We start from the raw sequence: 115343 nt of genomic DNA, 5'->3' as shown, positions 1-115343 counted from the left end.
TGATCTCGTCGATATGGTTCCACTTGTAGCTCGTGCTCAGCACCTGGCCGTACAGCGCGCTGCACTTCGACACGAGCCCGTCGTTCGGGCCCGAGCCGCGGTTGATCATCACCGTGCCCGTGCCGAACAGCGCCAGCGTCGACGGGTCGAGCGCGTTCGCCGGATCGACGAGCGGAATGGTGCTCGTGTCCGTCGCGCCCGTGACACCGAACAAGGAGAGCGTCGGCTGGATCGCCGTGCCGGCCCACGAATACAGCAGATGCGTGTTGCCGCCGACGGTTTCCGTCGGCGCGCCGGTCTGGCAACTGCCCGGCGCGCCAAGGCCCGCGCTCGGATAGTTCTGGTTGTACGCGGCGGCCTGGTCGGTCGTCAGCGTCTTCAGCGACGCGAGTGCGTCCTGGTTCGTGTTGTGACTGCTGCTCGTCAGGATCCCGAACACATTGACGAACGCGGCGATCACCGACGAAGACAGCCCGGTCGGATCGTACGCGAGCACGCCCTGCACGAAGTCGGCGAACTCGGAGCCGCGATGCGGCGTGCCGATCGTCGTCACCGACGCGACGAGATCGGGCGCGACAGCCGCGACATAACGCGACGTGAGCCCGCCCTGGCTGTGGCCGACGAGATTGACCTTGGTCGCGCCCGTCGCGGCGAGCACCGTCTTCACGTACGCGAGCAACTGTTCGCCGCGCCCGTTCGGGCCGTCGTCGCTCTGGAAGCCCGACAGGTTCGCGACGTAGACGGTCGCGCCATGCTGCTGCAGGTCTTCCGGGATGCCGTACCAGTACTCGAGCACGCCCGCGTACTTGTCGGTACCCGTGAGCCCGTGCACGAGGATGATCGGATAACGCGTCGTCGCGTAGTCGTCGGCGGGCGCGGTCGCCGCCATCGCCGCGTGCGTCGTCGCGAGCGTCATCACCGCGGTCGTCCCCGCGAACGGCGCGACGCTCATCGCGCATGCCACTGCCCCTGCCACCACCCTGGAACGCATCGATCTGGCCATGCATGTTCTCCTGATTATTGTGCTGCCGGTACGAATGGACTCGAATCGACACACGCGGCGCCCTCGTGTGCGCCGTGACTGTCGAATGCCGGAGTGAAGCACGAGTGGCCAACGTTTGCGCCCTGACTAGACACGGTTCTCTAATCGCTTGACGCGCCCCGCCCGTTCGGGCGGGGCCGCGTTCATGCGCGTGCATGCTGCAACGCACACGCGCAACGCCCTACAGCTTCGCGCTCACGCGTACCCATGCGGTACGGCCCGGCTCCATCACCGGCGCGTTCGCCGGATAGCCGAAGCCCGCATTGCCGGCGAGGTTCAGATGCTCCGCGTAGGCCTTGTTCAGCACGTTGTCGACGCCGACCGAGATCTGCACGGTCTTGCTGACGTTGTATTGCGTATGCAGCGACAGCACGCCGAATCCGGCGCTCGGGCCGAAGTCCTTGCCGACCACGTTGCCCTCATTCAGTGCATAACGATGCTGCGGCGCAACGATCCGCCACAGCCCGCCGGCCGACCACGCGCCGCGCGTGTATTCGAGCCCGATGCGCGCCTCGAGCGGCGGCATCTGCGGCAGCGGATCGCCGCTCGCCACGTTGCGCCCCCACGCATACGCGAGCGACGTCTCGACGCGCAGCGGCGCAACCGGCCGCCACGACACGCCGGCTTCGCCGCCCATGATCTGTGCGTTGACGTTGGTCGCCTGCGTGGTCGGGCCCATCATGCCGGCCGCGTAGTTGAACAGGATGAAATCCTGCACATAGCCTGCGTAGGCCGACACCCACGCATCGAAACGATCGCTCTTGTATTGCGCGCCGATGTCGAGCTGCGTGGTCTTCTCCGGCTGCACCGCCGAGAACGCGTTGACCGAACCGGCCGGCCCGCGCTTCGCGGAGAACAGCTCCCAGTAGTCGGGATAGCGCTCCGCATGACCGATCCCCGCGTACCACGTGACGGGCAGCGACGCGAGATCGCGCTCGTAGCGCACGAAGCCGCTCGGCAGCACGCGTGTGCGATCGTCGTCGAAGGTCGGGTTGGGCTTGCTCATCATCATCCCGCTCGTCGTCGCGCGCTTGTCGCGTGCGCTCGCGTAGTCGACCCGCGCGCCGCCGATCACGCGCGACACGTCGCTCGCGTACCACGTCAGCTCGCCGAACGCACCCGCGTTCCACATCGTCGCCTGCGCATTCCACGGCTGGTCGCCGTAGTTCTGCCGTCCCATCGCCGAGCGCGAATCGAGCCGGTTCGATTGCGCGTCGACACCGGTCACGAGCTTGAAGTCGTCGCCGAAACGGAACGTCGCGGCCGCGCGCGCGCCGAACGTGCGGCGCCGCACCTCCGACGCCATCCGCATCGGCATGCTGCTGGTCGCGTCGGGCTGCCGCAACGTGTAGTTGTCCATCACGTGGTCGGCTTCGTTGTAATACACGCGCGCCTCGATCCGGTCGAGCACGTCGCCGAGATGCCGCTTGTCGAACCACAGGCCGAACGTCTCGCGGCGGAAATGCGCGCCGTCCATCCCACGGCCCGCATACTTCGCGTAGCCGTCGCCCGTGCCCGCCGTCAGTTCGACCCGCGTGTGGTCGTCGGGCGTCCAGCCGAGCGCCGCATCGGCGTTCCACTTGTCCCACTGCGACGGCACGGTGTTCCCGTTGCCGTCCTTGTAGTCCTGCGAATGCGCGTGGTTCGCGGTCACGCGGCCGTAGACATCCGGCGTGCCGGCCGTCACGTCGATGTTCTGGTCGTTGCGACCGAACGAGCCGCCGACGAGGCTACCGTCGAAGCGCATGCCCGGCTTGTCGAAACGCGGCGTCACGCGCTCGAACAGCACGGTACCGGCCGACGCGCCCGGGCCGTACAGTACGGTCTGCGGCCCCTTCACGACGGTGACCTTGTCATAGCTTTCGGGCGCGATATACGACGTCGGCGCATCCATCCGGTTCGGGCAGGCGCCAAGCGTCGGCATCCCGTTCGCCAGGATGTTCAGCCGCGAACCGAACATCCCGCGCAGCACCGGATCGCCGTTCGTGCCGCCGCTGCGAATCGATGTGAAGCCGGGAATCGTCTTCAGGTAGTCCGCGCCGTCGCTGGCCGGCAGCGGCTGGCGCGGTGCCTTCGGATCCGTGACGACGACGAGCGGCGTCGTCAGCGGCGACGCGACGACTTCGACGGGCGGCAGCAGCACGGCCGCGTCGTCCGCAGGCACGCCGGCCGCGCGAGTCGTTGCGGCCGCGGCACCGGTCGCGGCCAGTGCGCCGACGGCAAGCGCGGGAACGGTGAGTTTCAACATGCGCGGCACGCGCCGCGCACCGGCATTGCGTGACGCCCGCGGCGCACGCAACTGGAAAATGGTCATGATCGAAAGCCCGAGTGACGCCCTCCACGCGGCCTCGACGGGCCGCACGGATATCGGCGGTAGATGGAACGGAAGAAAACGCGTCAGGCGCGCTCGGGCGGTGCGCGTGGATACGCGCGCGGATAGCGGTCGGCGCGCGCCGCGACGGCAGGCGGCGCGACGGCGGAAACGGAAACGACGGAAACGGAAGCGAACGATGCGGCGGCAGGCGCGCCGATCGCGGGGCTGTGCGCGAAGAAGCCGCAGTAGCCGCACGCATCGAGATGCAACGCGTGATCGTGCATGCGGCCCGCATCGGGCGACCGATGTGCGCCGTGCTCTGCACTGCAGACGATTGCGTCAGGCGTGGCCGCCTGCGCGACGCGCCACTGCGACACCAGCGGCGCCGCGATCGCGAACCAGATCGCGAGCACGCCAAGCCAGGCGGTCAGGTGACGATGTCGGTGCAGCATGCGCAGCGGCGAGTAAGCGGAATGTAAAAACAGCCGAGATGTTACAGAATGTTCGCTGCGATGACCAGCCGCGGATGACGGTAAACGGACTAGGGGCGCATGGTTGTCAACACAACCATGCGCCCCCCGCCTGCTGCGTGCGTCCGACGTGCGACGCTCAGGGCGCCATGCGGCGCAACACGTCGTCGCGCCGGATGAAATGGTGATACAGCGCGGCCAGCGCATGCAGGCCGATCACGAAGTAGAACGCGTTGCCGATCAGTTCGTGCGCTTCCTTGATCGTCGGCCGCAGCGCCTTGTCCGGGCCGAACAGCGTGAACGACACGCCGAGCCAGTCGAGCGACACCGGCTTGCCGCCCAGGTTGATCATCATGATGCCGAGCAGCGGCTGCGCGATGATGAACACGTAGAGCGCGACATGCGAGAGCGTCGAGAGCCAGCGCAGCAGCGCGGCTTGCGGAATGGGCTCCGGCACGCGGCTGACGGCCCGCCACAGCACGCGCAGCAACGACAGCGCGAGCACGAACGTGCCCGCGGTGAGGTGCACGTTCATCCAGAACACGCGGCTGTCGCTGCCTTTCGGTCCGCGGATCTCGATGGCCAGGTACGCCAGCGCCACCAGCAGGAAGATAGCCCAGTGGAAGAAGATCGCGGGCGAGCTGTAACGCGTCTGCTTCGCGAGGATGTTTTTCATGCGTCGTCTCGTGTCGTATGCGGGGAGGGGCGCATGCCGCAACCGGCCTGCGCCCGGCAGAGTTGCCACGATTGTAGCCGCGCGGGCGTCCGGTTTTGCGCGACGCGGTCAAATATCCGACGAATCGTCAACGCACGCCGCGCGGGGCTGTCATATGGAAAATCCGCATCGCGTACGGGAACGGCTGTGGCACGATGAAGCTTTGGTGTCGACGTTGCGCGCGCATCATGAGCAAGGCGTTCTTCGTTGCGGCCTACCGGCTGACCGCCGCGTTGCTCGCGGTGTCCACGACGTTGCACGGCATCGCCGGCTACTGGGGCATGCCCGCGTTCCAGCTCGGCAACTACCTCAGCTACTTCACGCAACTGAGCAGCCTCTATGCGGCCACGATACTGGCCGCGGGGCTCTGGCGCATCGCGCCCCCCGGCTCGGCCCGCTACGAATCGATGCGCGGCGCGGCCGTGCTGTACGTGCTGATCACCGCGATCGTCTACGAGCTGCTGCTCGCGCGCCACGATGCGCTGCGCCACATCACGCCGGCGTTCAACAACTGGGTGCTGCACCGGATCGTGCCGCTCGTCATGGTGTGCGACTGGCTGTACGTGGAGCCGCGCTCGCCGATCGCGCGGGGTAGCGCGTTCGCGTGGCTCGGTTTTCCGGTCGTCTATCTCGGCTATACGCTCGTGCGCGGCGCGCTGCAGAACTGGTACCCCTACCCGTTCGTCGATCCGCGGCCGCACGGCTACCTGCCGGTCGCGATCCAGTGCTCGCTGATCGCACTCGGCGCGGTGGCACTCGCATTGGGCATCCGCTGGCTCGGCAATCACGCGAGACAATCCGGCGCTGCGACGCTGAAGGGAGGATGAACGCGGAAGAAGGCGGGAGCGTGTGCGCCGCCCGGCGCACACGTGGCGATGCGGCTCGTCAGCCGCCGTTGCGCGGCAGGAAGTTCATCGGATCGACGACCTTGCCGTTCTGGCGAACTTCGAACTCGAACGTCGAACGGCCGCTCGCGTCGGTGCCCATCTCCGCGACCGGCTGGCCCTGGCGCACCGCGTCGCCCTCGTTGACGAGCAGCTTGCCGTTGTGCCCGTAGGCCGTGATGAGCCCGTTGTCGTGCTTCAGGATCACGAGCGGGCCGTACGCCTTGACGCCGGACCCGGCGTAGACCACCCGCCCGTTCGCCGCGGCCCGCACCGAATGGTCGGGCCCGGATGCGGCGATCACGATGCCGCGCGTCTTGCCGGCCGCAAACTGCGTCGCGACGACACCCGTGGCCGGCCACGCAAGCGAGCCCGGCTGCGCGACCGCCGCGGGCGGCTGCCCGAGCGACGTCGCGGCAGGCGGCGCGACGCGCAGCACCTGGCCGGGATACACGGCGTCGGTAGGCGCCATGTGATTCCAGCTCGCCACGTCCTGCACGCGTTGCCCGTAGGCGTTCGCGATGCCCGCGAGCGTGTCGCCCGGGTTCACGCGGTAATAACCGGCGATCACGCCCGGCGTCGCGGCCGACGTCGGCGCCGACGAACGCGCCGGCTGCCAGTTGTCGGTCCACGGCGTCAGCGTACAGCCCGACAGCGCGACGGCTGCCGCGACGAGCGCCGCCTGCGGCAGCCAGCGCGCCAGCGAATCGTGGATGGGAATAGTTTCTCTCAAGGGTCCTCCCGGATTTGCGTCGTTGCGCCGCCCACCGCCCTCCGGCGCGCGACGCACGATGTCCGGCCGGACGGCCGGACCAACCAGTATCCGACCGCTCTCGCGGCCGTCAGTTTCCACAGCGGAACGTCGGCGCGAACGGGCTCACCGGCCCCTTTTTCGCGTCGCTCCGACCGGCAAAGATACCATTTGTCGCGGTCAGGACCGCGACAGTTGCAGGTTCCGGCAACAATCTTGCGGCCCCGCCGGCGCGGGCCGGCGGCCTGCGAGCCACGCCACGCGGGCCGTCCGGCGGGCTTTCCGCCGGCCTGCCGCTTGCCGCGCCGCCGTCGCCTGCCGTACAGGTTTCGTCACATTCTCCCCTTCGATCGCCGCCTATACTCGGTGATGCGCAGCGCAATCCAACGACAACGAGGAGCATGACAATGAACAATGCGACGTTTCTTTCGGTGCAGCTCGACGCGGACGATTTCGCCGGTTCCAGCGGCCTGGTCGAATTGCTCAACCGGCACCTGCTGTTCGCGACCGACGTCGCGGAGGCGGCCGATGCGCTCGTCCAGCTGGCGAGCGTCGCGCACCTGACGGGCGCCACGCGCCACAGCGTCGAGCTGCCGGTCCTCGCGATCGAGCGGCTGCGCGAGGCGCTCGACACGCTGAGCGGCTACGACGAAACGTGGCTGCAGGTGCTGGAGCCCGCCGAAGCGCTGTTCCGGGATATCGGGCGCGGCCGGCGCCCGCTGCACTGACTGGCGGCGCAGCACGCGCCACCCATGAAAACCGCCGGCCGTTCCGCATGACGGAACCGGCGCCGCAGGCGCCACAAATGAAAACAGCCCGCCGTTCCGCAAAGCGGAACGGCGGGCTGTTTGTACTACATGGAGTCAGGTCCGGCCGCCTGGGCGGCCGCGCCATTAACGACCCTTGTAGACCGGTGCGCCGTCAGAGATACGCTTGACTTGCCAGCCGGTCTTCGCCGCAGCCGGCGCGCCGGATTCTTGCGTAGCGGCCGGTTGTGCGCCGTAGCCGGTCGTGTCGGCGGCGGCGACGTTCTGTTGCGGGTTCACACGGGCTTCAGCAGCCAGGATGCCTTCCGGGTAGTTCGTCCGGTCGCTGCCCAGCTTGTAGCCGGCCTGTTGCAGTTGGACCAGTTCGGACTTGACCTGCGCACGGGTGACGGGCGCGTTCTGTTGGGCGAACGAGACGGCGGGAACGGCGAGGACAGCAGCTGCAGCGAACGTTGCGATCAGCGATTTCATGATTACCTCCGGGATTTTTTTGCTCCGCCGCACACACCATGTCTGCAGCGATGGAACAGAGTTTAGTCCCGACGTCCCCTAGGGAAAACCATGAAAGAGCGAAAACACTGTTTCCCCGGAGCCAACAATGTCGGCATCCGGGATAGAAAAACCCTATTCAGAGTATAGATTTTCGCAACAATGCTGCCTCGCGGCCGGTTACGACCAGTTCGCGTGGAAGCTGCCCGGCTTGTCGGTACGTTCGAACGTGTGCGCGCCGAAGAAATCGCGTTGCGCCTGCACGAGGTTCGCCGGCAGCCGCTCGGAACGGTAGCTGTCGAAGTACGCGACCGCCGACGCGAACGCCGGCACCGGCACGCCGGCCTTCACCGCGGCGACCACGACGTCGCGCAGCGACGCCTGGTAGTTCGCGGCGATGTCCTTGAAGTACGGATCGAGCAGCAGGTTCGCGAGCGCCGCATCCTTCGCATACGCGTCCGTGATCTTCTGCAGGAAGCGCGCGCGGATGATGCAGCCCGCACGGAAGATCTTCGCGATCGTCCCGAGATCGAGGTTCCAGCCGTACTCTCCTGACGCCGTGCGCAGTTGCGCGAAGCCCTGCGCGTACGAGATCACCTTGCTCAGGTACAGCGCGCGGCGCACCGCTTCGACGAACGCGGCGCGATCGCCGTCGAACGGCGTGGCGGCCGGGCCCGACAGGATCTTGCTGGCCGCGACGCGCTCGGTCTTCAGCGACGACAGCACGCGCGCGAACACCGATTCGGTGATGAGCGGCAGCGGCACGCCGAGATCCAGCGCGTTCTGGCTCGTCCACTTGCCGGTGCCCTTCTGCGCGGCGCGATCGAGGATCACGTCGACGAGGTGCTTGCCGGTCTCTTCGTCCTTCTTGCCGAAGATCTTCGACGTGATCTCGATCAGGTAGCTGTCGAGCTCGCCCTGGTTCCATTCGGTGTACACCGCGCCGAGCTCGTCGTTGGTCAGGCCCGCGACGTTCTTCAGCACCGAGTAGCTTTCGGCGATCAGCTGCATGTCGCCGTATTCGATGCCGTTGTGGACCATCTTCACGTAGTGGCCGGCGCCGTCCGGGCCCATGTACGCGACGCACGGCTCGTCGTCCGACGGGGCCTTCGCGGCGATCTGCTTCAGGATCGGCTCGACGAGGTCGTACGCGTCGCGCTGGCCGCCGGGCATGATCGACGGGCCGCGCAGCGCGCCCTCTTCGCCGCCCGACACGCCGGTGCCGATGAAATGCAGGCCCGATTGCGCGAGTTCCTGGTTGCGGCGGATCGTGTCGGTGAAGTGCGTATTGCCGCCGTCGATCAGCACGTCGCCCTTTTCGAGCAGCGGCTTGAGCGACGCGATCGTCGCATCGGTCGCCTCACCGGCCTTCACCATCATCAGGATCCGGCGCGGCGTTTCGAGCGACGCGACGAATTCCTCGAGCGTATGGGTCGGCACCAGATTGCGGCCGGGGAATTCGGCGATCAGTTCGTCGGTTTTCTCGCGGCTGCGGTTGTACACCGACACCGCGTAACCGCGGCTCTCGATATTGAGTGCGAGATTGCGGCCCATCACCGCGAGTCCGATCACACCGATTGCTTGTTTGCCCATTAGTCAATTCTCCGGAAAAAACAGGGCGCGACCCGACCCGGGCCGCGCGCACAGGCGAAAGGATAGTGGAAACCCGGCGGCGATGCGCGCTTGCGTGTCATTGCTCCGCGTGCGGAAGCCGCCGGAACACGACGCTCAGGTTGTTGGCCGGCATCTCGACGACCTCGATGCAGTCGAGCCCGCGATCGAGGCCGAGCGCGACGACGGTCTCGAGATCGCGCACGCCCCACGACGGGTCGCGGCTTCGCAACTGCAGGTCGAATGCTTGGTTCGACGGCGCCGTATGCCGGCCTTCGCGACGATACGGGCCGTACAGGAACAGCACGCCGCCCGGCCGCAGCAGGCGCGACGCGCCCGCGAACAACGCGTCGGTGCAGGCCCACGGCGAGATGTGAATCATGTTGATGCAGACGATCGCGTCGAGCGCGTCGACCGGCCACGATGCGTCGCGCACGTCGAACGCGAGCGGCCCGGCGACGTTCGCGAGGCCCGCATGCGCGATCCACGCGGCGATCGAACGCCGCGCGTGCGCGTCGGGATCGCTCGGCTGCCAGTGCAGGCCGGGCAGCGCCTGCGCAAAATGGACGACGTGCTGCCCGGTGCCGCTCGCGATTTCGAGCACGCTGCCGGTCGCCGGCAATACGCGGCGCAACACGTCGAGGATCGGCCCGCGATTGCGTTCGGCCGCCGGCGCCGACAGCCGCGCGGACGGATCGGGCGAAGATATCGGGCCGCTCACGATGCGTGCTCCGTTGCGTTGCCCGCGAGGCCCAGCCGTGCGGTGAGTGCGTCGAGCGCCGGCGCGCACTGCGCCTCGACCTTCAGCGTCAGCATCGGATCGGCGCGCGTATGGCCGAGATTGAGCGCGGCCACCGGCTTGTGCTGCGCCTGCGCCCACACGCAGAAGCGGTAACCGGAATACACCATCAGCGACGACCCGACGACGAGCAGCGCATCGGCCGCCTCGAGCGCCTGCGCGGCCAGCGCCACGCGCTCGCGCGGCACGTTCTCGCCGAAGAACACGACCGCCGGCTTCAGCAGGCCGCCGCATGCGGGGCAAGCCGGGATGCGGAACGTGTCGAGCGCGGCCCATTCGAGGTGCGCGTCGCCGTCCGCGGCCGGCTCGGCTTGCGCGCCCAGCAGTTCGGGATTGTCGGCTTCGAGCACGGTCTGGATCGTCGCGCGCGCATGATGCGCGCCGCATGCGAGGCACGTCACGCCGTTGATCCCGCCGTGCAGCTCGATCACGTCGTCGCTGCCCGCGCGCTGGTGCAGGCCGTCGACGTTCTGCGTGACGAGGCGCTCGATCCGGCCCGCGCCGCCGAGCCGCGCCAGCGCGACGTGCGACCGGTTCGGCTGCGCGCGGCCGACGACGGGCCAGCCAATCATGCTGCGCGCCCAGTAGCGTCGCCGCGCGGCGTCGGAGCCGAGAAATTCGTGGAGCTGGATCGGCGGCGAGCGCATCCATTGGCCGTTGCGGTCGCGATAGCCGGGAATGCCGGAATCGGTGCTGATGCCCGCGCCGGTCAGCACGAGCAGGCGCGGATGACGCTCGACGAACGTATGCAGCGCGTCGAGCGCGGCCGGCTCGACATCGGCGAATGAGGGATCGTGCAAGGCTTTTTCGTTCATGTTGGCGACGCGTGCTCGGGCGCGCCGGCAAGCCGTGCGACCGCACGAGCGGCCCGCGCGCCAGCACATGATACAGAACGCCGCGCGATCCGGCCGGCGGCGCGCACGACAAACCGGCGCACAAAAAAAAGACGCCCATCAGCCGCTCGGCGATGGGCGCTTCAACAATTGATCCATCGGGGTAGTGGATCAACTGACAGCACAAACTTGCGGCGTCCGCACGCTGCGAATGGCGAACGCTTCCCCTGGACTACGTGTGTTCCGCGATACCGCGCGCACCGTAGCGCGGCCTGCTTTCCGGTGCGATCCGGTTCTTCGGCCCGTCACGCCGACGCCATGCGCGTCGCGCGGACGGATCCGCCGCACGACGACTCGCGTTGCGCTACGGAATGACGATCCGGGATCCCGGCCGGGGCCATCCGCATGCATTCACGGTTCATCCCCGACGGCCGACCGGTACCGGTCGGCCTCGTGCGTCACGCATGCACGTCGTCGGTCAGAACGAACCCGATTGCTCGGATGGAACGGAAAGCCGCGCGCTCACGTCGCCGCAATCAACGGCGAAGCGAACACCCGGGCAGGTCGGCGATTCAGGTTTGCAACACGACACGTTGCGATTCGGTCTGTTTTCATTCTCTTGTCCCCGTCTTTGATATGTCCGACCCACTGAAGCGATCGGCGGGCCGACTGCGCCCGCGACCGCGCTCACGGTCCGTACAGATATGCAAGGAGCGCACCATGCTTCATTCCGCAAGGCCGCGCGGGCGGATGCAAGGCCGTCGACGAGGATCGCGCACCGTCAAAAAGCGTGAATGTTTCGGAACTGAAACACGGAACATGGCCCGTCCGGGCGCAGCCCGGACGGGCATCGGGCGCATTGCACCTGCGCTGCCGCCAATCGACTTACAATCGCCCGACGGTGGCGGCGCCCACATGACCGGACACGTGCGCCTGGCCTTGCACGCTTCGCGCGGCTCCTCGCCGCATCACCGGAGATCCATACCCGACGTATGCGTGACGCAAAAGACTGGCTGGAGATCGACTACCGCGCGCTGTCCTACCGCGCCGACAGCGACAACCGCGGATCGCAACGCGTGGCGTCACGCCTGGGCCGCGCGCCGCGCGGCATGACGCTGCGGATCGCGTAGCGCCGTGTTCGGCGCAGGCCGCCCCGCTCCCGCCCGGCGCAAACACGTTAGCATTCGGACACGGAACGCCGCGCGTGCACGAACCGGCGCGCGCTCGCTTTGCACCGCCTCCACGGACTCGACATGACCACGCCCGCCCCCGCCCGCGCCGACGTCGCACACCGCGTCTTTTCGGCCGGGCAGTTGTCGATCGGCCTCACGCTGCCGCTGCTTCGCAGCGGCAATATCGTCGCCGACTTCAACGAACAGCTCGAACTCGCGGCGCTTGCCGATACGCTCGGCTTCCGCGCGCTGTGGATTCGCGACGTGCCGCTGAACAGCGCCGACTATCCCGACCCGGTGGGCCACCTCGATCCGTGGGTGCTGCTCGGCGCACTGGCGTCGCGCACGCGCGAGATCGCGCTCGCCAGCGGCGCGATCGTGCTGCCGCTGCGTCATCCGCTGCATATCGCGAAAGGCGCGCTGTCGGTCGCGACGCTGTCGGGCGGACGCTTCATCCTCGGGCTCGGCTCCGGCGACCGGCCGCCTGAATACGCGGCGTTCGGCGTCGATGCGGAAACGCGGCGCGACCGCTATCGCAAGCACTGGGAAGTCGTCGCGGCTGCGCTTGGCGTGCCGTCGCGCGTGCTGCCCGACGAAGCGCCGCCGGACGCACCCGAATTCACGTTGCTGCCGCGCGGCGACGACGCGGTGCCGATGCTCGCGGTCGGCTCGGGCGGACAGAGCGTCGACTGGATCGCGCGACATGCGATCGGCTGGATGACGTATCACCGCGATCCGGACACGCAGCGCGCCCGCTATTCGATGTGGCGCGCGGCGGTCGACCGGCTCGCGTCGCCGGCCTTTCGCGCGTTCGGCGTGTCGATGCGGCTCGACCTCGCCGCGCATCCCGATGCACCCGCCACCGCGCTGTCGCTCGGCTATGCCACCGGGCGCCGTGCTTTGATCGACATCCTGCAGGACATGCGCACGGCAGGCACGCATCACGTCACGCTGAATCCGGGATCGGACCGGCCCGTGCGCGAGGTCATCGAAGAACTCGCCGAACATGCGCTGCCGGTTTTTCACGACGGGCAGGCGTGATTCCTGAGGAATACGAAACCAACGAATGCAACGTTCGTGTTGCGATCACGGTCCGTCATTCATGATCGGCCGAACGCGCGCCTGACGATGCGCCATTCGCGTTCAACAACCGTTCCCGGTTCACATCTGCACACCGGGTCGCCAACAGGTACGCGTTACGGGACGCTTACGATTCGACAAGAAGGACGTGTCCGCATATCGGATCGTTACGGTCCTGTGTCGGGCACTTGCCCGTCCGCCCCCTGCCGACAGGATCGCGATGCGACGCAAATACCGCCCGCAAACGCCCGCGCTGCCTCGCGTATGCCCGAATCGAATATTCGTCGATGGAACTATTCGGTTTCGATCGAGATCATGTTAACTTCCGTCCATCGTTCAGCCCGGCGGGCCGCGCGCCGATGCGCGCCCGCATGCCTACTCATGCGACAACTTCTCCTCGGCTGGCTGCTCGCCGCCGTCGTCTCGGCTGCTCACGCGGCCGCTCCCGCACCGGCCGCCGCATCGGCCGCCTCCGGCACCGCGCCCGCGCTGACGCCGCAACAGGCCCAGCAGGCACTCACCGTGCTCGAAAACCCGCGCCAGCGCGCCCAGGTCGAAACGACGCTGCGCGCGATCGCGGCCGTCGGCGCATTGAGCGCGCCCGCGGTCGCGGCAAGCGAAGCGGACGCGGCAAGCGGCGCATCGGCCGCCGCCGCGCCAACCGCGCTCACGTCGAACGGGCTCGCGTCGATGCTCGTCCGGCAAGGGTCGCGCTGGACCACCGAAATCGGCAGCGCGCTGAAGGAATCGCTGCGCTCGCTGCTCGATGTCGGCTCGGTCGGAAGCTGGTGGCATGACAGGCTGGTGCGCGCCGACGAACGCGCCGATCTCGCGCACGCGCTCTGGATCATCGTCGCCGTGCTCGTGCCCGCGTTCCTGTTCGAATGGTTCGCGAAGCGGCTGCTGCGGCGCGCGCTCGCCGCGCTGGCCGCACGGCGCGCCGACTCGTCGCGCGGCACCGCGCCCGACGACGACAACGCGCCGCCACCGGAATCATCGGACCGGCCCGACACCCCTGACGATGCCGACGCATCCGACGCCATACCCGCGTCATCGCAAGGCCGCGGCCACGCGCGGCGTCACACCATACTGCTGCACCGGATGCCGCGCGCGCTCGTCAGCCTCGCGCTGCGCGCGGTGCCGCTGCTCGTGTTCGTCGGTGCCGCGAGCCTGACGATGTCGATGATCGGCGATGCAGGCACGCCGATCGAATCCGCGCTCGAATCGCTGATCGACATCTACGTGATCTGCCGGCTGGTCACGATCGTCAGCCGGCTGTCGTTCCAGCCCGATGCAAGGCAATTGCGGCTGCTGCAGATCAGCGACGCATGGGCCGACTTCGCGCAACGCTCGATCGCGCGGATCGTGATCGTGGTCGGCGCCTGCACGGCCGCGATCGAGATCGCCGCGAACTTCGGGCTCAGCGAGGCCGGTCACGTCGCGCTGCTGAAAGCCGTCGCGCTCGTCGGGCACGTGATGATCTCGACGCTGATCCTGCAGTGCCGCCGGCCGGTCGCTGCGCGGATCCGCGCAGCCGGCGCGGATCATCCGACCTTCGCGGTGGTCGGCAACGCGCTCGCGGACGCATGGGCGCCCGTGGCGGTATTCATCGTGATGGCACTGTGGTTCGTATGGGCGCTCGACGTCCATCACGGCTACCGCGTGCTGATCACGCTCGGCGGCCGTTCGATCGCCGCGATGATCGGCATGCGGATCGTGTCGATCATCGTGTTCGGCGCGCTCGCGCGGCTGTTCCAGCGCCGCGACGAAGACCGCACGCTCGTCCATCTGCACGCGTACCGCTACTACCCGCTGCTGCGCCAGATCGTATCGGTTGCGATCGGCATCGTGACGGTCGCGCTGCTGCTGCAGATCTGGGGCGTGCCGATCTTCCGCGCGTTCGAAACCGGCACGATCGGCCACCGGCTCGCGTCGGCGCTGCTGACGATCGCGATCGCGGCCATCGTCGCGCTCGTCGTATGGGAAGCCGCGAACATCGCGATCGAGCGACGTCTGCAGCGATGGACCCGCGAAGGCAATCTCGTGCGCGCGGCGCGGCTACGCACGCTGCTGCCGATGCTGCGCTCGCTGCTGTTCGTGATGATCGCGCTGGTCGTCGTGCTGACGGGCCTCAGCGAACTCGGCGTGAACATCGGCCCGCTGCTGGCCGGCGCCAGCATCTTCGGCGTCGCGCTCGGCTTCGGCTCGCAGAAGCTCGTGCAGGATTTCATCACCGGAATCTTCCTGCTGATGGAAAACGCGATGCAGGTCGGCGACTGGGTCACGCTCGCCGGCGTGTCGGGCACGGTCGAATACCTGTCGATCCGTACCGTGCGGCTGCGTGCGGGCGACGGGTCGCTGTACACGATTCCGTTCAGCTCGGTGACGACCGTCAACAACACGAATCGCGGGCTCGGCAACGCGGCCGTCAAGGTCAGCATCGCGTACGGCGAGGACATCGACCGTGCGATCGCGACGCTGAAGGAGATCGGCGCCGCATTGCGCGACGATCCGAAATACCACGACGGCATCCTGTCGGACTTCAGCTACTGGGGCATCGACCAGGTCGACGGCGCGGCGCTCGCGCTCGCCGGGCAAATGCAGTGCACGGACTCGACGCGCTGGAGCGTACAGCGTGAATTCAACCGGCGGATCGCGGAAACGTTCAGCGAACGCGGCATCCGGATCGCCAATCCGCAACGCAGCCTCGTCGCGTATGCGGATGGATCGCGGCCGGAAGGCAACGGCAACGGCGAAAGCAACGGCGACGGCGGCAGCAACACCCGCAACGGCAACGCCGCCGAAACGGCGGCCCGGCCGCCGTCGCCCGGCGAACCGGAGCGCAAGCCGGGCTGACCGGCCAGGGCTGACGGCGCGCCGCGCTCAACGCGCGGCGGGCTTCTTCGCACGCCGCGTGCTTGCCGCCGCAGGCGTTGACGTACCCGGCTTCGCCGTGCGTTTCGCCGCAGCACGCGGCCGCCGCTTCGCACCGGCTTCAGGAGCCGCTGCACCTGCGTCGCGCTGCGCGTGCCATTGTTCGAGCAGCACGCGCGTCTGGTCGGCGATCGTCTCGATCAGCAGCGTCGCGCGTTCGCCCTCGAACGCTTCCCATTCGAGCAGTTGAAGCGCCGAACGCTGCGCGATGTGGAACACCGTGAGCTGCCCGAACAGGCTCAGCGCGCGCAACCGCGTGACGGGATCGTCGGCCGGCCGCCCCGAGATGCGGCCGATCAGCTCGGCGCTCACGTCGTTGAGCGGCTTGCGCATGCGCTTCATCAGGATTTCACTCGCGCTCGCCGGCTCCTGGCCGCCCTGCTCGCGGGCGAAGAACATCCGCTGGTTCATCGTCTTCGGCGCCGTGAACATCCGGTCCGACAGCGCGCGCAGCAGCCCGACGAACGCGTCGATCAGCACGTCGACGTCCGCGTCCGCATCGAGCATCGCCCACGCATGGCCGACCGCCGGCGCGAACACCTCCCAGCCGTGTTCCGCGATCGTCTCCACGCACGCGCGATAAACGCCTTCCTTGTTCTCGAAGTAGTACTGGAGCGCCGGCGCGTTCACGCCGGCCATCGCGGCGATCTCGCGCGTCGACGCGCCCGCGAACCCGCGTTCGCCGAACAGTTCGATCGCCGCCTCGATGATCCGCTGGCGCGTTTCGTCGCCGCGCGCGTAGCCGCCCGCCGACGTGCGGCGCAGCTTCTTCGCTTCGTTCATGCCTTCCTCGTCATTCGATCGACCGACATTCTACTTGACACAATTTTAGCAACTGGAATAATTCTTCCACTTGGAATAAATTGGATGCCAGCATGTCGACGCTGCAAGACCCGCCACAGAAAGTAAATCGTCAGGAAACCGGAACAACGCCGCGCAACGGCAACGTCGGATCGAAGCGACGCATCCTGCTCGTCGTCGCCGTGCTCGCGGCCATCGGCGGCGCCGTCTGGCTCGGCCGCTGGTGGACGGTCGGCCGCTTCATCGAAAGCACCAACGACGCGTACCTGCAGGCGGACAGCATGACCGCCGCGCCGAAGGTGGCCGGCTACGTGACCGACGTCTATGTGCGCGACAACCAGGCCGTGAAGGCCGGCGATCCGCTCGTGCGGCTCGACGTCCGCCAGTACCAGGTTGCGCTCGCGCAATCGCTCGCGACCGTCGACGCGCGCCGCGCCGATATCGCGCGCGCCGAAGCGGACATCAGCCAGCAGCACGCGAATCTCGAACAGGCCGACGCGCAGGCGAAGGTGTCGCAGATCAACGCGCGGCACGCGAGCGACGAATACGCGCGTTATGCGCCGCTCGCCGCGACCGGCGCAGAAACGCACGAACGCGTCGCCGACCTGAAGAGCACGCGCGACCAGGCAGCCGCGACGCTCGCCGCGAACAATGCGTCGATCGCCGCCGCACGCACGCAGATCGCGTCGTTCACCGCGCAGCTCCAGCAGGCGCGCGCGCAGCTCGAGGCCGCGCAGGCCAGCGCCGCGCAGGCGCAGCTCGATCTCGACAACACGGTCGTGCGCAGCACGCTCGACGGCCGCGTCGGCGATCGCACGGTGCGCGTCGGTCAGTATGTGCAGCCCGGCACGCGCCTGCTGACCGTGGTTCCCGTCAATTCGATCTACCTTGTCGCGAACTTCAAGGAAACGCAGATCGGCCAGATGCGCATCGGCCAGCCCGTCGAACTGCATGTCGACGCACTGCCGGACGGCGCGCTGTCCGGCGTCGTCGACAGCTTCGCGCCAGGCACCGGCGCGCAGTTCGCGCTGCTGCCGCCCGAGAACGCGACCGGCAACTTCACGAAGATCGTCCAGCGCGTGCCGGTGCGCATCCGCCTCGCCGCGGACGCCCGCGCACAGCGCATGCTGCTGCCGGGGCTGTCGGTGACGGTCGACGTCGATACGCGTTCGGCCCGCGACGAGAAGCGCCATGGCTGACACGCCCGCGACGACACCCGCGCCGCCGCACGAAGGCCGCGCGAGCGTGACCGACTGGATCGCGGTCGCGGCCGGCGCGCTCGGCGCACTGATGGCGACGCTCGACATCTCGATCACGAACTCCGCGCTGCCGCAGATCCAGGGTGAAATCGGCGCCACGGGCACCGAAGGCACATGGATCTCGACCGGCTACCTGATGTCGGAAATCGTGATGATCCCGCTCGCCGCGTGGCTCACGCGCGTGTTCGGGTTGCGCAATTTCCTGCTGACGAACTCCGCGCTCTTCATCGCGTTCTCGATGATGTGCGGCTGGTCGCATTCGCTGCCGATGATGATCGCCGGCCGGATCGGCCAGGGCTTCACCGGCGGCGCGCTGATCCCGACCGCGCAGACCATCATCCGCACGCGGCTGCCGCTGTCGCAGCTACCGGTCGGGATGACGCTGTTCGGCCTGATCGTGCTGCTCGGGCCGCTGTTCGGCCCCGTGCTCGGCGGCTGGCTCGCCGAAAACGTGAACTGGAGCTGGTGCTTTTTCCTGAACCTGCCCGTGTGCCTGCTGCTGATGGCGCTGCTGGTGTTCGGGCTGCCGTCGGATCGCCCGCAATGGGGCGCGTTCTTCAACGCGGACTGGCTCGGGATCGCCGGCCTCGCGATCGGGCTGAGCTCGCTCACCGTCGTGCTCGAGGAAGGCCAGCGCGAACGCTGGTTCGAATCGCAAACGATCGTCACGCTGAGCGTCGTGTCGTTCGTCGGGATGATCCTGATCGCGCTGTCGCAGCGCTTCGCGAAGCGGCCGATCATGCGGCTGTCGCTGATGCGCAACCCGCGCTATGCGAGCGTGATCGTGATCGTGTCCGCGGTCGGTGCCGGGCTGTACGGCGTGTCCTACCTGCTGCCGCAGTTCCTCGCGATCGTCGCCGGCTACAACGCGGAACAGGCCGGCGCGATCATGCTGCTGTCGGGCCTGCCGGCCTTTCTCGTGATGCCGATCCTGCCGCGCCTGCTCGGCAAGGTCGATTTCCGCATCCTCGTGATCTCGGGGCTGCTGCTGTTCTGCCTGAGCTGCATGCTCGACATCAGCCTGACCGCGCAGAGCGTCGGCCACGACTTCGTATGGTCGCAACTGATCCGCGGCGTCGCGCAGATGCTCGCGATGATGCCGCTCAACCAGGCGTCGATGGCAGCCGTTGCGCGCGAAGACTCGGGCGACGCGGCCGGGCTCTACAACATGGCGCGCAATCTCGGCGGCTCGATCGGCCTCGCGATCATCGGCACCGTGATCGACCGGCGCACGACCTTCCATACGTCCGCGCTCCGCGAATCGGTGACCGCGAACTCGCTGATCGGGCAGGACCGCTTGTCGGCCTACGCGGCCAACTGGTTCGCACACACCGGCGATCTCGCGTATTCGAACATGCGTGCGCTCGGCCAGCTCGCGCAGCAGATCCAGATCCAGGCGGTCGTGATGACCTATTCCGAAACCTTTTATCTGCTGGGGCTCGCGCTGCTCGCGTGCGTGCCGCTCGCACTGCTGCTGAGAACGCCGCGCGGGCCGCAGCCGATGTCGTCCGGCCATTGAACCGTCTTCCGCAATGAAACCCTTCTTCCTGCCCCGCCGCCCCGCACTCACGCTGTGCGCGGCCGCATGCCTGCTCGCCGGCTGCACGGTCGGCCCCGACTACCATGGCGCGCCCGCCGCACCGGATGCGCCGACCTTCGTGCGCGCGCCGGCATCCGGCGTCGACACCGCCGCGCCCGCACCGAGCGCGTGGTGGCACGCGCTGAACGATCGCCAGCTCGACGACCTGATCACCGCCGCGCTCGTATACAACCCCGATCTGCACGCCGCGCAAGCGCGCTTGCGTGCAGCGCGCGCGCAGCTTTCACAACAGCGAGCGGCCCAGTTGCCGAAATCGTCGGCCACCGTCGCGGCCATCCGCATGCGCGAACCGAACGTCAGCGCGCTCGGCTCGCTGCTGCCGTCGAACGGCTCGAACCAGTCGGGTGGTACGTCGCCGTCGCTCGGCGGCTCGGGGCCGCTGCAACTCTATTCGGCCGGCTTCGACGCGACCTGGGAAATCGACCTGTTCGGCGGCACGCGCCGCGCGGTCGAAGCTGCGTCCGCGCAGGCCGAGGCCGTCGACGCGGATCTCTCGGACACCCAGGTATCGATCGCCGCCGAAGTCGCGACCGCGTACGTCGACCTGCGCGACCAGCAGCAGCGGCTGGCGCTGTCGCAGCGCACGGCCGAATTGCAGCAGACGATGCTCGAACTGACGCAGCAGCGCCGCGCACGCGGCGTCGCGGCCGAAGTGGACATCGAACGCCTGACGACGCAGGTCGAGAGCACGCGTGCGTCGCTGATCCCGCTCGACGCGCAGGTGACGGAGTCGCTCGACCGGCTCGCGATCCTGACGGGCCGCGCGCCGGGTGCGCTCGACGCCGCGCTGTCGACACCGGACGCCCCGCTGCCGACGCTGCCCGGCAGCGTCGCAATCGGCGATCCGGCCGCAATGCTGAAGCAGCGCCCCGACATTCGCGCGGCCGAACGCCGGCTCGCGTCGAGCAACGCGCAGATCGGCGAGCATGTCGCCGACTATTTCCCGAAGGTGACGCTGTTCGGCGATCTCGGCTTCAGTGCGACGGACCCCGGCCATCTGTTCCGCAAGCAGAACTTCACGTGGGTCGGTGCGCCCTATCTGCAATGGAACATCCTCGATTTCGGCCGCACGCGCGGCGCGGTGCGCGCGGCCGAAGCGTCGCGCGACGAAGCGGAAGCGAACTACCAGAAGGCGGTGCTCGGCGCGCTGCAGGATGCAAATACGGCACTGCAACGCTATGGGCACCAGCGCGAGCACGTCGTTGCGCTCACCAAGGTGCAAACGTCGGCCGTGCATTCCCGGTCGCTGATGGACGAGCGCTATCGCGCGGGCGTCGCATCGATGATCGATCTGCTCGACACGCAACGCGAAGCGCTGTCCGCGCAGCAGAACGTGATCGCCGGGCAAGCCGACCTGATCAAGGACTATGTGTCGCTGCAGAAGAGCCTCGGACTCGGATGGCAAGGGGGCGCGGGTTGACGGCGGGTTCGCTGTCGTCGATCACGGACCGGCCGGTCGCCCCGGCCCAGGTTTCCCGGTGTACGCTCGGCGACGGTCTCCGCTACGCCTCTGCATATCGGGAGCACGACTGACGCAGGAATTCATATCAGACTCGTAGATCTAAATTCAAACAGCAGGAGTACTACGAAATTCGGGCGATGCGTCAGAAAAGGAAGCGATCTCGCACGCCGCCCGCGACCACCTGCGGCTTCAGAAGAACTCGTCGAGCAATCGATAGAAGGCGATCCGATCCGGGTCGGGATGTTCGATCCCGTATCGCGTGAAGAAAGGCGCGACCCATTCGCTGCCGAGATCCGCTTCGATATCGCGCGCCGCCAATGCCAGATCCTGATAGCGATCGGCCACGCCCAGGCGGCCGCAATCGATGAAACCGGAGAAGCGGCCCCTTTCGACGATGAAATTGGGCAGGCACGCGTCGCCATGCGTCACCACGCTGTCTTCGATTGACGGCTGGTACGCCTGAAGCCTCGCGAACAGCTCCCCCAGCGGCACACCCGTACTCGAGTCATCGAGGTTGTCTTCGTCGACGAGCCCCGCGTTCATCCGCGCGCGGGCGCGCTCGATGCGATGCACGGCGCCGTGATCGAACGGGCACGCGACCGGATCGAGCCGATGCAGCGCACGCAGTGCATCGGCGACGATCGTCATCTTCTCCACCGGCGTGAGCCGCGCCATTTCGCGGTTTTCGCCGCGCACGGCACTCAGCAGCGTCCACTCGTGCCCCGCTGCCGACGCCACGTCGAGCACCTGCGCACCCGGCAGCCCCGTGGTCGCCAGCCAGCGCAGCCGCGCCGCCCCGTCGCTCAGTTCGCCCAGCGGCCCCGCCCGCTCGGTCTTGACGAACCGGCGCGATGCGCCGTGCGCATCGAGCCGGAATACGGCCGCATCCGACTGCCCGACCGTCTGTCGCGTCCACCGGCAGCCCGCCAGCGTGGCCTGCCAGGCCGCCGGCACATCGTTCCAGAGCTTGTCGTTGTCGATCACGTCGGGCTCGATCCTCGTTGACTGGGCCGCATGCGGAAGGTCGGCGACACCGCGCGAATGTTACAGCGTCGCGCCCATACGGCCGAGCCCGGCGACGCCGTCTTTTCGACACCTTTCGCCCTCTCCATCGAATCTCCATCTTTCCGCATCAAAGACGCCAACTATTCGACGCAAACTCCGCCCCGTCAAAGCAGGCAGCGGGCTGCCTGCGCTTCCTGGAGTCGCTATGAAGAATCAGAAACGATGCTGCTACGGCGCCGTATGCGCGCTGGTGGCGGCGATGCTGGCGGGTTGCGGGCCTGCCGAGCAGCAGGCCGCCGCACCGGCCACCCCGGTTGCGGCAATGACCCTGGCCGCCTCGCGCCTCGACGTGACCGAAGACCTGCCGGGCCGCGTCGCGGCCGTGCGGACCGCCGAGATCCGGCCGCAGGTCAGCGGCATCGTGCAACGGCGGTTGTTCGAGCAAGGCAGCGAAGTGCGCGCGGGCCAACCGCTGTTCCAGATCAATCCGGCGCCGTTCAAGGCCGACATGGATACGGCCGCGGCGTCGCTGCAGCGCGCGCAGGCCGCGCTCGAGCGCGCGAAAGTGCAGACGGCGCGCTTCAAGCCACTCGTCGAAGCCGATGCAATCAGCCGCCAGGTGTACGACGACGCCGTGTCGCAGCGCGACCAGGCAGCCGCCGACGTGGCCCAGGCCCGCGCGACGCTCGCGCGCCGCCAGCTCGACCTGAAATTCGCGACGGTGGAAGCCCCGATCGCCGGCCGCATCGACCAGGCGCTCGTGACCGAGGGGGCGCTGGTCGCCAGCACCGACAGCCACCCGATGGCGCGCATCCAGCAGATCGACCAGGTCTACGTGGACGTGCGCCAGCCGGCCGCGTCGCTCGAATCGCTGCGCGGCGCGCTCGCATCGCAGCCGGACGCAACGCGCAACGGCCTGCCGGTCGACGTGCTGCGCGGCGACGACACGCGCTACGACGTGAAGGGCCGCATGCTGTTCTCGGGCGTCAACGTCGACCCGGGCACCGGCGACGTGCTGGTGCGCGTGCTGGTCGACAACCCGAAGCGCCAGTTGCTGCCGGGCATGTACGTGCGCGCCCGCATTCCGCGCGCGCACTACGCGAACGCACTGACGGTGCCGCAGCAGGCAGTTGTGCGCGCTGGCGGCAAACCGCAGGTCTGGGTGCTCGACGCGAAGGGCACCGCGCATCTGAAGGCCGTCGAAGTCGGCGAGCTGACGAACCGCAGCTATCACATCAAGTCGGGCCTGCAGGCCGGGCAGAAGATCGTCGTCGAAGGCATGGAACGCCTGATCGACGGCGCATCGACCGCCGCGACCGACTGGAAGTCGCCTGACGCGGCCACCACCGCGTCCGCGCACTGAGTCACCGGGAGCCTCCAGTCATGGCTGAATTCTTTATCCGCCGCCCGGTCTTTGCGTGGGTGATCGCCCTGTTCATCATCCTGATGGGGCTGATCGCGATCCCGCAACTGCCGATCGCGCGTTATCCGTCGGTTGCGCCGCCGACCGTCACGATTACCGCAAGCTACCCCGGCTCCACGCCGCAGACGATGAACGACGGCGTGCTGAGCCTCATCGAGCGCGAACTGTCCGGCGTCAAGAACCTGCTTTACTTCGAATCGTCGGCCGACACGTCCGGCAGCGCGCAGATCACGGTGACGTTCAAGCCCGGCACCGATCCGGCGATGGCGCAGGTCGACGTGCAGAACAAGCTCAAGACCGTCGAGCCGCGTCTGCCGTCGGTCGTGCGCCAGAACGGCGTGATCGTGGAATCCGCGTCGTCCGGCTTCCTGATGCTCGTCGGCCTGCGTTCCGACAGCGGCCGCTTCGACGAAGGCGCGCTCAGCGATTACATGTCGCGCAGCGTGGCCGAGGAACTGCGCCGGATCGACGGCGTGGGCCGCGTGCAGCTGTTCGGCTCCGAACGCGCGATGCGCGTCTGGGTGAATCCGCAGAAGCTGATCAACTACGGCCTGTCGATGAGCGACCTGACGACCGCGATCGGCCAGCAGAACGTGCAGATCGCGCCGGGCAGCCTCGGCGCGTCGCCCGCGCTGCCGGGCCAGCGCGTGAGCGTGCCGCTCACCGTCCAGGGCCAGCTCACGACGCCGGAAGAATTCGCGGCAGTCGTACTGCACGCGAACGCGGACGGCTCCAGGGTCGTGCTCGGCGACGTCGCCCGCGTCGAGCTCGGCTCGCAGGGTTACGGCTTCGTGAACCGCGAGAACGGCAAGCCGGCCACTCTCGCCGGCGTGCTGCTCTCGCCGGGCGCGAATGCGGTGAAGACCGCCGATGCCGTGCGTACGCGGATGGCCGAGCTGAGCAAGGCGATGCCGTCGGGCATGACCTACTCGATTCCGTTCGATACGTCGCCGTTCGTGAAGATCTCGATCGAGAAAGTGCTGCACACGCTGATCGAGGCGATGGTGCTCGTGTTCCTCGTGATGTACCTGTTCCTGCAAAACGTACGCTACACGCTGATTCCGGCCATCGTCGCACCGGTCGCGATGCTCGGCACGTTCACGATCATGGCGATGACAGGCTTCTCGATCAACGTGCTGACGATGTTCGGCATGGTGCTCGCAATCGGCATCATCGTCGACGACGCGATCGTCGTCGTCGAGAACGTCGAGCGCCTGATGGCGGAGGAAGGACTGTCGCCGAAGGAAGCGACATCGAAGGCCATGAAGGAAATCACGGGCGCCATCGTCGGCATCACGCTCGTTCTGACCGCGGTGTTCATCCCGATGGCCATGTCGAGCGGGTCGGTCGGCGTGATCTACAAGCAGTTCACGCTGTCGATGGCGGTGTCGATCCTGTTCTCGGCGCTGCTCGCGCTGACGCTCACGCCGGCCTTGTGCGCGACGATGCTCAAGCCGGTCGAACCGGGCCATCACGAGAAGCGCGGCTTCTTCGGCTGGTTCAACCGCCGCTTCGACCGCCTGACGAAATGGTACGAGACGCGCGTCGGCCGTCTGGTCGGCCGCACGGGTCGCGTGATGCTGCTGTTCGTCGCGATCGCGGGCGCGCTGGTGTTCGGCTTCAGGAACCTGCCGTCGTCGTTCCTGCCCGACGAGGACCAGGGCTACTTCATGACCAGCTTCCTGCTGCCTGCGGATGCAACGACCGAGCGCACGCACGACGTGGTCAAGAAGCTCGAACGGCATCTCGCTTCGCGCGCGGCGATCCAGTCGAACATTTCCGTGATGGGTTACGGCTTCTCCGGCCAGGGCTCGAACGCCGCGCTGAGCTGGGCGGTGCTCAAGGACTGGAAGAACCGCGGCGGCTCGTCGACGCTCGAGGAAAGCATGCTCGCCCAGCAGGCGATGGCCGGTGCGACCGAAGGCACGGTGATGAGCCTGCTGCCGCCGGCGATCGACGAAATGGGCAACAGCTCGGGCTTCACGATGCGCCTCGAGGACCGCGCCAACCAGGGCGAGGCCGCGCTCAAGGCGGCTGAAGCGAAGCTGCTCGGGCTGGCCGCGCAAAGCAGGATCGTGACGGGCGTGTATCCGGACAGTCTGCCGGCCGGCACGAGCGTGCGCCTGGAGATCGATCGTGCGAAGGCGCAAGCGCTCGGCGTGTCGTTCACGACGCTCAGCGACACGCTGTCGACCGCGATGGGCTCGACCTACGTGAACGATTTCCCGAACGCGGGCCGCATGCAGCAGGTGATCATCCAGGCCGATGCACCGGCGCGCATGCAGATCGACAACGTGATGAAGCTCTACGTGCGCAACGCGGCCGGCGGTATGGTCCCGCTGTCCGAAATGGTCCGCCCGGTCTGGACCGAAACACCGCTGCAGATGGTGCGCTTCCAGGGCTACCCGTCCGCGCGTATTTCGGGCGGCGCGGCACCCGGCCAGTCGAGCGGCGCGGCCATGGCCGAGATGGAGCGTCTCGCCGCGCAATTACCGCCCGGCTTCGCGGTCGAATGGACCGGGCAGTCGCTGCAGGAACGCCAGTCGGCGTCGGAGGCGCCGATGCTGATGGTGCTGTCGATGATCGTCGTGTTCCTGGTGCTGGCCGCGCTGTACGAGAGCTGGTCGATTCCGCTGTCGGTGATGCTGGTGGTGCCGCTCGGCCTGATCGGCGCGATCGGCGCGGTGCTGCTGCGCGGATTGCCGAACGACGTGTTCTTCAAGGTCGGGATGATCACCGTGATCGGCCTGTCCGCAAAGAACGCAATCCTGATCGTCGAATTCGCGAAGCAGTTGCGCGAGGAAGGCAAGGGGTTGATCGAAGCAGCCGTGCAAGCGTCGAAGCTGCGCCTGCGCCCGATCCTGATGACTTCGCTCGCGTTCGGCCTCGGCGTCGTCCCGCTGATGATCGCGACCGGCGCGAGCGCCGAGACGCAGCACGCGATCGGTACCGGCGTGTTCGGCGGCATGGTGACCGCCACCGTGCTGGCCGTTTTCTTCGTCCCTGTTTTCTTTGTGTTCGTGATGAGTATCCAGGAGCGCATCTCCGCATGGCGGGCCTCCCGCCGGAAACCTGCCGCTGCACATCACGAACAAGAAGGTTGATGCCATGCGATTGCTTATTCTTCCCGTCGTCCTCGCCCTGTCGGCGTGCTCGCTGGCGCCGGCGCTGGTCAAGCCTGCCATGCCGGTGCCGACGGCTTACACGGCCGCCGCTGCCCCGGATCAGCACGCCAATGCGGCCGATCTCGGCTGGCGCACGATGTTCGGCGATCGCCGCCTGCAGCGCCTGATCGAGATCGCGCTCGACAATAATCGCGACCTGCGCGTGGCGGCGCTGAATGTCGAGGCCGCCGAAGCGCAGTACGGCATCCAGCGCTCGGCGCGCCTGCCGTCGATCGGCGCCGGTGCGAACTTCACGCGCCAGCGCACGGCGGCCGACCCGCAGTCGAACCCGCCGCTGTTCGAAACGACGCAGAACCAGTACGGCGTGAACGTCGGCATCAGCGCGTTCGAGATCGACCTGTTCGGCCGCGTGAAGTCGCAGTCGGATGCGGCATTCGCACGCTACCTCGCGACCGATCACGGCCGCCGCGCGGCGCAGATCTCGCTCGTCGGCGCGGTGGCGGACGCATATTTCGCGGAAAGCCTCGCGCAGGAGCAGCGCCGGTTGTCCGAGCGCACGCTCGGCGACTGGCAGCAGTCGCTCGATCTCGCACGCCGCCTCAAGGAAGCGCATCAGGCGAGCGGTGTCGACATCGCGCAAGCCGAAGGTCAGGTCGCGAGCGCCACCGCCGATCTGGAAGCGCGCACGCGCGCCGTCGAGCAGGCGCGCAACGCGCTGCGCCTGCTGCTCGGCACCGAGCCGCCGAAGGATCTGCCCGACGCGCTGCCGCTGCAGCAACAGCCGGTGATGACGCAACTGCCGGCCGGCCTGCCGTCCGAACTGCTGTTCCGCCGGCCGGATATCCAGCAGGCCGAACAGAACCTCGTCGCCGCGAACGCGGACATCGGCGCCGCACGCGCCGCGTTCTTCCCGCGCCTGTCGCTGACGTCGTCGATCGGCTTCCTCAGCCCGGCGATGGGCAGCCTGTTCGCCGGCGGCCAGAACGTGTGGAGCTTCGCGCCGCAGGTCACGGTGCCGATCTTCCAGGGCGGCCGGCTGCGTGCCGAGCTGCGCGTCGCGGAAGTGCGCAAGTCCGGCGCGGTGGCCGAATACGAACGCGCGATCCAGACCGCGTTCCGCGAAGTCGCCGACGGCATCGCCGGGCGCGAAACCTTCGGACGCCAGATCGAAGCGCAGACGCGCGTGGTCGGCTCGGCCGAACGCCGCACCGACCTGTCGAACCTGCGCTATCGCGCGGGCGTCGAGGGTCGGCTCGAGTTGCTGGATTCGCAGCGGCAGCTCTATTCGGCACGGCAGGCGCTGCTCGACCTGCGTCGCAGCGAGCTCGGCAATGCCGTCGCGCTGTACAAGGCGCTCGGCGGCGGCCTGACCGAACAGGACGTCGCGCCTTCGACGAGCGTGGTGCAGAACTGAACGACGGGTGCTGCGCCATCCGCGGCGGCACGCGGAATGGCGCAGCACGATTCAGCCCGGCAACGGGCTGCTCCGATGGTTCGACATCGCACGGCAAACTCAATGACGAACTCCCTGATACTGATTGCAGAAGACGAACCCGAGATCTCCGACATCCTCGACGCGTACCTGAAGCACGACGGCTTTCGCACCTATCGCGTCGCGGACGGGCAAGCGGTGCTCGACGTTCAACCGCACCTGAAGCCCGACCTGATCCTGCTCGACGTGAAGATGCCGCAAAAGAACGGCTGGGACGTGCTCGCCGAGCTTCGGCGGCGCTGCAATACGCCGGTCGTCGTCATCACCGCGTTCGACCGCGACCTCGATCGGCTGCAGGCACTGCATGCCGGCGCGGACGACTACGTCGTCAAGCCGTTCAACCCGGCCGAGGTCGTCGCGCGGCTGCGCGCGATCCTGCGCCGCGCGGGCCGGCCGCCCACCGCGCGCATGCTTCGCGTCGGCGATCTGGAAATCGACACAGAAAGCTATCTGGCGCGCGTGCGGACCGAATCGGCCGAGGTGCCGATTGCGCTGACGCTGACCGAATTCCGGCTGCTCGCGCACATGGCGAGATCGCCGAGCCGCGTCTTCACACGAAGCGAACTGCTCGATGCGTGCATGGCCGATGTGAGTGCACTGGAGCGCACGGTCGACAGCCACGTCAGCAGGCTGCGCAAGAAGCTCGAACAGGCCGGCGCGTCGGGCATGCCCGAAGTGATGCGAGGTGTCGGCTACCGGCTGCGGGGCGCGCAGTGACCGTGCCGTCGAAGCCGAGCCGGCAGATCGGGCTGGCGATCGGCTTGCTCGCGATCGAGCAACCGGAAGCGCCGGCCATTCGAGCACTTCCTCGATAACGGTCAGCCCATTACAGGATGAACCGGAAAGGATCGGCGAATCACCTTCAGCATTACCTGCGAAAGCGATTTTGAAAATTACAAAATACTGCCGATCTTTTCAAAAACATTTCGCTTTATTCGATTTAATTTTGTTTCATATAATCAAAAAAAGTTTGACACTTCGCTTTCGTTCTTGATACCGTCCGATTCAAGCAATCCGACGAATTGCCCACTACGCAATCGATTCCGCTCCACGTTTTTTTCGCTTTCGCCGCACCGAAGTGCTCGCCGCCGGCTGTGTCGTTCGCGCGCCGGCGCATGCAACATCCCGATGCATCTCATTGGACGGCTGCCATCCGGCAGCGGGCCGAAGGATCGAATCAAATGAGCAGGACTACGAAGCTGTTGCTCTAGCAATCCCGCCCGCGCCACGTCCGCGCGGCTGCTCCGCATTGCGGCACAGCCCTTCCGCTACCGCGTTTTCCGTATTTCGCCCCCGGAGAGAAACCACCTGTCCGGATCGGGCGAAAGGCCCTGTCGCGTCCGCGCCGACCGCACGAGCGCGACAGAAAGCGGCGGTGCACGACCCGCACCGCTGTCGACCGTTGTTGTTCGTGCCGTTCGATGTTCAACCGGAGGGGTAATTCAAATGAATCAGGTTGCAGACAAGAAACAAAAGCACATTCGCATCGTCAAGCTCGCTTTCGCCGCCGCCGCGGCCGCTTCGTTCGGCATGGCGACCGTCCACGCCGCGCCGGCGGCCGGCTGGACGGAAACGCGCACCAAGGGGTTCCTGCCGCTCGTGCAGCAGAGCGAAGCCGGCGCGCCAGCCGCGAGCACGGCCGCCGCCGCGGCCGCGGCGGTCGAACTGGCGCCCGGCGAATCGGTGGACATCGTGCTCGGGCTGAACCTGCGCAACGACGCGCAACTCGACCAGTACCTGCGCGACCTGCATACGCCCGGCTCGCCGCACTACCGGCAGTTCCTCACGCCGGCGCAGTTCGCCGCGCAATATGCGCCGACCGACCAGCAGGTCGCGTCCGTCGTCGCGCACCTGCGCAAGGAAGGTTTCGTGAACATCGTGGTCGCGCCGAACCGGCTGCTGGTGTCCGCATCCGGCACCGCGGCGACCATCAAGTCCGCGTTCCGCACGACGCTCAAGCGCTTCTCGCACAACGGCCGCAGCGTCTACGCGAATACCGACGCCGCGCAAGTGCCGAACGCGATCGGCGGCATCGTGGGCGCGGTGCTCGGCCTGCAGAACGTCGAGCTGATGCATACCGGCGCGGGCAGCCAGCCGCAAGGCAACACCAGCAACCTGACAGTCCCGGCCGGCGCGTCGGCGGTGCCGCACTATCCGACCGAATTCTCGTCGATCTACGGCGGCGACGGCACGCCGACGGCCTCGCAAACCACCGTCGGCATCATCTCCGAAGGCGACCTGTCGCAGACGGTGAGCGACCTCAATACGTTCGCCGCAAACAATGGCCTCGGCACGATCAGCAGCAGCATCGTGCAGACCGGTCCGGCCGGCAGTTCGTACACCGATACGTCCGGCACCGTCGAGTGGAACCTCGACAGCCAGTCGATCGTCGGCGCCGCCGGCGGCAGCGTGAAGCAGGTCGTGTTCTACGCAGCGCCGTCGATGACACTCACGGCGATCACGGCCGCGTACAACAAGGTGGTGACGGACAACGTCGCGAAGGTGATCAACGTGTCGCTCGGCGTGTGCGAATCGTCCGCAAACAGCACCGGCTCGCAGGCGACCGACGACACCATCTTCAAGCAGGCGGTGGCGCAGGGGCAAACCTTCTCCGTCTCCGCAGGCGACCACGGCGCGTACGAATGCGCGAGCGGCACGCCGTCGCGCTCGACCTACACGGTGAGCGAACCGGCGACGTCGCCGTACGTGATCGCGGTGGGCGGCGCGACGCTGTTCACCAACACGTCGACCAACGCGTACAACAGCGAGATCGTCTGGAACGATCCGAGCTGGCAGCCGGGCACCGTGTGGTCGACGGGCGGCGGATACAGCAAGTACGAAGCCGCGCCGTCGTGGCAATCGTCTAGCCTCACCGGGTCGACCAAGCGCGCGCTGCCGGATGTCGGCTTCGACGCCGACCTGCGCACCGGCGCGATCCTGGTGGTGAACGGCCAGACGTCCGACACGCTGTGGGGCTCGGGCTACCTGAACAACGAAGGCGGCACGAGCCTCGCCGCGCCGATCTTCACGGGCATCTGGGCGCGGCTGCAGTCGGCGAACAACAATGCGCTCGGGTTCCCCGCGTCGAGCATCTACAAGTACTTCCCGTCCAACGCGGCGCTGCTGCACGACGTCACGTCCGGCAACAACGGCAGCGGCACCTATGGCTACAAGGCGAAGGCCGGCTGGGACGCAACGACGGGCTTCGGCAGCGTGAACATCTCGAAGCTGAACGCGTTCATCCAGAGCACGTCGGATTTCGCGCGCTGATGGATCGCTGACCGACGCGGCTCCGGATGCGCACCGTTTCCCGCGCCCGGAACCGCACGCAACTGCGTAAAGAACCCGCGAAGGCTGCGAAGCCATCGCGGGTTTTCTGCATTCCGCGTACCGCGCGACGAAGCGGCCGCGCCGCATCCGCACCCCGCGGAGTCGCATCCGCCGCACGAGTCGCTCGAACGCCGCACGGCCTGCAAGGCCGCACGTACCGGTATCGCGCGCGCCGCCGTTTTCTTCGAACCCTCCCGGTCTTGCCGCCGGACTCAATCGGCCCAGTTCCGGACGTAGTCCGGCACGGGCACGCTGCCGTTTCCGTCGGCATGAACCGGCGTACCGCGCGTCGTCTTCAGCGGCAGGATCCCCGCCCACACGGCGAGCGCGAGATCTTCCTCCTTGTCGGAAGGCAGCGAATCGCTGACTTTCACGGCCGCCTCCGCAAGAGAGATCCGCAGCACGCTGGTTGCGTTGATTTCCTTCGAATTGCCCGGTCGCGCTTCATGCTTGCGGCCCGCGGCGATCTTGTCCATGAAGGCATCCAGCGCCGCGAGCTTTTCCGCGCTGCCGTCCACCACGTCGAACTGCCCGTAGATCACCGCCGATCGATAATTCATCGAATGACTGAAGGCCGACTTGGCCAGCACGAGCCCATCCAGCAGCGTAATCGCCACGGACGCCTGCGCGCCCGCAGACAACGCCTTGATCATCCGGCTCCCGTTGGACCCGTGAATACAGAGATCATCGCCCCTTCTCCAGTGCGCGGTCGGGATGCAGTGCGTGTCCCGTCCGTCTCCGAACGCGATGTGACAGACGTACGCTTCGTCCACGATGCGGTGGAGCATCGTGCGATCGCGATTCGCCAGTTCGGGCAGGCGGCGAATGGTGGTACGGGAAGTGGGAGAACTCAGGGTCTGGTCGTTCATGTTTCGTTTTCCTGTTCGCGCGCCCCCTGGCGCGCATCGATCGGCCCGCGTTTTCGCAACACGCGGATATGCGGTCGAATATATCTATGCACTGCGAAATGAATCGAATCGGCATCGAACGATCTCGATGCGTGAGTAACCGGTCGATCGACTCATCGACAGTCGCTCGCCAGATCGATCAGAATACGCGATTGCGACGATCGTCCGACGTACCGGCAATCCGCTGCGAATCGCCCAGCACGGGCCTGCACCGCGAGAACGTGAACAATACGACGTGCGTTGATTGTTAAAAAGAACCAGCCCAAGGAAAATTTCTGGAACCAGCCTATGGATCTCGCGCTGCTCATCTCGTCGCTTTCCAGACAGGACGGCACGACAAGACACAGCCAGCAGGAAGCGCTGTACCGAAGCCTGCGCAACATGCTGCTGGACGGACAGATTCCGCCCCGCACGCGACTCGTGTCGACGCGCGTGCTCGCGGCGGAGCTGGGCATCGCGCGCAACTCCGCGGTCTATGCGTACGAACGGCTTGCCGAGGAGGGTTTCGTGGCGGCCACGCGCAACGGCACGATCACGCTGTGGGACGGATGCGGCCGTCCGCGCGCCGGGGACGACGACAGCCCGGCTCCGGTTCACCTGTCCGAGCGCGTGCACGGTCTGGAGAACGCCCATCCCGAGCCCGAACGCATGCTGCCGTTCGTCCCCGGCCTGCCTTCGCTCGACGAATTCCCCGTCGCCCAGTGGCGCCGTTGCATCGAGCGTGCGTGGAAAGCCATCAAGCCCGCCCAGCTCGCGTATGGCCCGATCGAAGGGCTGCCCGAATTGCGGCGCGCCGTGGCCGCCTACATCCGGGTCTCGCGCGGCGTACGCTGCGAGACCGGCCAGGTATTCATCACCGACGGCACGCAGAGCAGCCTCGAATTGTGCGCGCGCATGCTCGCGAATCCCGGCGAATTCGGCTGGCTCGAAAACCCCTGCTATAACGGCGCCCGGACGGCATTCCGCTCGACCGGCCTGAATATCGTGCCGATCGAGGTCGACCACGAAGGCATGGCGCCGACCGACGAACAGTGGCGCAACAAGCCGCCCCGGCTGATCTATACGACGCCTTCGCATCAATACCCGCTCGGCGCACTGATGAGCCCGCGGCGGCGAGCGGCGCTCGTCGAGCATGCGCGCGCATGCGGTGCGTGGATCATCGAGGACGACTACGACAGCGAGTTCCGCCATGGCGGCCAGCCGCTCCCGGCGATCCAGGGCCTGGATGCCGACGCGCCGGTCTGCTATCTCGGCACATTCAGCAAGACGATGTTTCCCGCCCTCCGGCTCGGCTTCATGGTGGTGCCGCCGGTCCTGGTCGACCGTTTCACCCGAACGCTGCGCGAACTCGTCCATCGCGGCCATTCGGCCGATCAACTGGCGATGGCCGAATTCATCGACACCGGTCTCTTTGCGCGGCACCTGCGCCGCATGAGGGCGCTGTACGCCGAGCGGCGCAGCGGCCTCGAAGCGGCACTCGCCCGCCATCTCGGCGCCGCGCTGAGCGTTCGGGAGAGCCCGGGTGGCATGCACCTGTCGGCGGATCTCGCGCTGCCGCTGCACGACGCCGACGTCGCACGCGCCGCGTCCGCGCATGGCCTGCTGCTTCAGCCGCTGAGCAGCTACGCCGTCGGCGACGGCCGCCGGTACAACGGCTTCGTGCTCGGATATTCCGGGCTAAGCGACACGACGATCGAAACAGCGACGATGCAGTTCGCGGACGTCATCGAAAAACTCCGCCGCACGCGATGCTGAGTGCAGCACGCCGCATCGTCGCTCACAGTTGCGATTCGATCGGAAACAGCCCGAGAAACCAGACTTCCATCCGGCGCGCAGCCGACACTTCCGGTTCGTGGTCAAGCTCGGTGACCGTCCCGTCCGAATCGGTCTGAACCCACTTGAGCTGCCCTTTCCCCGCCGGATCGGTCCTCGGCTCGACACGCCACGCGATCCGGTCGAGCCGCGACTCCAGATCGCTCGCGACCTGCGACGCAATCGCGGGACTCTCGCAGTAAACGCCGATCTCGGTATTGAGGTTCAGCGAGCGCGGATCGAAATTCATCGACCCGATGAAAATGCGCTTGTGGTCGAACACGTAGGTCTTCGCATGCAGCGACGCACGCGACGACCCGATGATGACGTCCTTCGAAATGCTCTTGTCACCCGATGGCCGCCGCTCGTAGAGCCGCACGCCGGCCGCGACGAGGTCGTTCCGGTAGCGGCGGTAGCCGGCATGCACGGCCGCCACGTCGGTCGACGCAAGCGAATTGGTGAGCACCGTCACGCGCACGCCGCGCGCCGAATATGCGCGCAGCCGCTCAATGAAGTCCTTGCCCGGCACGAAATACGGCGACACGATCAGCAGGTCGTGTTCGGGCTGCACCGCGATGGCGCGCAACTGCGGCAACAGGTGCCCGTCGCTGTCTTTCGGCGAATGCGCGATCTTCGACGGGTCGTCGTACAGGACCGTCGCGTGCCCCCACGACAGCTCCGTCCCCTGCCCGTGCACGATCCGGTCGAGCCGTAGCCTCGCTTCGAGCACGTACGGATTGTCCTCCATCGCCCTCAGGTAGTCGCGTAACCGCTCACGCTCTCGATCCAGCCCGCCCGGCGCCGCGTCGTGCCCGACCAGCGCGTCGATCGGATACGCATACGGGGAATTCCAGAACGTGTCGAATTCCGTCGAGATGGCGTGCACGGCCGGACCGTGGACGACGACATCGAGATCGCCGAACTCCAGCATCGACGATGCGCCGAAGTATTCGTCGCCGATATTGCGGCCACCGACGATCGCCGCCTGGTTGTCCGCGATCATCGCCTTGTTGTGCATGCGCCGGTTGACGCGCGCGAACTCGAACACCGTGCCGATCTTCTTGAACCGGCGCGTGGCAACCGGATTGAACAGCCGGATCTCGATGTTCGGATGCGAGCTGATCTCGAGCAGCTTGCGGTCGTCCGCGTTCGTGCCGAGATCGTCGAGCAGCGCGCGAACGCGCACGCCGCGATCGGCCGCGCGAATGATCGCGTCGGCCAGTTCATGCCCGGTCAGGTCGTCGTGCCAGATGTAGTACTGAAGGTCCAGCGAGCGGTCTGCGCGATCGGCAAGCAGCACGCGCGCATCCAGTGCGTCGATCGGATCGGTCAGCAGATGAAACGCGTCCTGCCCCGGGTGCATGCCGGCCTGCTGGCGAAACGCGACGCCCAGCCGCGTGTTTTCCGTGTCGGTGTACGCATGCATCGGCGCGCGGTCGGCCTGCGGCGGCAGGCTCGCGCACGCAACGAGCGCCAGCAACGAAAGAATCGCACCCCACGAACGCAGCATGATCATGATGGCCGCCACCACTCCCGGGCGAAGGTTGTTTGTTCTTGCCGCCGGGTGGTCGGCCCGGGGCTTGCCGGTTATCGGCCGCGCCACAGCATACTTCGAATGCCCGCAGCGCGGCGGCGCGTCCGTATTTTCCCGATCCGATCGCGCGCCCACACCGAGAATCCTCCGCGACGCATGCAGCCGCCGCAGGCTTTCGGACATCACGGACGCTCGATAAATTAAATTTCGCAACCGGGCCTTCCGCCCGACAATATTCGCCTTCCTGAAACGTCATCACGGGTATGGAACCGCCTCCCACCCCGAGCCAGCTGACCGAGCAGGACCGCGACATCGCCGACGCCGTTGCCCGCGAGCGGCCGCGGCTGCGCAATTTCATCCGACGCCGCGTCATCAATCAGGACGAAGCCGAAGACATCCTCCAGGACGTATTCGAGGAACTGGTCGAAACCTGGCGACTGCCGGCCCCCGTCGAGCAGGTCGGTGCGTGGCTGTTCCGCGTCGCGCGAAACCGGATCGTCGACCGCTTCCGCAAGAAGAAGGAAATGCCGCTGCCCGACGCGCTCGATACGGACGACGGCGAAGATGCGTACCGCCTCGATCTTGCACTGCCCTCGTCCGATGCCGGACCAGATGCCGCCTACGCTCGCACGACGTTGCTCGACACGCTGCGCACCGCACTCGACGAGCTGCCCGAGAACCAGCGTGACGTGTTCATCGCGCACGAACTGGACGGGGTCAGCTTCAAGGAGATGGCGACTGCTACCGGAGTCGGCGTGAACACGCTGCTGGCGCGCAAGCGTTACGCGGTGCTGCATCTGCGCAAGCGGCTGCAATCGTCTTACGACGACCTCGAGATTTGAACCGAAGGAGAACTGGAATGTCGTTTCGCTGGAAATTATTGAGCAAGGCGTTGCTGCTCGTGCTGATCATCGCGCTGCTGGGCTGGATCGTCATGAGTCTGTGGAACTGGATCCTGCCCGCACTCGTGGTCGGCGCGCATACGATCGACTATCCGCGCGCGATCGGTCTGCTGGTGCTGTGCCGGATCCTGTTCGGCGGATTCCGTGGACACGGCGGCTGGCACAAGCGCAAGCAATGGGAGCAGTGGCAACACTGGCAGCGGATGACGCCACAGGAGCGCGAGCAGCTTCGCAACGCGCCCGCGTCTGCGTCACGCCCGAACGAGGGGACCGGCGCATGAACCCGCGCGCCACTGCAGCCTGCAAACAGCCGCCCGGCGCCATCGTGCCGTCCGTCGACTTCGCCCGTTGCGAAGGCAAGGCGGATTGCGCGGTCGTCTGCCCCGAGAACGTATTCGACATCCGTCGCATCGAGACGGCCGATTACCAGACGCTCCGGCCACTGCAGCGATTCAAGCTGCGCGTGCACGGCATGAAGGTGGCCTATGCGCCGCGCGCGGATGCGTGCCGTGCTTGCGGTCTGTGCGTGTCGGCGTGCCCCGAGCACGCCATTACGCTCGTCAAGTCGCGCTAGACAGTCGTTCCATAGGGAGTCCCGTCAATGACCATGCTGAGCCCGCATGAACTGGCGACGCTGATGCTGATCCACAGCGTGCCCGACCAGATCGACATGACCCGTATCGAGCTCGATACGCTGCTGGATTGCGAACTCATCTCGCTGGAGCCGCTCGCCGGAGAACGCCGGCGACCGATGCTGACACCCGCCGGCGCGCATCTGCTGGAAGCCGCTGCGCGGCTGGACGGCAAGCGGCTGATATAACGAATGCCCCAGGCAATAAAAAACCCGCGACGCCTTGCAGCATCGCGGGTTTCGTGACTTCTGTGGCGTAAAGCATAACTTATGCCGCGGAATAAAGCATAAGCCGTCCGACTTGCTTTGACTTTCTGCGCTACGGCTAACTACCGATAAAGCAAATATCGTCCGAACATAACAAAATAAAGCAAAACGTGTCCGCTTAAAAATTTTCCTTTCTGGCAAGCTAATTTTAGCGGCTGCAGAGCGCTACAGCCTTTGCTTGCTTCGTCTCTCAAGGCACACGAAACGCAGCACAACGGCAGCGTATGTGTCAGGAAAGCATTCAATCTTCCAACTGCCGGCTCACAGCGGTCGATTCATGCAATTCATCAGGCGGCGCATCATCGAAGCCAACGTGCAGAACGCTCGTCAACGTCGCTAACGCCTTCTTCCAGTCCAAGCGCTCTTGCTCTAGTCGCACGCGCTGCCCCCAGGTATTAGCCCGGAGATGGTCATAGACCCACCGCTCATCTGCGGTCAGCGTCAATAGAGGCACGTTCGGGCATTGCGATACCTCTTGGCCCCAGAGGGGTTCGTAGGAAAGCAGCGTTGCCTCGTCCATCAGTACAGAACGCAAATGCGGCACTACACTGCGAGCCCGGTCCAGGATGGCGAACCCGTGAGTGTCAATGTCACCCCAGTAAACCACCACCGCGGCTTGCATCCACGGAAAGGCGCCCAGCGCACCGACTGCATTTCCAAGACGCATAACAACGACCGCATCAGGCACGTCCGGAAGTGCCAGACCTGTCTCAAGGTTCTCAACGATGAATACTGTTCTGGGCGCGATGGGCAATCTGGCAAGCTCGATGGCAGGCGCTTCGACATCGCAAAGGCCACCTACCTGAGCTCGAAGCGATGGGCATAACAGTCGGATGCGAACCCGATGAGCGGGCTTGCGCAGGCCACACAGTGCGTGGATGTCACCATCCTCGCCATCTACTCCTTTTATCGCCCGAAGTAGACCGGCAATCAGACCCGTCCGCTTCTCAAGCCACTTCGTGTCCAGCCCTTCTACTGGAAGCTGGCGCAGATACAGGCCCGACTGCGGATTCGCCTCCAACCATGCCACGAGTGACATCAACCGGTCGAAATCCTCGCCCGTGTAGTCCGCCAAAACGGCGAATTTAGATGCCAGCGCGCTCCCATGTGCCAGCGGTGGCCAGCGATCCAACATCAGCCGAAAGCGTCCTGCGGCTGTAGTCCAACGCCTGGATTGCCCGACAGCAGCAGACACCTGGTTCGCATCAGCGAGGCTCAAGGTGACTGGCAGCATGTGCTTTCCAAGCCGGGCGAACTGGCGCTCTTCGAATACGACTTCCCCTGGCCCTGTCCTGGCCTGCCACGCGCTTGCCCAGCTTCGAACCGCTGTCGGATTCTCGGCGATGTCCTTCTCCGTCGGTGCGCCCAGTGAGACATTCAGCGGCCAGCTCCCACCACCAGCAAGCCAAGTCTGATGCTGGTTGTTGAAGCGGCGCACGAGGAAGTCGCGCGCCGCTTCAGGAGATAGAAGCTTCTTCGGCATTACGCACATCCGGGGTCAGTTTCAGGCGCCGCGTGTCGTCGTCGTACTCGATTGAAATAACGGCGGACTTCTTCCGGTCCTTAATATGTACGAAGCACGCCCCGCCAATGAATGGCTCCAGCGTCATCACTGACTTCAACGGCGTGGCCACAATCATCTGGAACCCAAAGGTCTTGAAGATATTCATCGCCATCGCGGTGAACTCGGCGTCTGCCTTGTCGAACGCTTCATCGAGCACGACGGTGGAGTAGCTAGGGAGTGCCCGGTCCTGGCCGCCAAGCTGGTAACGGAGGGCGCCAGCCAGGCAGGTCGCAGCTAGCTTCTGGCGCTGACCACCCGACTTGCCAGCGCCGCTGCGATAGACCTCCACCTCGATGTCATCCTCGTCCAGCTCGCGGGCGACGAACTCGACGTGCTGCCTGACATCGAGCACCAAGTTGCGCCAGTTCTTGTCCACGGTTTCCTGGCTTGCGAGGCGTTTGACGAGTGCGGCCAGTGCCTTGAAGCGCTCCTCGGCCAGGTCGCGGTCGTTCGAGAACGAATGACTCAGCGACTCCCTCAGGCTCGCACGGAAGAGCCGAACGTCCTCCAGCGATTTATCCGTCGTGTCGATGACAAGGTGGGTACCAGGGTTGAATGGTGCCGTCCGCAAGCTCTCGTTGACGAGCTCCATACGCGCCCGAATGGCCGACCGCTCTTCGTCAAGCTTGGTCACCAACAACGTGAGGTTCTGGTCGCTCTGCTCGCGCAACAGGCTGAAGAATCGGTCCTCATACGCAGGAAGGTTGTCGTCTTCCAGGCGTTTGAGCTTTGCCAGGTAATCCTCGGCGCTGGCAAGCGTGGCATCGAGACCGGCCGCCACCGCCGGCCAGAGCCGGTTGAATTCAGCGAAGCGCTGCACGATAGAGTTCTTCAGTTCGGCCAGACGGGTATCGAGTGCGCGCAGTTCGCCGCTGAGACCTCGATCAACCAGACCGGTCACCTGGTCCACGTTCTCAAGGGTCAATGCCTTGCCCGTGGCAGCATACCGCGCGGAGATTTGGTCGGCAAACGCCGGCGGTCTGTCTGTCGCGTGCCACAAGCGCGTGAGGTCGGTGAGCTTGCTGTTCAGCTGATCGATATCCCTGGCAATGCCCTTGCCCTTTGCATCCTCATCGTTCTTCTTGCCGACAGCTTTGGCGTGAATACCCTCCTGAGCCTTGATCCGGTCGTCCAATATGGCGAGGTTGGGCCGCGCGTCCCGCTCCGCCTTCAGCCGCTCCTTCAGATCGTCGATACGCGTCAGGAGAGAACCAACATCGACATCACTCCAGGTTAGATTCGACAGGTTCTGGCAGTGCAGCAGTTGTTCCCGCTGGAACTCTTCTTCCTCTCCAATCTTGTTTAGCGCTGCTTGCAGTTCAGAGATGCGTCCACCAAGTTCGGATGCCCTTTCCTTATACAGGTTCAGCTTATCCTTGTTGTCGAAACCCAGCACCCATTGGCTACGGTCATTGACCGAGTGACGGTCGTTCTTTTCGTGCCGCATGGCGTTATGCTTCACCTGCCCCTCGCGGGTAACGGCTCGATGCGCATTGCGAAACGCCTGCAAGGTGTCAGCGCACTCGAGGTCGAAGGAGTGTTTCAACTCCTCCCTAACCCAGTCGCCAAAGGTTCCGGACGCCAGATTCAGCTTGCGCACCAACGAGTTGGGGCCCGGCATACGACTGGAGGACTGCTGGATGATCCGGAAGTACACCAGCCGCTCGCCGATGTTGCGCTCGTTCAAGTATGCTGAAACCACTGAATAGTGCTTCTCATCGACCAGGATGGAGCGGGCGAACCCACCCAGCACACGCTCAATGGCGCCACGCCATTCAGCAGCATCCGGCCGCACCTCGACCAGTTCGCCGACGAAGGGAAGCTTCTCCTCCGGTATCGAAAGGTCACAGGCCATGCGCTCCCGCAGGTCCACGAGCCGGGCCGGCAGATTCGATTTTTGTCGCTCGAGTGCCTGGATCTCGGCCACGGCCTTGCTGAACTCCTCGCCAGCCTTTCGATGGTCCGCCTTCAGTTGGTCCTTGCGGTCCTCGACTTCTTTCTTCAAGTCGCGGGCCTTCAACACACGCTGCCTGGCTGCATCCACACGCTGGACGAACCACACGACACTGTCAGGCATCGCCCAGCCCATGACCCTGCAGGTAGCTGCCGCCTGGTCTCGCTTAGCCATCCGCACCGGTTTTTCCGCCTCAGCCGCCTTGATATCGTCTTCAAGCCGAACGAGGACTTCAGCACCCATGTTGAGCTTCTGACGCTGCAGGTCTGTCAACTTGACGAATTCGTCGTCCACAAACTGCGCGAGAAGGAGGCCCTCCTGCCGCGAGCCCTCCTTTTCAACCTCCAACTCTGCAATGCGCTCATCCAGGAGCAGTCTGCGGCGATGCTCGCGGTACTGATCGATGGCAGTCTGGATGGCCTGCAGCCCGTTGCGTTCGTTGTTACCGAGATCAAGCTCCATGTGCTCGTCACGCGCAGGCTCGAGTGTCTGGATTTGCTTGCGGGCAGCCACCACCTCCTGGTGTGCGTCATTGAGTTCACCGAACTCGGTTACGAGACTGGCGGCAATACTGAAGGCCTCGGGCTCATCCAGCATGAAGTCGCGCAGGAATGTATTGAGGTCGCCCAGGTTCTTTGCGGATTGCGTCTTGTGTAGAAGCCGAAGCGCGCGTTCATTGTCGATGCCGAGCAGACGACGGAAACGCTCTTGGTAAGCGCTGAATTCCGGGTGAACCTTTGCATCCGCCAGGTCATGCTTGAAACGGCGAACATCAAACTCGTTCTTCGCGAAGAACTCCAGCTCCTGGATATCGAACTCTCGCTCAAGTGTCAGGAACACCCGCTTCGCGTCTCCGGGCGCAGTGGAATTTCCCTTGACCCACAGAACCTGCGCGAGCACAACGACGCGTCCCTGTTCGTTGCGATAGGTCTCCGCGATGGCAGACCAGGTCGTGCCGCTGCGCAGGTACTGAGAAACGTACTCGCCACCGTCTCCAGTCTGCTGCGCCCAAGCGCCGCGGAGGTACGTCATGACATTGCGGTCGCGGCCGTGCCGCTCAGCTTCCCGTGCCGCAACGTTGAAGTCGACCCACTTCGGTGGAGTCATCAGGGCCGCGTGCGCGTCAAGCACTGTCGATTTTCCGGAGCCAGAAGGGCCTACGAAGAGGTAGCCCTGTGCCGGAATTGGAAAATCGAAGACGTTGCAGAACGTACCCCAGTTGAACGTCTGGATGCGCGTCAGGTGAAACTGATCGCTTGCACCGTCCAGCAACAGTGTTTGTTCTGCAGTGTTCACAGTCCCTCCTCCTCATCCGTGTCGTCGATGGCCACGTCAGCGCCTGCGGAGTCGTCAGGCTCACCGGTTGTCGGCATCGACTGCGCCAGTTGCCCATAGGTTCGCGTGAGCTGCAGGATTTCTTCGGCCGAGAACAGCAGCTTCAGCGTCGGCGAGACCTCATAGCGTTCGTCGGAGCTGCGAATGCGCTGGAGCAGGCTCAGCTTCTTCGCCTTGTCCACGGCGTTGACCACCTGCCGGCCGAACTTCGCGTGGTCAGGGTTGTGGTCGCGCTCGAAAACGCCGAGGTGCTCTTGCATGTCCGCCAGCGACACCACAGCGCGTTCACCTTGAGCGTCAGCCTGCGTGAGTCGCTGACGCAGGAACAGGAGCAACGCGGTCTCGAGGAATGTGAGCGAGGACTTGCGCAGAAGGATGGGAACTTCGAGTTCCTCTGATGTCACCTGCCGGGTGAATGCTACCTGCTGCTCATGGTCGATGACTACCTCAAGAAATAACTCGTGCAGCCGAGACCGAACAATAGCCTCGTCGCGCAGCAATACCGGCCAGAGCTTAGACTGCCGCCTCGCATCGACCGAAGGGCCCAGTAACAACTGCACCATGACCCGACGAGTATCGATCGGCAGCGAACTGGTATCGCCGAGGAAGGTAGCGTCATCCTTGCGCTCCCCAGCAGCAGCCTCGTCATCGCTGACAGCCCTGTTCGCTGCCGCGTCGCCGTCTTCAGTCCACGAGTTCAAGGTAACGCTCCTTCATGAAATAGATGGCGGGTACCCTTGCTCGGCGATGTGCGGCATTCTCACCCTGCCATTCGACGATTTCTGAACCATCCGTGACTTCGCCATGCTTAGCGCCAAGTGCGACGTAGCCGACGACGCTCCCAAGTCCCTGCTCGGCTGGGAACTCCGCCAGCACCTGACCGATGGTGGCTTGAGACTGGTGATCGAGAACCGAAAGCACATGCTGCTTCAATGTGCGGAAGTCGATTTCCGACTGTTGGACAAGCTCATTCACCGTCTCCAGGTCGAGTTCAGAGGGCTCTGCATCCAGCATCGAGGAGTCGATGACTCTTTGTGCGGGGTCGTACAGCAACCACTGGGACACGGAGCGGATGCGGCTGCTCGACTGCGTCAGTTCGAAGCCGATCTGCTCGTTGGGACGAACCCTGTTTTTGGCTGCAAGTGCTGCCTGCGTCGCATCCTTGAGCAATCCATGCAAACGCCGATGCTCCAGGAACTCCCGACTCTGGACGAAGCTTTTCAGACTACGGGCAAAGTGCTGAAGTACGTCATGCACGCTGCGACCTTCGTTCAGAAGCGCTCCTGTCAGGCCAAGCAGGAACTTGCGTTCATGCGACTCTAGCTCGCGCGCAAAAGAGCGGCTTGTCACGTCATCAAGTGACTCGCGCAAGGTCGCAGCCTGCTCGTTGTCCGTTAACAACCCCCAGAAGGCGTTGAACGTGCGCCCGGCATCACTCTCTCCGATGAGGTCGACGCCTGCGAATAGCTGCTCAAGAACATCCCCACGGCTGCCTTCGTTCTCCATGAGGCTCTGTCGCAGTCCTCGGTTAAGCCGCTCGAACTCGTCACGCACACGCCTGAAGTCCGACGCGAGTTCCTGAGCCAACGCGATAACCTCGCGAGCTCGCTCGACGGCACGGTCGTTCGGCAGTGTCTTCACCCCACCTCGCTGGACCTCTGTAATCGCCCGGTCGATTCGATCGCGCTCCGCATGCAATGCGGCCAATCGAGCAGAAGGGCTGCTATTTGTCTCGTCGGCAAGCCGCGATAGCTGATGGATCACGACCGACAGCCGACTCTCGGTGGCGGTAGTTCGAGGCTGGAGTAGCCCCGTGACGAAGCGAAGCGCGGTCAGTGTGTCTGCAGAGAGCTCGTACTCCTCCTCAGGCGCTCCAGCGGGAAATCTGCGGGTGAGCCAACCTTGGTTGAGCCACTCGGCTACATAGGCCTGTGGCGTCTGCGGAAGGTCTTCTCCTGCCGAGCGCAGCGAGTCAATATCTCGGGCCAACCGCTCGTGGAGGACAGAACTCGGGAGCGTCTTCTCGGTCTCCGCAAACAGGGATTGCAGCATGGCAATTGCTGCTGGCGCCTTCGTAGCAGCCAGCAAGCGCCACAACGGCTGCTCGCGCAAATTGCGGAGAGCAGCGGCGGCACGCAACGCCCTCATAGCACCCTCGCTACTGCCTGCCTGCGATTGCCACACATGCTGACTTCCCCGTAAACTTGCGACCTGTCACAAACCGCCCCACAGCGCGCGTTATCGCCAATCGGTGGATTTTTCGCCATCGCTCAACTCTCCAATCCGGTTAAACACCCATGTGGTGTGTCCAGCGCGGAACACCACTTTCCGCGAGAAATTCGACCAGGGAAGGACTTCCATAGAATATGACGCGCCCGCCGGAGGAATACGCCAGCGCAGATTGGTCGATTTTTAATGAATTAGCGCGAGCCTGTGCCGTCAACTGTGACAGGAGGATTGCATTGTCCGAGTCGGAACCTGAACTCGATCGGGCGTCGAAAACAGCAAAATTAATCCATCCGCCGTTCTGTGCGCGCTCACGCAGATGCGCGAAATTGATCCGCATTAATATCTCCCAGCCGGGCCCGTCCCAGCATGGAAAACATGCTACCCAGGGTAGTGGCTCACGGAATGAGCCACTACCTCGCGTCGGCACGGTATTTTTCCGCTGCGACGCACAAAATCGCGAACATTCTGCTCCGAAGTTCAGGCGGCCCGAGCACTTCAACCTGATCGCCGTGGCGAAGCAGGTCCATCAAGAGTTCGTGGTCGCTCGAATATGGCACCTCCAGCAGGTAGCTGCCGTCTTCCAGCCACGTGCTGATCTGGTTCTCGTGCCACACCTCCTGTGACACCCACTGTGCCCGTTGAGCGGAAAATTTCAGCGTTGCCTTGTGCAATGCCTTCCCTGCGAAGATTCCGTACCCCCCCTTGAAGTGTTCCGCCATTGTTGACTCGTCGACCTCGATTGCTACCTTGTCGACGACATACGCAGACTCTATCGACTCCAGCGAAAATGACCTGAGCGCATCGCGTGCGTGGCACCACGCGTCGAGTAACCAGTTTTCCCGGTAGTGCACGAGCTGGATCGGTGAGATCTCACGCTCAGTCGCTTCATGTTTTTCCCGATTCCAGTATCTGATGCATAAGCGCTTGCGGTCGAGAACGGCACTAGCCAGCAACTGGAAATTCCGTGCATCCAATTTCCGGTTCGCGAAATGGATGAGCTTGACACGCCGGTCGATTGATTTGGCCGAGTACGCACCTTGCCCGAGCATCTCGCGAAGACGTACCTTGAGCGGCTCAACATGTTCTTCAAGCAAGCCGGGTTGCACACCCTGCAACAGGTGCAGCATCGTAAGCAGCGCGTGGACCTCGGATGAACTGAACCAGAGACCAGGAAGTTCGAACGGACCGCCGCCCGGTAGCTGGGCATCCTCGATGACATATCCACGTTTGCGCTTATCCCAAATGAGGGGGCACCCGAGCCGATCCCGCAAAACGTCAAAGTCCCTTTTCAGCGTCGCCCGCGACACCTCAAGGTGAACCATGAGCTCTTCAATCGTGACCATGCCACGCTTCCGGATACGTTGCACGATCTTGTGAATTCGTTCGGCGTTCTCTTTTGACACGCGCTCCCCTACACATATTGGCAAACCGAGCCGGACCTGCTGCATCGGAATTCGGTCTTGCCTGCCTTGCCGCCCAACCTCAAATATTGCACTAGGATCCGCTCCGTCTGATCCGTCCCGCTCTGCCAGTCTTCCTAGCAAGTGTGCATACAAGCGATCGACTACGGACATGGTCTGGGCCAGTACTTCGCCACAATCCGCGTGACATCAACTGCACGTTATCACCGGAATCGAGGCGGAATGTCGCGTCTTCGGCATGCGCCGCACCGCGGCTCGCAATGAAAACGCCCTCACACCCTCAGCGCTGTGCGGAATTTGGATACATGGTCGGATTGCCAGCATAAAGCGGACACGCGATCATCCAACCCCGATGAGCCCCGTTTCGATTTCAATCCGGATTCTTGCCGTTTCCGCTCCCGTCGCCTCCGCCGTTCCTGAGCACCGCAACACTGAATAGCCGTACGCCAGAATTTCATCACGCAAGGCTCGAGCGAGAGCTGACGCGTATCGAGTTAATTCTGGCATCACGTCTTTCGAGGGCATGTCGTGCGACATTCGGTTCACGTGCGTCGTAACACAAATTTCGCCCGCAGTGGTACCGCTGGGCGATGCAGGGATACAACGAATCAGATTTTCCGCCGCTTCCATTGCGGTGTTCCATACCTTTTCCTCGAATCCCAATCTCACCGCTTGATTGCTGAACCAGAGAAGACGCATTTCGTTGGCACGTGGCAACCCATCCGACTGGTTGTCGGGAGGCGAAACTTTCGGGAATGGCCAATTCTTCTCGGACAAGGTATGCCTCCATCTTCTATGCTTCGCGCCATGCCAGCTCAAGGCGGCCTCTGCTCGTTGCGCGCAGTCGAAGGAGGCCCAACTCTCGACTCATGGCGTTGAGCCCTGACTCCTCGTCATGCCCTTCGGCTTGCAGTTTCGTCGCAAGCGTTCTCAGCTCTGCGATTGAAACCTCATCTACCGGTCGTGTAGCTCCGGGCAGCGGACTTCTGAACGCTAAAGATGCCTTATCACCGACAGTCTTAGGCCAGATAAACAGGCCAACATCTTCAGTCTCTGCATCGAAGTGCTTCGACGCGAGGTCGATCACGCGACTCAGAATGCGAGAGCCGGTTCGGGACCATCCATGCGCGCGAGCAATACGTCTTGCCAGAACCTCGTCGCGCACGGGTCCCTCGACGTTGACGACTGCTGTAATCATCGCGAGCAGACGCTCGTCGTAAGAGTGAGCGAAGAACAGCTCCGGGTCACGCTCGTGGTCGGAAATCGTCAAGTCAACTTCAACGAATATCGCCTCCTCGCGCTCAATGGATATCGGCGTTGACGCGGCGCGAGCGTACATGACCGGCGCTTCATCTTCGGAGACTGCGGCTTTCGATACCACCTTCGGCACAACATCTTCTACCGCATTTGCGTTGCTGAATCCGCTGCCTGAACCTGATTTTGCGGCGGCCAAGACCTCTTCCGCGATTGCTGCAGCGCTCTGCATCTCCGCTACCTCTGCTTCTCGTCTGACCGCAAGCAAAGCTCGCAGTTGACTATCCACCTTCTCGAGTGTGCCCAGCATGTCAACCCACCAGTCTGTCGACCAGATTCGGACGATTTCCCAACCAAGTCCTCTCAGAACCTGCTCGCGCAGCTTATCGCGGTCACGAGCCGTCGCTGAGCGATGGTAGGTCGCGCCATCACATTCAACGCCTGCCAGATAGCGGCCAGGAGCATCGGGGTCCACCACGCCAAGGTCAATACGAAACGCCGACACGCCCACCTGAGGATGAACCGTCCAGCCCCTCTCCGCCAGTGCCACACACACTGCCTTCTCAAACGGGCTATCGAAGTCGCCAATGCTGCCGACAACGGCTTCACCCAAAGCGCGAGCTCCCCGCTCGGCAAACTCGAGGAAGTGCTTCAGGTCTCGAACACCCAGCGCCTGCGTTCGGGACAGGTCCATTTTCTCTGGCTTGAAGCTGCCAAACACACGCAGTTCCTGGCGGGCACGCGTGATAGCAACATTGAGGCGCCGCTCCCCACCTTGCTGGTTCATCGGACCGAAGTTCATTGGCATCGTGCCATCGATGCCAGGGCCGTAGGTAATCGAGAAGTACATAATGTCCCGCTCGTCACCTTGAACGCTTTCCAAATTCTTGACAAACACCGGCTCAAGCGCTGACTCGGCAAAGTGCGGCTCAATTGACGGGTCCTTGCGACGCTCCTCGTCAAGGAGGTCTTCAATCAGGCGCTGCTGCTCGGTGTTGAACGTGACGACACCGACCGTCATCCTACTGTCGATGAATCCCGGGGATTTCAGTCTGCCAACCAAGTCGACCACAAGCGCCTTCGCCTCTGGTTTGTTGGTACGGGCTCCACCGCGCTCGTACTGGCCTTCAGTCACGAGATTGAAACTGACAGCCCTGTCGTTGGTGACAGGACTCGGGAATGTAACCAGGTCGCCGCTGTAGTACCGGTAGTTCGAGAAGGCAATAAGGCTCTCGTGCCGGCTGCGGTAGTGCCACGACAGTTTCATCGTCGGCAGGTTCGCTCCGATACATTCTTCCAGAATGCTCTCGAGTTCCGCCTCGACATCCGTATCGTCGACATCGGATTCCGCACGGTCGAAGAAGCTGGTCGGCGGGAGCTGCTTCGGGTCACCGACCATGATGACTTGCCGCGCCCGCGCCATCGCACCAATCGCATCCCAGACCGGAATCTGAGAAGCTTCGTCGAAGACCACGACATCAAAGTCAGAGGTCTCAGCCGGTAGATACTGGGCAATCGACAGCGGGCTCATGAGCAGACAAGGAGTCAACCTGAGAATTGCACCAGAAGCCTTCGACATAAGTTCGCGCAACGGAAGATGTCGCGTCTTCTTCTGCATCTCATAACGCAGGAGCCCCCACTCGGAGCCCAGTGCGACCCTCGCCGGCGAAGGAAGACCGGACGAAAGTTGCGCTCTGACCCAGGCCCGAGTCAGAGCGACGAACTGCTCATCAAGCTCGCGAAAATCCTGGATGCGTTTTTCGTGCTCGGCGGACACAAAGTTACGCAGAACCTCGTCGCCATCCACGACAGCATTCAACCACCAGCGGCAGTAGTTGGTCTCAAAGACCGCCTTCACCTGCCCACGCTGAATATTGCCGTCTTCGATACCTGAAACCAATGGGGCCAATCCCAGCGAAAGCGCATGCTGACGGACTTTCCGCCAAGCGCACCAGAGTTTCAGCCGATTAGCATTCTGCACCACCTGCCTAGCGCGTTCCGCTACTTGCCCGGGGAGAAGCGAATGCAGAGTCGCGTGTTCCGAAGATGCCAGCCCGCTGGCAGTAGCAAATTGAGCGACAACTTCATTAAACGACTGCAGCGCTTCGGCATAGGTGCGCCTCGTACCAGCAACGATGCCTGACGGCTCAAGCAGAATATTGCTGTCGCCAAGCAGAAGGGCGACCGGGGCTTTGACCGCTGCAAGCAGTTCAGGTGTATTCGCGAGGTTTGCCAGTGCGGCCGAGAGAGACTCGAAAAACTTGAGGGCCGGCTCAATGCCATCAATCTTGGTTTGTAGACCGCTCCACAGACCGGACGTCTTGCCTGACAGGTCTGCGAACTCCTGAATTCTGGCATGCAACGAAACCAACTCGCGCATGTTTCGTATGTCGGTAGCCGCGGTTGGGCCAGCGCGTCCAGACTCGATTACCGTATATCCGTCATCCACCCAGTGGGTTTCTGCTCGTGCAGCAGAGAGCGCTCCTTGAAAAGGTACATATGCCTTCGCGACTACGACATCAGTTTTGTAACCGGCCCAGACATTGCCCGTCTCGATTTCCAGATGAGCGAGGCTCGCAATAACCTGCTCGATTTTCCGCAGCTCACGCATCCGCTGCAGGTCATCTTGAGCAGCATCGCCGCATTGCCCTCGGCTGACTGGGTCAAGGCCCACGTCATCCCAGTTCGAGCGTTCACGAGCACGCTCGAGGGCCGTCTGGAATGACAGGAGTGCACAAACTACATCAAGGTCTGTTTTGAGCCCCGTCCATACGCTCGAAGTGAGCGAGAACAGGTCACCGTATTCCTTGATTTCGTTATTGAGGGCGTCAATTCGCGTAAGACACTCGATATCACCGTCGATGTTCGGTTCGCCACCGTTTCCGCCTGCCAGCTCCCTGAGCTTCTTCGTCAAGGACCGTTTGCGCATCATGCTCATCGGCCAACCCGAGTCCTTGAGCTCACGCAGGTCAGACTGCAACTCGGCAATTGTCCTTGTCTGGATGCCCTCCTTGTATGGAATCGAAAGCTGGCCGAGAACGTCAAGTCGGGCGCGCAGCAGTTCGATACCTTTGGCGAGGCGAGCGCGCAGTGTTTCGCTCCAAGGCACGGAAAGAGCTGCATGCAATTCCGAATCGCGTTGCAAATGGCTAATGCCTACTCGCAGGTCCTCGAGTGTCTGATTCGAGCAAGGCGTCGACAGCGTGCCGAGCAATTCCCGGTACCGCTGCAACATTGGTGTTGCCTGGCGCAATCCATCCGCAATAGCCTTTGCATCCGGACGTAGCGCAAAACGCCAGTCGTAACCAGACGCGGACGGCAGGACCGCGGCGAGCATCCGCATACCATCGCGTACTCGGGGGTCCAACGGCAGGTCCGGCAGCCCTATAGCCTGGCGCAGGTCAGCCGCTGCTTTCTCGAAGCGCACCGCAACGTCTGGTACCGCGCGGGCAGCGTCGTCCAGCGCAGCCGCCCAGAGAGGCGACCACTCGGTCTGAGCCACATGTGCCAGCGGGGTTGACGTCAACTTCTCTTCACCGAATGCCTTGGCATTGACATCGAGCAGTTCAGCGGTTTCGCGAAGACCCCGCATCGCTTCCATGTCATGCGCCTGGGTAGACGACCACGTCAGCCGGAACGCGGGCAGGTCATGACCGCCGACGACTCGACCGATTGCCTCATAGACGCTCAGGCCATTCGAGTGCCGAAGATGGAGTCGTTCAACATATCCATTCAGCTGGGACCTCAGTCCTTCAAGTCGGACCGCTTCTGCGTGCCATTGCTCAGGCGCGAGGACGGCAGAGGCATCCCATGACGTTTTCAACTGCTCAAGAACATCAGTCTTTCGCGCCTTGCTGGAGTGAAGCTCGAGACAGAAATTTCCAAGGCCGACGTCCGCGAGGCGCCGGTAGACGACATCCAGCGCGGCCATCTTCTCGGAAACGAACAGAACGCGCTTGCGCTCGGCGAGGCACTGCGCAATGAGATTTGCAATCGTCTGGCTCTTTCCGGTGCCCGGTGGTCCAATCAGAACAAAATCCTTGCCCTTGCTGCCTGCGACCACGGCGGAAAGCTGCGACGAGTCTGCTGGTAAAGGGCAGAACGTCTCCTTCACAGGCAGCTCGACGTCCAGCCGCCTGACATCAGGGAACTCCACCGTACTTTGATACGAATCGCGCGGAGTATCGATGAGGTGACGAACTACCGCGTTCTGTTTGAGCTGCTCGGTACGTTCGGTGAGGTCCCGCCACATCAAGTATTTGGCAAACGAGAAAGAGGCCAGAACGACTTCTTCCACGACCTCCCAGCCCTTGATGTCCTTGATGGCATGGGACACCGTTTTCCAGATTCCTGCAACATCGAGGCCTGAATCATCCTTGGGCAGTTCGACATCGTTCACACCGAGTTCGAGCTCGAAGTCCTGACGCAGCATTTCAATGAGCGTCGGATTGAATCGGGCCTCTTCGTCGTAAAGCTTCAGACTGAAACCAGAGCGCGCACTGCGACGCTCGAGAGTGACAGGTACGAGGATGAGAGGTGCACGATATTTCTTGTCTTCTTTGTCTGTCACGGATCGCCGTTATGGAGCCAATCCGTGATCGGCATATAGGCGCCACCTGATGATCGGCGCATAGGCGCCAGTCCAGGATCGGCGTAAAGACGCCAGCAGCGCCGGGGCAAAGGCGCGGTTCGAACTTTCCTAGTCGGTACGCTCTGTTCTTTTTGAACGGAGCGTCCATGGCCAATCGGAGGTTCGAATTGTTTGAGTATCGCCAAGTCCTTGTCCGTATGCGGCAGGGCGACTCCGACCGCGACATCGCGCGCGGCGGACTGATGGGACGCAAGAAGCTCACGAGCGTACGCCGCGAAGCACAGACGCGGGGTTGGCTCGATCCCACGCAACCGTTGCCGGACGATACGGTTATTGCAGGGGTCTTCGGCCGCACGCCGCATCTGCCGAGTACCTGTGTGTCGACTGTGGAGCCGTTTCGCGAGCAGATTCGCAACTGGCTCGCGGCTGGCGTTCAGGGCACCACGATCCACGCCGCACTTCGCCGCAACCACGGCTACACCGGTAGCTACTCGGCAGTTCGCCGTATGGTTGGGCATCTTGCCGCCGAGCGCGGCGTGGCTGCCACGACGATCCTCGAGTTCGCGCCGGCCGACGCGGTGCAGGTCGACTTCGGCGCCGGTCCCGTGCTGAGCGTCGAGAGCATTGAGGTTCGGACGTGGATCTTCGTGATGACGTTGTGCTGGTCGCGTCACCAGTACGCCGAGATCGTGCTGGATCAAACCGTCGAGACGTGGCTGGCTTGCCACCGGCGCGCCTTCGAATGGTTCGGCGGCCGGCCTAGCCGGATCATCATCGACAACGCGAAGTGCGCGATCATCCGAGCCTGCCGGTACGATCCGGCCGTACAACGCTCCTACGCGGCGCTTGCCGAGGCCTACGGCTTCAAGATCGACGCCTGTCCGCCACGCGATCCCCAGAAGAAAGGCGTCGTCGAGTCGGGCGTCAAATACGTCAAGAAGTCCTTCGTGCCGCTGCGCGAGTTCCGGGATCTGGCCGATGCGAATCGGCAGCTTCGCGAGTGGGTCCTGCAGGAAGCCGGCACACGCACGCACGGCACGACCCACGAGCAACCGCTCGCGCGCTTCGCGATCGAGAAGCCGCTGCTCGCGGCGTTGCCGGACGTGGCGCCGGTGATCTCCGTCTGGAAGGAAGTCAGCGTCCACCGCGACGGCCACATCGTCTACCGCAACGCGCTGTACTCGGCACCGTATGCACTGGTCGGCAAGCCCCTCTGGCTGAAGGCGACCGACACGGTCATCCAGTTGTACCACCAGCATCAGCTCGTCGCGACCCACCCGCGGCAACGGGCCGGTGGTCGCCATACGGTCCGGGACCATCAGCCGCCCGAAGCTCAGGCCTGGCTCGAACACGATCCGCAGTGGTGTCTGGCCCGGGCGAAGGAGATCGGGCCGTCGTGCCACGGCGTGATCCTCGCGTTGTTCAACGACACGGTGCTCGTGAACCTGCGCGGCGCGCAGGGCCTCATCCGGCTGCGCGAGCAGGTCGGCGACGCCCGGCTGGAAGCGGCCTGCGAGCGCGCGCTCGCCTTCAGCAGCCCGAAGTATCGCACCGTCAAGGGCATCCTCGACAAGGGCCTGGAAGGCCAGGCCACCACGCGCGCTACCGCGATGCCGGGCGGTACCTACCAGGACGGCGGCCGCTTCGGCCGTGACCTTCAATCCCTGCTGATCCACTGAATCCATGAATCCGAGTCCCGAACTGAATTCCATCCTCAAGCAGCTTCGCCTGTCCGGCATCCTCGACTCGCTCGAACAGCGCAACCGCGAGGCCATCGACGGACAACTTGCCTACACCGAGTTCCTCGCGATGCTGCTGCACGACGAGGTTGCCCGCCGCGAGAACCGCAAGCTCGCCATCCGCCTCTCGCGTGCCGGCTTCGCCATCGGCAAGACGCTCGAGTCCTTCGACTTCGACCTGCTGCCCGCCTTGAACCGCGCCTACGTCTACGATCTCGCGGCCGGCCGCTATCTCGACGAGAAGGTCTCGATCCTGATCGCCGGGCAGACAGGCACGGGCAAGAGCCATCTGGCGCAAGCGCTGGGACATTGCGCGGCCCGACAGGGGCGCGACGTGCTGTTCATCTCGCAGACCGAGCTGTTCAAGCGGCTGAACGCCGCGCGCGCGACCGGTACCTACGAACGCCGGTTCCAGCAGTTCGCCAAGGTACCGCTGCTGATCGTTGACGACTTCGCGCTTAAACCTCTGCATACCCCGCAGGATGAGGACTTCCACGATCTCGTGGATGCCCGCTACGAGCGCGCGGCGACGATCCTCACATCGAATCTGCACTTCGATGAATGGGGCGCCGCGTTCCCCGACAACCGCATCCTCGGCACAGCAACTCTGGATCGGTTACGCCACGGCGCCTACCGGCTCGTGCTTGAAGGCGACAGCCGACGCGCACCGAAACCCATGCCTGATCTGCCCCAAAATACAGTTGCCAAAAACGGTAAAAAACCGCAACCTTGAAACCGTTCGAACCCGCGCTTTACCCCAGTTCTACTGGCGCCATTACGCCGATCATCCCCGGCTCCTTTACGCCGATCCGTGACACTTTGTCGTCGCGCGTCCAAGATAGGAAGCCGAGCGCGAGGTACAGTGTATTCGAACCACCCTCCTGCAAGGTGGTCCGGGAATTCCGGAACAATTCAGTCAGGCGCGAATCCATCTCGTCCTGCGGCAACCCGATAAACACCTCCTTGCGCGTCAACGCGTCGAGGGCGTGCTGGCGGCGAATGTGTTCGCGCTCGCGCGCCTCATGGATAGCCTGGCTGCGTGGGTCCGAACCGTCCATGAGGTCCGGACGGGTCAGCAGCTTTAGCGCATGTCCCTCCGCGAGAACATCCTCAAGCAGTCCTGGCTCAGGCGCGTCAAGCTTCAGGGACTTTTTTCCCGACTTGAAGCTCAGCAGATTGTTCCTGAGTGACAGGTCGAGGAGCCTTCGCTGCCAGCGTGTAAGACGGTCCTCCGGCCGCTCCTGCCCGTCGTCTGAATGCGCGTCTTCGAGCTCATCCAAAAACTCAGGGGCATCCTCCCACCGCGGAGTCAGGTCCTCGGTCATCTCGGTGCCAGCTGTGCCACGAACTACAGCGTGTTCGCTAGCAAGCGGTTTGATGCGCTGCAGGCGTGCGCGTCGAATATCAATTGCCAGCTCGAACTTCGGCTCTTCGTCTTCGGAGATGTGTTCCTCACCTTTGGCCGTAGTGAAACTGAAAATCGGCAGAGGCCTCTGTGCAAGGAGGGTCGACTCGAACAGGACCATCTCTTTGAGCTTCACCCGCTTCCGCAGAGCAGTGATGTCGTCAATGACAGTGGTCGAGAACTCTTCGGGCTTCAGCCAGACGCCGGGAAAAGCGTGCCCCTGCTGGAAGACGAGAACTGGATTCAGGCCCGCCTGCTCCAGTGCCGCGCAGACGAACAAAGCCAGGTCGAGACAGGTAGCGAGTCCAGATTCCGCAATCTGGCTGGGCCCGCGCACTTTCTGTCCTTCCCGCTCGAAGCTCGCGGGAGGTACGGCATAGTCGAGTCCCATCGCTCCAATTGCATTCCAGATAGCAGAAGCGAGTTCCCATGCGCGCTTTGCACCTTCCTGGTAGCCATTGATGCCGCCGGGCTTCCCCGCTTTGCGTAGCACCTCCGCAGCCTGCTTGAGCACACGTTCGACTGCCTGCTCGTTCGGCTGAACGAAGGCCGCAATCATGTCCGGCAACGACGACAGGCCGCCCCACTGATTCCTTGGAAGAAGCTCGACTGTCTGCTCAGAAACTGCAACCTCGGCTGACTCTCGGTTTGGCGCAGTGAGTGTGAGCGTGACCACCGACTTTTCCGACTCAGTCAGGCGGCCAAGCAGCGGACCGTCGAGAGACAAATCAAGGTCCGTGATACGCAGGGTCTGCCCCGCCGCCAGATGGTCTAGGTGCCAAGTCTTGGGCTTGAGGAATGGTGGGTCAGAAATCGCGGTGAGCTTCAGGTCCCGGAATGCGTCTTCCGTTTCGTTAACTATGGAAAGCTCCCGAACCACGGGCACCGCGTTCTGGAAGTCCGCCAGATTGACCCGTCCAGCGACGGTCGCCTGAATCTGGACGCAATAAGGCTTTGCCGATTCATCCGTCGGCTCGACAACCCCGGTATCCATCAATGGTCTCCAACTACAACTAGCTATTCGTCTAGACGTGTTGCCACGAACGCTCGCTTCCTCCGGAAACATCCGTGCCAACCGTACTTTCTAAACCCCGTTCAAGCAGTACAGAAGCTTCCGCTTGGCAAACCCACCAGCGCGTCGAACAAAAGTCATACCTCGGATGCGAACGGCAGTGGGGAAATTAGGATACCAGCGGCACGATGTATTACAAGGACAATAAATGTCACCAGAATGCTGAAATCAATAAAATCGGCGCTGGGTTTATCTGATGGCTGCGCGGAGCGGTGTTGGTTCAGCCGCCTTACGTTGCTTCATCGCTAACCTGGTCCCTGACCTTGTCCGTGTTTCTCCGAAGCAGGCAATTATTACTAGGGATATTTGGCTATTGACTCATCACAATGTCCGACGGTCGCCAGTCTTGCTCGCAGCGATGGAATTCCTCCCCGAGCTTGTAAAACACACCGCCATCTAGGTTACAAAACGTTGCAGCATCAACTTGAGGCGAGGGCCTCTTGATTTCATTTTGCTTTACTGGTGTAACCACACCTTGTCGACAGATCGTGAAGAAACGGCAGCCGTAAAAATCCTTGCGCCTAAGGCTCAGCCCTGAGCATTCCCGTGGGTCTGGGCCCCGGGTGGTAAGGCTGAGCCCAGCCCTCCCTATGGCAATTGCCCGGGAAAGCCTTCCACCCAGCCTCCCCACCCAGATTCCCCGGTATGGAGCCGCTTCGCCCGCCAGCCTGTACGCGCCCTCCGGGACGCTAGCTTCGCCATCCCGTTGCCGACATCTCAGACGCTATCCCGCTAGTTTCGGCTACGCAACCACAAGCGGAGCAGCCCACCAAGGTGTCGGGCACTTGCCCAGCTCATTGCAACCTTTTGCGATACGGTCGGGTCTTGCGGGCCAGCGGATATGACTGAACGTGTAGAGGAACACCCATGTAACGAGCAACCCGAACAGCAGACCGCACAGTGATATCGCGAGTCGTTTCACTTGATTTCCCAAACGAGAATTTGCTTCGCCCGGCGCAGTGCCGAGTTTGGGGCTTCGCACGATGCTCGTCGGGTTTGGCATCGAAACGAGTGGCAACTGGGCGATGCCCTCAATACCCCCGGTACGCAAACCGAATGCGTGAAAAGATAGCGCAGAACGCGGGCCTGCTGACGCATCAGCAAAAGACCGCCCTTTGAGTCGGCGCCGTACCCACCTGACAGCCTTGTCAGGTAGGTCGGTGCAACGTGTATGCGAAAATTACGCGTTCAATCCGGAGTAAGCAGCATGTCTCAATGCCCGACATTTTTCGAAGCTTTCCAAGCGAACATGACCGCGCTGCATATGCCCGTTCCGACGACGCTTTTCGCGACGCTTCAAACATCCGTCGCAAGCGTCGCTGCAATGATGGGCGTCATCAAGACGCTAGGCGCGGATGCGACGGTCGCGGAACTGATTGGCGCAACCACGAAGTTGGAAGCAGTCACCGTCGGCGGTTCGATTCTCGCGAGCTTCTATCTTGGAGCGGTTGTCGGTAGCTTGATCGTCGCCACTGACTCCGCAGTGTCATGCGGCAGCGGCAAGCGCGGGGCTAATACGTCTCTGGCGGTAGCTCAATGGGGCACGCGATACGGGCTTGCCGTTCACCCTTTGGTCATGGCCCAAATCCTGCGACACCCCGAAGTCCTCGCGCCCGGCCCGCATAGCTATCTCGGTTTGAAGGCAAACACGGCGATTCGAGGTGCGCGATGAAGTGGATTGCAGACCGCGCGCTTCTCATCGCCACGGCGTTGATTTGCGCCGCCGTAGGTTGGGCGCTCATCAGCGCGACCGGCGAATGGTTTACCGCCTTGATGATGCTAGTAGCGTTCGCGACGCTGTGGATCGATAACACGCGCCTGCGAAAACTACTCGAACAAAACGGCATCGACCCGCGACGATTCAAGCGTTAATCGCGCGCGTTCTGCCGATCAGCGTGAGCCCTTTTACACTTGATGACGTGCCGACCAGTCGTCAGCGTGCACGACAGCGGCCCGGCCGAACGATTCGGCCGCCGACTTTTCAACCGGGCTACTTCGACTTCGGCACGAGTCGGCTGCGGCAGCGATTCAGCCGGTACAACCGGCACGTGACGGCGGCGCAATTCGGCCAAGATCAGGTCGCCTGCGACACGTTCGATCGACTCGCCTCGACTGCGGGCGTAGGCGTCTAGGGTCGCGCGGCCTTCGAGAGTCAGCCATGCGATGACGGGCGGGCGTCAGTTTATGGCGGTGGCCTGATTGTGTGCGGGCGGGATGCTCACCATGATAGGCCAGTTGCAAATCGAAAGCGGGTTCAGGCGGACAAAAAAGAGCCGGGCATGCGCTGCCCGGCCGAAAAGTCACTATCGCATTGCTGCACGCGATTACTGCGCCACCGCGCGCACCGGCTTGCCGGGACACTGGGGCACCCCGACGCAGTTCGGTTATTTCGCCCTCACGCCAGATCATTCGGCACACGCTGCGGCACAGCTCGATCACGCATCTGGTACAAGCGGGCGTCGACCTTGTGACCGTGAAACGGATTTCCGGTCATAAGACATTGCAGATGTTCGAGCGATACGCGCACGCACAGGGAAGGCACGTTGCTGATGCCGTCGACGCTCAAGATTGCATCGTGAATGCCTGACACGACTACATAGGAATTACACAAAGAGAAAGGGCTTACGTCGCGATAAACGACGTAAGCCCCTGTCTTTATTGGTGGGCCCGGCGGGGTTCGAACCCGCGACCAATCGATTATGAGTCGACTGCTCTAACCGCTGAGCTACAAGCCCTGGTGAGATACGAAGCGTGCTACACGCAGCCCCGGCAAGGAAGCCGGGCCGGCATTGTAACAACAAAGGGGACAAACGCCACCGGCATCACGCCGATGCCGGCGGCGTTCGCAGCAGAGACGCTGGAAATCAGTTCCCTTCGAGGAACGACTTCAGCTTGTCGGAACGGCTCGGGTGACGCAGCTTGCGCAGCGCCTTGGCCTCGATCTGACGGATCCGCTCGCGCGTGACGTCGAACTGCTTGCCAACTTCCTCGAGCGTGTGGTCCGTGCTCATCTCGATGCCGAAACGCATCCGCAGCACCTTCGCCTCGCGCGGCGTCAGCGAATCGAGCACGTCCTTCACGACGTCGCGCATGCTGGCATGCAGCGCGGCATCCGCCGGCGCGACCGTGTTGGTGTCCTCGATGAAGTCGCCGAGATGGGAATCGTCGTCGTCACCGATCGGCGTTTCCATCGAGATCGGCTCCTTCGCGATCTTCATGATCTTGCGGATCTTGTCTTCCGGCATCTCCATCTTCTCGGCGAGCGTTGCCGGATCCGGCTCGAGACCGGTTTCCTGCAGGATCTGCCGCGAGATGCGGTTCATCTTGTTGATCGTCTCGATCATGTGAACCGGAATACGGATCGTGCGCGCCTGGTCGGCGATCGAGCGCGTGATGGCCTGACGGATCCACCACGTCGCATAGGTCGAGAACTTGTAGCCGCGACGGTATTCGAACTTGTCCACCGCCTTCATCAGGCCGATGTTGCCTTCCTGGATCAGGTCGAGGAACTGCAGGCCGCGGTTCGTGTACTTCTTCGCGATCGAGATCACGAGACGCAGGTTGGCCTCGGTCATTTCGCGCTTCGCCTGGCGTGCCTTCAGTTCGCCGGCCGCCATCTGGCGGTTGGTTTCCTTCAGGTCCTTCAGCGGCAGCACGACGCGCGCCTGCAGGTCGAGCAGGCGCTGCTGCTGTTCGCGGATCGCCGGAACGTTACGCGACAGCACCGCGCTGTACGAATGGCCCTCGGCCATGACCTTCTCGGACCAGTCGAGATCGGTTTCGCTGCCCGGGAAGCGCGCGATGAATTCCGAACGCGGCATGCCGCACTTGTCGACGACGATGTGCAGGATCTGACGTTCGACCTGACGCACTTCGTCCACCTGCGCACGCAGCGTGTCGCACAGGCGTTCGACGGTACGCGCGGTGAAGCGGATCGTCATCAGTTCGGTCTGGATCGTTTCCTGCGCCTTCAGGTAGGCCTTCGACTTGTAGCCTTCCTTTTCGAACGCGCGGCGCATCTTGTCGAACCACTCGCTGATCTGCGAGAACTTCTCGAGCGAGGCACGCTTGAGGGCTTCGAGCTGGGCGGCGTTGGCCGATGCCTGTGCGGCACCGTCGTCCTCCTCCTCTTCCTCTTCTTCCTCTTCCTCTTCGGCTTCCTCGTCCTCGTTCTCGATGGCTTCCGCTTCCTTCGCGGAGAAGCCGTCCGTATCGGCGGAGTCCGAAGCATTCGGATCGAGCAGGCCGTCGACGAGCTCGTCGACGCGGATCTCTTCGTTCGCGACGCGCTCGGCCATCGCGAGGATGTCGGCGATCGTCGTCGGGCACGCGGAAATCGCCATCACCATGTGGCGCAGGCCGTCCTCGATCCGCTTCGCGATCTCGATTTCGCCTTCGCGCGTGAGCAGCTCGACCGTGCCCATCTCGCGCATGTACATCCGGACCGGATCGGTCGTGCGGCCGAATTCCGAATCGACGGTGGACAGCGCGACTTCCGCTTCCTCTTCGACTTCATCGTCCGACGACGCGGCCGGCGCGTTGTCGTTCAGGAGCAGCGTTTCCGCGTCCGGCGCCTGCTCGTAGACCGCCACGCCCATGTCGTTGAACGTGCCGATGATGCCTTCGAGGGCTTCGGTCTCGGTGAAGTTGTCCGGCAGGTGGTCGTTGATTTCGGCGTACGTAAGGAAGCCGCGCTCCTTGCCGAGCTTGATCAGCGCGCGCAGCTTCACGCGGCGCTCTTCGAGCTCCTCGGCCGTGCCCGGCGTGCTCGTCGCGAACGCTTCCTTCAGCAGCGCCTTTTCCTTGGCGCGACGATCGCGCACCTTGGATTTGCCCGGGGCAGCCGCGGCTGCGGGCTGCTCGTCGCTCTGATTTGCGTCGTCGTCGACGGATACTTCGTTCAGCTTTTTGGTCATGGAGTTCGCCGTACCGGCTATATCGACTCGCGGCTGCTGGACGACAGCCGGTTGAACCGTGGGTGCATGAGTAGTACGTACTGCCGTTTCGTCCGCGGCGGCAGTCGTGTCCCTTGCGCTTTTCGCACTTGCCCGCTTCGCCGCCGGCTTGGCCGGCCCGGAGTCGGGTCTGGCGGCAGCCCGTGTTCTGGCTGCCGGTGCCGGCGCAGCCTGAGCGGTGCCGGCCGCGGTTTTCTTTCCCGCAGGGGCTGACGATGCTGAAGACGTTGTCCTGGTGGAAGAAGCAGACTTGGCCGCTGTGACCTTCTTGGTCGGCTCCGTCGAGCCCTTGCCTGTTGCTTTCTTTCCGCCTGTCGTCTTTGCCATCGCGATTCTCGCCTCTGCTTGGAAAACAAACCGCTGGAAACCTTATATTATAGCACGCTGGGGAGCCCTCTCTAAGCGCCCCGGCCGCCTACAGCCCGAGCCGACGCTTCATGTCGGTTCGCTGCTGGTTCAATTCCGTCAATTCAGCCAGTTCCTCGGGTGTGAAGGTGGATTGCCGCGCCAGCCGATCGAGCCGGTCGCAGCAAGCGTCGTAGCGCATCTTGAGCACCGCTGCCTGCAGCTCCTCCCCCGCGATCCGTTCCTGTTCACGCTGCCGCTCGGGCACCGTCTCGTCCTCCGGATTCTGTAACAGCAAATCACGGACGTTTTCATCATAGTCCAGAATTTCGCGGAAGATTTCCTCGTAAGTCGCCCCGTTCGAGGACGTCCGCAGGACATCCGACAGCAGCCGGAACTCCGCGCCGTCGCCCAGCGCACGCGCATGGTCGACGACTTCGGCAAACAATTCGCCGATGCGCGGCAACGCGCGCAGGGTCGCAATCTGTTCGTCGTCGAGCTGCGACGCGATGCGCGGATGCATTACCAGCGTGCGCAACGCGCGCTTTTCGCTGTCCGTCACGCGGCGCCGCTCGCTGCGCGCGGGCGCCTGGCGCGGCGGCGCCGCGATCCGCGTATCGACGTCGGACAGCCCCGCGACCTCTTCGAACGGGATGTCGAGGCGGTCCGCGAACATGTGCATGATCTGCGCGCGCAACGCGTTCGCGGGCAACGCCTGCAGCAGCGGCTTCGCATCGAACAGCGCCTTCGCGCGGCCTTCCGGCTGATCGAGCGCCTTGCCGGCAATTGCTTCGTTCAGCAGAAATTGCGACAGCGGCATCGCGCGCTCGACCTGCTCGGAGAACGCATCGGCGCCGAACTCGCGCACATAGCTGTCCGGATCGTGCTCGGTCGGCAGAAAAAGGAAACGGATCGTGCGGTTGTCCGCCGCATGCGGCAGGCACGCCTCGAGTGCGCGCCGGGCCGCACGCCGCCCGGCCGAATCGCCGTCGAAACTGAAAATAACTGTGTCGGTCTGGCGCAGCAGCTTCTGCACGTGGATCGGCGTGCACGCGGTGCCGAGCGTCGCGACCGCGTTCGGGAAACCGAGCTGCGCGAGCGCGACGACGTCCATGTAGCCTTCGACGACCAGCACGTACTTGCGCTCGCGAATCGCGAGCCGCGCCTCGAACAGCCCGTACAGTTCGCTGCCCTTGTTGAACAGCGGCGTTTCGGGCGAGTTCAGGTACTTCGGCTCGCCGCTGCCGAGCACGCGGCCGCCGAAGCCGATCACCTGCCCCTTCACGTTGCGGATCGGGAACATGATCCGCTCGCGGAACCGGTCGTAGCGGCGTGCGACGCCCTGCGCATCGGTTTTCTCGCTGACGATCACGAGCCCCGACTCGACGAGCGACTCGTCGCGATAGTCGGGGAACGCCGTTTCGAGGTTCTGCCAGCCGTCCGGCGCATAACCGAGCCCGAAACGCGCGGCGATCTCGCCGGTCAGGCCCCGGTTCTTCAGGTACTGGATCGCGACGGTCGCGCCGCGCAACTGCTTGCGGTAGTAGTCGCACGCGGCGGTCATCGCGTCGGACAGCGCAGTCGCGACGGACTTCGACACGGGCGCCGGATAGTCGCCACCTCCGCCACCGCCACCGCCACCACCGCCGCCGCGCATCGACGGCTCATGCGGCACGGTCAGCCCGACGGACTGCGCGAGCTCCTGCACGGCCTCCGGGAACGTGAGCCCCGCATGCTCCATCAGGAAGCCGATCGCCGTGCCGTGCGCGCCGCAACCGAAGCAATGATAGAACTGCTTGGTCGGGCTGACGGTAAACGACGGGCTCTTCTCGTTATGGAACGGGCACAACCCCATGAAGTTGGCGCCGCCCTTCTTGAGCTGCACATACCGACCCACCACGTCGACGATATCGACGCGGTTCAGCAAGTCCTGCAGGAACGAATGCGGAATCACCGTGGGATCGAGCGAAAAAAGACAATACGACGCCCGGTGCACGCAACGCCGCGCGCACCGGGAACGGGTTTACTTCGTGAGCGCGGCCTTGACCTGCGCGGAAACGGCCGTCATGTCGGCGCGGCCGGCGAGCTTGCCCTTCAGCACGCCCATCACCTTGCCCATGTCCTGCGGGCCGGCTGCGCCGGTTTGCGCGACCGCCGCCTGGACTTCGGCCGCCACTTCGGCATCCGACAGTTGCGCGGGCATGTAGCCGCCCAGCACGGTCAGTTCGGCCTGCTCCTTCGCGACGAGGTCGTCGCGGCCGGCGGCCTGGAACTGGCTGATCGAATCCTTGCGCTGCTTGATCATCTTGTCGATCACGGCCGTGATGCCCGCGTCGTCGAGCATGACCCGATCATCGACCTCGCGCTGCTTGATCGCGGCCATCAGCAGGCGAATCGTCGCCAGGCGCTCGCTTTCCTTCGCGCGCATTGCGGCCTTCATGTCTTCGCTGATCTGCTCTTTCAAACTCATCATTCACCCGGGATGGAAACGTGAATCCGACGCCCGCGAACGGGCGTCAACACAAAAACCCGCTTGGGACAGTGTCTCAAGCGGGTTGCTCGAATCCGGCATCGGCGACTCGCCGCCTGATCGGCTGTGCGATCGCACCCGATCGCACGGAGTCGCCGGTGCGCCGCTCAGCGAACCGCGCGGCGCCCAATCGTTCAGTACAGCTTCTTCGGCAGCGTCTGGCTGCGGATACGCTTGTAGTGACGCTTCACCGCTGCCGCCTTCTTGCGTTTGCGCTCCGCGGTCGGCTTCTCGTAAAACTCGCGCGCACGAAGTTCGGTCAACAGACCGTTCTTCTCGATCGTGCGCTTGAAGCGACGCATTGCAACTTCGAACGGCTCGTTCTCTTTAACGCGAATGATCGTCATGATCCGACACGAATAAAGGTTTGCAGGGAAAGACTACCGAGTATAGCAGAGCGATTGTCCAAAGGCACGGGGACTGGTCCCGCTAAACCGGGCTTGCCCAGGGCCTGTTCACCCTGATAACGGGCTTGCGCTGGCCCGTCAGGCGCCGCGCGCATACTCCGCCGCGGCCTGCCCTGCGGCTGTCCCGGACGCCCACGCCCACTGGAAGTTGTAGCCGCCGAGCCAGCCCGTCACGTCCACCGCCTCGCCGACGAAGAACAGCCCCGGCACGCGCGCGCTCATCATCGTCGCCGACGACAACTCCCGCGTATCGACCCCGCCCTTCGTCACCTCGGCCTTCTTGTAGCCTTCGGTGCCGTTCGGCGTCAGCGTCCAGCCGGCGAGCGCGTCGCCGATCTGGCGCAGCGTCTTGTCGGGCAGGTCCGCGAGCCGCGCGTCGGCCGCGACGCGGTGCGTGTCGAGCCATGCGTGCGCGAGGCGCGACGGCACCCAGTCCGCGAGCAGCGAACCGATCTGGCGCTTCGACGTGCGTTTCGCGTCGAGCAGGTCGGCCACCGTGTCGCGCTGCGGCAGCAGGTCGACGCGGATCGGGTCGCCGGGCTGCCAGTAGCTCGAGATCTGCAGGATGCCGGGCCCCGACAGGCCGCGATGGGTCAGCAGCAGGTCCTCGACGAATTCGCCGCCGCGCTTCTTGTCGCCGGTCGCCACGCGCACTTCGAGCGACACGCCGGACAACGCCGCGAACGGCTCCCAGTCGTGCGGCGCGAACGTGAGCGGCACGAGCGCGGGCCGCGTATCGATGAGCTTGTGGCCGAACTGCTTCGCGAGCCGGTAGCCGAAGTCGGTCGCACCGATCTTCGGGATCGACAGGCCGCCGGTCGCCACGATCAGTGCGCGCGCACCGATCGACCCGGCCTGCTGCGTGTCGAGCGTGAAGCCGTCGGCCGGTGCGTGGCGCACCGCGTCGACGACGACGGGCCGGCGCCACGCGATGCCGCCCGCGTCGCACTCGTGCTTCAGCACATCGATGACCGCGTCGCTGCCGTGGTCGCAAAAAAGCTGACCCTTGTGCTTTTCGTGCCAGGTCACATGATGGCGCTTGAGCAGCCCGAGGAAGTCGCGCGGCGTATAGCGCGCCAGCGCCGAGCGCGCGAAATGCGGATTCGCCGACAGGTAGTTGTCGGGGCCTGCATACAGGTTCGTGAAGTTGCAGCGGCCGCCGCCCGAGATGCGGATTTTCTCGGCGAGCCGCGGTGCGTGATCGATCAGCACGACGCGGCGGCCGAGCTGCCCGGCAACCGCGGCGCTCATCATCCCGGCCGCGCCCGCGCCGATCACGGCGATGTCATAAGTTTCCATGGCGCGGATTGTACCTGCCCGGCATCGCGCCCGTGCCGCCGGCAGCGGCGGCCGGCCCTCGCCTGCTATACTTTCCGGTTACGTTGACCTTCCTGCGGCGCGCCCGATACGGCGCGCCCCGCCCGTACCCATGCTCGTTCTCGGCATCGAAAGCTCCTGTGACGAAACCGGCCTCGCGCTCTACGACACGCAGCGCGGCCTGCTCGCGCACGCGCTCCATTCGCAGATCGCGATGCACCGCGACTACGGCGGCGTCGTGCCCGAGCTCGCGTCGCGCGACCACATCCGCCGCGCGCTGCCGCTGCTCGAGGAAGTGATGGCGCAAAGCGGCACGCACCGCGACGACATCGATGCGATCGCGTTCACGCAAGGCCCCGGCCTCGCCGGCGCACTGCTGGTCGGCGCGAGCATCGCGAATGCGCTCGCGCTCGCCTGGAACAAGCCGACCGTCGGCATCCACCACCTCGAAGGCCACCTGCTGTCGCCGCTGCTCGTCGCCGAGCCGCCGCCGTTCCCGTTCGTCGCGCTGCTGGTTTCCGGCGGCCACACGCAACTGATGCGCGTGACCGACGTCGGCGTGTACGAGACGCTCGGCGAGACGCTCGACGACGCGGCCGGCGAAGCGTTCGACAAGACGGCGAAGCTGATCGGCCTCGGCTACCCGGGCGGCCCGGAAGTGTCCAAGCTCGCCGAAACGGGCACGCCGGGCGCGGTCGTGCTGCCGCGTCCGATGCTGCATTCGGGCGACCTCGACTTCAGCTTCAGCGGCCTGAAGACGGCCGTACTCACGCAGATGAAGAAGTTCGAAGCGGCGAAGCTGACGGGCGAAGCGCTCGAACGCGCGAAAGCCGACCTCGCGCGCGGTTTCGTCGACGCAGCCGTCGACGTGCTCGTCGCGAAGTCGCTCGCAGCACTGAAGAAGACGAAGCTCAAGCGCCTCGTGGTCGCGGGCGGCGTCGGCGCGAACCGCCAGTTGCGCGACGCACTGTCGGCCGCCGCGGCCAAGCGTGGCTTCGACGTGCATTACCCCGATCTTGCGCTGTGCACCGATAACGGCGCGATGATCGCGCTCGCGGGCGCGCTGAGGCTCGGCCGCTGGCCCGAGCAGGCGAACGCCGACTACGCGTTCACGGTGAAGCCGCGCTGGGATCTCGCGTCGCTCGCACGCTGAGCCGCGCAACGTAACGCGACGCCGCGCGAACCGGCAGACGTAAAAATGGCCGCTCAAACGAGCGGCCATTTTCATCGGCGCGACAAAACAACGCAGCGTTATGCAGCCTGCCGCTTGTCGCGTTCGATCAGCGCATACGCGCTGTGATTGTGAATCGACTCGAAGTTCTCGGCTTCGAGCACGTATGCGACCACGCGCTCGTCCGCATCGAGACGCTGCGCGACGTCGCGCACGAGATCCTCGACGAACTTCGGATTCTCGTACGCACGCTCCGTGACGAACTTCTCGTCCGGACGCTTCAGCAGCCCCCACAGCTCGCACGACGCCTCTTCCTCCGCGATGCGGATCAGCGCCTCGACCGGCAGGTCGCCTGCAAGCTCGGCATCGATCGTCACGTGCGAGCGCTGGTTGTGCGCGCCGTACTGCGAGATCTTCTTCGAGCACGGGCACAGGCTCGTCACCGGCACGAGCACCTTCAGGAACAGGCGCGTGTCGCCGTTGCGGCTTTCGCCCGCGAGCGTCACTTCATAATCGAGCAGGCTCTGCACGCCGGATACCGGCGCCGTCTTGTTCACGAAGTACGGGAACGTGACTTCGATGCGGCCGGCCTCGGCTTCGAGCTTCTCGAGCATCGACGCGAGCATCGCGCGGAAGCGCTCGACCGTCAGCGGCGCGCGGTTCTCTTCGAGCAGCGCGACGAAGCGCGACATGTGCGTGCCCTTCTGGTCGGCCGGCAGACGGACATCGAGGTTCCAGACACCGACGCTCGGCTGCACGTCGCCGCTTTCGGTACACACCGTCAACGGATGCCGGACCGCCTTCACGCCCACGCGCTGAATCGGAATCTGACGGGTATCCACCGTGCTCTGCACGTCGGGCATCACGAAGGCGGGATTCATCTGGTTCATCTTGTTCAATCCTTGTAAGCCGCGCGTTCGACGACGCGCACGCCGCGTCATGCGGCAGCCGGAAAAGCAACATGGGCCCGCAGGCCCATGTTTTCCGCATCAATGAAGACCGGTTGCGCCAGTCGCACCGACACCGCCCGCGGGCGGTGCCAGCTTATGCGACGCGCTTCGCCTGACCCGCGACGTCGGCCGCCGGGTTCAGGAAGCGTTCGCGAATCGATTTCGCGATGCCCGCGCCGTCGAGGCCGCATTGCGACAGCAGCTTTGCGTGGTCGCCGTGATCGACGAACTGGTCAGGGAGGCCCAATTGTAGTACGGGTCGGATAACCCCACATTCCATCAGGGCTTCCACGCAGGCCGAGCCCGCGCCACCCATCACGCAGCCTTCCTCGATCGTGACGAGGTAGTCGTGCGTCTCGGCGAGTTCGCGCACGAGCGCGGCATCGACCGGCTTCACGAAGCGCATGTTCGCGACGGTTGCGTCGAGTTCCTCGGCCGCGGCGAGCGACGGAGCGACCATCGTGCCGAACGCGAGGATCGCGACACGCTTGCCTTCCGGCTGCGCCGTGCGGCGACGCACTTCACCCTTGCCGAGCGGGATCTCGGTGAATTCCTTCACCGTCGGCACGCCCGTGCCCGCGCCGCGCGGATAGCGCACCGCGGTCGGGTTCGGCTGCTGCAGCGCGGTGTGCAGCATCTGGCGGCATTCGTTCTCGTCGGATGCGGCCATGACCGTCATGTTCGGGATGCAGCGCATGAACGCGAGATCGTATGCACCCGCGTGCGTCGCGCCGTCCGCGCCGACGAGGCCCGCGCGGTCGATCGCAAACACGACCGGCAGGTTCTGCAGCGCGACGTCGTGGATCAGTTGATCGTAAGCACGCTGCAGGAACGTCGAGTAGATCGCGACGACCGGCTTCAACCCTTCGGTCGCGAGGCCGCCCGCGAACGTCACCGCGTGCTGCTCGGCGATGCCGACGTCGTAGTAGCGATCCTTGAAGCGCTTCTCGAACTCGACCATGCCCGAGCCTTCGCGCATCGCGGGCGTGATGCCGACGACGCGCGTATCGCGCTCGGCTTCATCGCACAGCCACTCGCCGAACACCTGCGTGTACGTCTTCTTCGCGGGCGTGGTCGACGGCTTGATGCCTTCGGCCGGATTGAACTTGCCCGGGCCGTGATAGAGCACGGGATCGGCTTCGGCGAGCTTGTAGCCCTGGCCTTTCTTCGTCACCACGTGCAGGAACTGCGGGCCGCGCAATTCGCGGATGTTCTGCAGCGTCGGGATCAGCGAATCGAGATCGTGACCGTCGATCGGGCCGATGTAGTTGAAGCCGAACTCTTCGAACAGCGTGGCCGGCACGACCATGCCCTTCGCGTGCTCCTCGAGCTTGCGCGCGAGTTCGAGCACCGGCGGCGCAACGCTCAGCACGCGCTCGACGCCCGCGCGCGCAGCCGCGTAGAAGCGGCCCGACATCAGGCGTGCGAGATGGCGATTCAGCGCGCCGACCGGCGGCGAGATCGACATGTCGTTGTCGTTCAGGATCACGAGCAGCTTCGCATCTTCCGACACGCCCGCGTTGTTCATCGCCTCGAACGCCATGCCGGCCGTCATCGCGCCGTCGCCGATCACGGCGATCGAGAAGCGGTCGTCGCCGTTCAGCTGGCTGCCGATCGCCATGCCGAGCGCGGCCGAGATCGACGTGCTCGAGTGCGCGGTGCCGAACGTGTCGTATTCGGATTCGCTGCGGCGCGGGAAGCCCGAGATGCCGTCGTACTGGCGCAGCGAATCCATCTGGTCGCGGCGGCCCGTCAGGATCTTGTGCGGGTAGGTCTGGTGACCCACGTCCCAGACAATGCGATCGTTCGGCGTGTTGAACACGTAGTGCAACGCGATCGTCAGCTCGACCGTCCCGAGGTTGGACGACAAATGGCCGCCCGTCTTCGACACGCTGTCGAGCACGAACGCGCGCAGTTCATCCGCGAGCGGTTGCAGTTGGCGACGATCGAGGCGGCGCAAATCCGCCGGGTCGTCGATGGTTTTCAGCAAGTCGTACATCGTCGTTCCATTGTAGGAAATCAAACGCGCCCGCATTCTATTGCACGCACCGTAGCGTGTGCGCGGCGGCGGGCTTTCGCGTCAGCTGACCCGGTTCACCACCAGGTCGGCAAGTTCGGCGAGACGCTGTGCGCGTGCGCCGAACGGTTTCAGCGCGTCGTGCGCTTCCGCGCGCAATTGCGCGGCGAGCTCGCGCGACGCGTCGAGGCCGAGGATCGATACGTAGGTCGGCTTGTCGTTCGCCGCGTCCTTGCCGGCCGTCTTGCCGAGCGTCGCCGAATCGGTCGTGACGTCGAGAATATCGTCGACGACCTGGAAGGCCAGACCCACGGCCCCCGCGTAGACGTCGAGCGCGGCCATCGTTTCCGCAGACGGCGTCTCGCCGGCCAGTGCGCCCATCCGCACGGCCGCGCGCAGCAGTGCGCCCGTCTTCATCCGGTGCATCGTCTCGAGCTGCTCGCGCGTCAGCTTGAGGCCGACGCTCGCCAGGTCGATCGCCTGCCCGCCGGCCATGCCGATCGAGCCGCTCGCGAGCGCAAGCTCGCGCACGAGCGCCGCCTGCTGCACCGGCGTCAGCGCGGCGGCGTCGGTCAGTGCGACGAACGCCTGCGACTGCAGCGCATCGCCGACCAGCAGCGCCGTCGGCTCGTCGTACTGCACATGCACGGTCGGCTTGCCGCGGCGCAGCGCGTCGTCGTCCATGCACGGCATGTCGTCGTGCACGAGCGAGTAGACGTGGATCATCTCCAGCGCCGCCGCCGCCGCGTTGCGCGCCGCTTCCGTCGCGCCGGTCAGCTCGCCTGCTGCATGGCACAGCAGCGGGCGAACGCGTTTGCCGCCGCCGAGGACCGCGTAGCGCATCGCCTCATGGAGTTGCGCGGGCATCGCGGTGTCAGCGGGCAGATAGTGACCGAGTGCGTCCTCGACGCGGTCAAGCACGGACCGCATCCATTGTTCGAATGTCATAGATCGTCGTCTTCGCCGTCCGTGGCGGCCGTTCCGGACGAAAGCGGCTTCAGCGTCGCGCCGTCGAGCACGCGAACCTGCTGCTCCACTTTCTCGAGCTGCTGTTGGCAAAACGCAACGAGGGTCGCACCGCGGCGGTACGCCGCCAGTGAATCCTCGAGGCTCAACGCGCCGCCTTCCATCCGGGCAACCAGCGTCTCGAGTTCCGCGAGCGCCATCTCATAATTGTCCGGCAACGGTTCGGTGCCGTTACCGGGCGGCGCGGCGCCTGGGGATGCGGTTTTCGCCATGGACAAGGGTGTCAAATTTCAAAACAAGTCGGACATTCTACGGCAAAAGAGAATTCTCCGATCTGCCGACTTGGGTAGCCTGCCACATATTCCGGCCCCATCTCCGGCACACAGTGTGCACCTCCAGATTGTCTCCGGACAAAAAATTGACACAAATCAGGCACTTATTCCTAGCCTTGCGGGGCGAACCGGGTATAATTCCCCGTTTCCCTAAATCGATTTTTCGATGGTTGGGTTGTTCACTGCTTTCACGCTAACACCGGGAGTGGGAATGTCCAATCTGAGCGATGCGCTTCAGTTGAAGTCGGCTCACAGCCAGCTTCCAGTCACTGCATATTTCGATGAGGCGCTACTCGAGCGCGAGATCGAAACCCTCTTCAAGAAAGGACCTCGTTACGTCGGGCACGAGTTGATGGTGCCCGAGGCGGGGGATTATTTTGCGCTGCCGTCCGAGAAGGAAGGCCGCGTGCTGGTCCGCAACCAGACGAACCAGATCGAACTGCTGTCGAACGTCTGCCGCCACCGGCAGGCGATCATGCTCAACGGGCGCGGCCACACGCAGAACATCGTGTGCCCGCTGCACCGCTGGACGTACGACCTGGAAGGCGAGCTGCTCGGCGCGCCGCACTTCCCCGAGAAGCCGTGCCTGAACCTCGGCAAGAGCCCGCTGCAGAACTGGCAGGGGCTGCTGTTCGAGGCCGAAGGCCGGAATGTCGCGCGCGACCTCGCCCATCTCGGCACGAAGCATCACTTCGACTTCTCCGAGTACCACTTCGATCACGTCGAAGTGCACGAGTGCGATTACAACTGGAAGACGTTCATCGAGGTCTACCTCGAGGATTACCACGTCGTCCCGTTCCACCCGGGCCTTGGCAGCTTCGTGTCGTGCGACGACCTCAAGTGGGAGTTCGGCGACTGGTACAGCGTGCAGACGGTCGGCGTGCACAACGCACTCGCGAAGCCGGGCAGCGCGACTTACCAGAAATGGCACGAGCAGGTGCTGAAGTTCCGCAACGGCGTGCCGCCGGAGTTCGGCGCGATCTGGATGGTCTACTACCCGGGCCTGATGATCGAGTGGTATCCGCACGTGCTCGTCGTGTCGTGGCTGATCCCGCGCGGCCCGCAGAAGACGACCAACATCGTCGAGTTCTATTACCCCGAGGAAATCGCGCTGTTCGAACGCGAATTCGTCGAGGCCGAGCGCGCCGCCTATATGGAAACGGCCGTCGAGGACGACGAGATCGCGATGCGGATGGACGCAGGCCGCCGTGCGCTGATGGCACGCGGCGAGTCGCAGGTCGGCCCGTACCAGAGCCCGATGGAAGACGGCATGCAGCACTTCCACGAGTTCCTGCGCCGCCACCTCGGCGACATCTGACGGCCGGTGCGGCGCTTTGACGCCGCACGGCATCCGGCAGACGAAAAGACGGGCTTCGGCCCGTCTTTTTTTGTTTAGACTTGGAGTGTCAGGTCATTTGCACTCCAGGGAGCTGTCATGCCACACACTCATTACACCACGCTCATCTCCGCTGCCAATCTCGCCGAGCGCCTGGCCGCGGCGCCCGGCAGCGTCGTTCTGCTCGACTGCCGCTTCGATCTCGTCGATCCCGGCGCGGGTGAAGCCGCGTATGCGGCCGGCCACATCCCCGGCGCGCAGTACCTTCACCTCGACCGCGACCTGTCCGGCCGCAAGACGGGCACCAACGGCCGCCATCCGCTGCCGACCCGCGATGCACTCGCGACGCTGCTCGCCAGCCACGGACTCAAGCAAGGCCAGCAGGTCATCGCGTACGACGCACAAGGCGGCGCGTACGCGGCACGACTGTGGTGGCTGCTGCGCTGGCTCGGCCACGATTCGGTCGCCGTGCTCGACGGCGGCCTGCAGGCGTGGGAAGCAGCCGGCCAGCCGCTGACGGCCGACGTACCGCAACCGGCCGCCGGCGATTTCCGCGCGGCAGCACCACTCGAATCGACGGTCGACGCAGCAGCCGTGCTTGCGAACGTGACGTCGCGCACGCGCGTCGTGATCGATGCTCGCGCACCGGACCGCTATCGCGGCGAAAACGAAACGATCGATCCGGTGGGCGGCCACATCCCCGGCGCGCGCAACCGGTTCTTCAAGGACAACCTGAACGCCGACGGCCGCTTCAAGACCGGCCACGAATTGCGCGAGACGTTTTCCGCGCTGCTGGCGGGCACCGAACCGAACCTCGTGATCCTGCAATGCGGCTCCGGCGTCACCGCCTGCCACAACGCGCTCGCGCTGGAGATCGCGGGGCTGCACGGCGCATCGCTGTATCCGGGCTCGTGGAGCGAATGGAGCGCCGATCCGTCGCGGCCGATCGCGACCGGCCCGAACCCGTAATCCGGCGCGCGCGCTGGCGAAGCGGCGGCCATTCGGCCGCCGCGTTCCGTTTACATCACGCCGTACTTGTGGAACCACGCGATCGCGCGCTTCCAGCTGTCCTCGGCATCGCCCTTTACATAGCTCGGCCGGTAGTCGGCGAAGAACGCGTGGCCGGCATCCGGATACACGACGATCTCCGATTCGCGCGCGAGCTTCGAATCGCTCGTCTGGATCGCCTTGCGCATGTCCGCGAGCGAGGCCTGCGTGATGTTCGTATCCTTCTCGCCGTACAGCCCGAGCACGGGCACCGTCAGCGACGCTGCATGATCGACCGGATTGAACGGCGTCATCTCGTCGGTCTTGCCCTCGACGAACCCGTACCACGCAACCGCCGCACGCACGTGCGGATTGTGCTCGGCATACAGCCACGCCTGACGGCCGCCCCAGCAGAACCCCGTCACGCCGAGACGCGTCAGGTCGCCGCCGTTCTTGCCGGCCCACGCGACCGTCGCATCGAGATCCTCGGTGACCTGCCGGTCCGGCACCTTGCTGACGATGTTGTCGACGAGCGCCTGGATCGTCGGATACTTCGACACGCTGCCCTGCCGCGCGAACAGGTCGGGCGCGATCGCGAGGTAGCCGAGCTTCGCGAAGCGGCGGCACACATCGGCGATATGCGCATGCACCGCGAAGATCTCGTGGATCACGATGATGACCGGCAGGTTCGTCTTGCCGGCCGGCTGCGCGCGATAGGCCGGCACGCTCGCGTCGCCGGAGCGGATCTCGACGGTGTCGACGTCCAGCCCGGCGCTGTCGGTCGTGACCGTCTGCGCCGAAACGGGCAGCACGGCCGCCGCGAAGGTGCCGCCGAGCGCGGCCTGCACGAACTTGCGGCGCGAGAACGGGACGTGGGGGACCAGGCTGTCGACTTCGGGTTTCAACATGAATGCACTCCTCGAGTGGGCGCCGCCGTCACGATCGCGGATGCGGCATGACGAGACATCGCGTCGACGCGCGGCGCGGATGTTGCGGCGGTTGGCACCCCGCCGCAAACGGAAACCCGGACAAGATGCCCAATAATCCGTTGTCGCGTCAACTGTCTGATGTGTAAGACTCAATTACGAAGAATCGATCCGGCCGCCCCGGCCATGGTGTCGATGCGTGCCGTCGCCCCGACAGATCACGGGGCGGCGTGCATGGGTCGATCGCCGTTGCGCGACTGGAGCTTGCGGATTGAAAAGGAAAACGCGCGAACGATCTCACCCGGCCAGAGTCTGCACGACCGGCCGGCCGCCCAAATAACAACGGGCGGAGAACACGCACCGTGTGCGCACTCCTCGCCCGCTTCCCGCACGCACGCCCGGTCAGTGCAGCTTGACGCGCGGCAGCGTCGTGCGCCGCAGCCAGTGCGCGACCGTGTCGAGCATCATCCGCGGATAGCCGTGCAGCGCCGCGATGTGCAGCCGGTACAGCGACATGTACATAAAGCGCGCGAACAGCCCTTCGATCAGCATGTTGCCGCCGATCAGCCCGCCCATCAGGTTGCCGACCGCGCTGAAATGGCCGAGCGACACGAGCGAACCGAAATCGCGATACGTGAACTCGGGCAGCGGACGCCCTTCGAGCCGGCAGCCGATCGCCTTCAGCAGGAAGCTCGCCTGCTGGTGCGCGGCCTGCGCGCGCGGCGGCACGTTGCGTTCGTTGCCGGGCCACGCGCATGCCGCGCAATCGCCGAGCGCGAACACGTTGTCGTCGGTGAAGGTCTGCAGCGTGCGGCGCACGTCGAGCTGGCCGAGCTTGTTGACCTGGAGACCATCGAGATGCGAGAGCACGGACGGCGCCTTGATGCCGGCCGCCCAGACCGTCAGGTCCGCGCGCACTGCCTTGCCGCTCGCGGTATGCACAAGCCCCGGCGCAACCTCGGTCACGCGCTCGCCGAGCATCAGCCGTACACCGAGCTTTTCGAGCAGCTCGGCCGTCGCCGACGACACGCGCTCCTGCAACGCCGGCAGAATCCGCGGCCCCGATTCGATCAGCACGATGCCGACGTCGTGACGCGGGTCGAGCTTGTGCAGCCCGTACACGGACAACACCTGCGCCGTGTTGCGCAGTTCTGCTGACAACTCGACGCCCGTCGCGCCGCCGCCGACGATCACGACCTGGATGCGCGGCTCGGCCGCATCGCCCGGCGCGGTCGGCGCCGGCGCCTGGTGCTCGGCACGCATGCACGCGGCGATCAGCCGCTTGCGGAAGCGCTCGGCCTCGCCAACGGTATCGAGCGCGATCGCGTTTTCCGGCGCGCCCTGCACGCCGAAGAAGTGGGTCGTGCTGCCGATCGCGATCACGAGCGTGTCATATTCCAGCTCGCGCGCCGGCAGCAGTTCCTCGCCGTCGCTGTCGTTGACGGGCGACAGCGTGGCGCGCTTCGCCGCGCGGTCGAGCCCGGTCAGTTCGCCCTGCTGAAACTCGAAGCCGTGCCAGCGCGCCTGCGCCGCGTATTCGAGTTCCTGCGTGAACGGGTCCATGCTACCGGCCGCGACCTCGTGCAGCAGTGGTTTCCAGATGTGTGTCGGATTGCGGTCGACGAGCGTGACAAGCGCACGCGCGGGACGATTGCCGCGCGCGCCGTAACGGTCGCCGAGCCGCGTCGCCAGTTCCAGGCCGCCCGCGCCTCCGCCTACGATGATGATCCGATGCATCCGATTCCCCCTTTGCGATTCGAAACTGCTGCCGCCAGGCAAAGCGAATGCGGTGCATTCGCGCCGCCCGGTGGATTAACCGGTTCGGACATCATCGATGTGCAGTTCGAAGCACTTCGATGCGTCCGGTCCCGGAACGCGGGGCGCGCCGCCCCGCGTCAATGACATGACTGACATGCATTGTCCGGGAGCTTGCGCGTTGACCACAAGCAAACCATCTCGATATTCAGCATCCCTGCAACAATATGCCGCAGGAATCGGGAACCGCGCGGCGGTGCGTCAGTGTGCCTCTTCCCAGTTCGCGCCGGCGCCTACTTCGGCGACGAGCGGCACCTTCAGCTTCGCGACGCCGCACATCATTTCCGGCAGTTTCTCGCGCACGAGCGACAGTTCGTCGTCGGGCACCTCGAGCACCAGTTCATCGTGCACCTGCATGATCATCCGCGACGCAAGCTGGTCGCGCGTGAGCCAGTCGTCCACCGCGATCATCGACAGCTTGATCAGGTCGGCCGCGGTACCCTGCATCGGCGCATTGATTGCCGCGCGCTCGGCCGCCTGGCGGCGCGGGCCGTTGCCGCCGTTGATCTCCGGCAGCCACAGACGGCGACCGAAAACGGTTTCGACGTAGCCCTTCTCCTTCGCGATCGCGCGCGTGTCTTCCATGTACTGCGCGACGCCCGGATAGCGGGCGAAATAGCGGTCGATATAGAGCTTCGCCGCGTCACGCGTGATGCCGAGGTTCGACGCGAGCCCGAACGCGCTCATCCCGTAGATCAGCCCGAAGTTGATCACCTTCGCGATCCGACGCTGGTCGGAATGGACTTCCAGCGGCGTCACGCCGAACACCTCGGCTGCCGTCGCGCGGTGGATGTCCTCGCCCTGCGAGAACGCGCGCAGCAGCGACGCGTCGCCCGAGATGTGCGCCATGATCCGCAGTTCGATCTGCGAATAGTCGGCCGACACGATCCGGTGGCCCGGCGACGCGATGAACGCCTCGCGGATCCGCCGGCCTTCGGCCGTGCGCACCGGAATGTTCTGAAGATTAGGATCGTTCGATGCGAGACGGCCCGTCACCGCGACGGCCTGCGCATAGTTCGTATGCACGCGGCCCGTTGCGGGGTTCACCATGCGCGGCAGCTTGTCGGTATAGGTCGACTTCAGCTTCGACAGCCCGCGATGCTCGAGCAGCACCTTCGGCAGCGGGTAATCCTCCGCCAGCTTCTGCAGCACTTCTTCGTCGGTCGACGGCGCGCCGCTCGGCGTCTTCTTCACGACCGGCAACTGCAGCTTCTCGAAGAAGATCTGCCCGATCTGCTTCGGCGAGCCGAGATTGAATTCGCCGCCCGCCAGTTCGTACGCCTGCGTTTCGAGCTCGATCAGACGCGTCGCGATTTCGGTGCTCTGCGCCTGCAGGAGCGCGTCGTCGATCAGCACGCCCGTACGCTCCATCTTGCGCAGCACGAGCGACACCGGCATCTCGATCTCGCGATACACGCGCTCGAGGCCGGGTTCGCGCGCGACCTGCGGATACAGCGCGTGATGAAGCTGCAGCGTGATGTCGGCATCTTCGGCCGCGTATTCGGCGGCCTGCGCGAGCGCCACGTCGTCGAAACCGATCTGCTTCGCGCCCTTGCCGGCCACGTCTTCATACTTGATCGTCTTGACGCCCAGATGACGCAGCGCGAGGCTGTCCATGTCGTGCGTGCGGTGCGATTCGACCACGTACGATTCGAGCAGCGTGTCGTGCTCGATGCCGTTCAGCGCGATGTCGTAATTCGCGAGCACCTGCGCGTCGTACTTCAGGTGCTGGCCGACCTTCTTGCGATCGGCCGATTCGAGCCACGGCTTCAGGCGTGCGAGCACTTCGTCGATCGGAAGCTGCTCGGGCATGTCGGGGCCGCGATGCGCGACCGGCAGGTACGCGGCCTTGCCCGGTTCGACCGAGAACGACAGGCCGACGAGCCGTGCAAGCATCGGATCGAGCGCGGTCGTCTCGGTGTCGAACGCGGTCAGCGCGGCCGCGTCGATCTTCGCGAACCACGCGTCGAATTGCTCCCAGGTCTGGATCGTGTCGTATTCGCGAACGATGTCGGCCGCCACCACCGGTGCCGGCTCGCCTTCCTGCACATCGGCGCCGCCGCCTTCCGCGGGCGCGCTGTCGACTTCGCGCAGCCACGTCTTGAAGCCGTAGCGCGCGAAGATGTCGCGCATCAGGTCGCGCGCTTCGCCGTCGCTCTTCAGCGACGCCTCGATCGATTCGAGATGCGGCGCGAGATCGCAGGCCGTGTCGACCGTCACGAGCTGGCGGCCGAGCGGCAGGAAGTCGAGCGCGCGGCGCAGGTTGTCGCCGACCACGCCCTTGATGTCGCCCGCGTGCGCGATGACGCCGTCGAGGCTGTCGTATTGCGACAGCCATTTCACGGCCGTCTTCGGCCCGCACTTCTCGACGCCCGGCACGTTGTCGACGGTGTCGCCGATCAAGGCCAGGTAGTCGATGATCCGCTCGGGCGGCACGCCGAACTTCGCGATCACGCCATCGCGGTCGAGCGTCTCGTTGGTCATCGTGTTGACGAGCGTGACGTGGTCGCTCACGAGTTGCGCGAGATCCTTGTCGCCGGTCGACACGATCACGTTCATCCCGTGCCGCTCGGCTTCGCGCGCGAGCGTGCCGATCACGTCGTCGGCCTCGACGCCTTCGACCATCAGCAACGGCCAGCCGAGCGCGCGCACGGCGCCGTGGATCGGTTCGACCTGCAATGCGAGGTCGGGCGGCATCGACGGCCGGTTTGCCTTATAGTCGGCATAAAGGTCGTCACGGAACGTCTTGCCCTTTGCATCGAACACGCAAGCGCTATACTCTGCACTGACTTCCTTGCGCATACGGCGCAGCATGTTGATGATTCCGTAGAGCGCTCCTGTCGGCTCCCCGCCAGGGCCACGCAAATCAGGCATCGCATGGTAGGCCCGATACAGATAGCTCGAACCGTCAACCAATAGCAGGGTCTTACCTTCCAGATTTCGTTCTTCAGGCATTATGAACAAGAGAAAAGTGATTCCGAGTCTGCGTTCGCTCGCAGATCAAGAACGCGCGACGGCCAAGAAGGCGCGCGCATCGTGGCAGATGTTCACGATTATGGCAGAGTTTATCGAGGCGACCGAGTACCTGTCGGAGATCCGCCCGGCTGTCAGCATCTACGGTTCTGCCCGCCTCAAACCCGACACGCCGCACTACAAGCTGGCCGCGCAGATCGCGCGCAAGCTGTCCGACGCCGGCTTCGCCGTGATCTCCGGCGGCGGCCCCGGCATCATGGAAGCCGCGAACAAGGGCGCGCACGCCGGCAAGGCGCCGTCGGTCGGCCTGAACATCGAGCTGCCGCACGAGCAGGCCGGCAACCACTACCAGGACATCTCGCTGCGCTTCCGCCACTTCTTCACGCGCAAGGTCACGTTCGTGAAGAATTCGGATGCGGTGATCGTAATGCCGGGCGGTTTCGGCACGCTCGACGAGCTGTCCGAAGTGCTCACGCTGATCCAGACGAAGAAATCGCGCCTCGTGCCGATCATCCTCGTCGGCAGCACGTTCTGGCAGGGCTTGCTGCAGTGGTTCCGCGACCAGCTCATTCCGATGGGCCTGATCAATCCGGAAGACATGGATCTGATGCAGGTGATCGACGATCCCGACCAGGTGCTCGACGCAGTGCTCGCGTTCTACGAGGACAGCGGCGAGGAAGAAGGTTCGGACGAAGAAGGGCATCCGCCGCGGCCCGAAGAAGACCGGATGTTCTATCTGTAATCGCTCCATGGCGATAGCCGGCCCGACGGCCGGCGTACTCCTTTCCCCGCGGCAGGCATCGCGATTCGTCCGCCTGCCGCGCACGACTTTCGCGACTTTGTAACGCGCTGTTAATCCCGCTTCGAAGCCGCGCGCCGCCGAATGTCAAATTCGCGCGGCCGGCACTGCGCGATGCGGCATGGTCACTCGCACCCGCGGCCCGCCATTGTCAAATGTGCGGCCCAATGCCCGCATCCCGCGCCTGCGAGCCGCCAACCCGCCGTAATAAACCCACCTCGCCTTTTCCGTCGCGTGCCAGCACACTGCATTGTGTCGGCGCGGCATTCCCCCGGTGGAACGATCCCCCCTCGCTTCCATCGCGTCGCGCCGGCCACCTCACAACGACATCACGGAACAGAACATGAAGCGCTCATCGATCGCTCTCGCTTTCGCCGGCCTCGGCCTCTCGCTGTCCGGCCTCGCTCACGCCGTCAACGTCGACGTCAATATCGGCACGCCTGCACCGGTCGTCGTCGCGCCCGCGCCCGTCATGGTCGCACCCGCGCCCGCAGTCATCGTCGGCTGGCATGGCGACCGCTACTGGGACGGCCGCCGCTACTGGGAACGCCGCGAGTGGGAAGATCATCAGCGTTATCGTGGCCATGACGATCGCCGCGGCTACCACTGCCCGCCGGGACACGCGAAGAAGGGCGAGTGCTGAGCGCATGACCGCCGGGCCTCACTGCCCCGGCGCTGAAGCGGAAAGACAAAGGCCTCACGCGAACAAGCGTTCGCGTGAGGCCTTTGTCTTTGGAGGCGCCATCGCGCCGGGCAGTTACTGGAACGCCACTTCCGCAAAGCTTCGCAGCTTCCGGCTATGCAGCTTGTCGAGCCCGTTCGTGCGCAGGATCTCCATCGCCTTCACGCCGATCTGCAGGTGCTGGTCGACCTGCCCGCGATAAAACGTGTCGGCCATGCCCGGCAGCTTCAGCTCGCCGTGCAGCGGCTTGTCCGACACGCACAGCAGCGTGCCGTACGGCACGCGGAAGCGGAAGCCGTTCGCGGCGATCGTCGCGCTTTCCATGTCGAGCGCGATCGCGCGGCTCTGCGACAACCGCTGCACCGGCTCACGATGATCGCGCAGCTCCCAGTTGCGGTTATCGACGCTCGCGACCGTGCCGGTGCGCATCACGCGCTTCAGTTCGACGCCCTCGAGCCGCGTGACGTCGGCCACCGCGCGCTCGAGCGCGAGCTGCACTTCGGCGAGCGCCGGAATCGGCACCCACAGCGGCAGGTCGGCGTCGAGCACGTGATCCTCGCGCACGTAACCGTGCGCAAGCACGTAATCGCCGAGACGCTGCGTGTTGCGCAGCCCCGCGCAGTGACCGAGCATCACCCATGCATGCGGACGCAGCACTGCGATGTGATCGGTGATCGTCTTCGCGTTCGACGGACCGACGCCGATGTTGACCATCGTGATTCCGCTGCCGTCCGCGCGCTTCAGGTGATACGCGGGCATCTGCGGCAGGCGCGGCGGCGCGGAGCCCTCGGCCGGCTCGCTGCCGAGGTTCGCGTTGTACGTGACGACATCGCCCGGCTCGACGAACGCGCTGTACTGGCTGCGGTACGCGCGCACCTCGGGATCGGTGCTTTCCGTCATCATCGTGCGGCCGAGCTTCACGAACTCGTCGATGTAGAACTGGTAGTTCGTGTAGAGCACGTAGTTCTGGAAATGCGTGGGCGACGTCGCCGTGTAGTGACGCAGCCGGTGCAGCGAGAAATCGACGCGCGCGGCCGTGAACAGCGCGAGCGGATGCGGCTCGCCCGCCGCCGGCTCGAACGTGCCGTTGACGATGCGGTCGTCGAGATACGACAGGTCGGGCGTGTCGAAGATGTCGCGCATCGCGAGCAGGCGGTCGCGGTCGAGCTCGCCTTCGAGATGGATGCCTTCCGGAAACGCGAAATGGATCGGAATCGGCTGCGACGACACGCCGATCTCGATCTTGACATGGTGGTTCTTCGACAGCAGGCGCAGTTGCTCGCGATAGTAGTTCGCGAAGAGATCGGGGCGCGTGACCGTCGTCTCGAACACGCCGGGGCCGGCGACGAAACCGTACGAGCGGCGCGAATCGACGTGCGTGTTGACGTCGGTGCGGATCCGCACGAACGGATAGCACGCGCGCACGTGCTCGATAATCGGTTCATGGCGGCGATAGCGCGCGAATGCGTCGCGCAGGAAGCCCGTATTCGTGTCGTAAATGGCGGACAGCCGCGCGACGGCGGCGATCGGATCGTCGAAAGCCTCGACCGACGGGCTTTCGGGCGTCAGCACACGGTGCCGGCGGCTCAAATCGTTCTTCATTTGTATCACCTCGTCTGATCCGACGACATTACCACGGAACCCGGTCACTCTCATGGCCGCCCGTACGCACGCCAGGGCCGGATACCGCGCAGTATTTGCTAAAATCGGTGGGTTCACTGGAGACTCATCATGAAGCCGCTCATTCTCGTCGCCGCTGCCGCCGCGTTTGCCGCCGCCAGCGTCGCTCACGCCGCCGGCGCCACGCCTGACGCCGACGCGCAGGCCCGGGCCGAGGCCAACGAAGCCGCCGGCCTGCCCGATCTCCGCAAAATCAACCGGCCGGGCGCCGAAGTCACGTCGAAAGTCGACTTCGCCGACATTCGCCGCACGCCGAGCTTCCATGAAAAGAGCAAGAACGGCACCGAGGTCACCGAATACCGCGACCGCGGCAAGCCGGTCGAGATCGACGTGAAGTCGAACTTCGGCACGCGCTACCAGATGAGCTCGACGCCCGACACCTCGCCGAAGCCGCACGACGCGGGCATCCCGATCACGCGCCTGCCGTCGCTGAACCTGCGCTACTGATTCCGTCGCGCGCCGCGTCGATCGCGGCGCGACGCCTCCCTTCACCTGCTGTCGCGACGCACGCCGCCCGCGTGCCGACACCCTGACCTGACGCATCCCGCATGGCCGTTTTCACTGCTGTTTCCGACTCCGATCTCGCGCAATGGATGCGCCACTACGAACTGGGCGACGTGCTTGCGTTCCGCGGCATTCCGTCCGGTATCGAAAACAGCAATTTCTTCCTGACGACGACGCGCGGCGAGTACGTCCTCACGATCTTCGAAAAGCTGACGGCGCAGCAGTTGCCGTTCTACCTCGACCTGATGCGCCACCTGGCCGGCCACGGCGTGCCGGTGCCGGATCCGGTCCCGCGCGACGACGGCGCGCTGTTCGGCGAGCTGCACGGCAAGCCGGCCGCGATCGTCACGAAGCTCGACGGCGCGGCCGAACTCGCGCCGGGGGTCGAACACTGCATCGAGGTCGGGCAGATGCTCGCGCGCCTGCACCTCGCGGGGCGCGACTATCCGCGCAACCAGCCTAACCTGCGCAGCCTGCCGTGGTGGCAGGAGAACGTGCCGGCGATCGTGCCGTTCATCACGGACGCGCAACTCGCGCTGCTCGAAGGCGAGCTCGCGCACCAGTCGGCCTTCTTCGCGTCGGCCGACTACGCGGCGCTGCCGGCCGGCCCGTGCCATTGCGACCTGTTCCGCGACAACGTGCTGTTCGCGCACGCGGCGCCCGGCACCGGCCACGACGTGCGGCTCGGCGGCTTCTTCGACTTCTATTTCGCCGGCTGCGACAAGTGGCTGTTCGACGTCGCGGTGACGGTGAACGACTGGTGCGTCGACCTTGCGACCGGCGTGCTCGACGTCGCGCGCGCCGATGCGCTGCTGCGCGCGTACCAGACCGTGCGGCCGTTCACGGCCGAGGAGCGCCGCCACTGGAGCGACATGCTGCGCGCGGGCGCGTACCGCTTCTGGGTATCGCGCCTGTACGACTTCTACCTGCCGCGCGCGGCCGAGATGCTCAAGCCGCACGACCCCGGCCATTTCGAACGCATCCTGCGTGAGCGTATCGCGCATACACCCGCGCTTCCCGAGATCCAAACCGCATGCAACTGATCGAAGTGCCCGCGAAAACGGGCTATGTCTGGTTCCGTCAAGGCGTCTGGCTGTTCCGCCGGAACCCGCTCGCATTCATCACGCTGTTCTTCACGTACCTGCTGGCGGTCACGCTGGTGTCGAGGGTGCCCGTGATCGGCTCGGCGCTGCCGCTGGTGTTCATTCCCGGCGTCGCGGTCGGCTTCATGGCCGCGTGCCGCGATACGGTGGCCGGCAAGACGGTGATGCCGACGATCCTGATCGACGGCTTCCGCTCGTACGGCACCGTCGCGACCCAGCGGCTGCTCGTGCTCGGCGTGATCTACGTCGCGTCGATGGTGCTCGTGTTCGCCGCTTCGTCGTTCGTGGACGGCGGCGCGCTGTTCCACGTGATGATGGGCGCGGCCGACGAAGCGAGCACGACGCCGGAAACGCTCGCCGCGCAAGGCACGTTCGGCGCGCTGATGTTCGCGACGCTGCTCTATCTGCCGATCTCGATGCTGTTCTGGTTCGCGCCGGTGCTCGTCGCGTGGCATGACGTCCCGCCCGCCAAGGCGCTGTTCTTCAGCATCGTCAGCTGCTGGCGCAATCGCGGCGCGTTCGCCGTGTACGGCGTGCTGTGGTTCGGCGTCGCGCTCGGCACATCGCTCGCGCTGTCGCTGCTGCTGCAGGCGCTCGGCGCCGGCGCCTATGCACTGACGATCATGATGCCGGTGACGATCATCATCGTCACGATGCTGTACTGCTCGTTCTACGCGACCTATCGCGGGTGCTTCGGCGTCCAGGAGCCGGGCGCGCCGACGGCCACGTCGGGCCGCTGAAGACGCCCCCGGCTGGTGCGCGACGCCAGCCGGGGCGCACTGTCTCCCGCGCCGGATTTCGACCCGGCGCCCCTCCCTGTCTCGCACCACTCCGCGCATCCTTCTCCCGCCGCCCTCGACCGGGCGCCTTTGGTCCGTCGCCCCCAGCCGGGCGCCCCTGGCCGGGCGCCCCTAGCCGGGCGCCCCTGTTCAACCGAATCTTTTGCGCGCAAAATAATTTGCGTACAAATTGTTCGCGCGTCCGCCGCGCCACCCGAATCATGGACCGCCCACCCCTGCTGCCCCAGACGCTCGACGAGCAACTGTGCTTCGCGCTCTACGCGACTTCGCACGCAATGACGAAGGCGTACAAGCCGCTGCTCGACAAGCTGTCGCTGACCTATCCCCAATATCTCGCGATGCTCGTGCTGTGGGAGCGCGACGACATCGCGGTGAAGGACATCGCCGCGCGGCTCGACCTCGACCCGGCCACGGTCACACCATTGCTCAAGCGGCTGGAAGCGCTCGGCTACGTCGAGCGCGTGCGCAGCGCGGCCGACGAACGCGTCGTGAACGTGCGCGTGACACCGGAAGGCCGGGCGCTGAAGGACCGCGCGCGCTCGGTGCCCGCCGACCTCTTCTGCGCGATGCAGCAAACGCCCGAGTTCCTGATCAGGCTGCGCGCCGATCTCCAGCAGTTGCGCGACGCGCTGTCGGCCGCCAACGAACGCTGACGAACCGGACGTCGGCCGACCGACCCGGCACGGCCGGGTTTTTCTTCAAAATTTCATTTGCACACTAATGATTTGTGTTCTATATTTTCTTCGTGGCCGGCGACACTCCATTCGACCGGGCCGCTTTTCTCTCCATTTCCCGACAGGAGCTGCACGATGAACATTCTGTACAAGACCAGCGCCACAAGCACGGGCGGCCGCGACGGCCGCGCGGTCTCCGCCGACAACAAGCTGGAAGTGAAGCTGGCCGCGCCGCGCGAACTCGGCGGCACGGGCGCGGAAGGCACGAATCCGGAGCAGTTGTTTGCCGCAGGTTACTCGGCCTGCTTCCTGAGCGCGATGAAATTCGTCGCCGGCCAGAACAAGCAGGCGCTGCCGGCCGATACGCAGGTCACGGCGGAAGTGGGCATCGGCCCGAACGACGCAGGCGGCTTCGGGCTCGACATCGAGCTGCGCGTGTCGCTGCCGGGGCTCGACAAGGCCGACGCGCAGGCGCTGGTCGACAAGGCGCACCACGTGTGTCCGTATTCGAACGCAACGCGCAACAACGTGCCGGTGCGCCTGACGGTCGTCTGACGCGACGCAGCGCGACGAATGCAAAAAGGGCGCGTGCGGCTTCTTGCCGCACGCGCCCTTTTGCGTGACTCGCCGGAGCGGCGGGCCAGCTGGCCCACCTTGCGCTGCTTAGCGCGCGCCGAACGAATACGGGCGGTTCATCGACGCTTCGCGATCGATCTTGCGCATACGGAATTCGAGATCGTAGATGTCGGTTGCTTCGGACAGGTACGCCTCGGCGCGCTCTTTACGGGCCGTTTCAGCGTTCTTGGTCAGCATCAGGAAGAGGTGGCTCAGCAGGTACATGTTCGATCTCGCAATCCAAAGGTTCTTTGACTAGGGTTTTCCCGAATTATAGGGAAAACCCTAGGCTTTGGCTAGCGTCGATCAGACGATGCGTCGTTCGGTCGCCACAGTGCGACGGTGTGCTTCGAAAAAAGCCCAGATCATCGCGCTCGCGTCGGGGCCGACGGCCGCATGAAACGGCACCGCTTCGTCGCCGCCGGCCCACGCGTGATCGAGCCCTTTCACATGACAGAGCCGCACGACCAGTTCGCCGTCGCGGCAGACATCGGTGATCTGTACGCCCGCACCGCGCGTCTCGACGCGTTCGCCGCCGCGCAGCGCGCCGCGGCTGTCGGCGAGCCCGTTCAGTCGCATGAACTGCACCGTCAACTGGTCGGCATTCTTCGGTGCGACGACGTGGTCGCCGTCGCCTTGGACGATCAGCGCGGGCATGCCCGGATACGCAGCGGCGTCGACCAGCGCATCGACGGCCGCGGCCGGGTTCTGCCGCACGCCGCGCCGCATCACGTCCATCGCGGTGATGCCGGAATTCGCCTCGCCGAGCGCGGGGCCCGAGTGCAGCGCCACCGCCGCGAAGCGGTCGGGATGGTGCAGTGCAAGAAGCGACGCGAGGCCCGCACCGGCCGACAGCCCCGCGACATAAACGCGCGACGCATCGAAACCGTGTTCGTCGACGACCGCGTCGACCAGCGACGCAACCGCGTTCGCCTCGCCGCGGCCCGCGCGATCGGTGTCTTCATACCAGTGCCAGCAGCCGTGCGCGTGCGCGCGCAGCGACTGCTCCGGATACAGCACCGCGAAACCGTGCTTGTCGGCCAGCAGGTTCATCCGCGTGCCCTTCACGAATTCGTCGACGGACTGCTGGCAGCCGTGCAGCATCACGACGAGCGGCATCGCGCCGCGCCGGCGGCCGGGCGGCACGTAGAGGCCGTAGGCAAGATTCTGGACGAGGCGCCCGAGCGCTGGCGCCATCGGATGCTCGCCGCGCGTCCACTCGCCCGCCGCCCATGCGGCCGCGCGCGGACGCACACGCGATTCGCGCGGCGGGGACAGATCGGATACGGCGGGAGAGGCGGCGGCCTCGAGTGCGTCGCGGGTGATGCGCTGCGCATCGCGCGCCGCGTGTTTGGCGGCCGGAGACAGCATGCGTTTCATGCCGCCCAGCCACACCTTGGTCAGACTTTTGGTCATCGATCGGGCTCGCAGTCAGGAAAAATAGGGGCGCCATGAGGGCGCCGCAATGGATGCATCGTTCGACTTTGTGCAATGCACCATAACATTGTTTCTGGGATTTTTCCTGCGTGCGGTTAGTTCCCGGTGGCGCAAAAAACGGGGCTCGTGCGCACGCGACGCTATACTTGAGTTTCGCCGCTTGTATCCGTTGTAGTCGTTCTTCCCGGCTCGCGCGTTGAATTAAGCATCTTCCCCGCCTTCGTTCGTCCCCTTCCCGATGTTCGACCTGTCATCTCACCTGTGGATCATGATCACCGCGTTCGGCGGCGCCGGCCTGACCTTGCCGCTCGCGATCACGATCGCCGTCTGGCTCACGCTCGGCTACTCGTGGCAGCGTGCGACCGCGTGGCTCGGCGTGCTCGCGGCCGCGATCGGTGTGGTCGCGCTCACGAAGATCGCGTTCCTCGGCTGGGGCATCGGCATCCGCGCGTGGGACTTCACGGGCTTCAGCGGCCACGCGATGCTGTCGACGTCGGTCTATCCGGTCGCGATCTTCCTGATGCTGATCCGCACGCGCACGCCGGTGCGGATCGCCGGCATCGCGCTCGGGCTCGCAGCCGGCGTCGCGGTCGGCGTGTCGCGCGTCGCGCTCGATGCGCATTCGCCGTCCGAATCGATCACCGGCTGCATCGTCGGCGCGATCGCCGCGCTCGCGTTCATCGCCGGCTCGTGGCGCGCGGTGCCGCACCGCTGGTCGGTGCCCGCGGTCGTCGCGAGCCTTGCGATCGTCACCGTGGCGCTGCACGGCATCACGGTGCCGTCGCATCGCTGGGTCACCAAGGTTGCGCTGGAGCTGTCGGGCCACGAGCGCCCGTTCGTCCGCGCGCGCTGGAAGGCCAACCCGAACTACCACCCCGCGTCGCAGCCGTCGTCGCTGCAGCGCACCGAATCGTCGACGCGCACGCTGCACACGTGACGGGCCACCCGGCCGTCACGCCCGCCATTCTTCAGATCTGACCATTTCATGCGCACCGTCGCATGAACGGTATGTCGAGCGTTATAACCCGCCCTATATTACGATTACGGTTTCCACCCATTCCAACGAATCCGCCATGCGCTCGACCGTCCGTCCGCTTCGCCGCACCCTGCTCCGCCTGCTGCCGATCGCCACGCTTGCCGCCGCCGGTATCGCGTTCGGCGCGCCCGCTTCCGCCGCCGACGAACTGGTCGTGTCGGCGGCCGCCAGCCTGACGAATGCGTTCAAGGCCGTCGGCGACGCGTACGAGAAGCAGCATCCGGACACCAAGGTGCTGTTCAACTTCGGCGCATCGGACGTGCTGATGCAGCAGATCGCCAAGGGCGCACCGGCCGACGTGTTCGCATCGGCCGACCAGAAGGCGATGGATCGTGCGGCCGATGAAAAGGTGATCGTGCCCGGCACGCGCCGCGATTTCGCGGCGAACTCGCTCGTGCTGATCGTGCCGGCGGACAGCCGCGCGGCCGCGCCGACGTCGCTGAACGACCTGGCCGCGCCCGGCGTCAAGCGCGTCGCGTACGGCGACCCGGCATCGGTGCCGGTCGGCCGCTACACCGAAGGCGCGCTGCGCGCAGCCGGTGTGTGGGATGCCGTCAGCGCGAAAGGCGTGCTGGCCGCCAATGTGCGCCAGAGCCTCGACTACGTCGCACGTGGCGAGGTCGACGCGGGCTTCGTGTTCGGCACCGACGCCGCGATCATGCCCGGCCGCGTGAAGGTCGCACTGACGGTGCCGACGAAGACGGCCATCACCTATCCGATCGCCGTGGTCAAGGACAGCCGCCACGCCGCGCAGGCGCAGTCGTTCATCGACTTCGTCGCGTCGCCGCAAGGCCAGGCCGTGCTGTCGACGTTCGGCTTCAAGCCCACGGGCAAGTGAGCGTATCGCGATGCAAGACGCCTGGGTACCGCTGCTGCTGTCGCTGAAGGTCGCCGGCTGGGCGACCGCGCTCGACATCGTGCTCGGTGTCGCGGCCGCGTTCGTGCTCGCGCGCTGGCGCTCGCCGCTGCGCGACGTCGTCGATTCGCTGCTGACGCTGCCGCTCGTGCTGCCGCCGACGGTGCTCGGCTATTACCTGCTCGTGCTGCTCGGCCGGCGCGGCGTGTTCGGCGCGTGGCTCGACAAGCTCGGCATCGAGCTCGTCTTCACGTGGCAAGGCGCGGTGATCGCGTCGATGATCGTCGCGTTTCCGCTGATCCTGAAGTCGGCGCGTGCTGCGTTCGAAGGCGTCGATCCGCATCTCGAACGCGCTGCGCGCACGCTCGGGCTCGGCGAAGCCGCGGTGTTCTTCCGTGTGACGCTGCCGCTCGCCACGCGCGGGATCCTCGCGGGCGCGCTGCTCGCGTTCGCACGTGCGCTCGGCGAGTTCGGCGCGACGCTGATGATCGCGGGCAACCTGCCCGGCCGCACGCAAACGCTGTCGGTCGCGATCTACGCGGCCGTGCAGGCCGGCGACGACAGCACGGCCAACTTTCTCGTGCTGGTGACGTCGATCACCTGCGTGCTCGTGCTGCTCTCGGCCGGCTGGCTCGTGCCGGCGCGCGCGTCGCGGAGCCAGTTGACATGAAGCGCCCGTCACGTCCGGATCATCCGGCGGCCGTGCCTCCTCGGCGGAGGCCCGCATGAGCCTCGTCGTCGACATCCGCAAGACCTATGCGAACGCCGAGCGCCGCTTCACGCTCGACGTGTCGTTCACGGCAGCGACGCAGCGCGTCGTGCTGTTCGGGCCGTCCGGCGCGGGCAAGAGCATGACGCTGCAGGCGATCGCCGGCCTGCTGTCGCCCGACGCAGGCACGATCGCGCTGAACGGCGAAACGCTGTTCGACGCCGCGCGCCGCATCGACGTGCCGACCCGTGACCGCCGCGTCGCATACCTGTTCCAGGACTACGCGCTGTTTCCGCATCTGAACGTGCGCCAGAACATCGCGTTCGGGCTCACGTCCGGGCTGCGCAACCCGCGCGCGAAGACGGTGCCGCCCGAAGTCGCGTACTGGCTGCGCGCGTTCGACCTCGAAGGGCTCGCCGGGCAGTATCCGTCGCAACTGTCGGGCGGGCAGAAGCAGCGCGTCGCGCTCGCGCGCGCGCTGGTTGCCCAGCCGCGAATCCTGCTGCTCGACGAACCGTTCGCGGCGCTCGACGCCGCGATGCGCCAGCGCATGCGCCACGAGCTCGCAGAACTGCAGGCGCGGCTCGATATCCCGATGGTGCTGATCTCGCACGACCCCGACGACGTCGCCGCGTTTGGCGATCAGGTCGTGCAATTGAGCGAAGGACGCGTGCAGGCGACACCGCCGCACGCCGAGTGGCCGACGCGCGTCACGTGAGCGCGCGAGGCCGAGGCCGTGGCGCTGGCAGCCACGTTGGAGCCTGAGAGAAGCCGCACTTGGCGGCCTATGCTGAAAACGGAAACGAAGCCGGCGCCATGCAGACGACGTCCGGCGCCGGCTTCGCCCCGTCCGTCACACGATCGCCGCAGCGCGCCCGCGCTGCCCTGCCTGCACCGTCAGCCCGTCACCGCGAGAATCACGCTCGATGCCTTGAACAGCGCGATCGCCCGCCGGCCGGCGTCGAACTGCAGCGCATCGACGCTTTCGTTGGTGACGACGGCCGTCAGCGTCCCGCCGCCGTCGAGCGCCAGCGTCACTTCGCTGTTCACCGCGCCCGCCGTGATGGATTCGACGCTGCCGCGCAGCCGGTTCCGCGCGGACACCTTCAGCTCGGGCCCGCCATCGTCGACCGCCAGCACGACCCACGACGCCTTCACCAGCGCGCAGGCGTCCGCACCTTCCTGCAGGCCGAGCGCATCGGCGCTTTCGTGCGTCAGCACGGCGACGACCGGCTGCCCGCCGGGCAGCGCGAGCGTCACTTCGTCGTTGACGGTGCCGCGCACGATCGACGCGACCTTGCCGAACAGCTGGTTGCGCGCGCTGGTCTTCATCCCGATCCGGCCGATCAGCGCCCAGTCGACGTCGAACCCGGCAACGGCCGCGCTCGCGGCCTCGATGAAGCGGCGATGCTCGCGCTCGATCGTGCGGAATGCGGCGATCAGCGACGTCGCGCGCGGCGTCAGCGTCGTACCGCCGCCGCCCTTGCCGCCCGTCGACCGCGCGACGAGCGGTTCGCCGGCGAGATTGTTCATCGTGTCGACCGCATCCCATGCAGCCTTGTAGCTGAGGCCGACGGCCTTCGCCGCACGCGTGATCGAACCGGTATCGCCGATCGCCGCGAGCAGCGCGATGCGCGTGGCGCCGCCGAGCGTCTGCTCGCCCGCGCGCAGCCACAGCTCGCCACCCAGTTCGAGCGGCTCGGAGGACGGGGAAGCATGCGGTGCGTCGGTCATCGGCATGGGTGCGGGAAACGGGCGGGCATTATAGCCAGCGTACGCCGCTCAGCGCGGCTTGCCGTCGAGCTTCGGCGGACGCAGGCTGGCCAGCAGCGTCTCGGCATCGTGCGCTGCGCGCTGTTCGAGCGCCGCGCCATAGCCGCGCACGAAACCGAGCTGGTACGGCGGCGCCGCCAGTTGCTCGAGATGTTGCAGCGCGACCATCGTGTCGTTCGATTCGCCAAGCACGCTCTGCACGCGTGCGAGCGTCTTGATCGTCTCGTTGCGCGTGCGGCGCGACGCCAGCGACGCGAAGAATTCGAGCGCATAGCGCAACCGCTTCGCGTCGATCCGCACCTGGTGGCGCGCAGCCGTATCGAGCGACGTGAGCGACGGCGATGCGTACAGATGGCCGAACAGCCGCCGCACACGCTTCGTCGCGTGACGCCGCAGCGATGGTGCGTCGCCGCCTTCGGCGGGCGGCAGCGCGAGCGCGCTCAGCCATTCGAGCCAGCCGAGCGTCAGCCGTGCGTAGCGGGCCGAATGCAGTGCCTGCCGCAGCTCGACGCGCGCAGCCATGGACTGCGCACGCGCGGCGTCGAGCGTGCCGTTCCAGTCCGCACTGCCACCGTCGGCCGCGATCAGCGCGGGCAGGCTTTCGGTCGAGAACACGTCCCAGTCGCGCACCGTGCCGAGCAGCGCGGCGAGCCAGCGCAGGTCGACGCCAAGCGTGTCCCGCCATGGGCGGTCGGCAAAGAGCGGAAAGAAGCGCATCAGCGTGCGCAGGCGGCGCAGCGCGACGCGCATCTGGTGCACGAATTCGGGGTCGTCGCGCTCGAGCACGCCGCCCTCGTTGCCGAGCCATTGCGCCGTGATGTCGCCGGACAGCGCGAACAGCGCGGCGCGCTGCGTGCGGATGCCGGTCAGGTCGACGAGCTGCGCCTTGACCGGCCCGGCGTCAGCCGGCTCGCCCGCACAGGCGCGGTCGATCACGCTGGTCAGTTGCACGAAAGCAGGCCACGCGCCGCTCAGTTCGCGCGCCGCGGCAAACAGCGCGTGCAGCGCGGCCGTGCGTGCGGCGAAGGTTTCCCAGTCGGGCGCGGTGAGACGCAGTTCGACGTAGCGGCGCGGCGGCTCGCCGCCGCCGTACAAAATGACATCGTCGAGCGTCATCTCGACCACGACGCCGCTGTCGTCGGCCCACCGCCCGCGCCGCCGTTCGCTGACGATGCGCAGCGCCGACGATTCCGGCGACGCACCGGCGGCCGGGTGCTCCGTGGATTCCGGCGCGACGCCATCGACTCCACCCGCCGGCGCATCGGCATCGGCCGCAGCGGCGGTCGCGGGTACGGGTAGCGGCATCGCGACGACGATGCCCTCATGCTCCGCGTCGAACAGTTCGCGCTGCGTGACGCCGGGCGCGAACGCTTTCGTGCGGGACGCGACGACCCGCCGGCCGTGCGCATTCGACTCGACCCAGGTCCACCAGCTCGCGCCGGGGCTCGGTTCGGCCTCCTCGACCTGGCACGGCTCGATCGTCACGCGCTCATGGCCCCGCCGCATCCGGACCTGCGGGCAGATCCGCCACGCACGCACGAGTTCGGCGCCGAAATCGCGCTGCGCACCGCGGGCGCGACTCGCAGCCTTGACCGGCCAACCTTCCAGCGACAGCGACAACACGATTTCCAGCACACGCGACATGGAGGCTCCCGCACATGAAGAATCGCCGGCGCATCGTCCGCGCCGGCGTCGCCCGTGAAGCAACTTCCATAGTACACGCGGCAAAAGCGTGCCGGCGACGATCCGGCCCTGTCGCGCTGTCGCACATCAAACGGCGTATTGCGCGATGCCGTTGCCGAACGACCAGTCCTCCTTCAGCACCTCGACGAGACTGATGAATACGTCCTGTTGCCGAACGCCGGGCTGCTGCGCGAGGTTTTCCGCGATCGTCCGGTACAGCGCCCGCTTCTGCTCGAGCGTGCGCGTGTTGTTCGCGGTGATCTGGATCATCACGAGATCGTCGCTGCGCTCGATGTCGAGGTAATGGCGGCCGAACACGAAGTTCTCGGCCGCATGCTCGGTGACGACCATGAAGATGTCGTCCTCGGGCACGTTGAACGTGTGCATCAGCGCGCGATGCACGCCGTCGACGAGCGCCGCGCGGTATGCGGCCGGTTTGCCTTCGCGCACTGCGATACGGGTGAATGGCATGGTCATGCTCCTGTCGGTGACGTGGAAGAACGGAAACGCAGCGTCAGGTTAGGCTCGCCGATCTATAATGAACAGTCATCAATGAATATTTCATTCATTTTCATTTGAAATGAAAGTGCTCGATCTCGATGCTGTCCGCGCGTTCGTGCTGGTCGCCGATCTCGCCAGCTTCACGCGCGCCGCCGATGCGCTCGGCACCACGCAATCGGCCGTCAGCCTGAAGCTGAAGCGGCTGGAGACGCACCTCGGCAAGCCGTTGCTCGCGCGCACGCCGCGCGTCGTCAAGCTCGCCGCCGACGGCGAGAACTTCCTGCCGGCCGCACGGGCATTGCTCGACGCGCACGACCACGCGCTCGGCGCGATCTCGGCCGGCACGCACCGCCTGTCGCTCGGCGTCAGCGAGCACGTCGCGGTGCCCGATCTGCCGGCCGTGCTCACGAGCCTGCATCGGCAGGATCCGGGGCTGTCGCTGGAAATGCATCTCGGGATGTCGGCGAGCCTGCTCGCGCAATACGACGAACGCCGGCTCGACGCGGCGATCGTGCGGCACGAGCCCGGCGAAGACCCGCCGCGCGACGACGGCACGCTGCTGTTTGCCGAACCGCTGGCGTGGCTCGCCGCGCCGGACTGGGCGCCGCGCGCGGGCGAGCCGCTGCCGCTCGCGGTGCTGGCCGGCCCGTGCGGCGTGCGGGCCGCCGCACTGCGTGCGCTCGACCATGCGGGGCTGCCGTGGCGCGAGCGCTTCACGGGCGGCGGTGTCGCGGCGGTCACCGCGGCCGCCGCGGCGGGGCTCGCCGTCTGCCCGCTCGCGCGGCGTGTCGCGCCGCGCACGCTGGTCGACGTCGGCGCGAAATTCGGGCTGCCGCCGCTGCCGCAGTCGCAGGTCGTGCTGTATTCGCGCGTGCGCGACGCACGTGCGGCCGCCGCGCTGCGCAGGTTTGCCGACAGCCTTGCAATCTCGGCGTAAACTATGCGGTTTAGCCGCCCGTAATCTCCAGAAGAATTCAAATGAAACCCGAAGCCCGCAAGCACCTCCGCGCCAACCTGCTGATGCTCGCCGCCGCCGCGATCTGGGGCTCGGCGTTCGTCGCGCAGCGACTGAGCCTCGACGTGATCGGGCCGTTCCTGTTCACGGGGCTGCGCTTCCTGCTCGGCGCCCTCGTGCTGGTTCCGCTGCTGATGCTGAACACGGCGTCGCGCGCGCAACTCGCGGCGATCCGCCGCGAGCCGGCGCTGCTGCTGCCGGGCCTCGCGCTCGGCGCGCTGCTCGCGGTGTCGATCTCGCTGCAACAGTTCGGCCTGCAGTACACGCGGGTCGCGAACGCGGGTTTCATCAGCTCGCTGTACGTCGTGATCGTGCCGCTGATGGGGGTGTTCGCGCGCCACCGGATCGGCGCGGGCACGTGGTTCGGCGCGCTGCTCGCGGCGATCGGCCTGTATTTCCTCAGCATCGACGAGCATTTCTCGGTGCTCTACGGCGACTGGTTCCAGCTCGCGGGCGCCGTCATCATCGCCGCGCACGTGATGGCCGTCGGCCATCTCGCCAAGCGCCACGATCCGCTCGTGCTCGCGTTCCTGCAGTTCGTCGTCTGCGGTGTGGCGTGCCTTGCGGTCGGTCTCGCCGTCGAGCCGGTCAGCGTTGCGATGCTGCGCGGCGCGCTGCCGACGCTGCTGTACGGCGGGCTGCTGTCGGTCGGTGTCGGCTATACGCTGCAGGTCGTCGCGCAACGCGACGCGGCGCCCGCGCACGCGGCCGTGATCTTCAGCATGGAAGGCGTGTTCGCGGCGATCGCCGGCTGGGCCGCACTCGGCGAAACGCTGACGCTGCGCGCGCTCGTCGGCTGCGCGCTGATGCTGGCCGGCCTGCTCGCGTGCCAGTTGCTGCCGAACGGCGACGCACGGAAAAAGGACGAAGACGCGCTGCCGGCGTGACTCGCACCGTCCCTATAATGGCGGTTCGCGTGACTTCCACGCCAACCGCTTCCGACAGGCCTGCTCCGTGACGTCCACTTCCGTCGATCCCGCCGCCGACCTGCTGCGCGAACGCGCAGCGCACTACGCCACCCAGGCGGCGCTGTTCCTGCGCGACCAGGCGCTCTCCACTGCATCGCACGACCTGCGCAGCCCGCTGAATGCAATGCATAGCTGGGCGTACGTGCTCGAGCGCCAGCTCGCCAATGCCGATCCGAACCTGCAGCGCGCGCTCGCGGGCATCCGCACGGGCATCGACCAGCAGGTGACGCTGATCGACGACGTGCTCGACGCGCCGCGTGCCGAAACGCGCACGCTCGCGATCGCGCCGCGGCCGTTCGCGCTGCGCGCGCTGCTCGACGACACGATCGCGCTGGTCCGGTTCGCGCTCGCCGACGCACGGCAGGTCGCGCTCGACGCAACGCTGCCGGACGGCGAACCGTCGCTGTCGGCCGACCGCGAACGCATCGCGCAGGCGCTCTGGACGATGCTGACGGCGGCCGTCGAGGCCAGCGCCGCCGGCAGCCGCGTGACGTTCGCGTGCACGCGCGACGGCGCGCAGTTCGTCGCGCGCGCCACCTGGACCGTGAGCGCCGACGCGCTCGCCGATCCCGCGCAGCCGCATGCGTTCGAATCGTTCGCGCGGCGCGAGATGCTGCGCGAACGCGACGCGAAGCGGATCGCCTGGGCGCTCGCGCTGTGCCAGCGCGTTGCGCTCGCGCACGGCGGCACGTTCTCGCATACCGCGTTCGCCGACGGCACGACCGCCGCCGTCACGTTCGCCGTCCCCTGCGAGGCGCCGGTGTAAGCAATCGGCCGCCCAAGACATTACAACTTCCTTTCTGGCTCTATACTGATGGGCCTGTCATAACCGGAGCGATTCTTTGTTACAGATCTTCGCGCTCATCGGCGCGTTGTTCCTGGTGGCCCTGAACGGGTTCTTCGTTGCGGCCGAATTCGGCCTCGTCAAACTGCGCGCGACGCGCGTCAAGACCCTCGCCCGCAAGCACGGCCTGCGCGGGCGCATCCTCGGCATCGTGCACGGCCGGCTCGACGCGTATCTTTCCGCGTGCCAGCTCGGCATCACGCTCGCGTCGCTCGGCCTCGGCTGGGTCGGCGAACCGGCCTTCGCGCAACTGATCGGCCCGCTGCTCGACCTGATCGGTGTGCAGTCCGAACGCGTCGTGCACCTGATCTCGCTCGTGTTCGCGTTCTCGCTGATCTCGTTCCTGCACATCGTCGTCGGCGAGCTTGCGCCGAAATCGATGGCGATCCGCCAGTCCGAGAAGGTCGGCCTGTGGGTCGCGCTGCCGCTCTATGCGTTCTATTGGGCGATGTATCCGGCGATCTGGGTGCTCAACAACAGCGCCAACGCGGTGCTGCGGCTCGCGGGGCTGTCGGCCGACCATGGCGGCGACGCGCACTACTCGACCGACGAGCTGAAGCTGATCCTGCGCAGCCGCCGCAGCACGGCCGGCAACCCGGCACAGCCGGCGCGCGGCACGTACAGCAACGACGAGTGGAACACGCTCGCGCATTCGCTCGATTTTTCGTCGATGACCGTATCGGACCTGATGCGGCCGGCCCATGAAATGATCGGCCTGCGGCGCGACCTGCCGCTGCCCGACAACATGGAGATCGTCGCGCGGCACCGCTTCAGCCGCTATCCGCTGTTCGAGGATGCGTCGCGCGAACAGGTGAGCGGGCTGATCCACCTGAAGGACCTGCTGCTCGCGCGTCACGCCGGTGCCGCGCTCGAGGATCTCTCCGATTACGTGCGCCCGGTGCAGTACGTGAGGCCCGACACGCCGGCGCTCGACCTGTTCCGCCGCTTCCGCAAGGGCGCGCCGCACTTCGCGCTGGTCGGCAACAAGGGCGAGAAGCCGATCGGCTTCCTGACGCTCGACAACCTGCTCGGCGCGCTGGTCGGCCAGATCCACGACGAGTTCCGCCAGGGCGATGCCGACTGGAGCCGCCTCGACGACGGCACGCTGATGGGCAAGGGCAGCCTGCCCGTCGTGTCGCTCGAGCAGGCGCTTGGCATCGACATCGACGAAGGCCGCGCGGAATCGGTCGGCGGCCTCGTGATCCAGGCGCTCAGCGACCTGCCGACCGAAGGGCAGCGCGTGTCGTTCGACCGCTTCGACGTCGTCGTCAAAAAGATGAACGGGCCGCGCATCGTGCTGGTGCGCGTCTATCCGAGGGTCGTGAAGGAGGCCGACGAATGACGGCCTCGCGTTGTCGTCGCCGCACGCGATGAACGCAACGCTGCCGCGCTGCTGCGTGATCACGCCGGAGCCGGCGTCCGCGTCGGCGGCCGATTGCGGTGCGTTCCTCGACCGGCTGTCGGCCGTGCTCGCGCGCGGCGAGACGCTCGTGCAACTGCGCGTGAAATCGCTCGATGCGGCCGCATTCGCGCGGCTCGCCGCCGCGGCGCTCGCGCGCTGCGATGCCGCCGGCGCGCACCTGATGCTGAACGGCCCGATCGACGCGGCCGGCGTGATGCGGCTCGACGGTGCAGGCTGGCATCTCGACGGCGCCGCGTTGCGCGCCGCCTCGCAGCGACCGTTACCGCCCGGACGATGGGTGTCCGCCGCCTGCCACACGCAAGACGACCTGCTGCTGGCCGCGCGCGCCGGCGCGGATTTCGTCACGCTGTCGCCCGTGTTGCCGACGCTCAGCCACCCCGGTGCGCCGGCGCTCGGCTGGAGCCGATTCGACGCGCTGGCCGCGCAGGCCGCGATGCCCGTCTACGCGCTCGGAGGAATGACGCGTGCGCATCTCGACGACGCGCGCCGTCACGGCGCGTACGGCATCGCTGGCATTCGCGGATTCTGGTAACTCGGGGTGTTCCGGCAGTGCAGCCGGGCGCGGAAGCCCCGGCCGTTCGGACAGTCACGCGTTCACGCACCCAGGCGTTCTTCAGGTGTTCTTCAGGCGTTCAGGTTCGGTCGCGCTCCACGCCACGAGCCGTCGTCGATACGACGCACGTCGTGTGTGAGCGCGTACCGGTTGACATCGCCCGTCAGCCACGCGACGAGCGAATACGACGGCAACTCCCCTTCATCGACCCGGTCGCGTGCGCGCGCCGGCGTCTCGAACACGACCTGCCCTCTCGGCGCATCGAACGGCACCGCATCGGGCGACAGGTTCAACGCGATCGTCAGCGTCTCGTCGTCGGCAAGGCGCCATGACGCAAGCAGCGCGTCGGCATCGCCGTCGCCGTTCGCCTTCAGCGCATGCGCGTCCTGCGGCCGGCAATCGGATAACCGCGGCGCGATCAGCTTCGCGCGCACCGCGAGCGCCGATTGCACGAAATGCGCACGATCGGCGTCGCGCGCGGTTTCGTCGAAGATCAACGGGATCTGCGGTGTCAGGAGCGACAACGCGAGCGCGGCAAGGCCGGCCTCGTGCCCGCTGTCGCCCTGGCCGCAGTCGCGCCACGCGCCATCGGACAACACCAGCGACGTCAACGACAGCCCGGTTTCGGCGGCCATGCCTTCTCCCGGCGCGGCCGGCTGGAACGCCGCGCCGGCCGCGGTCAGCGCGCGCGCGAGCGTGTGGATCGACTGATGCGTGGAAATGCCTTCGTGGGCTGACGTGTCGCGCCCCGTCAGCCGGTGCAGCGCGCGTTCGCCGCAACCGTTCCATTGCGCATCGAAATGGGTATCGGCGAGATGCGCCGGATGCCGCTCGCTGCCGAGCACGAGATGGATGAGCCGGTCGGACGGCACGGCCGCGCGCACGCGGTCCGCGATCTCGCGCAGCCACGACACGCCGATCCGGTCGGCTTCGCGCAGGCGCAGCCCGTCGCAACGGTATTCGTCGATCCAGTACAGCGCGTTGTCGCAGAAGAAATCGCAGACTTCCGGATGATCGAGCGCCAGCGGCGGCGCCTGCAGCGGATCGTCGCGCGTATGGAAGAACGGCGCCGCGTAGTGACGCAGCGCTTCGGTACCGCTGCCGAAGCGCGCGTAGTCGAGCTCCAGCAGCACCGCGAGACCGTAGCCGTGCGCGTCGTCGATCAGCGCCTTCAGCGCGTCGGGGCCGCCTTCGACCGCAAGCGGCGCGAACGGCAGGCTGTCGTGCGGCGATGCGAGCAGTTCCAGCGCGGTCACGCCGAGGCGCGCAAGTTGCGGCAGGCGGCGGCGCACGCCTTCGAAGCCGCCAACGGCATGCGGGCGAATCGCATAGAGCGCGATGTCTTCCCACGGGCGCCCGCGCCAGAACGTGTTGCGCCACGTGAATGCGCGCGGATCGACGACCTCGCTCGGGCCGTTGAGCCCTTCGGGTTGCGAACGCGACGCGGGATCGGGAATCGACACGGCATCGTCGAGGCGATAGCGGTAACGCTCGCCTGCGCCGCAATCGGCGAAGACTTCGAACCAGTTCGGGCCGGCAGCCGACATCGGGACGAGCGTCGGGCCGAAGCCTGTATCGAGTTCGAGCTGGACCTGCGTGCTGCCTGGCGCCCACACGCGAAAATGCGTGCGCGGCGTCGTACCGAGCGCACCACAGGGCTGCGCGCCAAACGGCAAACAATGAATGTAGTGCTGCGCGTACGGATCGTGCGGACAATCGGACATCATGCGCTCCTCGTGCGTGCCGAGCGGCATGGCCGCGCCAGGGGTGCGGCGCATCGGGGCCCGGCATGCGACGGCCAGGCGGGGGGAGAGAACAGAGTATGCGCCGGATTCGCCACCGCGATGCAACGTGGCCGGCCATTTTTAAATACGAATCGACCCCCGGAAAATCGGCAGCTCGACGCTTGCCGAGTCGGGTAGTCGGCATACCGGAATGATCGCTCGCCTTGTTGCGTCGACCACGCGCGCTTACGCTCTGCGCGATGCTCGCGGACACGTCGTCCGCACCCAACCAGAGGAACCCGCCATGTCGCTTCCCGCCAGCGCCGCGAAATTCGATCCGGCACGCGCACAGGAATACGCCGAGCAATCGCGCATCGCGCTCGCCGGCTACGATGCCTGCCACGAACTCACCGCATGCATGCTCGCATCGGCGATCGGCGTGCCCGATGCGCGGATACTCGTCGCGGGCGCGGGCGGCACGGGGCAGGAAATCTGCGTATCGGCCGCGCTCGAACCGGGCTGGCGGTTCACGGCCGTCGACCCGTCCGCACCGATGCTCGCACTCGCGCGCACGAACGTCGAAGCCGCGGGCTTCGGCGCGCGCACGACATTCGCCGAGGACAACGTCGATGCGCTGCCCGACGCGCCCGCGTTCGACGGCGCGACGCTGATCGGCGTGCTGCATCACGTCCCGGGCGACGACGCGAAGGCCGCGCTGCTGCACGCGATCGCACGGCGCCTGAAGCCCGGCGCGCCGCTCGTGCTCGCCGGCAATCATCGCCGCTACGCGGACCACCCTCACCTGCTCGACGCATGGCAGCAGCGCTGGCGCATGAAGGGCGCCACGCCCGACGCCGTACGCGCGCAACTCGCGAAGATCCTGCAGGGCGCCGATCCGCCCGCGTCCGAGGAAGCCGTGTTCGGCCTGCTGCGCGATGCGGGCTTCGACGCGCCGCTGCGCTTTTTCGCAAGCCTGTTCTGGGGCGCGTGGATCGCGGTGCGGCGCGCATAACGGATCGAAGCGGCTCGAAACGGTGGCGATTCGCGTACGAGCCGCACGCGCTGGGTATGATGTCGTTCCCGCCCCCTTACGGCCTCGACATGCTCACCGTCCATCACCTGAACAACTCGCGCTCGCAGCGCGTGCTCTGGCTGCTCGAAGAACTGGAGGTGCCGTACGAGATCGTGCGCTACGCGCGCGATCCGAAAACGATGCTCGCGCCGCCCGCGCTGCGCGCGATCCATCCGCTCGGCAAGTCGCCCGTCGTCACCGACGACGGCCGCACGTTCGCCGAATCGGGCGCGATCATCGAGTACCTGGTCGAACGCTACGGCAACGGGCGCCTCGCGCCGCCGCCCGGCACGCCCGAGCGGCACGACTACACGTACTGGCTCCACTACGCGGAAGGGTCGGCGATGCCGCCGCTGCTGCTCAAGCTCGTCGCACTGCGGATCGCGCATGCGCCGATGCCGTTCTTCGCACGGCCGATCGCGCGCAAGATCGCCGACACGCTGCAGTCGGGCTTCGTCGATCCGCAGATCGCGCTGCACCTCGGCCATGTCGAAGGCGCGCTGAATCGCACGGGGTGGTTCGTCGGCGACGGCTTCAGCGCGGCCGACATCCAGATGAGCTTTCCGCTCGAAGCGGCGACCGCGCGCGGGGGTGGCAGCCAGTACCCCGCGATCGCACGCTTTCTCGACACGATCCACGCGCGGCCCGCGTACCGGCGGGCACTGGAACGCGGCGGCCCGTACGACCTGCTCAAGTAACCGGCGTCAACTCAGCAATCCCGCCGCGACGTTGATCGACAGCCCGAGCACGGCCATGTTGAAGTAGAACGACAGGATCGACTGCGCGAGCACCGAGCGACGCGCGGAGCGATTCGCCAGCGATACGTCGGCGGTCTGCGACGCGACCGCGAGCGTGAACGCGAAATACAGGAAATCCCAGTAATCGGGTTCGGGGTGCTGGTCCGGAAAGCGGAGCGCGCGGTCGCTGCTCGGCGAGCCGTAGTAGAGCCGCGCGTAGTGCAGCGTGAAGATCGTCGGGATCAGGAACCACGCGCCGAACAGCGTCGCGCCCGTGACCGCGTAATGGCCGAGCCCTGCGCGAAACCCGACGCCCTTGGCCGTCGCCAGTTCGATCGCGATCGCGGCCACGCTCGCGACCGTCGCGAGGCAGACGACCGTCAGCACGGTGGTCGCGTTCTGGTCCTCGCGAATCGCGATTTCGCGCACCTTGTGATGATGCGCGGTGACCATGCGCACCCACATCAGCGCGAGATACAGCCAGATCGCGCAATCCCAGCCGATCAGCGCACGCACGGTCGGACGCAGCGGAAACGGCAGCAGCACCGCGCACAGCACGCCCGCGGCGAACGCCGCGACCATGCGCGGCCGGTTGCGTAATACCTGCGGATAAAACGTCATCGTGAAATTCCGAAAGCGGATGGAAAGGGTTCGAGCGGCGCGCGGGGCGGCCCGCTGCGCCGTGCCGGCGGGTAACGCGCCCCGATTATCGCCATTTCATCGTGACGTGGCGACGGGCGCGAGCGCCTAAGATATTGGGATGACTGCCACCGCCCCCCTCTGCCGCCACCCCGCGAACACGGCCGGCCGCGACTTCGTCGTCGGCGACCTGCACGGCTGCGTGGACGTGCTGCGCGCGCTGCTGCACGACCTCCGCTTCGATCCGGCCCGCGACCGGCTGTTCTCGGTCGGCGATCTCGTCGACCGCGGTCCTGCATCCGAAGCCACGCTCGACCTGCTCGACCGCCCGTGGTGCCACGTCGTGCGCGGCAATCACGAGGAAGTGCTGAGCCTCGTGTCGCGCGGCAAGCTGTCGCCCGACGCGTGGCGCGGGATCGGCGGCGACTGGGGCGCCGACCTGCCGCCGGAACGGCTGCATGCGCATGCGGCACGCGTCGACGCGCTGCCGCTGGTGCGCGTGATCGGCGACGGCCCCGGGCGCTTCAACGTGCTGCACGCGGAATTCTTCGGCTCGGACGCCGATCTCGACACTGGCAGCTATTCGCACGACGTGCGCGAGCGGCTGATCTGGGGCCGCGATCTCGTCCAGGGGCTCGCCGATCCGGCGCGGCAGGCCGGACTGTCGCTGACCTGCACCGGGCACACGCCCGTGCGCGCACCGCAACGGATCGGCGCGCAGTGGTTCATCGACACCGGCGCGTTCGCGCAGTCCGGACGGCTCACGCTCGCCGAGCCGCGCACCGGCCGCACATGGTCGATGACGCAGGCCGAGGCGCGCGAACGCCACGCGGGCGACTGGCCACTGCCCTGATCCCCTCGCGCCCTCGCGCCCGCATCGACCCGCGAGCGAACGTTAGGGCCTGTTCCCGCTCATAACGGGCTTGCGCTGGCCACCAGAAGGGCCGAGCGCAAGGATTGCGACGAAGCGAATACTCGACGTATTCGCAAGGAGCATGACGCAGCGATCGGCCCTTCTGGTGGCCAGCCCCACGAATGATTTTTTCCAAACAGGGGAACGTGCGTTGCCGGCCGCATTGCGGCGTCGCGCGTCGCTTGTTTGGCTCGGCCAAACGGCGCTCCTTGCTTCTTGCACGCGCCCCGAAGGAAGTCCCCTTGGGGGACAGCCGGCAACGCACGTTCGCAAGCCCGTTATGAGCGGGAACAGGCCCTAGCCGACCTGGTTCAGTTCGAACACCGCGTCGACGGCCGAGCCGTTCCAGTTGTATTCGAGGTAGGCCGCGTGATGGCAGTCGCGCAGCAGCGCGGTGCGGAACGCCGCCAGACACTCGCCGCGCGGGTCGCGCACCGACGGATAGACGATCCCCGCGCCGCCCGCGTTGCGCACCGCGCGGCCGAGCGCCTGCCCCGCGCCGTAATCGAGCGGATGCAGCAACGCAGGATCGCGCTGCGGCCACGTGCGCACGTCGACCACCTCGCCCTGCGCGTACACCGTGTAGAGCCGCATCTGCTGGCGCATCGGCGGCTCCTTCGTCGCGGCCAGGAACAATGCGCCGTGATAGCGCGTTTCGGCGATCGCCGTGTCGCGCGAGCGGGCGCAGTAGAACACGCCGTAGCTGCCGTCGGAAAAGCGGCTGCCCTGCGGATTCAGATGCGTGAACGCGGCCATGATCGGCCCCCAGCCCAGCCCGTAGCGGCGCTCGGCGGGCGGCACGAGGTCGAGCGTGCCGACTTCGTTGCGGATGCGGTCGTTGGTCAGCGATTCGAGCGCGTACAGCGCGTCGAAATCGTCCGCCGACGCGACGCGGTCGAACAGGTTGATGGCCGGAAAACGGGTGGGGATCACACGATAGGCGGGGGCCCAGTCGACGGCGGTCGTGGGCCATTGTTTTGCTTCGATCGGCATCGTCACGCCCAGCCACCTCGCATCGCGTCGAGATATTGCCGGACGGCGACCAGATCGCCGACATTGCCTGCCAGCATCCGGTCGAGTGCGCGCTTGCCGCCGAACGGCGCCGCGTCGTTGGGCCGCTTGACCCATGCGTCGGCCGCGGCCGGCTGCGGCAGCAGGATCTGCAGCGCCTTGTAGATGCCGAGCAGCAGCGATAGCCGCTCGAGCGTATCGCGCGGCAGCCGCGCCGATTCCGGCGCGGCCTTCCACTTGAAGAACGTCGAACGGCCGGGCGACCCGAGCAGCACGATCTGCTCGTCGATCGTCAGTTCCCAGTCGCGCGCGATGTTGAAAAACGCACGCAGGCCAGCCGCCGACATTTGCGCGTACGAGGCCTGCGGCGGGGCGGAATGCGATTCGTAGGCAGGCTGTGACATGATCGTTAGTCTCGAAATGAATTCACTAACAAGACTAGTCCATTTTCGTATTTTTGCAAGGGTCGACACCCGACGATCGGTCAGCGGTGGCCGCCCCGCGCATCCGCCAAAACGATATTTTTTGTCCATTCTGGACTCAGATTTTATTTTCTGCGTTAATGGCCATGCGGACACCGCGCGCAAATGCGGCTCGTGTCCGTGGAACCGTGTCGCACAGAACCGGAAGCACCCCGCCAAGGAACACACCATGAAGAGACTGATTGCCGCCGTTTCGATCGCCCTGCTCGCGGTATCCGCAGGCCCCGCCGTCGCGAAGGACTGGACCACGATCCGCTTCGGCACCGATGCCAGCTACGCGCCGTTCGAGTCGAAGGCGCCCGACGGCAAGCTCGTCGGCTTCGACATCGACCTCGGCAACGAGATCTGCGCGCGCCTGAAGGCGAAGTGCGTGTGGCTCGAGAACGATTTCGACGGGATGATTCCGGCGCTGAAGGCGAAGAAGTTCGACGCGGTGCTGTCGTCGATGTCGATCACGCCGCAGCGCGCCGAGCAGATCGGCTTCACGACCAAGATCTACAACCAGCCGACGCGACTCGTCGTGAAGAAGGGCTCGCCGCTGCTGCCGACGGCCGAATCGCTGAAGGGCAAGTCGATCGGCGTCGAGCAGGGCACGACGCAGGAAACGTACGCGAAGGCGTACTGGGGCAAGCAAGGCGCGAACGTCGTGTCGTACCAGAACCAGGACGGCGTGTACGCGGACCTGACCTCGGGCCGCCTCGACGCGGCGCTCCAGGATGAAGTGCAGGCCGCGATCGGGTTCCTGAAATCGCCGCGTGGCGCGAACTACCAGTTCGTCGGGCCCGAGCTGGTCGACGAGAAGATGCTCGGCATCGGCGCCGGCATCGGGCTGCGCAAGGAGGACACCGACCTGAAGGCGAAGATCGACCGCGCGATCGTCGACATGGTCAAGGACGGCACCTACAAGCGGCTCGCGTCGAAGTACTTCGACTTCGACATCTACGGCGGCTGAAACGGCGTCGCGCGCGTACGGGCCACTCCCGCCACACCCGTCGCGCGCGTCCGACCGCCCTCCCCTCACCACCGGGCGGCAACGGCATTGCGCCGTTCGCCGCCGTATCGAATTCATCCTCCGTCGCGCAGCGCAACGAAACGCGTCAAACCTGATACGGATTGCAGATCAATTGCAATGGTTCGCGTGACCGACGAGCAACGCGACCGGATATCGTGCGAGTTCAGTAGGCGAAGATCGGGCGTCGCGCTACCGGCGCCCGTGTGCACATGCCCTTTCGAATCGGGTCTGCATGCAGGAAAGTCCCGACCCGGCGCGGATGACCGGGAATCAGCCGGATCCGCCTCGCACCGGGTGCGGAGAGATGCCCTGTCGATGCATGCCGGCCGGCTGCGAGAACGACGTTCGACCGGCGATGCCCCGTATCACTGCGATCGCGGCCAGCCGGCCGCGGCGTGTGGCGATCGATCATTTTTCTACCCCCGCTTTCAGTCTGATGCTTGTTCCGGCAGCCGGACGATGCCGGTGCCCCGACGATCAGGCGACAACGCTCCGTGCTCGCCGGAGCGCGGCTGCTGCGCCGCGCTCCGCCGCCGCATCCCCGCGGACTGCGTCCTGGCCGGTACTGACAGGGTTCGCTGCAGAACCGGCCGGACCTCGCGTCGTCGACTTTCGTACACCTTCCTTCGCAAGGAGCGGGCCAGCTTCGCGCGCGCCCATCCGCACAAGGGGTTCGGCGCGCGGGATGGCAGCCGGAACGGGTGCGGAAGGCCGGAAGTTACGAAACTGAAACATGCGGCGCGCGGCACGCGCCGGCCGCCTGGCGACCAGACCTTGCGGGATAAGGCTGAACAATGGGGCACGGAATTCTTACCGACCGGCGCCGTTCCGATCGGCCCGATTCGCCGCGGAAATCCGCCCGCTTGCCGACGCGAAACGTTTCATGCGCTTTACATGCCGCCGGCGGCATCGGAGCCGCCGATCGTGGGCGGGCTGCACCGGCTCTGGACGTATCGCTGAACCCTGACACCGAACCGGTTCACGCGGTTCGCGCGCTCGACGCGCCGCTCAGCCGACGCGCTGATGCCCCGCGTCGCCGGACGGCGCGCCGTCGTGCCCGCCGTTGTCGCCGTTGTTGTCGTGGTCGTTCAGCCCGTGCTCGATCATCATCCGGTAGAGCGTCACGCGCGAGATGCCGAGTTCGGCGGCGGCCTTGTTGATCCGGTGATCGTTGCGCAGCAGCGCATTCTCGATCGCGGTGCGCTCGGCGACTGCCCTCGCCTGTTCGAGCGTCACGGGTTCGGTTTCGCCCGGCGTGTCGAGCCCGAGATCGTGCGGTGTCAGCAGCCGGCTCTCGGCCATCACGATCGCGCGCCGCACGCGGTTGATCAGCTCGCGCACATTGCCCGGCCACTCGTAGCGCCGCATCGCATCGAGCGCGGCCGACGTGAAACCGCTGATCTTGCGGCCGCTGTCGGCCTTGAACTTCTGCAGCACGTAGTGCGCGAGGATGTCGATGTCCTTGCCGCGCGCGCGCAGCGGCGGCTCGTGGATGCGCAGCACGCACAGGCGGTGATAGAGATCCGCGCGGAAGCGCCCGGCCTCGACCGCGCCGTCGAGATCCACGTGCGTCGCCGAGATGATCCGCACATCGACCGCGATCGATTCCTGTCCGCCGAGCCGCTCGATCTTCCCCTCCTGCAGGAAGCGCAGCAGGCTCGCCTGGCTTTCGACCGGCATGTCGCCGATCTCGTCGAGGAACAGCGTGCCGCCGTTCGCCGATTCGATCCGTCCCGCGCGCCGCTGGTTCGCGCCGGTGAACGCGCCGCGCTCATAGCCGAACAGTTCCGATTGCAGCAGGTGATGCGGAATCGCACCGCAGTTGATCGCGACGAACGGCCCCTTGCCGCGGACGGAACGCTCGTGAATCGCGAGCGCCGTCAGTTCCTTGCCGGTGCCCGACTCGCCGGAGATGAACACGCTGGCGTCGGTCTTCGCGACCTTGCGGATCGTGCTGAACAACTGCTGCATCGCCTCGCAGTTGCCGATCATCCCGTGTTCGCCGATCGACGCCGCATAGGCTGCGCCGTCGACGCGGTCGAGCGCGGCCATTCCGCGCGCATGGCCGAGCACATGCGAAATCCATTCGTAGGGCAGCGGCAGTGTCACGTAATCGAAACAGTAGCTGCGGATCAGTTCGCGCACGGCGGGACCGATCGTGATGCCGGCCTGCGCGATCGAAATCCAGCCGATCGCCGGCTGGCTCAGGCACGCTTTCAGCGCCGGATAGTCGCGTGACGTGAACCCCGTGAAATCGACCAGCCCGGCGGCGACGTTTACGCCGGATGTCATGTTCTGCGCGGCGCCGGCTGTCTTCGCGACCGCGATCTCCCAGCCGAGCCCGCGCAGTTGCGCAAGCAGCGGCTCGTCGGGCGAACGCATGATGACGAACAGCTTGCGTCCGGCCTCGGGAGCGGTGACGGACACGTGCGGCATCTCGGGCGCCGCATGCCCGTCTGCGTCGGGTGACCTTGCAACCATCGTTGTTCCCCGCTTGGCGTTGGTATCGCTCGCCGGCTCGACGGCTAGCCGCCGCGAACGACGGACCACGATTGAACCGACATATTGGCCGCATTTCGGTCCGAATAAAATCCCCCTGCGCATGAATCGTGCATGAATCGCGCATGAGGTGGACATTGTCATGAACGGTATATCGATGCGGCCGGCCTGCGGCTAGATGGGTGTTATCCCTGTAGCGTACGCGGCGCAAACCCGGAACGGGCGGGCGCGCTGCGCGCAAAGCCACGCCGGTGCTGGCGCGCGGCGTTCGGGTGCGATGCGGCGCACGCGGAATCGGCTCGCCGGGATACGCACGCGCGGTCGGTCGACCGGATAGCCGGACGCCCGCGCAACCGGCTCCGATCGAATTCCGTCGATTGTCAGAGGAAGCCGGCTGATGCGGGAACGCAACATGCGCGGCCCGACGCCGACCATGGCAGCGCGGCGGATCGTGTCAGCGGCCCGACGCGACCGGCGCCAGCGCATTCGCGCGGCCACGGCCGGCCGGGGTGCCGCCGTGGTCGCCGTAGGTGTCGACGAGCGCGTCGACCCGCGCGAGATGGTGATGGTTGTCGTGGTCCCACGGATGGAAGCCCGGCCGGAAAAAGCTCAGCCATTCGCCCGCGATGCGCGGGAACAGCCCACGGCGCGGCCCGTACAGGAACGCGATCATCCGCAGCATCCCGCGCACGTGATGTCCGGCGCCGCGATCGCGCCACAGCAGCGTCGCGTGCATCAGGAACACGGTCGGCCAGAACGTCAGCGTCGTCAGCAGGTACACGCCGATGCGGATCAGGTAACGGCGCAGCCCGGGCTCCATCGCGGCATTCCACACGTCGAACGACACGGCCTTGTGCTCGGTTTCCTCGAGCGCGTGCCAGATCCACATCTGCCGGTAGCCATCGACCGAGCCTTCGAGGCGCGTCGGGTCGCGCAGCAGCCAGTCGGCGAGCATCGCCGTGTAGTGCTCCGCCGCGACCGTGTGCGCGAGCTGCACCGAATGCGGCAGCTTGCGCTTCATGTAGCCGAGCACCGTCCACACGCGCTTGTCGAGCTTGCGCGCGGGCAGATGGTTCGCCTGCATCAGCTCGTTGTATTCGACGTGCTCGCGCGTATGCATCGCCTCCTGGCCGATGAAGCCGAGCACCTGCTGCTTCAGCACGGGATCGTCGATCCGGTCGCGGTAATTGCGCACCGAATCCATGAAGAAGCGCTCGCCGGCCGGAAACAGCAGCGACAGCGCGTTGAAGAAATGGGTCACGTGCGACCCGAGGCCGTGCCAGTCCTTCGCGCGCTCGACCGGCAGGTCGAAGCGCAGGTCGCGGCGCACCGGCATGATCCCGGCTGCGGTGGCGGAAGCGGCTGACTTCATGTTCATCGTTCTCCTGTTCCGGAGCGGCCCGGCGCGTCGTCCGACGCGGCCGGCGCAGGCCCGGGCGGCGCAGCGCGCACCGCCAAAATCTTGACATCGACAGATGTAAAGATAGGCCGCCCGCGCCGGCGCGCGCAAGCCGCGCGGTAGATGCGCGCTTCCAAACAGGGCACGGTCGAAAAGGCAGAAAAAACGGCGTTCGAACTGCGCCCGGACGGGCCGCGATTCGAACGCGCCCGCCGGCCTGCGAGCGCGGCAAGACGGTCGGCGCTGCAACCCGCCATTTGCCCGAACGCCCCGCGCGACGGGCGTTTCGAAGAATCCGGCGGCGGCGAGCGGCATGCGGAATACCGCCCCGGTAGCACCGATTCATACGCGCGGCGCACTCGCACGGTGCAACCGCGGTCGTGTGGCCCGCGAAAAATTCAAACGCGCGTTCCATTGACGCTTTCGGCGACCACGGGCGCGGCGTCCCGCAGCCATCCGCGACACGCGGGCCGGCGAGTGAAAGCCACGTGCGGCGACCCGCTGCGCGCTCGCCTACAATAGCGGTTTTACGCAACCTCTTTCAGGAGAAGTCATGTCTGTCATCACGACCGAATCGGGCCTCAAATACGAAGACCTGACCGAAGGCACCGGCGCGGAAGCGCAAGCCGGCAAGACCGTCAGCGTCCACTACACGGGCTGGCTGACCGACGGTCAGAAATTCGATTCGAGCAAGGACCGCAACGACCCGTTCGCGTTCGTGCTCGGCGGCGGCATGGTCATCAAGGGCTGGGACGAAGGCGTGCAGGGCATGAAGGTCGGCGGCGTGCGTCGCCTGACGATCCCGCCGCAACTCGGCTACGGCCCGCGCGGCGCAGGCGGCGTGATTCCGCCGAACGCGACGCTCGTGTTCGAAGTCGAACTGCTCGACGTCTGACGACTCAACCGGCCGTTTCCTGCCGATGGAACGCATCGCCTCCCCCGCCATCGCGCTGCGCCGCTACGACACGTGCGAAGCGTCGGACGTGCACGACTTCCACCAGGTCGTGCTCGGCGTCGATGGCGCGATGGTGATGGCGGTGGACGGAATCGGCCGGCGCATCGACCGGCACGCGGCCTGGCTGATTCCGGCCGGCGCGCGCCACGATTACGCGGGCCTCGGCGACAATCGCCAGCTCGTGATCGACCTGCCCGCGGCATCGCTCGCGGTGCCGCAGCGGCTGTTCGACCGCGCGCGCGCCGTGTCGGTCGATCCGGCCCTGACGTCGCTCGTCGCGCAGATCGCGGCGGCCGCCGTGCAACTCGATGCACCGGCCGGCGACGCGCGGCAGGCAGCCGCGCACCGTTTCCAGTGGCAGGCCGCCGCGCGCCTGTGCGGCGCGCTGCTCGACGAAACCGGCATCGCCGCGCCCGCGTCGGGCCTCGATTTCGCGCGCATCGACCGCTGGCTGCGCGCGCGGCTCGCCGAGCCGCTGCGCATCGCCGACCTCGCCGCGCACTGCGGCTACGGGATGCGCCGGTTTCATCAACTGTTCGTCGACGCGTTCGGCGAAACGCCGCATCGCTACCTGCAGCGGCTGCGGCTCGACGCGGCGATCGTGCTGCTCGCCGACGGCCGGCATCCGCTCGTCGATATCGCGGGCATGGTCGGCTTCGCGGACCAAAGCACGTTCACGCATGCGTTCACGAAGCGCTTCGGCGTCGCGCCGGGACGCTGGCGCGGCGAGCGGCATTGAGCGAAGCCGTCTCCCCGAACACGCGTCAATCCACGTAGCGGCGCGGTTCGGCAAACCGCGTGCGAGTCGGTCCGGCCGCAACCTCCATCGCCCCCGCGCCTTTCCCGCTCGCAGCCCGGCCACAGCGCGTCGCGCGTATCGACGCTTCACGTCCCGCTGAAACATCGCCCACCCGTCGCGTCCTACGATGGGCGCATGGATACGACCACTCGCTCCCCCGCCTTCCCGCCCGCGCTGGCACGCGTCGTCGCGACCGTCAGCACCGGTTTCGTCGTCACGCAACTCGACGTGACGATCGTCAACATCGCGCTCACGCATCTGGCCGGCGACCTGCACCTGCCGGTCGCCGGCCTGCAGTGGGTCGTCGATGCATACACGCTTGCGTTCGCGGTACTGATGCTGTCGGGCGGCGCGCTCGGCGACCGCTTCGGCACGCGCCGCCTGTATGTCGCGGGGCTCGTGCTGTTCGCACTCGCGTCGCTCGCGTGCGGCGCAGCGAGCGCGCCCGCGATGCTGATCGCGGCCCGCGCGCTGCAGGGTGTCGGCGCCGCGGCGATGCTGCCCAATTCGCTCGCGCTGCTCAACGACGCGTGCCGGCATGACCCGCACCTGCGCGCGCGGGCCGTCGGCTGGTGGACGGCCGCCGGCTCGATCTCGATCGCGGCCGGCCCGGTGGTCGGCGGGCTGCTGATCGCGGCGTGGGGCTGGCGCGGCATCTTCCTCGTGAACCTGCCGCTGTGCGCGGCGGGGCTCGCGGCCGCCATCGCATGGGTGCCTGCGCGCCGGGAGACGGCTGCGCCGGTAACGCACCCCCGTTCGATCCGCGCGCTCGACCTGCGCGGCCAGCTCATCGCGATCGCGATGCTGACCGCGCTGACCGGCGCGGTGATCGAATGGCGGCCGCTCGGCTTCACGCATCCGGTCGTCGCCGGCGGCTTCGCGCTGGCGGCGCTCGCCGCGCTCGCGTTCGTTGCGGTCGAATCGCGAACGGCCACGCCGATGCTGCCGCTGTCGCTGTTCCGCCATCGCACGTTCAGCGCGGCCGTGCTGTTCGGGATCTGCGTGAACCTCACGTACTACGGCACCGTGTTCGTGCTCGCGCTGTACCTGCAGCGCGCACGCGGCGAATCGGCATTGCAGGCGGGCCTCGCGTTCCTGCCGCTGACGGGCGGCTTCCTGTTGTCGAATCTCGCGAGCGGCCGGGTCGTCGCGCATCACGGCTCACGCGCGCCGATGATTGCGGGCGCGCTCGTCGCCGCGCTCGGCTACGGGTCGCTGCATTTCGTCGACGCGTCGACGCCGCTGCCTGCGCTGCTCGTGCCGTTCCTGCTGATTCCGTCGGGCATGGGTTTCGCGGTGCCGGCAATGACGACGGCCGTGCTCGCGTCGGTCGCGCCCGAGCGGGCAGGCATCGCGTCGGCCGTGCTGAATACCGCGCGGCAGGCCGGCGGCGCGATGGGCGTTGCCGCGTTCGGCGCGCTCGCAGGCGGCGGCGGTGCGTGGCAGGTCGTCGGCGGGTTGCGGATCGAAACGGCCGTGTCGGTCGCGCTGCTGGTCATCGCAGCGCTGCTCGCGACGCGGGTGCGGCCCGATGCGCATCGCGGCGCTTTGCCCGCGCGTCGGGCGGTGCCGGCGGCCGATTGACCGTGTGCGGTCATTGCGGTCACGCTTCGCCAGGATCGCGCTGGATCAGGTGGCGCCACGGAAAAACGTTGCGCTTGACATGACTCATGTAGCCGCCCCTGCCGGCCTGGATCACCATGAATTGCAGCTGCGGATGCAATGCCTGCGGCGCTTCGCGTTCTTCGCGATCGAGACCGGTATTTCTCAGGGTCAACCTGTGGAGCGGCCGGCCGGCGTTGCGCTTCAGCAAGCGCCCGTAAGCATCGAACGACGTCACGCTGCCCGCGCCGCGCTCGTGCTCACCGCCGCGTCGCGCCCGCTTCGTCGCCGACCTTCCTCACGACCGTGTCGGCCGCCTTCACGGGCCGGCCATCGTCGTGCCGCAGCGCGAGCTTGCGGATCGCGCGCCCCGTGTCGCGATCGACCAGCACCGAATGCGGCTCGCCGCGCGCGAACAGGTTCGCCTCGCCCCACTGCCGCAGCATCACGATGACCGGAAACAGCCCCTCGCCCTTCTTGGTCAGCGCGTACTCCTGATACGCGGTGCCGTCCGACGCCGGCACGACGTCGAACACGCCGGCCTCCACCAGCATCCTGAGCCGGTCGGACAGGATGTTGCTCGCGACGCCGAGGCTCGCGCGGAAATCGCCGAAGCGGCGCACGCCGTCGAACGCATCGCGCACGATCAGCAACGCCCAGCGATCGCCGACGATATCGGTTGCCCGCGCCACCGGGCACGGCGAATCCGCAAGACTCTTCTGCCTGGCCATGTTCCTCTCCGCAGTCGTGCCGGCCGCCCTCGCGGCAGCGCCGGCCATCCGTGCACGGGCCCGTCGCCCGCCGCACAACAGGTTGCATTTTAAAACTACTTTTCCTACACTCACACTGGTTTCAAATTGCAACTACATTGCGCGAGGAAACCCATGGCGTCTTCCTGTCATTCAAGTACCGTTCAGTCGAACGCAGCGCATCCGGCCGGCGACGGCCGCCTGTCCGCGGCTGGCGTCGCGTTACTGGCCGCCTGCTGCGCGGCAAGCGTCGCGAACGTCTACTACGCGCAGCCGCTGCTCGATTCGATCGCGCGGGATTTCGGCGTGTCGCAGGCGGCGGTCGGCGGCGTCATCACGGCCACTCAGCTCGGCTGTGCGCTCGCGCTGCTGTTCGTCGTGCCGCTCGGCGACCTGCTGAACCGCAAGCGGCTGATCGCCGTGCAGCTTCTGCTGCTGACGGCAGCCTGCATCGGCGTGGCGGCGGCATCGACGCGCATCGCGCTGCTGGCGGGGATGGTCGCGGTCGGGCTGCTCGGCACCGCGATGACGCAAGGTCTGATCGCGTGCTCGGCCGCGTTGGCGGGCGCCGGCGAACGCGGGCGCGTGGTGGGCGCCGCGCAGGGGGGCGTCGTGATCGGGCTGCTGGCCGCGCGCTCGCTGGCCGGCGTCGTCACCGATATCGCCGGCTGGCGCGCGGTCTATCTCGTGTCGGGTGCGCTCGCGATCGTGATGCTCGCCGTGCTGTCGCGGCTGTTGCCCGACACGGACGGGCCGCGCGAACGCATCGGTTACGTCGCGCTGCTGCGATCGATGGTGTCGCTGCTGCGCGACGAGCGCGTGCTGCGCGTGCGCGGCGCCATCGCGTTGCTGATGTTCGCGGCGTTCAGCATCTTCTGGAGCGCGCTCGTGCTGCCGCTGAGCGCCCCGCCGCATTCGATGTCGCATACGCAGATCGGCGCGCTCGGCCTCGTCGGCGCACTGGGCGCGGCGGCGGCCACGCGCGCGGGCCGGCTCGCCGATCGCGGGCGTGGCGAAGCGACGACCGGCGCCGCGCTCGCACTGCTCGCGTGCGCGTGGCTGCCGCTCGCGTTCGGCAATACGTCGATTGCG

Annotated in this window: 98 protein-coding genes and 1 tRNA gene (2 of these 99 cut by a window edge); 50 read left to right on the top strand and 49 right to left on the bottom strand. The window is 65.8% G+C overall.

Annotated features, from left to right (window positions below):
* The 4 genes from LXM88_RS35360 to LXM88_RS35345 all read right to left on the bottom strand — a co-directional run.
* On the bottom strand, positions 1-1003 hold the 5' portion of the coding sequence (locus tag LXM88_RS35360) for an esterase/lipase family protein (protein ID WP_262544126.1). 92 nt of this gene lie to the left of the window's left edge; 1003 of the gene's 1095 nt are visible here — the first part of the coding sequence; it begins with the start codon at positions 1001-1003; its stop codon lies off the left edge, out of view.
* 220 nt (positions 1004-1223) lie between these two features.
* The gene (locus LXM88_RS35355; protein WP_262544125.1) at positions 1224-3356 is read right to left on the bottom strand and encodes a TonB-dependent copper receptor; all 2133 of its coding nucleotides are present in this window, start codon (positions 3354-3356) and stop codon (positions 1224-1226) included.
* An 83-nt stretch (positions 3357-3439) separates the two neighbouring features.
* A complete protein-coding gene (locus LXM88_RS35350; protein ID WP_262544124.1) occupies positions 3440-3808 on the bottom strand; it encodes a DUF2946 domain-containing protein in 369 nt (122 codons plus the stop codon).
* Positions 3809-3965: 157 nt separating this feature from the next.
* Entirely contained in the window at positions 3966-4502 is a 537-nt protein-coding gene (locus LXM88_RS35345; RefSeq protein ID WP_262544123.1) for a cytochrome b, read from the bottom strand.
* A 227-nt stretch (positions 4503-4729) separates the two neighbouring features.
* Here LXM88_RS35345 and LXM88_RS35340 point away from each other — a divergent pair, with 227 nt between their 5' ends.
* Positions 4730-5368, top strand: a complete 639-nt coding sequence (locus LXM88_RS35340; protein ID WP_262544122.1) for a Pr6Pr family membrane protein — start codon at positions 4730-4732, stop codon at positions 5366-5368.
* 58 nt (positions 5369-5426) lie between these two features.
* On the opposite strand, the gene LXM88_RS35335 is transcribed toward LXM88_RS35340, so the two are convergent.
* Positions 5427-6158, bottom strand: coding sequence for a peptidoglycan DD-metalloendopeptidase family protein (locus LXM88_RS35335; protein WP_262544121.1), 732 nt, complete (start codon positions 6156-6158; stop codon positions 5427-5429).
* A 425-nt stretch (positions 6159-6583) separates the two neighbouring features.
* On the opposite strand from LXM88_RS35335, the gene LXM88_RS35330 reads away from it, so the two are divergent.
* Positions 6584-6904, top strand: a complete 321-nt coding sequence (locus LXM88_RS35330) for a hypothetical protein (protein WP_262544120.1) — start codon at positions 6584-6586, stop codon at positions 6902-6904.
* Positions 6905-7069: 165 nt separating this feature from the next.
* Here LXM88_RS35330 and LXM88_RS35325 read toward each other — a convergent pair whose 3' ends face one another.
* From LXM88_RS35325 to LXM88_RS35310, 4 genes are all read right to left on the bottom strand, one after another.
* Positions 7070-7414: a DUF4148 domain-containing protein gene (locus tag LXM88_RS35325; protein WP_262544119.1), complete on the bottom strand. Its 345-nt coding sequence runs from the start codon at positions 7412-7414 to the stop codon at positions 7070-7072.
* A gap of 198 nt (positions 7415-7612) precedes the next feature.
* A complete protein-coding gene (gene gndA, locus LXM88_RS35320; protein WP_262544118.1) occupies positions 7613-9025 on the bottom strand; it encodes an NADP-dependent phosphogluconate dehydrogenase in 1413 nt (470 codons plus the stop codon).
* 97 nt (positions 9026-9122) lie between these two features.
* Positions 9123-9764, bottom strand: coding sequence for a class I SAM-dependent methyltransferase (locus LXM88_RS35315; protein ID WP_262544117.1), 642 nt, complete (start codon positions 9762-9764; stop codon positions 9123-9125).
* Complete coding sequence (locus LXM88_RS35310; protein WP_318654706.1) at positions 9761-10657, bottom strand: NAD-dependent protein deacetylase; 897 nt, start codon at positions 10655-10657, stop codon at positions 9761-9763. Before LXM88_RS35310 ends, LXM88_RS35315 begins: the two co-directional genes overlap by 4 nt.
* Positions 10658-11667: 1010 nt before the next feature.
* Between LXM88_RS35310 and LXM88_RS35305 the strand changes: the two genes are divergently transcribed.
* The 3 genes from LXM88_RS35305 (at position 11668) to LXM88_RS35295 (ending at position 15783) form a co-directional block, all read left to right on the top strand.
* Positions 11668-11805, top strand: a complete 138-nt coding sequence (locus LXM88_RS35305; RefSeq protein WP_262544115.1) for a hypothetical protein — start codon at positions 11668-11670, stop codon at positions 11803-11805.
* 123 nt (positions 11806-11928) lie between these two features.
* Positions 11929-12888 carry an LLM class oxidoreductase gene (locus LXM88_RS35300; RefSeq protein ID WP_262544114.1) on the top strand — a complete coding sequence of 320 codons (960 nt, stop codon included), beginning with the start codon at positions 11929-11931 and terminating at the stop codon, positions 12886-12888.
* Between the two features lie 420 nt (positions 12889-13308).
* The gene (locus LXM88_RS35295; protein WP_262544113.1) at positions 13309-15783 is read left to right on the top strand and encodes a mechanosensitive ion channel family protein; all 2475 of its coding nucleotides are present in this window, start codon (positions 13309-13311) and stop codon (positions 15781-15783) included.
* A gap of 27 nt (positions 15784-15810) precedes the next feature.
* Here the strand turns inward: LXM88_RS35295 and LXM88_RS35290 are convergent, their stop codons facing one another.
* Positions 15811-16644 (bottom strand): CerR family C-terminal domain-containing protein, encoded by an 834-nt coding sequence (locus LXM88_RS35290; protein ID WP_262544112.1) that lies wholly within the window; start codon positions 16642-16644, stop codon positions 15811-15813.
* Positions 16645-16736: 92 nt separating this feature from the next.
* Here LXM88_RS35290 and LXM88_RS35285 point away from each other — a divergent pair, with 92 nt between their 5' ends.
* Genes LXM88_RS35285 through LXM88_RS35275 form a run of 3 tightly spaced genes read left to right on the top strand, consistent with a single transcriptional unit; the run spans position 16737 to position 20941 of the window.
* Positions 16737-17861 carry an HlyD family secretion protein gene (locus LXM88_RS35285; RefSeq protein WP_262544111.1) on the top strand — a complete coding sequence of 375 codons (1125 nt, stop codon included), beginning with the start codon at positions 16737-16739 and terminating at the stop codon, positions 17859-17861.
* The gene (locus tag LXM88_RS35280) at positions 17854-19440 is read left to right on the top strand and encodes an MDR family MFS transporter (RefSeq protein WP_262544110.1); all 1587 of its coding nucleotides are present in this window, start codon (positions 17854-17856) and stop codon (positions 19438-19440) included. The genes LXM88_RS35285 and LXM88_RS35280 overlap by 8 nt, the downstream gene beginning before the upstream one ends.
* Before the next feature lie 13 nt (positions 19441-19453).
* Positions 19454-20941 (top strand): efflux transporter outer membrane subunit, encoded by a 1488-nt coding sequence (locus tag LXM88_RS35275; RefSeq protein ID WP_262544109.1) that lies wholly within the window; start codon positions 19454-19456, stop codon positions 20939-20941.
* A gap of 231 nt (positions 20942-21172) precedes the next feature.
* On the opposite strand, the gene LXM88_RS35270 is transcribed toward LXM88_RS35275, so the two are convergent.
* Positions 21173-21967: an APH(3')-II family aminoglycoside O-phosphotransferase gene (locus LXM88_RS35270; RefSeq protein WP_262544108.1), complete on the bottom strand. Its 795-nt coding sequence runs from the start codon at positions 21965-21967 to the stop codon at positions 21173-21175.
* A 226-nt stretch (positions 21968-22193) separates the two neighbouring features.
* Here LXM88_RS35270 and LXM88_RS35265 point away from each other — a divergent pair, with 226 nt between their 5' ends.
* The 5 genes from LXM88_RS35265 (at position 22194) to LXM88_RS35245 (ending at position 31298) form a co-directional block, all read left to right on the top strand.
* Positions 22194-23351: an efflux RND transporter periplasmic adaptor subunit gene (locus tag LXM88_RS35265; RefSeq protein WP_262544107.1), complete on the top strand. Its 1158-nt coding sequence runs from the start codon at positions 22194-22196 to the stop codon at positions 23349-23351.
* A 20-nt stretch (positions 23352-23371) separates the two neighbouring features.
* Entirely contained in the window at positions 23372-26515 is a 3144-nt protein-coding gene (locus LXM88_RS35260; RefSeq protein ID WP_262544106.1) for a multidrug efflux RND transporter permease subunit, read from the top strand.
* Between the two features lie 4 nt (positions 26516-26519).
* Positions 26520-27950, top strand: a complete 1431-nt coding sequence (locus LXM88_RS35255; RefSeq protein WP_262544105.1) for an efflux transporter outer membrane subunit — start codon at positions 26520-26522, stop codon at positions 27948-27950.
* Positions 27951-28052: 102 nt separating this feature from the next.
* Positions 28053-28745 (top strand): response regulator, encoded by a 693-nt coding sequence (locus tag LXM88_RS35250; RefSeq protein WP_262544104.1) that lies wholly within the window; start codon positions 28053-28055, stop codon positions 28743-28745.
* 729 nt (positions 28746-29474) lie between these two features.
* Positions 29475-31298 carry a S53 family peptidase gene (locus LXM88_RS35245; protein WP_262544103.1) on the top strand — a complete coding sequence of 608 codons (1824 nt, stop codon included), beginning with the start codon at positions 29475-29477 and terminating at the stop codon, positions 31296-31298.
* A gap of 272 nt (positions 31299-31570) precedes the next feature.
* Here LXM88_RS35245 and LXM88_RS35240 read toward each other — a convergent pair whose 3' ends face one another.
* The gene (locus LXM88_RS35240) at positions 31571-32227 is read right to left on the bottom strand and encodes a pyridoxamine 5'-phosphate oxidase family protein (RefSeq protein ID WP_262544102.1); all 657 of its coding nucleotides are present in this window, start codon (positions 32225-32227) and stop codon (positions 31571-31573) included.
* A gap of 327 nt (positions 32228-32554) precedes the next feature.
* Here LXM88_RS35240 and pdxR point away from each other — a divergent pair, with 327 nt between their 5' ends.
* Complete coding sequence (gene pdxR / locus LXM88_RS35235; RefSeq protein ID WP_262544101.1) at positions 32555-34021, top strand: MocR-like pyridoxine biosynthesis transcription factor PdxR; 1467 nt, start codon at positions 32555-32557, stop codon at positions 34019-34021.
* Positions 34022-34043: 22 nt separating this feature from the next.
* On the opposite strand, the gene LXM88_RS35230 is transcribed toward pdxR, so the two are convergent.
* The gene (locus LXM88_RS35230) at positions 34044-35594 is read right to left on the bottom strand and encodes a phospholipase D family protein (RefSeq protein ID WP_262544100.1); all 1551 of its coding nucleotides are present in this window, start codon (positions 35592-35594) and stop codon (positions 34044-34046) included.
* Between the two features lie 281 nt (positions 35595-35875).
* Here LXM88_RS35230 and LXM88_RS35225 point away from each other — a divergent pair, with 281 nt between their 5' ends.
* From LXM88_RS35225 to LXM88_RS35210, 4 genes are read left to right on the top strand one after another with little or no spacing between them, the layout of a single operon-like run.
* On the top strand, positions 35876-36454 hold the full coding sequence (locus tag LXM88_RS35225; RefSeq protein ID WP_262544099.1) for an RNA polymerase sigma factor: 579 nt from the start codon (positions 35876-35878) through the stop codon (positions 36452-36454).
* A 17-nt stretch (positions 36455-36471) separates the two neighbouring features.
* Positions 36472-36795, top strand: a complete 324-nt coding sequence (locus LXM88_RS35220; protein ID WP_262544098.1) for a hypothetical protein — start codon at positions 36472-36474, stop codon at positions 36793-36795.
* Positions 36792-37088 carry a ferredoxin family protein gene (locus LXM88_RS35215; RefSeq protein WP_262544097.1) on the top strand — a complete coding sequence of 99 codons (297 nt, stop codon included), beginning with the start codon at positions 36792-36794 and terminating at the stop codon, positions 37086-37088. Before LXM88_RS35220 ends, LXM88_RS35215 begins: the two co-directional genes overlap by 4 nt.
* A gap of 27 nt (positions 37089-37115) precedes the next feature.
* The gene (locus LXM88_RS35210; RefSeq protein WP_262544096.1) at positions 37116-37334 is read left to right on the top strand and encodes a hypothetical protein; all 219 of its coding nucleotides are present in this window, start codon (positions 37116-37118) and stop codon (positions 37332-37334) included.
* Between the two features lie 319 nt (positions 37335-37653).
* On the opposite strand, the gene LXM88_RS35205 is transcribed toward LXM88_RS35210, so the two are convergent.
* From LXM88_RS35205 to LXM88_RS35170, 8 genes are all read right to left on the bottom strand, one after another.
* Positions 37654-38895 carry a Wadjet anti-phage system protein JetD domain-containing protein gene (locus LXM88_RS35205; protein WP_262544095.1) on the bottom strand — a complete coding sequence of 414 codons (1242 nt, stop codon included), beginning with the start codon at positions 38893-38895 and terminating at the stop codon, positions 37654-37656.
* Positions 38870-42226, bottom strand: a complete 3357-nt coding sequence (locus tag LXM88_RS35200; RefSeq protein ID WP_262544094.1) for an ATP-binding protein — start codon at positions 42224-42226, stop codon at positions 38870-38872. The genes LXM88_RS35205 and LXM88_RS35200 overlap by 26 nt, the downstream gene beginning before the upstream one ends.
* Positions 42223-42966 (bottom strand): DUF4194 domain-containing protein, encoded by a 744-nt coding sequence (locus LXM88_RS35195; protein WP_262544093.1) that lies wholly within the window; start codon positions 42964-42966, stop codon positions 42223-42225. Before LXM88_RS35195 ends, LXM88_RS35200 begins: the two co-directional genes overlap by 4 nt.
* Positions 42950-44413: a DUF3375 domain-containing protein gene (locus tag LXM88_RS35190; RefSeq protein WP_262544092.1), complete on the bottom strand. Its 1464-nt coding sequence runs from the start codon at positions 44411-44413 to the stop codon at positions 42950-42952. The genes LXM88_RS35195 and LXM88_RS35190 overlap by 17 nt, the downstream gene beginning before the upstream one ends.
* 139 nt (positions 44414-44552) lie before the next feature.
* Positions 44553-44831, bottom strand: a complete 279-nt coding sequence (locus tag LXM88_RS35185) for a hypothetical protein (RefSeq protein WP_262544091.1) — start codon at positions 44829-44831, stop codon at positions 44553-44555.
* Positions 44832-44904: 73 nt separating this feature from the next.
* Positions 44905-45897, bottom strand: a complete 993-nt coding sequence (locus LXM88_RS35180) for a helix-turn-helix transcriptional regulator (protein WP_262544090.1) — start codon at positions 45895-45897, stop codon at positions 44905-44907.
* 357 nt (positions 45898-46254) lie between these two features.
* Positions 46255-46692, bottom strand: a complete 438-nt coding sequence (locus LXM88_RS35175) for a hypothetical protein (protein ID WP_262544089.1) — start codon at positions 46690-46692, stop codon at positions 46255-46257.
* Between the two features lie 16 nt (positions 46693-46708).
* Positions 46709-51739 carry a DUF3320 domain-containing protein gene (locus LXM88_RS35170; RefSeq protein ID WP_262544088.1) on the bottom strand — a complete coding sequence of 1677 codons (5031 nt, stop codon included), beginning with the start codon at positions 51737-51739 and terminating at the stop codon, positions 46709-46711.
* Between the two features lie 188 nt (positions 51740-51927).
* Here LXM88_RS35170 and istA point away from each other — a divergent pair, with 188 nt between their 5' ends.
* Entirely contained in the window at positions 51928-53439 is a 1512-nt protein-coding gene (gene istA / locus LXM88_RS35165) for an IS21 family transposase (protein ID WP_262531624.1), read from the top strand.
* A 4-nt stretch (positions 53440-53443) separates the two neighbouring features.
* Positions 53444-54232, top strand: a complete 789-nt coding sequence (gene istB, locus LXM88_RS35160; RefSeq protein WP_262531593.1) for an IS21-like element helper ATPase IstB — start codon at positions 53444-53446, stop codon at positions 54230-54232.
* Positions 54233-54251: 19 nt separating this feature from the next.
* On the opposite strand, the gene LXM88_RS35155 is transcribed toward istB, so the two are convergent.
* Positions 54252-55898, bottom strand: a complete 1647-nt coding sequence (locus tag LXM88_RS35155) for a DUF4011 domain-containing protein (protein WP_262544087.1) — start codon at positions 55896-55898, stop codon at positions 54252-54254.
* A 1285-nt stretch (positions 55899-57183) separates the two neighbouring features.
* Between LXM88_RS35155 and LXM88_RS35150 the strand changes: the two genes are divergently transcribed.
* The 3 genes from LXM88_RS35150 to LXM88_RS37340 all read left to right on the top strand — a co-directional run bounded on the left by LXM88_RS35150 (position 57184) and on the right by LXM88_RS37340 (position 58563).
* On the top strand, positions 57184-57648 hold the full coding sequence (locus LXM88_RS35150; protein ID WP_262544086.1) for a hypothetical protein: 465 nt from the start codon (positions 57184-57186) through the stop codon (positions 57646-57648).
* Entirely contained in the window at positions 57645-57848 is a 204-nt protein-coding gene (locus LXM88_RS35145) for a hypothetical protein (RefSeq protein ID WP_262544085.1), read from the top strand. Before LXM88_RS35150 ends, LXM88_RS35145 begins: the two co-directional genes overlap by 4 nt.
* A gap of 439 nt (positions 57849-58287) precedes the next feature.
* Entirely contained in the window at positions 58288-58563 is a 276-nt protein-coding gene (locus LXM88_RS37340) for a tyrosine-type recombinase/integrase (RefSeq protein WP_412524163.1), read from the top strand.
* A 72-nt stretch (positions 58564-58635) separates the two neighbouring features.
* On the opposite strand, the gene LXM88_RS35135 is transcribed toward LXM88_RS37340, so the two are convergent.
* The 6 genes from LXM88_RS35135 to LXM88_RS35110 form a co-directional block, all read right to left on the bottom strand.
* Positions 58636-58711, bottom strand: a tRNA-Ile gene (locus tag LXM88_RS35135).
* 129 nt (positions 58712-58840) lie between these two features.
* A complete protein-coding gene (gene rpoD / locus LXM88_RS35130; protein WP_262544083.1) occupies positions 58841-61258 on the bottom strand; it encodes an RNA polymerase sigma factor RpoD in 2418 nt (805 codons plus the stop codon).
* 88 nt (positions 61259-61346) lie between these two features.
* Positions 61347-63230: a DNA primase gene (dnaG, locus tag LXM88_RS35125; RefSeq protein ID WP_262544082.1), complete on the bottom strand. Its 1884-nt coding sequence runs from the start codon at positions 63228-63230 to the stop codon at positions 61347-61349.
* 69 nt (positions 63231-63299) lie between these two features.
* Complete coding sequence (locus tag LXM88_RS35120) at positions 63300-63746, bottom strand: GatB/YqeY domain-containing protein (protein ID WP_262547082.1); 447 nt, start codon at positions 63744-63746, stop codon at positions 63300-63302.
* A 194-nt stretch (positions 63747-63940) separates the two neighbouring features.
* Positions 63941-64153: a 30S ribosomal protein S21 gene (gene rpsU / locus LXM88_RS35115; RefSeq protein ID WP_006479415.1), complete on the bottom strand. Its 213-nt coding sequence runs from the start codon at positions 64151-64153 to the stop codon at positions 63941-63943.
* Positions 64154-64291: 138 nt separating this feature from the next.
* Entirely contained in the window at positions 64292-65512 is a 1221-nt protein-coding gene (locus LXM88_RS35110; protein WP_262544063.1) for an NAD(P)/FAD-dependent oxidoreductase, read from the bottom strand.
* 130 nt (positions 65513-65642) lie between these two features.
* On the opposite strand from LXM88_RS35110, the gene tsaD reads away from it, so the two are divergent.
* Positions 65643-66683 (top strand): tRNA (adenosine(37)-N6)-threonylcarbamoyltransferase complex transferase subunit TsaD, encoded by a 1041-nt coding sequence (gene tsaD / locus LXM88_RS35105; protein ID WP_262544062.1) that lies wholly within the window; start codon positions 65643-65645, stop codon positions 66681-66683.
* A gap of 98 nt (positions 66684-66781) precedes the next feature.
* On the opposite strand, the gene folE2 is transcribed toward tsaD, so the two are convergent.
* The 4 genes from folE2 to LXM88_RS35085 form a co-directional block, all read right to left on the bottom strand.
* Entirely contained in the window at positions 66782-67591 is an 810-nt protein-coding gene (folE2, locus tag LXM88_RS35100; protein WP_262544061.1) for a GTP cyclohydrolase FolE2, read from the bottom strand.
* A 154-nt stretch (positions 67592-67745) separates the two neighbouring features.
* On the bottom strand, positions 67746-69650 hold the full coding sequence (gene dxs, locus LXM88_RS35095; RefSeq protein WP_262544060.1) for a 1-deoxy-D-xylulose-5-phosphate synthase: 1905 nt from the start codon (positions 69648-69650) through the stop codon (positions 67746-67748).
* Positions 69651-69731: 81 nt separating this feature from the next.
* Positions 69732-70616 carry a polyprenyl synthetase family protein gene (locus tag LXM88_RS35090; protein WP_262544059.1) on the bottom strand — a complete coding sequence of 295 codons (885 nt, stop codon included), beginning with the start codon at positions 70614-70616 and terminating at the stop codon, positions 69732-69734.
* Entirely contained in the window at positions 70613-70906 is a 294-nt protein-coding gene (locus tag LXM88_RS35085) for an exodeoxyribonuclease VII small subunit (RefSeq protein ID WP_262544058.1), read from the bottom strand. The genes LXM88_RS35090 and LXM88_RS35085 overlap by 4 nt, the downstream gene beginning before the upstream one ends.
* A gap of 271 nt (positions 70907-71177) precedes the next feature.
* On the opposite strand from LXM88_RS35085, the gene LXM88_RS35080 reads away from it, so the two are divergent.
* Both LXM88_RS35080 and LXM88_RS35075 read left to right on the top strand, forming a co-directional pair.
* Positions 71178-72284 (top strand): aromatic ring-hydroxylating oxygenase subunit alpha, encoded by a 1107-nt coding sequence (locus tag LXM88_RS35080; RefSeq protein ID WP_262544057.1) that lies wholly within the window; start codon positions 71178-71180, stop codon positions 72282-72284.
* 117 nt (positions 72285-72401) lie between these two features.
* Positions 72402-73271 carry a sulfurtransferase gene (locus LXM88_RS35075; protein WP_262544056.1) on the top strand — a complete coding sequence of 290 codons (870 nt, stop codon included), beginning with the start codon at positions 72402-72404 and terminating at the stop codon, positions 73269-73271.
* A 50-nt stretch (positions 73272-73321) separates the two neighbouring features.
* Here LXM88_RS35075 and LXM88_RS35070 read toward each other — a convergent pair whose 3' ends face one another.
* The 3 genes from LXM88_RS35070 to polA all read right to left on the bottom strand — a co-directional run bounded on the left by LXM88_RS35070 (position 73322) and on the right by polA (position 78985).
* Positions 73322-74197 (bottom strand): dienelactone hydrolase family protein, encoded by an 876-nt coding sequence (locus tag LXM88_RS35070; RefSeq protein WP_262544055.1) that lies wholly within the window; start codon positions 74195-74197, stop codon positions 73322-73324.
* Positions 74198-74617: 420 nt separating this feature from the next.
* A complete protein-coding gene (locus LXM88_RS35065; RefSeq protein ID WP_262544054.1) occupies positions 74618-75952 on the bottom strand; it encodes an NAD(P)/FAD-dependent oxidoreductase in 1335 nt (444 codons plus the stop codon).
* Positions 75953-76231: 279 nt separating this feature from the next.
* Complete coding sequence (polA, locus tag LXM88_RS35060; RefSeq protein WP_262544053.1) at positions 76232-78985, bottom strand: DNA polymerase I; 2754 nt, start codon at positions 78983-78985, stop codon at positions 76232-76234.
* A 1-nt stretch (position 78986) separates the two neighbouring features.
* On the opposite strand from polA, the gene LXM88_RS35055 reads away from it, so the two are divergent.
* Positions 78987-79745: a TIGR00730 family Rossman fold protein gene (locus LXM88_RS35055; protein ID WP_047901406.1), complete on the top strand. Its 759-nt coding sequence runs from the start codon at positions 78987-78989 to the stop codon at positions 79743-79745.
* Between the two features lie 400 nt (positions 79746-80145).
* Entirely contained in the window at positions 80146-80445 is a 300-nt protein-coding gene (locus LXM88_RS35050; protein WP_262544052.1) for a hypothetical protein, read from the top strand.
* 114 nt (positions 80446-80559) lie between these two features.
* Here LXM88_RS35050 and LXM88_RS35045 read toward each other — a convergent pair whose 3' ends face one another.
* Positions 80560-82086: an AMP nucleosidase gene (locus LXM88_RS35045; protein ID WP_262544051.1), complete on the bottom strand. Its 1527-nt coding sequence runs from the start codon at positions 82084-82086 to the stop codon at positions 80560-80562.
* A 129-nt stretch (positions 82087-82215) separates the two neighbouring features.
* Here LXM88_RS35045 and LXM88_RS35040 point away from each other — a divergent pair, with 129 nt between their 5' ends.
* The 5 genes from LXM88_RS35040 to LXM88_RS35020 all read left to right on the top strand — a co-directional run bounded on the left by LXM88_RS35040 (position 82216) and on the right by LXM88_RS35020 (position 85800).
* Entirely contained in the window at positions 82216-82611 is a 396-nt protein-coding gene (locus LXM88_RS35040; RefSeq protein WP_262544050.1) for a hypothetical protein, read from the top strand.
* Positions 82612-82712: 101 nt separating this feature from the next.
* Positions 82713-83711: a homoserine kinase gene (locus LXM88_RS35035; protein WP_262544049.1), complete on the top strand. Its 999-nt coding sequence runs from the start codon at positions 82713-82715 to the stop codon at positions 83709-83711.
* Positions 83702-84511, top strand: coding sequence for a BPSS1780 family membrane protein (locus LXM88_RS35030; RefSeq protein WP_262544048.1), 810 nt, complete (start codon positions 83702-83704; stop codon positions 84509-84511). Before LXM88_RS35035 ends, LXM88_RS35030 begins: the two co-directional genes overlap by 10 nt.
* Before the next feature lie 260 nt (positions 84512-84771).
* The gene (locus LXM88_RS35025; RefSeq protein ID WP_262544047.1) at positions 84772-85224 is read left to right on the top strand and encodes a MarR family winged helix-turn-helix transcriptional regulator; all 453 of its coding nucleotides are present in this window, start codon (positions 84772-84774) and stop codon (positions 85222-85224) included.
* A 156-nt stretch (positions 85225-85380) separates the two neighbouring features.
* Complete coding sequence (locus tag LXM88_RS35020; RefSeq protein ID WP_031399791.1) at positions 85381-85800, top strand: organic hydroperoxide resistance protein; 420 nt, start codon at positions 85381-85383, stop codon at positions 85798-85800.
* Between the two features lie 108 nt (positions 85801-85908).
* On the opposite strand, the gene LXM88_RS35015 is transcribed toward LXM88_RS35020, so the two are convergent.
* Positions 85909-86085, bottom strand: a complete 177-nt coding sequence (locus LXM88_RS35015) for a DUF3563 family protein (protein WP_065502568.1) — start codon at positions 86083-86085, stop codon at positions 85909-85911.
* 81 nt (positions 86086-86166) lie between these two features.
* On the bottom strand, positions 86167-87276 hold the full coding sequence (locus LXM88_RS35010; protein ID WP_262544046.1) for an extracellular catalytic domain type 1 short-chain-length polyhydroxyalkanoate depolymerase: 1110 nt from the start codon (positions 87274-87276) through the stop codon (positions 86167-86169).
* Positions 87277-87535: 259 nt separating this feature from the next.
* On the opposite strand from LXM88_RS35010, the gene LXM88_RS35005 reads away from it, so the two are divergent.
* The 4 genes from LXM88_RS35005 (at position 87536) to LXM88_RS34990 (ending at position 90616) form a co-directional block, all read left to right on the top strand.
* Positions 87536-88234, top strand: a complete 699-nt coding sequence (locus tag LXM88_RS35005; protein ID WP_262544045.1) for a phosphatase PAP2 family protein — start codon at positions 87536-87538, stop codon at positions 88232-88234.
* A 136-nt stretch (positions 88235-88370) separates the two neighbouring features.
* Positions 88371-89171, top strand: a complete 801-nt coding sequence (gene modA, locus LXM88_RS35000) for a molybdate ABC transporter substrate-binding protein (RefSeq protein WP_262544044.1) — start codon at positions 88371-88373, stop codon at positions 89169-89171.
* A 10-nt stretch (positions 89172-89181) separates the two neighbouring features.
* Entirely contained in the window at positions 89182-89859 is a 678-nt protein-coding gene (gene modB, locus LXM88_RS34995) for a molybdate ABC transporter permease subunit (protein ID WP_047901416.1), read from the top strand.
* Positions 89860-89914: 55 nt separating this feature from the next.
* Complete coding sequence (locus tag LXM88_RS34990) at positions 89915-90616, top strand: sulfate/molybdate ABC transporter ATP-binding protein (protein WP_262544043.1); 702 nt, start codon at positions 89915-89917, stop codon at positions 90614-90616.
* A 179-nt stretch (positions 90617-90795) separates the two neighbouring features.
* Here the strand turns inward: LXM88_RS34990 and LXM88_RS34985 are convergent, their stop codons facing one another.
* From LXM88_RS34985 to LXM88_RS34975, 3 genes are all read right to left on the bottom strand, one after another.
* Positions 90796-91632, bottom strand: a complete 837-nt coding sequence (locus LXM88_RS34985) for a TOBE domain-containing protein (protein WP_262544042.1) — start codon at positions 91630-91632, stop codon at positions 90796-90798.
* Positions 91633-91680: 48 nt separating this feature from the next.
* A complete protein-coding gene (locus LXM88_RS34980; RefSeq protein WP_262544041.1) occupies positions 91681-93315 on the bottom strand; it encodes a CHAD domain-containing protein in 1635 nt (544 codons plus the stop codon).
* Positions 93316-93441: 126 nt separating this feature from the next.
* Positions 93442-93825, bottom strand: coding sequence for a tautomerase family protein (locus tag LXM88_RS34975; RefSeq protein WP_047901420.1), 384 nt, complete (start codon positions 93823-93825; stop codon positions 93442-93444).
* Between the two features lie 109 nt (positions 93826-93934).
* Here LXM88_RS34975 and LXM88_RS34970 point away from each other — a divergent pair, with 109 nt between their 5' ends.
* The 5 genes from LXM88_RS34970 to LXM88_RS34950 all read left to right on the top strand — a co-directional run bounded on the left by LXM88_RS34970 (position 93935) and on the right by LXM88_RS34950 (position 98637).
* Positions 93935-94792: a LysR family transcriptional regulator gene (locus LXM88_RS34970; RefSeq protein ID WP_262544040.1), complete on the top strand. Its 858-nt coding sequence runs from the start codon at positions 93935-93937 to the stop codon at positions 94790-94792.
* A 41-nt stretch (positions 94793-94833) separates the two neighbouring features.
* Positions 94834-95757, top strand: a complete 924-nt coding sequence (locus LXM88_RS34965) for a DMT family transporter (protein WP_262544039.1) — start codon at positions 94834-94836, stop codon at positions 95755-95757.
* A 67-nt stretch (positions 95758-95824) separates the two neighbouring features.
* On the top strand, positions 95825-96604 hold the full coding sequence (locus LXM88_RS34960; RefSeq protein ID WP_262544038.1) for a sensor histidine kinase: 780 nt from the start codon (positions 95825-95827) through the stop codon (positions 96602-96604).
* Positions 96605-96680: 76 nt separating this feature from the next.
* Positions 96681-98024 carry a hemolysin family protein gene (locus LXM88_RS34955; RefSeq protein WP_262544037.1) on the top strand — a complete coding sequence of 448 codons (1344 nt, stop codon included), beginning with the start codon at positions 96681-96683 and terminating at the stop codon, positions 98022-98024.
* A gap of 28 nt (positions 98025-98052) precedes the next feature.
* A complete protein-coding gene (locus LXM88_RS34950; protein ID WP_262544036.1) occupies positions 98053-98637 on the top strand; it encodes a thiamine phosphate synthase in 585 nt (194 codons plus the stop codon).
* Positions 98638-98729: 92 nt separating this feature from the next.
* Here the strand turns inward: LXM88_RS34950 and LXM88_RS34945 are convergent, their stop codons facing one another.
* Positions 98730-100382, bottom strand: a complete 1653-nt coding sequence (locus LXM88_RS34945) for a DUF3459 domain-containing protein (protein ID WP_262547080.1) — start codon at positions 100380-100382, stop codon at positions 98730-98732.
* 304 nt (positions 100383-100686) lie between these two features.
* On the opposite strand from LXM88_RS34945, the gene LXM88_RS34940 reads away from it, so the two are divergent.
* Positions 100687-101394 carry a class I SAM-dependent methyltransferase gene (locus tag LXM88_RS34940; RefSeq protein ID WP_262544035.1) on the top strand — a complete coding sequence of 236 codons (708 nt, stop codon included), beginning with the start codon at positions 100687-100689 and terminating at the stop codon, positions 101392-101394.
* Between the two features lie 89 nt (positions 101395-101483).
* On the top strand, positions 101484-102152 hold the full coding sequence (locus LXM88_RS34935; RefSeq protein ID WP_262547078.1) for a glutathione S-transferase: 669 nt from the start codon (positions 101484-101486) through the stop codon (positions 102150-102152).
* Between the two features lie 6 nt (positions 102153-102158).
* Here the strand turns inward: LXM88_RS34935 and LXM88_RS34930 are convergent, their stop codons facing one another.
* The gene (locus LXM88_RS34930) at positions 102159-102812 is read right to left on the bottom strand and encodes a DUF1345 domain-containing protein (RefSeq protein ID WP_262544034.1); all 654 of its coding nucleotides are present in this window, start codon (positions 102810-102812) and stop codon (positions 102159-102161) included.
* Positions 102813-102951: 139 nt separating this feature from the next.
* Here LXM88_RS34930 and LXM88_RS34925 point away from each other — a divergent pair, with 139 nt between their 5' ends.
* A complete protein-coding gene (locus tag LXM88_RS34925; RefSeq protein ID WP_262544033.1) occupies positions 102952-103683 on the top strand; it encodes a metallophosphoesterase in 732 nt (243 codons plus the stop codon).
* 357 nt (positions 103684-104040) lie between these two features.
* Here LXM88_RS34925 and LXM88_RS34920 read toward each other — a convergent pair whose 3' ends face one another.
* Positions 104041-104736, bottom strand: a complete 696-nt coding sequence (locus LXM88_RS34920) for an RES family NAD+ phosphorylase (protein WP_262547077.1) — start codon at positions 104734-104736, stop codon at positions 104041-104043.
* Between the two features lie 2 nt (positions 104737-104738).
* A complete protein-coding gene (locus tag LXM88_RS34915; RefSeq protein ID WP_262544032.1) occupies positions 104739-105158 on the bottom strand; it encodes an MbcA/ParS/Xre antitoxin family protein in 420 nt (139 codons plus the stop codon).
* Between the two features lie 247 nt (positions 105159-105405).
* Between LXM88_RS34915 and LXM88_RS34910 the strand changes: the two genes are divergently transcribed.
* The gene (locus LXM88_RS34910) at positions 105406-106188 is read left to right on the top strand and encodes an ABC transporter substrate-binding protein (RefSeq protein WP_262544031.1); all 783 of its coding nucleotides are present in this window, start codon (positions 105406-105408) and stop codon (positions 106186-106188) included.
* 1068 nt (positions 106189-107256) lie between these two features.
* Here LXM88_RS34910 and LXM88_RS34905 read toward each other — a convergent pair.
* Both LXM88_RS34905 and LXM88_RS34900 read right to left on the bottom strand, forming a co-directional pair.
* Positions 107257-108729 carry a sigma-54 dependent transcriptional regulator gene (locus LXM88_RS34905; protein WP_262544030.1) on the bottom strand — a complete coding sequence of 491 codons (1473 nt, stop codon included), beginning with the start codon at positions 108727-108729 and terminating at the stop codon, positions 107257-107259.
* A gap of 472 nt (positions 108730-109201) precedes the next feature.
* The gene (locus LXM88_RS34900; RefSeq protein WP_262544029.1) at positions 109202-110119 is read right to left on the bottom strand and encodes a metal-dependent hydrolase; all 918 of its coding nucleotides are present in this window, start codon (positions 110117-110119) and stop codon (positions 109202-109204) included.
* Between the two features lie 580 nt (positions 110120-110699).
* On the opposite strand from LXM88_RS34900, the gene LXM88_RS34895 reads away from it, so the two are divergent.
* The 3 genes from LXM88_RS34895 (at position 110700) to LXM88_RS34885 (ending at position 113484) form a co-directional block, all read left to right on the top strand.
* Positions 110700-111041 (top strand): FKBP-type peptidyl-prolyl cis-trans isomerase, encoded by a 342-nt coding sequence (locus LXM88_RS34895; protein ID WP_006479474.1) that lies wholly within the window; start codon positions 110700-110702, stop codon positions 111039-111041.
* A gap of 25 nt (positions 111042-111066) precedes the next feature.
* Complete coding sequence (locus LXM88_RS34890) at positions 111067-111840, top strand: helix-turn-helix transcriptional regulator (protein WP_262544028.1); 774 nt, start codon at positions 111067-111069, stop codon at positions 111838-111840.
* Positions 111841-112035: 195 nt separating this feature from the next.
* Positions 112036-113484, top strand: a complete 1449-nt coding sequence (locus LXM88_RS34885) for an MFS transporter (protein WP_262544027.1) — start codon at positions 112036-112038, stop codon at positions 113482-113484.
* A 19-nt stretch (positions 113485-113503) separates the two neighbouring features.
* Here LXM88_RS34885 and LXM88_RS34880 read toward each other — a convergent pair whose 3' ends face one another.
* Positions 113504-113740 carry a hypothetical protein gene (locus LXM88_RS34880; protein ID WP_262544026.1) on the bottom strand — a complete coding sequence of 79 codons (237 nt, stop codon included), beginning with the start codon at positions 113738-113740 and terminating at the stop codon, positions 113504-113506.
* A gap of 22 nt (positions 113741-113762) precedes the next feature.
* Positions 113763-114233, bottom strand: coding sequence for a winged helix-turn-helix transcriptional regulator (locus LXM88_RS34875; protein ID WP_262544025.1), 471 nt, complete (start codon positions 114231-114233; stop codon positions 113763-113765).
* Positions 114234-114386: 153 nt separating this feature from the next.
* Between LXM88_RS34875 and LXM88_RS34870 the strand changes: the two genes are divergently transcribed.
* Positions 114387-115343, top strand: partial view of an MFS transporter gene (locus tag LXM88_RS34870; RefSeq protein ID WP_262544024.1) — the 5' portion only. It continues 267 nt past the right edge of the window; 957 of the gene's 1224 nt are visible here — the first part of the coding sequence; it begins with the start codon at positions 114387-114389; its stop codon lies off the right edge, out of view.

It is taken from the genome of Burkholderia sp. S-53, assembly GCF_025560745.1.
GTDB lineage: Bacteria > Pseudomonadota > Gammaproteobacteria > Burkholderiales > Burkholderiaceae > Burkholderia > Burkholderia pyrrocinia.
The sequence above is the reverse complement of the archived record's forward strand: the minus strand, read 5'-3'. Positions and strand labels throughout refer to the sequence as shown.

What these genes read in the sequence shown, in the direction of transcription:
- LXM88_RS35355 (WP_262544125.1), bottom strand. Translation starts at nt 3,356, where the DNA reads ATGACCATTTTCCAGTTGCGTGCGCCGCGGGCGTCACGCAATGCCGGT.
- LXM88_RS35350 (WP_262544124.1), bottom strand. Translation starts at nt 3,808, where the DNA reads ATGCTGCACCGACATCGTCACCTGACCGCCTGGCTTGGCGTGCTCGCG.
- LXM88_RS35345 (WP_262544123.1), bottom strand. Translation starts at nt 4,502, where the DNA reads ATGAAAAACATCCTCGCGAAGCAGACGCGTTACAGCTCGCCCGCGATC.
- LXM88_RS35340 (WP_262544122.1), top strand. Translation starts at nt 4,730, where the DNA reads ATGAGCAAGGCGTTCTTCGTTGCGGCCTACCGGCTGACCGCCGCGTTG.
- LXM88_RS35330 (WP_262544120.1), top strand. Translation starts at nt 6,584, where the DNA reads ATGAACAATGCGACGTTTCTTTCGGTGCAGCTCGACGCGGACGATTTC.
- LXM88_RS35325 (WP_262544119.1), bottom strand. Translation starts at nt 7,414, where the DNA reads ATGAAATCGCTGATCGCAACGTTCGCTGCAGCTGCTGTCCTCGCCGTT.
- gndA (WP_262544118.1), bottom strand. Translation starts at nt 9,025, where the DNA reads ATGGGCAAACAAGCAATCGGTGTGATCGGACTCGCGGTGATGGGCCGC.
- LXM88_RS35310 (WP_318654706.1), bottom strand. Translation starts at nt 10,657, where the DNA reads ATGAACGAAAAAGCCTTGCACGATCCCTCATTCGCCGATGTCGAGCCG.
- LXM88_RS35305 (WP_262544115.1), top strand. Translation starts at nt 11,668, where the DNA reads ATGCGTGACGCAAAAGACTGGCTGGAGATCGACTACCGCGCGCTGTCC.
- LXM88_RS35300 (WP_262544114.1), top strand. Translation starts at nt 11,929, where the DNA reads ATGACCACGCCCGCCCCCGCCCGCGCCGACGTCGCACACCGCGTCTTT.
- LXM88_RS35295 (WP_262544113.1), top strand. Translation starts at nt 13,309, where the DNA reads ATGCGACAACTTCTCCTCGGCTGGCTGCTCGCCGCCGTCGTCTCGGCT.
- LXM88_RS35290 (WP_262544112.1), bottom strand. Translation starts at nt 16,644, where the DNA reads ATGAACGAAGCGAAGAAGCTGCGCCGCACGTCGGCGGGCGGCTACGCG.
- LXM88_RS35285 (WP_262544111.1), top strand. Translation starts at nt 16,737, where the DNA reads ATGTCGACGCTGCAAGACCCGCCACAGAAAGTAAATCGTCAGGAAACC.
- LXM88_RS35280 (WP_262544110.1), top strand. Translation starts at nt 17,854, where the DNA reads ATGGCTGACACGCCCGCGACGACACCCGCGCCGCCGCACGAAGGCCGC.
- LXM88_RS35275 (WP_262544109.1), top strand. Translation starts at nt 19,454, where the DNA reads ATGAAACCCTTCTTCCTGCCCCGCCGCCCCGCACTCACGCTGTGCGCG.
- LXM88_RS35265 (WP_262544107.1), top strand. Translation starts at nt 22,194, where the DNA reads ATGAAGAATCAGAAACGATGCTGCTACGGCGCCGTATGCGCGCTGGTG.
- LXM88_RS35260 (WP_262544106.1), top strand. Translation starts at nt 23,372, where the DNA reads ATGGCTGAATTCTTTATCCGCCGCCCGGTCTTTGCGTGGGTGATCGCC.
- LXM88_RS35255 (WP_262544105.1), top strand. Translation starts at nt 26,520, where the DNA reads ATGCGATTGCTTATTCTTCCCGTCGTCCTCGCCCTGTCGGCGTGCTCG.
- LXM88_RS35250 (WP_262544104.1), top strand. Translation starts at nt 28,053, where the DNA reads ATGACGAACTCCCTGATACTGATTGCAGAAGACGAACCCGAGATCTCC.
- LXM88_RS35245 (WP_262544103.1), top strand. Translation starts at nt 29,475, where the DNA reads ATGAATCAGGTTGCAGACAAGAAACAAAAGCACATTCGCATCGTCAAG.
- LXM88_RS35240 (WP_262544102.1), bottom strand. Translation starts at nt 32,227, where the DNA reads ATGAACGACCAGACCCTGAGTTCTCCCACTTCCCGTACCACCATTCGC.
- pdxR (WP_262544101.1), top strand. Translation starts at nt 32,555, where the DNA reads ATGGATCTCGCGCTGCTCATCTCGTCGCTTTCCAGACAGGACGGCACG.
- LXM88_RS35230 (WP_262544100.1), bottom strand. Translation starts at nt 35,594, where the DNA reads ATGATCATGCTGCGTTCGTGGGGTGCGATTCTTTCGTTGCTGGCGCTC.
- LXM88_RS35225 (WP_262544099.1), top strand. Translation starts at nt 35,876, where the DNA reads ATGGAACCGCCTCCCACCCCGAGCCAGCTGACCGAGCAGGACCGCGAC.
- LXM88_RS35220 (WP_262544098.1), top strand. Translation starts at nt 36,472, where the DNA reads ATGTCGTTTCGCTGGAAATTATTGAGCAAGGCGTTGCTGCTCGTGCTG.
- LXM88_RS35215 (WP_262544097.1), top strand. Translation starts at nt 36,792, where the DNA reads ATGAACCCGCGCGCCACTGCAGCCTGCAAACAGCCGCCCGGCGCCATC.
- LXM88_RS35210 (WP_262544096.1), top strand. Translation starts at nt 37,116, where the DNA reads ATGACCATGCTGAGCCCGCATGAACTGGCGACGCTGATGCTGATCCAC.
- LXM88_RS35205 (WP_262544095.1), bottom strand. Translation starts at nt 38,895, where the DNA reads ATGCCGAAGAAGCTTCTATCTCCTGAAGCGGCGCGCGACTTCCTCGTG.
- LXM88_RS35190 (WP_262544092.1), bottom strand. Translation starts at nt 44,413, where the DNA reads ATGAGGGCGTTGCGTGCCGCCGCTGCTCTCCGCAATTTGCGCGAGCAG.
- LXM88_RS35185 (WP_262544091.1), bottom strand. Translation starts at nt 44,831, where the DNA reads ATGCGGATCAATTTCGCGCATCTGCGTGAGCGCGCACAGAACGGCGGA.
- istB (WP_262531593.1), top strand. Translation starts at nt 53,444, where the DNA reads ATGAATCCGAGTCCCGAACTGAATTCCATCCTCAAGCAGCTTCGCCTG.
- LXM88_RS35155 (WP_262544087.1), bottom strand. Translation starts at nt 55,898, where the DNA reads ATGGATACCGGGGTTGTCGAGCCGACGGATGAATCGGCAAAGCCTTAT.
- LXM88_RS35150 (WP_262544086.1), top strand. Translation starts at nt 57,184, where the DNA reads ATGTCTCAATGCCCGACATTTTTCGAAGCTTTCCAAGCGAACATGACC.
- LXM88_RS35145 (WP_262544085.1), top strand. Translation starts at nt 57,645, where the DNA reads ATGAAGTGGATTGCAGACCGCGCGCTTCTCATCGCCACGGCGTTGATT.
- rpoD (WP_262544083.1), bottom strand. Translation starts at nt 61,258, where the DNA reads ATGGCAAAGACGACAGGCGGAAAGAAAGCAACAGGCAAGGGCTCGACG.
- LXM88_RS35120 (WP_262547082.1), bottom strand. Translation starts at nt 63,746, where the DNA reads ATGAGTTTGAAAGAGCAGATCAGCGAAGACATGAAGGCCGCAATGCGC.
- rpsU (WP_006479415.1), bottom strand. Translation starts at nt 64,153, where the DNA reads ATGACGATCATTCGCGTTAAAGAGAACGAGCCGTTCGAAGTTGCAATG.
- LXM88_RS35110 (WP_262544063.1), bottom strand. Translation starts at nt 65,512, where the DNA reads ATGGAAACTTATGACATCGCCGTGATCGGCGCGGGCGCGGCCGGGATG.
- tsaD (WP_262544062.1), top strand. Translation starts at nt 65,643, where the DNA reads ATGCTCGTTCTCGGCATCGAAAGCTCCTGTGACGAAACCGGCCTCGCG.
- folE2 (WP_262544061.1), bottom strand. Translation starts at nt 67,591, where the DNA reads ATGAACCAGATGAATCCCGCCTTCGTGATGCCCGACGTGCAGAGCACG.
- dxs (WP_262544060.1), bottom strand. Translation starts at nt 69,650, where the DNA reads ATGTACGACTTGCTGAAAACCATCGACGACCCGGCGGATTTGCGCCGC.
- LXM88_RS35090 (WP_262544059.1), bottom strand. Translation starts at nt 70,616, where the DNA reads ATGACATTCGAACAATGGATGCGGTCCGTGCTTGACCGCGTCGAGGAC.
- LXM88_RS35085 (WP_262544058.1), bottom strand. Translation starts at nt 70,906, where the DNA reads ATGGCGAAAACCGCATCCCCAGGCGCCGCGCCGCCCGGTAACGGCACC.
- LXM88_RS35080 (WP_262544057.1), top strand. Translation starts at nt 71,178, where the DNA reads ATGTCCAATCTGAGCGATGCGCTTCAGTTGAAGTCGGCTCACAGCCAG.
- LXM88_RS35075 (WP_262544056.1), top strand. Translation starts at nt 72,402, where the DNA reads ATGCCACACACTCATTACACCACGCTCATCTCCGCTGCCAATCTCGCC.
- LXM88_RS35070 (WP_262544055.1), bottom strand. Translation starts at nt 74,197, where the DNA reads ATGTTGAAACCCGAAGTCGACAGCCTGGTCCCCCACGTCCCGTTCTCG.
- LXM88_RS35065 (WP_262544054.1), bottom strand. Translation starts at nt 75,952, where the DNA reads ATGCATCGGATCATCATCGTAGGCGGAGGCGCGGGCGGCCTGGAACTG.
- polA (WP_262544053.1), bottom strand. Translation starts at nt 78,985, where the DNA reads ATGCCTGAAGAACGAAATCTGGAAGGTAAGACCCTGCTATTGGTTGAC.
- LXM88_RS35055 (WP_047901406.1), top strand. Translation starts at nt 78,987, where the DNA reads ATGAACAAGAGAAAAGTGATTCCGAGTCTGCGTTCGCTCGCAGATCAA.
- LXM88_RS35050 (WP_262544052.1), top strand. Translation starts at nt 80,146, where the DNA reads ATGAAGCGCTCATCGATCGCTCTCGCTTTCGCCGGCCTCGGCCTCTCG.
- LXM88_RS35045 (WP_262544051.1), bottom strand. Translation starts at nt 82,086, where the DNA reads ATGAAGAACGATTTGAGCCGCCGGCACCGTGTGCTGACGCCCGAAAGC.
- LXM88_RS35040 (WP_262544050.1), top strand. Translation starts at nt 82,216, where the DNA reads ATGAAGCCGCTCATTCTCGTCGCCGCTGCCGCCGCGTTTGCCGCCGCC.
- LXM88_RS35035 (WP_262544049.1), top strand. Translation starts at nt 82,713, where the DNA reads ATGGCCGTTTTCACTGCTGTTTCCGACTCCGATCTCGCGCAATGGATG.
- LXM88_RS35030 (WP_262544048.1), top strand. Translation starts at nt 83,702, where the DNA reads ATGCAACTGATCGAAGTGCCCGCGAAAACGGGCTATGTCTGGTTCCGT.
- LXM88_RS35025 (WP_262544047.1), top strand. Translation starts at nt 84,772, where the DNA reads ATGGACCGCCCACCCCTGCTGCCCCAGACGCTCGACGAGCAACTGTGC.
- LXM88_RS35020 (WP_031399791.1), top strand. Translation starts at nt 85,381, where the DNA reads ATGAACATTCTGTACAAGACCAGCGCCACAAGCACGGGCGGCCGCGAC.
- LXM88_RS35015 (WP_065502568.1), bottom strand. Translation starts at nt 86,085, where the DNA reads ATGTACCTGCTGAGCCACCTCTTCCTGATGCTGACCAAGAACGCTGAA.
- LXM88_RS35010 (WP_262544046.1), bottom strand. Translation starts at nt 87,276, where the DNA reads ATGACCAAAAGTCTGACCAAGGTGTGGCTGGGCGGCATGAAACGCATG.
- LXM88_RS35005 (WP_262544045.1), top strand. Translation starts at nt 87,536, where the DNA reads ATGTTCGACCTGTCATCTCACCTGTGGATCATGATCACCGCGTTCGGC.
- modA (WP_262544044.1), top strand. Translation starts at nt 88,371, where the DNA reads ATGCGCTCGACCGTCCGTCCGCTTCGCCGCACCCTGCTCCGCCTGCTG.
- modB (WP_047901416.1), top strand. Translation starts at nt 89,182, where the DNA reads ATGCAAGACGCCTGGGTACCGCTGCTGCTGTCGCTGAAGGTCGCCGGC.
- LXM88_RS34990 (WP_262544043.1), top strand. Translation starts at nt 89,915, where the DNA reads ATGAGCCTCGTCGTCGACATCCGCAAGACCTATGCGAACGCCGAGCGC.
- LXM88_RS34985 (WP_262544042.1), bottom strand. Translation starts at nt 91,632, where the DNA reads ATGACCGACGCACCGCATGCTTCCCCGTCCTCCGAGCCGCTCGAACTG.
- LXM88_RS34980 (WP_262544041.1), bottom strand. Translation starts at nt 93,315, where the DNA reads ATGTCGCGTGTGCTGGAAATCGTGTTGTCGCTGTCGCTGGAAGGTTGG.
- LXM88_RS34975 (WP_047901420.1), bottom strand. Translation starts at nt 93,825, where the DNA reads ATGCCATTCACCCGTATCGCAGTGCGCGAAGGCAAACCGGCCGCATAC.
- LXM88_RS34970 (WP_262544040.1), top strand. Translation starts at nt 93,935, where the DNA reads ATGAAAGTGCTCGATCTCGATGCTGTCCGCGCGTTCGTGCTGGTCGCC.
- LXM88_RS34965 (WP_262544039.1), top strand. Translation starts at nt 94,834, where the DNA reads ATGAAACCCGAAGCCCGCAAGCACCTCCGCGCCAACCTGCTGATGCTC.
- LXM88_RS34950 (WP_262544036.1), top strand. Translation starts at nt 98,053, where the DNA reads ATGAACGCAACGCTGCCGCGCTGCTGCGTGATCACGCCGGAGCCGGCG.
- LXM88_RS34945 (WP_262547080.1), bottom strand. Translation starts at nt 100,382, where the DNA reads ATGTCCGATTGTCCGCACGATCCGTACGCGCAGCACTACATTCATTGT.
- LXM88_RS34940 (WP_262544035.1), top strand. Translation starts at nt 100,687, where the DNA reads ATGTCGCTTCCCGCCAGCGCCGCGAAATTCGATCCGGCACGCGCACAG.
- LXM88_RS34935 (WP_262547078.1), top strand. Translation starts at nt 101,484, where the DNA reads ATGCTCACCGTCCATCACCTGAACAACTCGCGCTCGCAGCGCGTGCTC.
- LXM88_RS34930 (WP_262544034.1), bottom strand. Translation starts at nt 102,812, where the DNA reads ATGACGTTTTATCCGCAGGTATTACGCAACCGGCCGCGCATGGTCGCG.
- LXM88_RS34925 (WP_262544033.1), top strand. Translation starts at nt 102,952, where the DNA reads ATGACTGCCACCGCCCCCCTCTGCCGCCACCCCGCGAACACGGCCGGC.
- LXM88_RS34920 (WP_262547077.1), bottom strand. Translation starts at nt 104,736, where the DNA reads ATGCCGATCGAAGCAAAACAATGGCCCACGACCGCCGTCGACTGGGCC.
- LXM88_RS34915 (WP_262544032.1), bottom strand. Translation starts at nt 105,158, where the DNA reads ATGTCACAGCCTGCCTACGAATCGCATTCCGCCCCGCCGCAGGCCTCG.
- LXM88_RS34910 (WP_262544031.1), top strand. Translation starts at nt 105,406, where the DNA reads ATGAAGAGACTGATTGCCGCCGTTTCGATCGCCCTGCTCGCGGTATCC.
- LXM88_RS34905 (WP_262544030.1), bottom strand. Translation starts at nt 108,729, where the DNA reads ATGGTTGCAAGGTCACCCGACGCAGACGGGCATGCGGCGCCCGAGATG.
- LXM88_RS34900 (WP_262544029.1), bottom strand. Translation starts at nt 110,119, where the DNA reads ATGAAGTCAGCCGCTTCCGCCACCGCAGCCGGGATCATGCCGGTGCGC.
- LXM88_RS34895 (WP_006479474.1), top strand. Translation starts at nt 110,700, where the DNA reads ATGTCTGTCATCACGACCGAATCGGGCCTCAAATACGAAGACCTGACC.
- LXM88_RS34890 (WP_262544028.1), top strand. Translation starts at nt 111,067, where the DNA reads ATGGAACGCATCGCCTCCCCCGCCATCGCGCTGCGCCGCTACGACACG.
- LXM88_RS34885 (WP_262544027.1), top strand. Translation starts at nt 112,036, where the DNA reads ATGGATACGACCACTCGCTCCCCCGCCTTCCCGCCCGCGCTGGCACGC.
- LXM88_RS34875 (WP_262544025.1), bottom strand. Translation starts at nt 114,233, where the DNA reads ATGGCCAGGCAGAAGAGTCTTGCGGATTCGCCGTGCCCGGTGGCGCGG.